The sequence below is a fragment of the Pseudomonas sp. LAP_36 genome, assembly GCF_019456785.1.
Taxonomy (GTDB): Bacteria; Pseudomonadota; Gammaproteobacteria; order Pseudomonadales; family Pseudomonadaceae; genus Aquipseudomonas; species Aquipseudomonas tritici.
Genome location: NZ_JAHZMS010000007.1, coordinates 169,575 through 282,421, shown reverse-complemented (window position 1 = coordinate 282,421; position 112,847 = coordinate 169,575). Strand labels below are relative to the sequence as shown.

The 112,847-nt window shown below is 60.6% G+C and carries 106 protein-coding genes and 2 pseudogenes (2 of these 108 cut by a window edge); 71 read left to right on the top strand and 37 right to left on the bottom strand.

The features are described 5' to 3' along the window. Positions 1-604, top strand: partial view of a PvdJ/PvdD/PvdP-like protein gene (locus JBO08_RS22170; RefSeq protein WP_065891208.1) — the 3' end only. It extends 1,025 nt beyond the left edge of the window; 604 of the gene's 1,629 nt are visible here — the last part of the coding sequence; its start codon lies off the left edge, out of view; its stop codon occupies positions 602-604. A gap of 47 nt (positions 605-651) precedes the next feature. Here JBO08_RS22170 and JBO08_RS22165 read toward each other — a convergent pair whose 3' ends face one another. Next, complete coding sequence (locus tag JBO08_RS22165) at positions 652-1,329, bottom strand: response regulator transcription factor (RefSeq protein WP_175403074.1); 678 nt, start codon at positions 1,327-1,329, stop codon at positions 652-654. 539 nt (positions 1,330-1,868) lie between these two features. Here JBO08_RS22165 and JBO08_RS22160 point away from each other — a divergent pair. From JBO08_RS22160 to JBO08_RS22145, 4 genes are all read left to right on the top strand, one after another. After that, positions 1,869-2,459, top strand: coding sequence for an antibiotic biosynthesis monooxygenase (locus JBO08_RS22160; protein ID WP_065876029.1), 591 nt, complete (start codon positions 1,869-1,871; stop codon positions 2,457-2,459). Beyond that, the gene (locus JBO08_RS22155) at positions 2,456-4,294 is read left to right on the top strand and encodes an amidohydrolase (protein ID WP_065891210.1); all 1,839 of its coding nucleotides are present in this window, start codon (positions 2,456-2,458) and stop codon (positions 4,292-4,294) included. The genes JBO08_RS22160 and JBO08_RS22155 overlap by 4 nt, the downstream gene beginning before the upstream one ends. A gap of 28 nt (positions 4,295-4,322) precedes the next feature. Continuing rightward, a complete protein-coding gene (gene ycaC / locus JBO08_RS22150; protein WP_065881774.1) occupies positions 4,323-4,940 on the top strand; it encodes an isochorismate family cysteine hydrolase YcaC in 618 nt (205 codons plus the stop codon). Between the two features lie 182 nt (positions 4,941-5,122). Continuing rightward, positions 5,123-6,004 carry a LysR family transcriptional regulator gene (locus JBO08_RS22145; RefSeq protein WP_065876031.1) on the top strand — a complete coding sequence of 294 codons (882 nt, stop codon included), beginning with the start codon at positions 5,123-5,125 and terminating at the stop codon, positions 6,002-6,004. 124 nt (positions 6,005-6,128) lie between these two features. Here JBO08_RS22145 and JBO08_RS22140 read toward each other — a convergent pair. The 6 genes and pseudogenes from JBO08_RS22140 to JBO08_RS22115 form a co-directional block, all read right to left on the bottom strand. Next, a pseudogene (locus tag JBO08_RS22140) lies at positions 6,129-6,531 on the bottom strand (NAD(P)-dependent oxidoreductase); the annotation flags it as partial. Then, entirely contained in the window at positions 6,528-7,697 is a 1,170-nt protein-coding gene (locus JBO08_RS22135) for an acyl-CoA dehydrogenase family protein (protein WP_065891211.1), read from the bottom strand. The pseudogene JBO08_RS22140 and the gene JBO08_RS22135, both read right to left, overlap by 4 nt. A gap of 216 nt (positions 7,698-7,913) precedes the next feature. Continuing rightward, positions 7,914-9,263 carry an LLM class flavin-dependent oxidoreductase gene (locus JBO08_RS22130; RefSeq protein ID WP_065876034.1) on the bottom strand — a complete coding sequence of 450 codons (1,350 nt, stop codon included), beginning with the start codon at positions 9,261-9,263 and terminating at the stop codon, positions 7,914-7,916. A 12-nt stretch (positions 9,264-9,275) separates the two neighbouring features. Next, the gene (locus JBO08_RS22125) at positions 9,276-10,250 is read right to left on the bottom strand and encodes an ABC transporter substrate-binding protein (RefSeq protein ID WP_220074948.1); all 975 of its coding nucleotides are present in this window, start codon (positions 10,248-10,250) and stop codon (positions 9,276-9,278) included. Positions 10,251-10,334: 84 nt separating this feature from the next. Beyond that, complete coding sequence (locus JBO08_RS22120; protein ID WP_220074947.1) at positions 10,335-11,918, bottom strand: rhodanese-related sulfurtransferase; 1,584 nt, start codon at positions 11,916-11,918, stop codon at positions 10,335-10,337. Continuing rightward, positions 11,915-12,526, bottom strand: coding sequence for a cysteine dioxygenase (locus JBO08_RS22115; protein WP_065891213.1), 612 nt, complete (start codon positions 12,524-12,526; stop codon positions 11,915-11,917). The genes JBO08_RS22120 and JBO08_RS22115 overlap by 4 nt, the downstream gene beginning before the upstream one ends. A 217-nt stretch (positions 12,527-12,743) precedes the next feature. Between JBO08_RS22115 and JBO08_RS22110 the strand changes: the two genes are divergently transcribed. Both JBO08_RS22110 and JBO08_RS22105 read left to right on the top strand, forming a co-directional pair. Further along, on the top strand, positions 12,744-13,649 hold the full coding sequence (locus tag JBO08_RS22110; protein WP_065876038.1) for a LysR family transcriptional regulator: 906 nt from the start codon (positions 12,744-12,746) through the stop codon (positions 13,647-13,649). 370 nt (positions 13,650-14,019) lie between these two features. Then, complete coding sequence (locus tag JBO08_RS22105; RefSeq protein WP_065881760.1) at positions 14,020-14,814, top strand: class II aldolase/adducin family protein; 795 nt, start codon at positions 14,020-14,022, stop codon at positions 14,812-14,814. A gap of 133 nt (positions 14,815-14,947) precedes the next feature. Here JBO08_RS22105 and JBO08_RS22100 read toward each other — a convergent pair whose 3' ends face one another. Beyond that, positions 14,948-16,030, bottom strand: a complete 1,083-nt coding sequence (locus JBO08_RS22100; protein WP_065881758.1) for an LLM class flavin-dependent oxidoreductase — start codon at positions 16,028-16,030, stop codon at positions 14,948-14,950. Positions 16,031-16,298: 268 nt separating this feature from the next. Between JBO08_RS22100 and JBO08_RS22095 the strand changes: the two genes are divergently transcribed. After that, positions 16,299-16,919: a hypothetical protein gene (locus tag JBO08_RS22095; protein WP_258407154.1), complete on the top strand. Its 621-nt coding sequence runs from the start codon at positions 16,299-16,301 to the stop codon at positions 16,917-16,919. On the opposite strand, the gene JBO08_RS22090 is transcribed toward JBO08_RS22095, so the two are convergent. Further along, positions 16,871-17,203, bottom strand: coding sequence for a hypothetical protein (locus JBO08_RS22090; protein WP_065876042.1), 333 nt, complete (start codon positions 17,201-17,203; stop codon positions 16,871-16,873). The genes JBO08_RS22095 and JBO08_RS22090 overlap by 49 nt on opposite strands. Further along, positions 17,200-17,439 (bottom strand): phosphomannomutase, encoded by a 240-nt coding sequence (locus JBO08_RS22085; protein WP_256533248.1) that lies wholly within the window; start codon positions 17,437-17,439, stop codon positions 17,200-17,202. Before JBO08_RS22085 ends, JBO08_RS22090 begins: the two co-directional genes overlap by 4 nt. A gap of 299 nt (positions 17,440-17,738) precedes the next feature. Between JBO08_RS22085 and JBO08_RS22080 the strand changes: the two genes are divergently transcribed. The 18 genes from JBO08_RS22080 (at position 17,739) to JBO08_RS21995 (ending at position 36,962) form a co-directional block, all read left to right on the top strand. Continuing rightward, positions 17,739-18,179, top strand: a complete 441-nt coding sequence (locus JBO08_RS22080; protein WP_065876044.1) for a low molecular weight protein-tyrosine-phosphatase — start codon at positions 17,739-17,741, stop codon at positions 18,177-18,179. A gap of 41 nt (positions 18,180-18,220) precedes the next feature. Then, positions 18,221-20,440, top strand: coding sequence for a polysaccharide biosynthesis tyrosine autokinase (locus tag JBO08_RS22075; protein WP_065876045.1), 2,220 nt, complete (start codon positions 18,221-18,223; stop codon positions 20,438-20,440). Between the two features lie 24 nt (positions 20,441-20,464). Then, positions 20,465-21,760: a lipopolysaccharide biosynthesis protein gene (locus JBO08_RS22070; RefSeq protein ID WP_220074946.1), complete on the top strand. Its 1,296-nt coding sequence runs from the start codon at positions 20,465-20,467 to the stop codon at positions 21,758-21,760. Continuing rightward, the gene (locus JBO08_RS22065; RefSeq protein ID WP_220074945.1) at positions 21,757-22,947 is read left to right on the top strand and encodes an O-antigen ligase family protein; all 1,191 of its coding nucleotides are present in this window, start codon (positions 21,757-21,759) and stop codon (positions 22,945-22,947) included. The genes JBO08_RS22070 and JBO08_RS22065 overlap by 4 nt, the downstream gene beginning before the upstream one ends. After that, positions 22,944-24,107: a polysaccharide pyruvyl transferase family protein gene (locus tag JBO08_RS22060; RefSeq protein WP_065876048.1), complete on the top strand. Its 1,164-nt coding sequence runs from the start codon at positions 22,944-22,946 to the stop codon at positions 24,105-24,107. The genes JBO08_RS22065 and JBO08_RS22060 overlap by 4 nt, the downstream gene beginning before the upstream one ends. Next, positions 24,104-24,655, top strand: a complete 552-nt coding sequence (locus JBO08_RS22055; RefSeq protein WP_065876049.1) for an acetyltransferase — start codon at positions 24,104-24,106, stop codon at positions 24,653-24,655. Before JBO08_RS22060 ends, JBO08_RS22055 begins: the two co-directional genes overlap by 4 nt. Beyond that, positions 24,652-25,629, top strand: a complete 978-nt coding sequence (locus JBO08_RS22050; RefSeq protein WP_065876050.1) for a nitroreductase family protein — start codon at positions 24,652-24,654, stop codon at positions 25,627-25,629. Before JBO08_RS22055 ends, JBO08_RS22050 begins: the two co-directional genes overlap by 4 nt. Position 25,630: 1 nt before the next feature. Continuing rightward, on the top strand, positions 25,631-26,566 hold the full coding sequence (locus JBO08_RS22045) for a glycosyltransferase family 2 protein (RefSeq protein ID WP_065881748.1): 936 nt from the start codon (positions 25,631-25,633) through the stop codon (positions 26,564-26,566). A gap of 69 nt (positions 26,567-26,635) precedes the next feature. Then, a complete protein-coding gene (gene gmd, locus JBO08_RS22040; protein WP_065876052.1) occupies positions 26,636-27,757 on the top strand; it encodes a GDP-mannose 4,6-dehydratase in 1,122 nt (373 codons plus the stop codon). A 2-nt stretch (positions 27,758-27,759) separates the two neighbouring features. Then, on the top strand, positions 27,760-28,737 hold the full coding sequence (locus JBO08_RS22035) for a GDP-L-fucose synthase (RefSeq protein WP_065891221.1): 978 nt from the start codon (positions 27,760-27,762) through the stop codon (positions 28,735-28,737). Further along, positions 28,737-29,945, top strand: a complete 1,209-nt coding sequence (locus JBO08_RS22030) for a glycosyltransferase WbuB (RefSeq protein ID WP_065881743.1) — start codon at positions 28,737-28,739, stop codon at positions 29,943-29,945. Before JBO08_RS22035 ends, JBO08_RS22030 begins: the two co-directional genes overlap by 1 nt. 4 nt (positions 29,946-29,949) lie before the next feature. Continuing rightward, positions 29,950-30,408: a GDP-mannose mannosyl hydrolase gene (locus JBO08_RS22025; RefSeq protein WP_065876055.1), complete on the top strand. Its 459-nt coding sequence runs from the start codon at positions 29,950-29,952 to the stop codon at positions 30,406-30,408. A gap of 23 nt (positions 30,409-30,431) precedes the next feature. Next, positions 30,432-31,841 carry a mannose-1-phosphate guanylyltransferase/mannose-6-phosphate isomerase gene (locus JBO08_RS22020; protein ID WP_220074944.1) on the top strand — a complete coding sequence of 470 codons (1,410 nt, stop codon included), beginning with the start codon at positions 30,432-30,434 and terminating at the stop codon, positions 31,839-31,841. 180 nt (positions 31,842-32,021) lie between these two features. Then, complete coding sequence (locus tag JBO08_RS22015) at positions 32,022-32,261, top strand: hypothetical protein (protein ID WP_065881740.1); 240 nt, start codon at positions 32,022-32,024, stop codon at positions 32,259-32,261. A gap of 86 nt (positions 32,262-32,347) precedes the next feature. Continuing rightward, positions 32,348-33,460 (top strand): polysaccharide biosynthesis/export family protein, encoded by a 1,113-nt coding sequence (locus JBO08_RS22010; protein ID WP_065876058.1) that lies wholly within the window; start codon positions 32,348-32,350, stop codon positions 33,458-33,460. Between the two features lie 12 nt (positions 33,461-33,472). Beyond that, complete coding sequence (locus JBO08_RS22005; RefSeq protein ID WP_371905541.1) at positions 33,473-34,126, top strand: YjbF family lipoprotein; 654 nt, start codon at positions 33,473-33,475, stop codon at positions 34,124-34,126. Next, complete coding sequence (locus tag JBO08_RS22000) at positions 34,123-34,890, top strand: capsule biosynthesis GfcC family protein (RefSeq protein WP_065881738.1); 768 nt, start codon at positions 34,123-34,125, stop codon at positions 34,888-34,890. Before JBO08_RS22005 ends, JBO08_RS22000 begins: the two co-directional genes overlap by 4 nt. Then, on the top strand, positions 34,887-36,962 hold the full coding sequence (locus tag JBO08_RS21995; protein ID WP_220074943.1) for a YjbH domain-containing protein: 2,076 nt from the start codon (positions 34,887-34,889) through the stop codon (positions 36,960-36,962). The genes JBO08_RS22000 and JBO08_RS21995 overlap by 4 nt, the downstream gene beginning before the upstream one ends. Before the next feature lie 136 nt (positions 36,963-37,098). Here JBO08_RS21995 and JBO08_RS21990 read toward each other — a convergent pair whose 3' ends face one another. The 5 genes from JBO08_RS21990 to JBO08_RS21970 all read right to left on the bottom strand — a co-directional run bounded on the left by JBO08_RS21990 (position 37,099) and on the right by JBO08_RS21970 (position 41,800). Continuing rightward, positions 37,099-38,490, bottom strand: a complete 1,392-nt coding sequence (locus tag JBO08_RS21990) for an undecaprenyl-phosphate glucose phosphotransferase (protein ID WP_065876062.1) — start codon at positions 38,488-38,490, stop codon at positions 37,099-37,101. Positions 38,491-38,720: 230 nt separating this feature from the next. After that, complete coding sequence (locus JBO08_RS21985) at positions 38,721-39,377, bottom strand: winged helix-turn-helix domain-containing protein (RefSeq protein ID WP_065876063.1); 657 nt, start codon at positions 39,375-39,377, stop codon at positions 38,721-38,723. Positions 39,378-39,408: 31 nt separating this feature from the next. After that, entirely contained in the window at positions 39,409-40,104 is a 696-nt protein-coding gene (locus JBO08_RS21980; protein WP_065876064.1) for a hypothetical protein, read from the bottom strand. Then, entirely contained in the window at positions 40,097-40,825 is a 729-nt protein-coding gene (locus JBO08_RS21975) for a winged helix-turn-helix domain-containing protein (protein ID WP_065876065.1), read from the bottom strand. The genes JBO08_RS21980 and JBO08_RS21975 overlap by 8 nt, the downstream gene beginning before the upstream one ends. A 432-nt stretch (positions 40,826-41,257) precedes the next feature. After that, entirely contained in the window at positions 41,258-41,800 is a 543-nt protein-coding gene (locus JBO08_RS21970) for an acyl-CoA thioesterase (protein WP_065946387.1), read from the bottom strand. 108 nt (positions 41,801-41,908) lie between these two features. On the opposite strand from JBO08_RS21970, the gene JBO08_RS21965 reads away from it, so the two are divergent. Next, positions 41,909-42,868, top strand: a complete 960-nt coding sequence (locus JBO08_RS21965; protein WP_065891223.1) for a GlxA family transcriptional regulator — start codon at positions 41,909-41,911, stop codon at positions 42,866-42,868. 65 nt (positions 42,869-42,933) lie between these two features. Next, a pseudogene (locus JBO08_RS21960) lies at positions 42,934-43,353 on the top strand (zinc-binding dehydrogenase); the annotation flags it as partial. A gap of 61 nt (positions 43,354-43,414) precedes the next feature. On the opposite strand, the gene JBO08_RS21955 reads toward JBO08_RS21960, so the two are convergent. Then, positions 43,415-43,879 carry a hypothetical protein gene (locus JBO08_RS21955; protein WP_220074942.1) on the bottom strand — a complete coding sequence of 155 codons (465 nt, stop codon included), beginning with the start codon at positions 43,877-43,879 and terminating at the stop codon, positions 43,415-43,417. 146 nt (positions 43,880-44,025) lie between these two features. Next, positions 44,026-44,748, bottom strand: coding sequence for a pirin family protein (locus JBO08_RS21950; RefSeq protein WP_065876070.1), 723 nt, complete (start codon positions 44,746-44,748; stop codon positions 44,026-44,028). A gap of 181 nt (positions 44,749-44,929) precedes the next feature. Between JBO08_RS21950 and JBO08_RS21945 the strand changes: the two genes are divergently transcribed. Further along, positions 44,930-45,880: a GlxA family transcriptional regulator gene (locus JBO08_RS21945; RefSeq protein WP_065876071.1), complete on the top strand. Its 951-nt coding sequence runs from the start codon at positions 44,930-44,932 to the stop codon at positions 45,878-45,880. A 95-nt stretch (positions 45,881-45,975) separates the two neighbouring features. Then, the gene (locus JBO08_RS21940; RefSeq protein WP_065881728.1) at positions 45,976-47,499 is read left to right on the top strand and encodes a winged helix-turn-helix domain-containing protein; all 1,524 of its coding nucleotides are present in this window, start codon (positions 45,976-45,978) and stop codon (positions 47,497-47,499) included. Here JBO08_RS21940 and JBO08_RS21935 read toward each other — a convergent pair. Further along, positions 47,446-50,208, bottom strand: a complete 2,763-nt coding sequence (locus JBO08_RS21935; protein ID WP_220074941.1) for a winged helix-turn-helix domain-containing protein — start codon at positions 50,206-50,208, stop codon at positions 47,446-47,448. The genes JBO08_RS21940 and JBO08_RS21935 overlap by 54 nt on opposite strands. 57 nt (positions 50,209-50,265) lie before the next feature. Then, entirely contained in the window at positions 50,266-50,664 is a 399-nt protein-coding gene (locus tag JBO08_RS21930; protein ID WP_065876074.1) for a helix-turn-helix domain-containing protein, read from the bottom strand. A gap of 204 nt (positions 50,665-50,868) precedes the next feature. Here JBO08_RS21930 and JBO08_RS21925 point away from each other — a divergent pair, with 204 nt between their 5' ends. Both JBO08_RS21925 and JBO08_RS21920 read left to right on the top strand, forming a co-directional pair. Beyond that, entirely contained in the window at positions 50,869-51,777 is a 909-nt protein-coding gene (locus JBO08_RS21925) for a LysR family transcriptional regulator (RefSeq protein ID WP_065876075.1), read from the top strand. A gap of 420 nt (positions 51,778-52,197) precedes the next feature. After that, positions 52,198-52,635 (top strand): carboxymuconolactone decarboxylase family protein, encoded by a 438-nt coding sequence (locus JBO08_RS21920; RefSeq protein WP_049708741.1) that lies wholly within the window; start codon positions 52,198-52,200, stop codon positions 52,633-52,635. Positions 52,636-52,639: 4 nt separating this feature from the next. On the opposite strand, the gene JBO08_RS21915 is transcribed toward JBO08_RS21920, so the two are convergent. Further along, positions 52,640-54,784: a TonB-dependent siderophore receptor gene (locus JBO08_RS21915; RefSeq protein ID WP_220074940.1), complete on the bottom strand. Its 2,145-nt coding sequence runs from the start codon at positions 54,782-54,784 to the stop codon at positions 52,640-52,642. A 193-nt stretch (positions 54,785-54,977) separates the two neighbouring features. Here JBO08_RS21915 and JBO08_RS21910 point away from each other — a divergent pair, with 193 nt between their 5' ends. Further along, on the top strand, positions 54,978-55,757 hold the full coding sequence (locus tag JBO08_RS21910; protein WP_065876077.1) for an acetoin reductase: 780 nt from the start codon (positions 54,978-54,980) through the stop codon (positions 55,755-55,757). A gap of 69 nt (positions 55,758-55,826) precedes the next feature. Here JBO08_RS21910 and JBO08_RS21905 read toward each other — a convergent pair whose 3' ends face one another. Then, positions 55,827-57,689, bottom strand: coding sequence for a sigma-54-dependent Fis family transcriptional regulator (locus tag JBO08_RS21905; protein ID WP_065876078.1), 1,863 nt, complete (start codon positions 57,687-57,689; stop codon positions 55,827-55,829). A 310-nt stretch (positions 57,690-57,999) separates the two neighbouring features. Between JBO08_RS21905 and JBO08_RS21900 the strand changes: the two genes are divergently transcribed. Genes JBO08_RS21900 through JBO08_RS21890 form a run of 3 tightly spaced genes read left to right on the top strand, consistent with a single transcriptional unit; the run spans position 58,000 to position 61,124 of the window. After that, positions 58,000-58,977: a thiamine pyrophosphate-dependent dehydrogenase E1 component subunit alpha gene (locus JBO08_RS21900; RefSeq protein ID WP_049708737.1), complete on the top strand. Its 978-nt coding sequence runs from the start codon at positions 58,000-58,002 to the stop codon at positions 58,975-58,977. Positions 58,978-59,004: 27 nt separating this feature from the next. Continuing rightward, positions 59,005-60,024, top strand: coding sequence for an alpha-ketoacid dehydrogenase subunit beta (locus JBO08_RS21895; RefSeq protein WP_049708736.1), 1,020 nt, complete (start codon positions 59,005-59,007; stop codon positions 60,022-60,024). Then, complete coding sequence (locus JBO08_RS21890; RefSeq protein ID WP_065881717.1) at positions 60,021-61,124, top strand: acetoin dehydrogenase dihydrolipoyllysine-residue acetyltransferase subunit; 1,104 nt, start codon at positions 60,021-60,023, stop codon at positions 61,122-61,124. Before JBO08_RS21895 ends, JBO08_RS21890 begins: the two co-directional genes overlap by 4 nt. A 58-nt stretch (positions 61,125-61,182) precedes the next feature. Here JBO08_RS21890 and JBO08_RS21885 read toward each other — a convergent pair whose 3' ends face one another. Further along, on the bottom strand, positions 61,183-62,079 hold the full coding sequence (locus JBO08_RS21885) for a helix-turn-helix domain-containing protein (RefSeq protein ID WP_220074939.1): 897 nt from the start codon (positions 62,077-62,079) through the stop codon (positions 61,183-61,185). Between the two features lie 138 nt (positions 62,080-62,217). Here JBO08_RS21885 and JBO08_RS21880 point away from each other — a divergent pair, with 138 nt between their 5' ends. Continuing rightward, positions 62,218-63,306, top strand: coding sequence for a polyamine ABC transporter substrate-binding protein (locus tag JBO08_RS21880; protein WP_065881784.1), 1,089 nt, complete (start codon positions 62,218-62,220; stop codon positions 63,304-63,306). Further along, on the top strand, positions 63,303-64,595 hold the full coding sequence (locus JBO08_RS21875; protein WP_065881714.1) for an FAD-binding oxidoreductase: 1,293 nt from the start codon (positions 63,303-63,305) through the stop codon (positions 64,593-64,595). Before JBO08_RS21880 ends, JBO08_RS21875 begins: the two co-directional genes overlap by 4 nt. A 28-nt stretch (positions 64,596-64,623) precedes the next feature. On the opposite strand, the gene JBO08_RS21870 is transcribed toward JBO08_RS21875, so the two are convergent. Further along, complete coding sequence (locus JBO08_RS21870; protein ID WP_065881713.1) at positions 64,624-65,517, bottom strand: LysR substrate-binding domain-containing protein; 894 nt, start codon at positions 65,515-65,517, stop codon at positions 64,624-64,626. A gap of 128 nt (positions 65,518-65,645) precedes the next feature. Here JBO08_RS21870 and JBO08_RS21865 point away from each other — a divergent pair, with 128 nt between their 5' ends. Genes JBO08_RS21865 through JBO08_RS21855 form a run of 3 tightly spaced genes read left to right on the top strand, consistent with a single transcriptional unit; the run spans position 65,646 to position 67,908 of the window. Then, positions 65,646-66,650: an aldo/keto reductase gene (locus tag JBO08_RS21865; RefSeq protein ID WP_065881710.1), complete on the top strand. Its 1,005-nt coding sequence runs from the start codon at positions 65,646-65,648 to the stop codon at positions 66,648-66,650. A 17-nt stretch (positions 66,651-66,667) separates the two neighbouring features. Beyond that, entirely contained in the window at positions 66,668-67,465 is a 798-nt protein-coding gene (locus tag JBO08_RS21860; protein ID WP_065876085.1) for an SDR family NAD(P)-dependent oxidoreductase, read from the top strand. A gap of 26 nt (positions 67,466-67,491) precedes the next feature. Continuing rightward, on the top strand, positions 67,492-67,908 hold the full coding sequence (locus JBO08_RS21855) for an SRPBCC family protein (RefSeq protein ID WP_065891230.1): 417 nt from the start codon (positions 67,492-67,494) through the stop codon (positions 67,906-67,908). Between the two features lie 70 nt (positions 67,909-67,978). Here JBO08_RS21855 and JBO08_RS21850 read toward each other — a convergent pair whose 3' ends face one another. Both JBO08_RS21850 and JBO08_RS21845 read right to left on the bottom strand, forming a co-directional pair. Next, positions 67,979-69,370 (bottom strand): HAMP domain-containing sensor histidine kinase, encoded by a 1,392-nt coding sequence (locus JBO08_RS21850; protein WP_065891231.1) that lies wholly within the window; start codon positions 69,368-69,370, stop codon positions 67,979-67,981. Beyond that, positions 69,348-70,031, bottom strand: coding sequence for a response regulator transcription factor (locus JBO08_RS21845; protein WP_065876088.1), 684 nt, complete (start codon positions 70,029-70,031; stop codon positions 69,348-69,350). Before JBO08_RS21845 ends, JBO08_RS21850 begins: the two co-directional genes overlap by 23 nt. Before the next feature lie 436 nt (positions 70,032-70,467). Between JBO08_RS21845 and JBO08_RS21840 the strand changes: the two genes are divergently transcribed. Further along, the gene (locus JBO08_RS21840) at positions 70,468-71,373 is read left to right on the top strand and encodes a hypothetical protein (RefSeq protein WP_065876089.1); all 906 of its coding nucleotides are present in this window, start codon (positions 70,468-70,470) and stop codon (positions 71,371-71,373) included. Positions 71,374-71,531: 158 nt separating this feature from the next. On the opposite strand, the gene JBO08_RS21835 is transcribed toward JBO08_RS21840, so the two are convergent. Then, positions 71,532-72,761, bottom strand: coding sequence for a multidrug effflux MFS transporter (locus tag JBO08_RS21835; RefSeq protein WP_220074938.1), 1,230 nt, complete (start codon positions 72,759-72,761; stop codon positions 71,532-71,534). A gap of 92 nt (positions 72,762-72,853) precedes the next feature. On the opposite strand from JBO08_RS21835, the gene JBO08_RS21830 reads away from it, so the two are divergent. After that, positions 72,854-74,266 (top strand): PLP-dependent aminotransferase family protein, encoded by a 1,413-nt coding sequence (locus JBO08_RS21830; protein WP_065891233.1) that lies wholly within the window; start codon positions 72,854-72,856, stop codon positions 74,264-74,266. Positions 74,267-74,272: 6 nt separating this feature from the next. Here the strand turns inward: JBO08_RS21830 and JBO08_RS21825 are convergent, their stop codons facing one another. Continuing rightward, complete coding sequence (locus JBO08_RS21825) at positions 74,273-75,181, bottom strand: MurR/RpiR family transcriptional regulator (RefSeq protein ID WP_065876092.1); 909 nt, start codon at positions 75,179-75,181, stop codon at positions 74,273-74,275. A 283-nt stretch (positions 75,182-75,464) separates the two neighbouring features. On the opposite strand from JBO08_RS21825, the gene iolC reads away from it, so the two are divergent. The 13 genes from iolC (at position 75,465) to JBO08_RS21765 (ending at position 90,863) form a co-directional block, all read left to right on the top strand. Next, the gene (gene iolC, locus JBO08_RS21820) at positions 75,465-77,402 is read left to right on the top strand and encodes a 5-dehydro-2-deoxygluconokinase (protein ID WP_065876093.1); all 1,938 of its coding nucleotides are present in this window, start codon (positions 75,465-75,467) and stop codon (positions 77,400-77,402) included. A 166-nt stretch (positions 77,403-77,568) separates the two neighbouring features. Continuing rightward, complete coding sequence (gene iolE, locus JBO08_RS21815) at positions 77,569-78,477, top strand: myo-inosose-2 dehydratase (RefSeq protein WP_065876094.1); 909 nt, start codon at positions 77,569-77,571, stop codon at positions 78,475-78,477. After that, positions 78,474-79,262 (top strand): 5-deoxy-glucuronate isomerase, encoded by a 789-nt coding sequence (gene iolB / locus JBO08_RS21810; protein WP_220074937.1) that lies wholly within the window; start codon positions 78,474-78,476, stop codon positions 79,260-79,262. Before iolE ends, iolB begins: the two co-directional genes overlap by 4 nt. Before the next feature lie 23 nt (positions 79,263-79,285). Continuing rightward, a complete protein-coding gene (locus tag JBO08_RS21805; RefSeq protein ID WP_065946373.1) occupies positions 79,286-80,107 on the top strand; it encodes a TIM barrel protein in 822 nt (273 codons plus the stop codon). Positions 80,108-80,256: 149 nt separating this feature from the next. Next, positions 80,257-82,188, top strand: a complete 1,932-nt coding sequence (gene iolD, locus JBO08_RS21800) for a 3D-(3,5/4)-trihydroxycyclohexane-1,2-dione acylhydrolase (decyclizing) (protein ID WP_220074936.1) — start codon at positions 80,257-80,259, stop codon at positions 82,186-82,188. A gap of 19 nt (positions 82,189-82,207) precedes the next feature. After that, positions 82,208-83,218 (top strand): Gfo/Idh/MocA family protein, encoded by a 1,011-nt coding sequence (locus tag JBO08_RS21795; RefSeq protein ID WP_065876098.1) that lies wholly within the window; start codon positions 82,208-82,210, stop codon positions 83,216-83,218. A 51-nt stretch (positions 83,219-83,269) separates the two neighbouring features. After that, entirely contained in the window at positions 83,270-84,298 is a 1,029-nt protein-coding gene (locus JBO08_RS21790; protein WP_065876099.1) for a Gfo/Idh/MocA family oxidoreductase, read from the top strand. Between the two features lie 127 nt (positions 84,299-84,425). Then, positions 84,426-84,611, top strand: coding sequence for a hypothetical protein (locus tag JBO08_RS28210; RefSeq protein ID WP_083207208.1), 186 nt, complete (start codon positions 84,426-84,428; stop codon positions 84,609-84,611). Between the two features lie 49 nt (positions 84,612-84,660). Next, positions 84,661-85,596, top strand: coding sequence for a sugar ABC transporter substrate-binding protein (locus JBO08_RS21785; RefSeq protein ID WP_220074935.1), 936 nt, complete (start codon positions 84,661-84,663; stop codon positions 85,594-85,596). 65 nt (positions 85,597-85,661) lie between these two features. Then, positions 85,662-87,215 carry a sugar ABC transporter ATP-binding protein gene (locus JBO08_RS21780; RefSeq protein ID WP_065876101.1) on the top strand — a complete coding sequence of 518 codons (1,554 nt, stop codon included), beginning with the start codon at positions 85,662-85,664 and terminating at the stop codon, positions 87,213-87,215. Positions 87,216-87,241: 26 nt separating this feature from the next. Further along, the gene (locus JBO08_RS21775; protein ID WP_049708715.1) at positions 87,242-88,264 is read left to right on the top strand and encodes an ABC transporter permease; all 1,023 of its coding nucleotides are present in this window, start codon (positions 87,242-87,244) and stop codon (positions 88,262-88,264) included. A gap of 421 nt (positions 88,265-88,685) precedes the next feature. Next, positions 88,686-89,090 carry a TraR/DksA C4-type zinc finger protein gene (locus JBO08_RS21770; RefSeq protein ID WP_003191666.1) on the top strand — a complete coding sequence of 135 codons (405 nt, stop codon included), beginning with the start codon at positions 88,686-88,688 and terminating at the stop codon, positions 89,088-89,090. A gap of 96 nt (positions 89,091-89,186) precedes the next feature. Then, positions 89,187-90,863 carry a methyl-accepting chemotaxis protein gene (locus tag JBO08_RS21765; protein WP_371905537.1) on the top strand — a complete coding sequence of 559 codons (1,677 nt, stop codon included), beginning with the start codon at positions 89,187-89,189 and terminating at the stop codon, positions 90,861-90,863. A gap of 221 nt (positions 90,864-91,084) precedes the next feature. Here the strand turns inward: JBO08_RS21765 and JBO08_RS21760 are convergent, their stop codons facing one another. From JBO08_RS21760 to JBO08_RS21750, 3 genes are all read right to left on the bottom strand, one after another. Further along, on the bottom strand, positions 91,085-91,321 hold the full coding sequence (locus JBO08_RS21760; RefSeq protein ID WP_049708713.1) for a DUF2789 domain-containing protein: 237 nt from the start codon (positions 91,319-91,321) through the stop codon (positions 91,085-91,087). A gap of 68 nt (positions 91,322-91,389) precedes the next feature. Continuing rightward, positions 91,390-91,620 carry a hypothetical protein gene (locus JBO08_RS21755; protein WP_065876103.1) on the bottom strand — a complete coding sequence of 77 codons (231 nt, stop codon included), beginning with the start codon at positions 91,618-91,620 and terminating at the stop codon, positions 91,390-91,392. 106 nt (positions 91,621-91,726) lie between these two features. After that, positions 91,727-92,008 carry a hypothetical protein gene (locus tag JBO08_RS21750; protein ID WP_065876104.1) on the bottom strand — a complete coding sequence of 94 codons (282 nt, stop codon included), beginning with the start codon at positions 92,006-92,008 and terminating at the stop codon, positions 91,727-91,729. A gap of 417 nt (positions 92,009-92,425) precedes the next feature. Between JBO08_RS21750 and JBO08_RS21745 the strand changes: the two genes are divergently transcribed. Together JBO08_RS21745 and JBO08_RS21740 are read left to right on the top strand one after the other, a co-directional pair. Further along, a complete protein-coding gene (locus JBO08_RS21745; RefSeq protein WP_065881688.1) occupies positions 92,426-92,875 on the top strand; it encodes a hypothetical protein in 450 nt (149 codons plus the stop codon). Between the two features lie 135 nt (positions 92,876-93,010). Then, positions 93,011-94,027 (top strand): ABC transporter substrate-binding protein, encoded by a 1,017-nt coding sequence (locus JBO08_RS21740; RefSeq protein ID WP_065876105.1) that lies wholly within the window; start codon positions 93,011-93,013, stop codon positions 94,025-94,027. Positions 94,028-94,165: 138 nt separating this feature from the next. On the opposite strand, the gene JBO08_RS21735 is transcribed toward JBO08_RS21740, so the two are convergent. Both JBO08_RS21735 and JBO08_RS21730 read right to left on the bottom strand, forming a co-directional pair. After that, positions 94,166-96,292, bottom strand: a complete 2,127-nt coding sequence (locus JBO08_RS21735) for a TonB-dependent siderophore receptor (RefSeq protein ID WP_220074934.1) — start codon at positions 96,290-96,292, stop codon at positions 94,166-94,168. A gap of 95 nt (positions 96,293-96,387) precedes the next feature. Next, entirely contained in the window at positions 96,388-96,777 is a 390-nt protein-coding gene (locus JBO08_RS21730) for a DUF2946 domain-containing protein (protein WP_065881686.1), read from the bottom strand. 93 nt (positions 96,778-96,870) lie between these two features. Between JBO08_RS21730 and JBO08_RS21725 the strand changes: the two genes are divergently transcribed. Further along, a complete protein-coding gene (locus JBO08_RS21725; protein ID WP_220078213.1) occupies positions 96,871-97,308 on the top strand; it encodes a DUF3995 domain-containing protein in 438 nt (145 codons plus the stop codon). Positions 97,309-97,314: 6 nt separating this feature from the next. Here the strand turns inward: JBO08_RS21725 and JBO08_RS21720 are convergent, their stop codons facing one another. Together JBO08_RS21720 and JBO08_RS21715 are read right to left on the bottom strand one after the other, a co-directional pair. Beyond that, the gene (locus tag JBO08_RS21720; protein ID WP_065881683.1) at positions 97,315-97,698 is read right to left on the bottom strand and encodes a hypothetical protein; all 384 of its coding nucleotides are present in this window, start codon (positions 97,696-97,698) and stop codon (positions 97,315-97,317) included. 1 nt (position 97,699) lies between these two features. Continuing rightward, positions 97,700-102,313 carry an RHS repeat-associated core domain-containing protein gene (locus JBO08_RS21715; RefSeq protein ID WP_220074933.1) on the bottom strand — a complete coding sequence of 1,538 codons (4,614 nt, stop codon included), beginning with the start codon at positions 102,311-102,313 and terminating at the stop codon, positions 97,700-97,702. Positions 102,314-102,566: 253 nt separating this feature from the next. Between JBO08_RS21715 and JBO08_RS21710 the strand changes: the two genes are divergently transcribed. Together JBO08_RS21710 and JBO08_RS21705 are read left to right on the top strand one after the other, a co-directional pair. Further along, the gene (locus JBO08_RS21710) at positions 102,567-105,059 is read left to right on the top strand and encodes a TonB-dependent siderophore receptor (protein ID WP_065881681.1); all 2,493 of its coding nucleotides are present in this window, start codon (positions 102,567-102,569) and stop codon (positions 105,057-105,059) included. A gap of 90 nt (positions 105,060-105,149) precedes the next feature. Continuing rightward, positions 105,150-105,479, top strand: coding sequence for a hypothetical protein (locus JBO08_RS21705; RefSeq protein ID WP_049713356.1), 330 nt, complete (start codon positions 105,150-105,152; stop codon positions 105,477-105,479). A gap of 4 nt (positions 105,480-105,483) precedes the next feature. On the opposite strand, the gene JBO08_RS21700 is transcribed toward JBO08_RS21705, so the two are convergent. Next, positions 105,484-106,383 (bottom strand): LysR family transcriptional regulator, encoded by a 900-nt coding sequence (locus JBO08_RS21700; RefSeq protein ID WP_220074932.1) that lies wholly within the window; start codon positions 106,381-106,383, stop codon positions 105,484-105,486. Between the two features lie 109 nt (positions 106,384-106,492). On the opposite strand from JBO08_RS21700, the gene JBO08_RS21695 reads away from it, so the two are divergent. The 3 genes from JBO08_RS21695 (at position 106,493) to JBO08_RS21685 (ending at position 108,361) form a co-directional block, all read left to right on the top strand. Further along, positions 106,493-107,545: an AbrB family transcriptional regulator gene (locus tag JBO08_RS21695; RefSeq protein ID WP_186754636.1), complete on the top strand. Its 1,053-nt coding sequence runs from the start codon at positions 106,493-106,495 to the stop codon at positions 107,543-107,545. Positions 107,546-107,649: 104 nt separating this feature from the next. Next, a complete protein-coding gene (locus JBO08_RS21690) occupies positions 107,650-108,096 on the top strand; it encodes a GNAT family N-acetyltransferase (protein ID WP_065946425.1) in 447 nt (148 codons plus the stop codon). Between the two features lie 4 nt (positions 108,097-108,100). Then, complete coding sequence (locus tag JBO08_RS21685; protein WP_083214001.1) at positions 108,101-108,361, top strand: hypothetical protein; 261 nt, start codon at positions 108,101-108,103, stop codon at positions 108,359-108,361. 266 nt (positions 108,362-108,627) lie between these two features. Here JBO08_RS21685 and JBO08_RS21680 read toward each other — a convergent pair whose 3' ends face one another. After that, the gene (locus JBO08_RS21680) at positions 108,628-109,572 is read right to left on the bottom strand and encodes a sensor domain-containing diguanylate cyclase (protein ID WP_220074931.1); all 945 of its coding nucleotides are present in this window, start codon (positions 109,570-109,572) and stop codon (positions 108,628-108,630) included. Between the two features lie 107 nt (positions 109,573-109,679). On the opposite strand from JBO08_RS21680, the gene JBO08_RS21675 reads away from it, so the two are divergent. Continuing rightward, entirely contained in the window at positions 109,680-109,847 is a 168-nt protein-coding gene (locus tag JBO08_RS21675) for a hypothetical protein (protein ID WP_274611416.1), read from the top strand. Here the strand turns inward: JBO08_RS21675 and JBO08_RS21670 are convergent. Continuing rightward, a complete protein-coding gene (locus JBO08_RS21670) occupies positions 109,844-109,984 on the bottom strand; it encodes a hypothetical protein (RefSeq protein ID WP_167345841.1) in 141 nt (46 codons plus the stop codon). The two genes, JBO08_RS21675 and JBO08_RS21670, sit on opposite strands and share 4 nt — an antisense overlap. 213 nt (positions 109,985-110,197) lie before the next feature. On the opposite strand from JBO08_RS21670, the gene JBO08_RS21665 reads away from it, so the two are divergent. The 6 genes in view from JBO08_RS21665 to JBO08_RS21640 are tightly spaced (at most 29 nt apart) and all read left to right on the top strand, a layout consistent with a single transcriptional unit that may run on beyond the window. Beyond that, the gene (locus tag JBO08_RS21665; RefSeq protein WP_065876116.1) at positions 110,198-110,509 is read left to right on the top strand and encodes a YXWGXW repeat-containing protein; all 312 of its coding nucleotides are present in this window, start codon (positions 110,198-110,200) and stop codon (positions 110,507-110,509) included. A 29-nt stretch (positions 110,510-110,538) separates the two neighbouring features. Continuing rightward, positions 110,539-111,117: an RNA polymerase sigma factor gene (locus JBO08_RS21660; protein ID WP_065876117.1), complete on the top strand. Its 579-nt coding sequence runs from the start codon at positions 110,539-110,541 to the stop codon at positions 111,115-111,117. Further along, a complete protein-coding gene (locus tag JBO08_RS21655; RefSeq protein WP_065876118.1) occupies positions 111,114-111,545 on the top strand; it encodes a hypothetical protein in 432 nt (143 codons plus the stop codon). The genes JBO08_RS21660 and JBO08_RS21655 overlap by 4 nt, the downstream gene beginning before the upstream one ends. Next, complete coding sequence (locus JBO08_RS21650; protein ID WP_065946424.1) at positions 111,542-112,009, top strand: periplasmic heavy metal sensor; 468 nt, start codon at positions 111,542-111,544, stop codon at positions 112,007-112,009. Before JBO08_RS21655 ends, JBO08_RS21650 begins: the two co-directional genes overlap by 4 nt. After that, positions 112,006-112,218, top strand: a complete 213-nt coding sequence (locus JBO08_RS21645; RefSeq protein WP_139113260.1) for a hypothetical protein — start codon at positions 112,006-112,008, stop codon at positions 112,216-112,218. The genes JBO08_RS21650 and JBO08_RS21645 overlap by 4 nt, the downstream gene beginning before the upstream one ends. Then, positions 112,211-112,847, top strand: partial view of a transporter substrate-binding domain-containing protein gene (locus tag JBO08_RS21640; RefSeq protein ID WP_220074930.1) — the 5' portion only. 77 nt of this gene lie beyond the right edge of the window; 637 of the gene's 714 nt are visible here — the first part of the coding sequence; the start codon lies at positions 112,211-112,213; its stop codon lies off the right edge, out of view. Before JBO08_RS21645 ends, JBO08_RS21640 begins: the two co-directional genes overlap by 8 nt.

Sequence of the window (112,847 nt, the reverse complement as noted above, 5' to 3'; positions counted from 1 at the left end):
CAACTTTCAGGTGTGGGAATCCCAATACCGCGACCCCCGTTATTTGTCCAAACTGACACTCGGGCAGTTGGGTTCAGAGATGGAGTTGGGCCTGCACGACTGGCTGCACATGCGCTGGGCCTCGGTGCCGCGTGACCCCTCCAACGGTGCGCCGGTGCCGTTCGCCCGTGACCCGTCCGACTTCGCCCCACGCTGGTACACGGCGGAGAACGACTTTCTCGGCGACCCGTTTTCCTCCCATGTGAACCCAGTGTTCTGGCACTTTCACGGCTGGATCGACGACCGTATCGAAGACTGGTTTCGCGCCCATGAGCGCTTCAATCCGGGTGAAGTCCGCCGCATGCAAGTCAACGGCGTGGCCTGGTTCGCGCCGGGCCGCTGGGTCGAGGTGGGAGACCCGTGGCTGGGCCCGGATACGCATGGCTGCAGTACGACGCCGGGGTTGCAGATGGGGCGGTCGATGGAAATGGACCCGGAGACCATGAAACTGGCGCTGCGGATCACCTTTGGCGAAGACGAAGGCATGTTGCAGGGGCTGTTCAAGCGAGTGCCGAAGCGGCCCTGGTATGCGCGGCACCTGAAGCTGAAGCCGCGCGAGGTTTGAGTGCCCGGCTGCGACCCGACAAGCCAGCGCCACAGGGCGGTGGTGCTTCATGGATGTGCAGCCGTGTCATCCTCCGTCGAATACAGCCACCGCAACAACGAATGCCGCCCACTGATCCCCAGCTTGATCGCTGCGCGTTTCAAGTAACTCTCGATGGTATTGACCTTCAATGCCAACTGCTCTGCCAGCTCCGGCGCCGTGCGCCCGGCCAGCAGCCCCAGGCACACCTCGAGCTCACGGTTGGACAACGTTAGCCCTGACTGTACCAACCGCTCTTCAATGCGCCGGCGCAGGGTTTCGATACCCTGGTTTTGCGGCATCACCGGGTCGCTGTCCTGGCGGCACGGGTGGATTGCCGCGATGTGCTTTTCCACCATGGGCAACAGCAGCGTGGAGAAGTCCTGCAGCATGCTGCGTTCCTGCGGCGAGAAGCTGTCTGAAGGGTGTGAGCGATACACCGACAGCACGTAGCGTACGTCGTCCTTGTGGCGGGTGAGGTGCAATTGCGCGGCGTGCTGTTCCCCGTCCAGGGTTGCCACCGAGTCGGTATAGACCGGGCTGATCTTGCGGCGGGTGTGCCCGTCGGTACTGACCTGCAATTGGGTGATATGGGTGGCGTCCACTGCCAGTTGGGTGAGGATAAGGTCATGCAGCATGCGTGGGAAATGGCGACTGCCGGTGCTGGCGATGACCTTGCCAATATGAGGAAACAAGTGTGCGTTCATCAATTCGTCCATGAGGCGTGCAGGTGCTCGGCTTTATAGCGGCGGGGATTGAGAGGCTAGCCAATGCGAACAACCTGCCGTGATAGTCCTTCCCGCCGGGACCTATGCTAGTACAGCCTGGCGGCGGGAAGGGGATCCAATCTGAAAAGATCGGCTCAAGCACTCACAAGCTGAGTACGACGCGGCGCGCGCGCACTTAGCCAGCTCCCACAGGAAAGCAGACCTGCGGAGTACCCCAAAACTGCTTTTGATCTGCTCTGCTTTTGATCTGGCTTGTGATCTTGATCTGAGGCGGCCCTGAGGGCACGCCGAGCCTAAGCGAGGTGCCGAGTGGTGGGGCAAGAGCCCTTTGCTTACTTTGGGCTGGGCCGGCATTCCGGCTTTTCCAAAGTGAGCCGCCGTAAGGGCGGAACGCTAAGTTGCCGTTACCCAAATAACGGATATGTACCCCCCCAAACAGCACGTACATCCAATTTTCCCCACCCCAACCCCCTGCAAACTACCCTCATCGCTGAAACATCAAGGCAGAGGGACACCCCATGGACCCAGCACCAAAACCAGGCTCCGACGAAGTCGTCACCCTGGTGGTCAAACACCTGATCAAACAAGGCAGTGAAGCCGATTACGAAGCCTGGCTACGCCGCATCGTGCGCATCGCCGGCGACCGTCCTGGCCATCTGGGCGTCGATGTGGTGCGCGGTAAGCAGGGCAAGCTGGCGTTGTTCACCTGCGTATTGCGCTACCGCTCCACCGATGACCTGAAAACCTGGCTCGACTCCCCAGAGCGCAAAACCCTGATCGCCGAAGCCACACCCATGCTGGCCGACGGCGACAAGACCGAAATCGGCGCCGCCAACGAATTCTGGTTCGCGCCCCTGGCCGACAGCGCCGCCAAGCCGCCGCGCTGGAAGCAGGCGGTGGTCAGCCTGTTCGTGATTCTGCCGCAGACCTTGCTGTTGCCGTTCATCTGGGGGCCGATCCTGCGTCTGCACCCGTTCTTGTCCAACTACGTGGTCTCCACCTTTCTGGTCACCCTGACCATCGTCCTGCTGGTGGTCTACCTGCTGATGCCGGCGGCTACCCGCCTGTTCGCTCCCTGGCTTGAAGCCTCTGTAAAGGAAACCCTATGAACGCCGATCTGATTCTGTTCAATGGCCAGTTCCACACCGTGGACCGTGAAAACCCACGTGCAACCGCCGTCGCCATCAGCCAGGGGCGATTTGTTGCCGTAGGCACCGACGGTGAAGCCATGGCGCGACGTGGCAGCGGCACGAAGGTAATCGACCTCAAGGGCCGCACCGTCATCCCCGGCCTCAACGACTCGCACCTGCACCTGATCCGTGGCGGCCTGAACTACAACCTTGAACTGCGCTGGGAAGGCGTGCCGTCCCTGGCCGATGCCTTGCGCATGCTCAAGGACCAGGCTGATCGAACCCCGACGCCGCAATGGGTGCGTGTGGTCGGTGGCTGGAACGAATTCCAGTTCGCGGAAAAGCGCATGCCAACCCTGGAAGAGTTGAACCAGGCCGCGCCGGATACCCCGGTCTTCGTGCTGCACCTTTACGACCGTGCCTTGCTCAACCGTGCCGCGCTGCGTGTGGCCGGCTACACCAAGGACACGCCAAACCCTCCGGGTGGCGAGATCGTGCGTGACAGCAATGGCAACCCCACTGGCATGCTGGTGGCGCGGCCTAACGCTATGATCCTGTATTCGACCCTGGCCAAGGGCCCGAAACTGCCGCTGGAATACCAGGTCAACTCGACCCGCCAGTTCATGCGCGAGCTCAATCGCCTGGGGCTCACCAGCGCCATTGATGCCGGCGGTGGTTTCCAGAACTACCCCGATGACTACGCGGTGATCGAGCAACTGGCCAAAGACGAACAGTTGACGGTGCGCATCGCCTACAACCTGTTCACCCAGAAGCCCAAGGAAGAACTCAGCGACTTCAAGAACTGGACCGGCAGCGTCACCCTGCACCAGGGCGATGACTACCTGCGCCACAACGGCGCGGGCGAGATGCTGGTGTTCTCGGCGGCGGACTTCGAAGACTTCCTTGAGCCGCGCCCCGACTTGCCGCTGACCATGGAGCAGGAGCTGGAGCCGGTGGTGCGCCATCTGGTGGAGCAGCGCTGGCCGTTCCGTCTGCACGCGACTTATGACGAATCCATCTCGCGCATGCTCGACGTGTTTGAGAAGGTCAACCGCGATATCCCGTTCAACGGTTTGCCGTGGTTCTTCGATCACGCCGAAACCATCACCCCGAAAAACATCGAGCGCGTACGTGCCCTCGGCGGCGGGATTGCGATTCAGGACCGCATGGCGTTCCAGGGCGAGTACTTCGTCGAGCGTTACGGCGCCAAAGCAGCCGAAGCCACGCCGCCGATCAAACGCATGTTGGCCGAAGGCGTACCGGTAGGGGCGGGCACTGACGCCACGCGGGTGTCGAGCTACAACCCATGGACCTCGTTGTACTGGATGGTCAGCGGGCGCACCGTCGGCGGCCTGGAGCTGCACGCCGAAGGCCTGCCGCGCCTCACCGCGCTGGAACTGTTCACCCATGGCAGCGCCTGGTTCTCGTCCGAACAGGGCAAGAAGGGCCAGATCAAGGTTGGGCAATTGGCGGATGTGGCCGCGCTGTCGGCGGACTTTTTCAGTGTCGATGAAGAAGCCATCAAGTGGATCGAATCGGTACTGACCGTGGTCGGCGGCAACGTGGTCTACGGTGCTGGCGATTTCGAAGATTACGCACCGCCACGGGTTCCGGTGCTGCCGGACTGGTCGCCGGTGGTCAAGGTGCCGGGTCACTGGCGTCCAAGTTCGCCTTTGCAAGCTCAGGTTCACCACTGCAGCGGCCCGTGCGGCGTGCATTCCCACAGCCATGAAAAGGCGCGTCTTTCCAGCGTGCCGGTCAGCGACTTCCAGGGTTTCTGGGGGGCGTTTGGCTGCTCGTGCTTTGCTTTCTGAATCCCCTACATCCCACAGGAGTTACCCCATGACTTACAAGCGCTTGAACAAAGATGACGCCGTTGTCCTGTTGGTCGATCACCAGACCGGCCTGATCTCGCTGGTACAGGACTTCTCTCCGAACGAATTCAAGAACAACGTACTGGCCCTGGCCGACGTCGCGAAGTTCTTCAACCTGCCGACCATCCTCACTACAAGCTTTGAAAGCGGCCCTAACGGTCCGCTGGTTCCAGAGCTCAAAGCCATGTTCCCGGACGCGCCGTACATCCCGCGCCCTGGCCAGATCAACGCCTGGGACAACGAAGATTTCGTCAAGGCCGTCAAGGCAACCGGCCGCAAGCAGATCATCATCGCCGGCGTGGTGACTGATGTCTGCGTGGCGTTCCCAACCCTGTGCGCCCTGGATGAAGGCTTCGAAGTGTTCGTGGTCACCGACGCTTCCGGCACCTTCAACGAAACCGTGCAACAGGCTGCCTGGGCGCGCATGACCGCCGCCGGTGCCCAACTGGTGAACTGGTTCTCGGTGGCCTGTGAGCTGCAAGTTGACTGGCGCAACGACATGGAAGGCCTGGCCAACCTGCTGTCGCCACGCATCCCTAACTACCGCAACCTGATGAACAGCTACTCGGCGTTTACGGCCAAGTAACTGTATAAACACCGCACTGCTGAACCCTGTGGGAGCCGGGCTTGCCCGCGAGGGCGGTGTGTCAGCTGACAGCAATGTTGGCTGACACACCGCCATCGCAGGCAAGCCAGCTCCCACATTTTGTTTTGTGGTGTGGCCACTCACAGGCTATAAGTCCGCTAAATGTCCACCGAGAAGCGACAATGAACCCCTTTGAAGACATGCGCCTGTTCTGCCAAGTCATGGAATCCGGCAGTTTTACCGCCGCCGCCGAACAGCTGGGCCTGTCCAAGCAGTTCGTCAGCCGCCGCCTGATCCAACTGGAAGATCGCCTGGGCGTGCGCCTGCTCAACCGCTCCACACGCCGCCTGGATGTCACGCCACTCGGCCAGAGTTATTACGAATCCGCCTTGCGCCTGCTCAGTGAAGTCGAGCAAGTGGAGCAGGGCATTGCCGGGCAGAACAGCGAGCCACGCGGCACCATTCGCCTCAGCGCGCCGTTGTCGTTTGCCATGGCCCATTTGGGCTGCCTGTTGCCGCAGTTTTTGCAGCGCCATCCGCAGGTGTCGGTGGAAGTCGACTTAAGCGATCGCCCCGTGGACCTGATCGGCGAGGGCTACGATCTGGTGCTGCGCATTGGCACCTTGGAAGATTCCACCCTGATCGCCCGCCGTATTGCCAGCATCCCACGGGTGTACTGCGCCAGCCCCGAGTACCTGGCCCTGCGCGGTACGCCGTTGCAGCCCGAGGACCTGGCCCAGCACGATTGCCTGCCTTATGGCCATGGCCGCCAGGTGCAATGGCGCTTCAAGGGCAAGGTGCAGGCGCTGAATGTCAGCGGGCGCATGCGCGTCAATAACGGCGACCTGCTGCGCGATACCGCCATTGCTGGGCTGGGCGTGACGTACCTGCCGACCTTTATCGTCGGCGATGCGTTGAAGGACGGCCGCCTGGTCAGCCTACTGGACGAGTTCGCCCCCGAAGCCCTGACCCTGTCGGCCGTGTACCCGCAACACCGGCAGAGCTCGCGACCGGTGCAGGCGCTGGTGGAGTTCCTGCGTGAGCGCCTGGCGAATGATGGTTAACCAAGTGCAGATGTCCAGGGCTTGTATGGGTTCCTGGATCTTGTTTGTGAAGGCCGCAAGCGAACCCTTTGACGTGGTGACAATGGGGGCTGATGTAACGATTTCCCGCCTGCACGGTTGGCTAAGGCTCGGCCACATCCAGCGACGCCAGCCCTATCTGCCCATTGTCCAGCGCTTCCAGCAGCGCCTCCTGATCCAGCAAACCACCTCGGGCAATGTTGATCAGATGCAGCCCCGGCTTGGCACTGCCCAGCACATCACGGTTCATGATATGCCGCGTGGCCTCGGTCAGCGGCGCTGCCCCGCGAGGTGGTCACCGGGGGCCGTTGAACAGCCATTGCGGATAAAAGTCGATGCCTGACGACACCAGGTGCACCCACTGTGCGCCGTAAGGCCAACCCGGAGGCAGGGTGTCCGGGGCGGTGTAGCCGCGCACGTTGATCGGGCGCAGCAGCAGGATATTCGCGCTCGCGGATCACGTCGTTGTAGTCTTCGTCCAACTGGCTGGCAATCATCACCTGACTCATGAGCGTTCCTTCTGGCGTTGGGCGAAAACGGCTTTGCCGACGCCTTGCAGGACGGCGTCGTTCTGTGGGGTATGCACGCGACTGCACAGCACGTCGCGGTAATGCCGCTGCAACGGGCTATGACGTGACAGGCCAGGGTTGCCCGACGCCTCGATGGCCAGCTCCACGGCGCGGATGGCGTTGTGGGTCACCAGGTACTTCAACTGCGCCGCATTGGCCGCTGGGGTGTGGCCCTCGGCGGCGGCGTCGAGCAGGCTGCGGTTGGCAAACAGCAGGGTGTCGATATGACCGACGGTTTCCTGGAAGCGCGGCAAGGTCGACAGCGCGGCGCCGAGGTTGGACGGTGCGCGCGCTTCCAGCCACGTCACCAACCAGTCCCGCGCGGCCTGGGCCACGGCGTCATACACCGAGGACAGCAACACCGACATCCACAGGAAACCTTCGCCATCCAGCTCCGGCGTCGGCGCGCTCCACGGGCTGACGCTGACGGCGTGGTCCAGTGGCACCAGCACATTGTCGAGCACCACTTCATGGCTGCAAGTAGCACGCATGCCAAGGTGATCCCACGTGTCGATGATGCTGACGCCGGGGCTGTCTTTTCGCACCAGCCAAGCGCCAACCAGCGGGTCGGCGTCATCGCTGCGCGCCCACACGCTGAACCAGCTCAAGCCATGGCTGCCGGTGGAGTAGATCTTTCGCCCGCTGATGCGCCAGCCTTCGGCGGTGCGCACGGCGGTGGTCGCCGGAAGGCCGCCACGGGCCGGGGTGCCGAGGTCGGGTTCGACGCGCAGGGCGTTGATCAAGGCGCCGTTGCGCACCGCGTCTTCGGCCACTTGCTTGCGCAGGTGGGGCGGCCAGGTCTTACTGCCTTGCAGGCGCGTGTGCTGCAGGTACTGCATCACCAGGATCAGCGCGGTGGAAGGCTCACCCTTGGCAATCGCACGGATTGCCTTGCGCGCCTGGGGCAGGCTGGCGCCGCCGCCGCCCAAGGATCTGGGCACGGTGAGGGCGACCAAGCCGTGCTCGTGCAGCAACGTGAAGTTGGCGTGGGGGAAGACGCCGCTCTCGTCATAGACGTGCGCGGTGCCTGCCAGCTCGGCGCTGAGGCGTTCGAGCAGGGCGTCGAAGTTGGCGACTTCCACGGAGCGGAGAGACGGTTGGGTCATAAGCATGTACTCGGTCAACAATGGGAGAGCGGCTTGTGTGCGCTGGTCGTGGGGCATAGGCGTGTAGTGAGCGGGCTTGCCCCGCGCTGGGTTGCGAAGCAGCCCCAAACCAGGCGAATCGGGTCTATCTGGAAATCGCAGTGTCTTTAGTGGGGCTGCTTCGCAGCCCAGCGCGGGGCAAGCCCGCTCACTACAGGTTCTGGCTGCGGGTGGCGGTCATGCCAGCGCCTCTTGTTTTTCTTCAAGCTCGGCGGCGACACTGTAGCGATTGGCCGGCACGTCCAGGCCGAGGTTGTCGCGCAGGGTATGCCCGCTGTAGTCGGTGCGGAACAGACCGCGCTGTTGCAGCACCGGCACCACTAGTTCTGTGAAGTATTGCAAGCCATCCGGCAGCACCGAGTTGATGATGAAACCATCGCTGGCGCCGCTTTCGAACCAGGTCTGGATGGCATCGGCGACGTGTTCCGGCGTGCCGACAAAATCACGTTTTGGCCGCGAGAAGCGCAGGGCCACTTCGCGCAGGGTCAGGCCTTCGTCCTTGGCCAGTTGCTTGATGCGGTCGGAGCCGCCTTTCTGGCTGTTGGAACCGAGGTCGCCGAGTTCCGGAAAGGGCGCGTCCAGCGGGTATTGACTGAAGTCATGGTCGTTGAAGGGGCGGCCGAGGGCGACGATGGCGTCTTCCACGGTGACCAGGTCCACGGCCTGCTGGTAGCGGCTTTCCACTTCTGCTTGATCACGGCCGACAATCGGGCGGATACCCGGCAGGATCGACAGGCTGCCCGCGTCACGGCCAAAGCTTTTAGCGCGGCGTTTGAGGTCTTGGGTATAGGCCCGGCCTTCCTCGATGCTCTCCACATGCACAAAGATCGCATCGGAGTGTTGCGCGGCAAAGTTGCGCCCGTCTTCCGACGTGCCTGCCTGGAAAATCACCGGCTGCCCCTGGCGCGAGCGCGCGATATTCAGCGGGCCTTTGACCGAGAAAAACTCGCCCTTGTGGTTCAGCGCATGCAGTTTGCCGGGGGTGAAAAATTCGCCGGTCTGCTTGTTGTAGGCAAACGCGTCGTCTTCCCAGGAGTCCCACAGGCCCTTGACCGTGTTCAGGTGTTCCTTGGCAATGCGGTAGCGCACGGCATGCGGCGGATGTTCCGCTTTGCCGAAGTTGTCCGCAGTGCCGCTGAGCCACGAGGTGACGACGTTCCACCCGGCGCGGCCGCCGCTGATATGGTCCAGGGACGAAAACTGCCGCGCCACCTGGTAGGGCTCGGTGTAGCTGACGGTCACGGTGGCAACCAGTCCGATATTCGTCGTGATCGCGGCCAGCGCCGAAAGGATGGTCAGCGGCTCAAACCGATTGAGGTAATGCGGGCTGGATTTGGCGTGGATATGCAGGCTGTCGGCGATAAACACGAAGTCGAACTTGGCGGCTTCGGCCAATTCAGTCTGCTGCTGGTAGAAACCAAAGTCGGTGCTGGCATTCGGTTGGGCCTGCGGGTGGCGCCATTCGCCCCAACCGTGACCGACTCCGTGGACCATGGCACCGAGTTTCAATTGACGTGGCTTGCTCATGTTCTGCTCCTTCTAGCGCGATGCTTGGGAAAGTGGGACACGCTTGGCGTTAAAGCTCTTGTCGAAGCCCTGCGACACATCGATGTGCTTGGTCAGCAGGCCTTCTTGTTGATAGGTGTCGGCGGTCGCTTGCAAGCCGCGGATGACCGAGTCGTCGATAGCGACCGGCGTCAGGTGGGTGTCCTTGGCCACTTCTACATGCACTTCCAGCGGCAGGCCGGTGATCTTGGCCTGGGCGGCAGCGTATTCGTCGGGGTGGGTATTGGCCCAGGCGTAGGCACGGTCGACGCGGGCGACAAAGTCGTCGAGTTGCGGGCGCTTGTCGGCGATGGCTTGGCTGGTAGCCGCGAGGTACAGGTGATTGCTCAACAGCTGGCGGCCGCTGACCAGTACGCGGGCCTGGCTTTGCGAGGTGACTACGGTGGTGTAAGGGTCCCAGGTGGACCACGCGTCGACGCTGCCGTTATCCAGCACCAGGCGTGATTCGCTGGGCAGCAGGAAAATGAACTGCACGTCCTTGGTGGTAAGGCCGGCGCTGGCGAGCGCCTTGATTGCCAGGTAATGCCCGATGGAACCGCGCCCGGTGACGATTTTTTTGCCCTTGAGATCGGCGACGCTCTTGATCGGCGAGTCCTTGGGCACCAGCAGGGCGGTGGTGTTGCGCCCTTTGGCGTGGATGATGCTGACCACCTTGAGCGACCCACCGGCGCCGAGGGCAAACACGTAAGGCGCATCGCCCAGGGCGCCGATGTCCACCGCATTGGCATTCAAGGCTTCGCCCAGCGGCGAGGCGGACGGGAATTCCGACCACTGGATTGCATAGGGCACGTTTTTGGTTTCGCCGGAGACTTCCAGCAGCGCCTTGATCGTCGATTTCTGATTGGCTACCCGCAGCGGTTGCAGGTCGGCGGCATGGGCGCTGGACATCAGGCCGAGCGCCAGGGCTGTGCCCAGGAACAGGCGCTTGAAGGGTTGGGTGTAAAGCATGGGCAAACTCCAGGCGTTTATTGGACTTGAAGGCATACCTCCGCCTGGAGAAGGGGTCGGTGCCGAGCGTGGTGCAGGGGGTGGTCAGATAACGTGGAAACCGTGGGTGCCGTCGCGAGCCAACTGATCGACCAGGCCGAACTCCCAATCCAGATAGGCCTGCATGGCTTCCTTGGGGTTATCGGTGCCTTCATATGGGCGGCGATAACGGTCGATACGCGGCGAGGCCAGGTGGGTTTCACCTTCTTCCAACGGCAGTTGCGCGTTGATCCAGCCGGTGGTGCCGTCTTGCAGCAGGAACACTTGCTTGCCGGTGATGGCTTCGACTTCGGCCACCGCCAGGCGCGCCAGCTGGCTGCTGCCACAGGTCAGCACATAACGCTGGGCGGCGGGCACCTTGGCCAGGGCTTGGGGCAGTTGTGCACGCAAGGCCCACCAGGCACCGGGGATATGGCGCTTCACGTAGTTGGCGCTGGCGGTGAAATCCAGCACCACGGTGTCGCCATGCTCCAGCCAGTCGGCGAGGGTGTGGGGGCTGATCAGTTCGGCTTGTGGCGGCGTCGGTACGGGGGCGATCCAAGCGCCTTTTTCGCTGAAGTCCGCCGGTTGCAGGTCATCCAGCACATGCACTTCCCAGCCCAGTTGGGCCAGCCAGGACGCCGACATATTCGCGCGCACGCCGTCGTCATCCCCCAGCACCAGGCGGGCGCCGCGCACGCTGGCGACGTGGTCGGTTTCCTGAACCAACTGGCCGCCTGGCGTGGAGCGCGCGCCCGGCAGGTGACCGACTTCGAATTCTTCCGGGGTGCGAACATCGAACAGGTAGGTCGTGCGGGCCGCGTCCTGCCGCCAGGCTTGCAGATCGGCGAGGGTAGCGCGACCCACACGGGCCTTGTCGGCGACGCGGCGCGCATCGACGGCGGCGATTTGCCGATGTTCTTCCGAGGTTGGTGCAAAACGGCGCGATTGGCCGTGGGCGAGTTTCTGCCCGGCGAGGGTCCAGCCGATGGTGCCGTTGCGCAGGGCCGACACCGGGTTGGCCACGCCGGCGTTGATCAGCGACTGCGTGCCGATAATGCTGCGGGTACGCCCGGCGCAATTGACGATGATGCGGGTGGTCGGGTCCGGCGCCAGTTCGCGGGCACGCAACACCAACTCGGCACCGGGCACGCTGATGCCGGTGGGGATGCTCATGGTCTGGTATTCGTCGAAGCGGCGGGCGTCGAGCACCACCACATCGGCCTGGCTGTCGAGCAGCGCTTGCACCTCTTCAGCCGCCAGGGACGGCGTGTGCCGCTCGCTTTCCACCAGCTCGCCAAAGGCTTTGCTTGGCACATTGACGTCGATAAACAGCTCGCCACCGGCCTTGCGCCACCCCTGCAGGCCACCTTCAAGCAGGCTGACCTGGCTGTAGCCCAATGCCATAAGACGCTCGGCGGCGCGGGCGGCGAGGCCTTCGCCATTGTCATACACGGTGACCTGGGTATCGCGCCGTGGAATGCGCGAGTACACCTCCAGCTCCAGCTTGGACAGCGGGATGTTCGCGGCAAACAGCGGGTGGGATTCGGCAAACGGCGCTTCTTCGCGCACGTCGACCAGGGCGACTTCCTGACGGTCCAACAGGGCCTGGCGAATCTGGGCAAAGCTGCGTGTAGATACGGTGGTCATAGGGCAGGGCTCTTTTCTTCGGACAAATCCCAGATATTCGGGAGAAAGGCGTTGGAATAGCCCGAGATGAACAGTTTCTCGCTGCCATCGGGCTGGTACACCGCACGGCGCACCGCACCGATATTGGCGCCGTACACATGAATGCTGATCGACACCTGGTCGCCGTGGGCATTGCTCACTTGATGGATGTCGCCGACTTTGGGCGACACGGCTTCAACCTGGCCCGGCACCAACTTGATCGGCTTGCCTTCGGCGGCCAGGCTGCCATCGGGTGCGCGTTCAAAACCCTGGGAAAACTCTGCCCCGCGCAGCATTCCGATTAACCCCCACACGCGATGATCATGGATCGGCGTGCTTTGCCCCGGCCCCCACACAAAACTGACGATGCTGAAGCGCTGGCGCGAGTCGGCATGCAGCAAGAACTGCTGGTAGCGCTCGGGGTCAGGTTGGGCAAATTCGTCGGGGAGCCAGTCATCATGGCTGACCAGTTGCGCCAGCAGCTTGCCGCCACGGTGCAGCAGGTCACCTTCGCGTGGATTGCCGTCAATCAACTCCGCCAGGGCGCCTATAAAGGCTCGAAGTCTCTCGGGGTGTCGGGCCTGGGTCATGGCAGCTCCATCGTGTGGTCGGTTGCGATGGGTTTATCTAAGCATAATGTTTATATTTAATATGCTATTTTTTAATGATTAGCTTATAGCTGAAGGTAATTTAGAACCGGCTTGAATAGCGTTAGACGTTATCGATCACAGGGCGGGCTATCCAGATAGCCCGCCTGCAACTATGCTTCGCACACATCTTAATGACTGTTCTCTATGTGCGGCCCAAATGAAAATTGACGATATCGATGCCTTTGTCGAAGTGATTCGTTGCCAGTCCATCAGCCATGCCGCCGAGTCATTGCAACTGACCCAGCCGGCTATCACCCGCCGCGTGCAGAACTTCGAGCAGGCGTTGGGTGTGGAGCTGTTCGACCGCAATACCAAGCCTCTCAAGCCGACACTGATCGGCACCCGCGTCTACGAGCAGTGCCGGCTGATCCTGCGCGAGATGGATGCCCTGCGCGAATTGGTCGCCACCGACGCACCGCCCACCGGCCTGCTGCGCCTGGGCGTGCCGCAGACCATCGGCGACGTGGTGCTGCTGGACGCGCTCAAGCACCTGCGTACCGAATACCCGGACCTGCGTGCACAGGTCGCCACAGGCTGGGGCAGCCAGTTGGTGGGCAAGATCGAACGCGGCGAGCTGGACGCAGCGGCGGCGTTGTTCCCGGCCGGCAAGATTTTCCCGGACAACATCGTCGGTGAGTCGATCGGCAAGATGGAATTGGTGGTGGTGTGTGCCAAATCCCAGCTGCCGAAGAAGCCCTGCAAATTGGCGGATGTGTATCAGAATGGCTGGATTCTCAACCCGGACGGCTGCGGTTTCCGCGCCGGTTTGCAGCGCACGTTGTCGGATCAGGGCCTGTCACTGCGGGTGAACCTGGAAACGTTCGGTACCGAGTTGCAGTTGGGATTGGTGGCGGACGGTTTGGGGCTTGGTCTGGTGCCGCGCCCGCTGTTGGAACGCAGCGCCCACTTTGAGCAGTTGGCGGTGATGCCGCTCAAGGACTTCAAGCCGGTGATGGATTTGTGGCTGATCTATCCGCACTTCCTCGGCAACCTGCAAGGGCCGGTGGATGCGTTTGGCAAGTTGGTCGCCGCTTCCCTGCACAAAATCCGCAACGCCGCCTGACATTGTGGGAGCTGGCTTGTCGAACCGCTGCGATGGCCATAAGTATCTACACATCTTCAACGTGAAATTGCGTAGCAGCTGTCGAGCCCCGGCGAGGCTGCGTCAGCGGTGTGTCAGACAGCCCGCAAACGCAGCCTCGCCGGGGCTCGACAGCTGCTACGCAGAAGGCTCCCTCAAGTTGTGTAGATACCTATGGCCATCGCAGCGGTTCGACGATTCGACAAGCCAGCTCCCACATTTGATCTGTGCCGTGACCAATGTAGTTATGAAAAAAAATAATAATTAGCTTAGATTAAAATGTGCTTTTTATTATTTTTTTGCATCCCATAGGCTGCCTGGAAGTCCTTAAGGCCATCCAGGAAGTTTTGCCATGAGCAGCGTCACCTCGATTTCCAGTGTTTCCAACACTGTTCGCAGCCGCGTCACCCCGGAAGAATGGGACGTGCGCGTCAAACTGGCCGCCGCCTATCGCCTGGCGGCCTTGTACAAGTGGACCGACCACATCTACACCCACTTCTCCGCCCGTGTTCCGGGCCCGGAGGAGCATTTCCTGATCAACGCCTTCGGGCTGTTGTTCGATGAGATCAGCGCCTCCAACCTGGTCAAGGTCGACCTCGACGGCACCCTCGTCGACGACCCGACCGGCCTGGGCATCAACTACGCCGGCTACGTGATTCACAGCGCCATTCATGGCGCACGCCACGACCTGCAAGCGGTGCTGCACACCCACACCCGTGACGGCATTGCGGTGTCGGCGCAAAAAAGCGGGTTGTTGCCGATCTCCCAGCATTCCATTGGTTTCTCCGGGCGCGTGGCGTACCACGGCTATGAGGGCATTGCCCTGGATTTGGACGAGCGCGAGCGGTTGGTGGCGGACTTGGGTGACAAGAGTGTGATGATCCTGCGTAACCATGGGTTGTTGACGGCGGGGGGCAGCGTGGAACACGCCTTCCAGCAGCTGCAGCAGTTGGAGCGTGCGTGCAACATCCAGGTCGCGGCGCAGGCGGCGGGGAATGCGGAATTGATCTTTCCGCCATCGGACGTGGTGGAGAAGGTCGAGCAACAGGCCAAGGTGTTTGCCAATGGCGAAGGACCGGGGGTGGCGCGGCATTGGAATGCGTTGATTCGGCAGTTGGAGCGCAGCGATACCGACTACAAAAACTGATCTTCAAGCCACTGAAGATCTAACAATGTGGGAGCTGGCTTGCCTGCGATAGCATCAACTCGGTACCGCTGAAACACCGAGGTGTATGCATCGCAGGCAAGCCAGTTCCCACACTGTTTTGTGGTGGTGTTGATTAAGCGACTTGCTGGGCCTGCTCGCGCTCTGCGATCAGTTGGCGGGTGAGGGGGATCAGGCGCTTGCCATAGTCAATCGCATCGTTGAGCGGATCAAACCCGCGAATCAGGAACGTGGTAATCCCCAGGTCGTAGTAATCCAGCAGCGCTTCTGCGACCTGTTCGGCCGTGCCCACCAACGAAGTCGAGTTGCCCTGCGCCCCCAGCAACCCGGCAATCCCGGTCCACAAGCGCTTGTCCAGGCGTGACCCCTGCGCGGCTGCCGCGAGCAACCGGCGTGAGCCTTCATTCGGCGGTTCACGCCGCACAAAGCCATTTTTTTCTGCCAGCTCGGTCGCCTGCTGCAAGATGCTGTTGGCGCGTGCCCACGCCAGCGCTTCGGTTTCGGCGAGAATCGGCCGCAACGACAAACTGAAACGAATCGTGCGCCCATGCTTGGCCGCTTCAGCGCGAACCTGGGTCACGGTCTCGCGCACCTGCTCGTAGGTTTCGCCCCACAGCGCATACACATCGGCATGCTTGCCCGCGACAGCAATCGCGGCTGCAGAAGAACCGCCGAAATACAGCGGAATATGCGGCTGTTGCGGCGACTTCACTGTGGAGTGCGCGCCTTCGACCTGATAGTAGGTGCCCTCAAAGTCAAAGGGCTGTTCGCTGGTCCATTCCTGGCGCACCACGCTCAGGTATTCGTCGGTACGTGCGTAGCGTTCGTCCTTGCCGATATGGCTGCCATCGGCACGCAGTTCGCGGTCGTCGCCACCCGTGATGATGTGCACCGCCGTGCGCCCGCCGTTGAACACATCCAGCGTGGTGAATTGACGTGCCGCCAGGGTCGGCTGGGCAAAGCCCGGGCGGTGAGCGATGAGAAACTGCAGTTTCTTCGTGACGCTGGCGGCATGGGCGGCGATCAGCGTGCTGTCCGGGCTGTTGGAATGGAAGGCTACCAGTGCGCGGTCAAAGCCAGCGTCTTCGTGGGCGCGGGCCACGGTCTCGACATAGTCGGGTTGCAGGGTAGGGCCGCTGCGCGGGTGAATCTCGGAAGCGTGATGGCCGCCAATGTAGCCGATGAATTCGATGCTCATGGTCTGTCCTTGTCGAGTAGGGATCAACACCTCCGCCGAGTAGGGGTCGGTCATGCTCGTCCAAGGTAGGGTCAGCAACAGCCTATGTAAAATGCCGTTTGGTTCTATTCTAATTATTAAAATACAGAATCATGTTTTTGTATTTTTATCAGTAAATCGCATTTTATGCAGGGTGCGCAGTGCAAGGCTGACCATTGATAACGTTGTATTTCGCCTTGGGCTGAGGTCTGATAGGCGCCGAATCAGGCACGTCAACGGTAGGAGATTTATGCGGGCAGAACTTGCGCAATATGGCGGCATCACCGTCATGGTTCCGGCCGCGATAATCATTGCTGTGTGGCTCTGGTATTCCAATCCTCGGGCACTTCGGACCTGGGTGCTGACCGTCGGCGCCACTTACTCACTGGTTGCACTCAGCAAGTTGCTGTTCAAGGGGTGGGGCTTATCGTTTCAACACTTGGACATCGCCGTATTAAGCGGCCATGCAATGAACACGTGCCTGATGGTCACGGTGGGCGCGAGTCTGGTGGAGCGCCAGTTCAACCCGGCTTTACGTTGGCCGGCGGCGCTGGCGGGGTTATTGGCCAGTCTGTGGTTCAGTGCCTATTGCGTCGCGCCTTATATCCATCCGTTGAATGAAGCCTTGGCTGGCGCGGTGCTGGGTGTGGGCGCGGCTCTCGTGTTTCTTTGGCGGATTGAAGCCACCCCTGTCGAGGTATCCCCCTCGTTTATCGGCGGTGGGTTGGTGGTCTTGTTGGCCTGTGCGCTGTTGCCCAAGTACAACGCCGAGTTGCTGCTCAATCGTGTCGCAATCACGCTGTCGGGGGCCGAGCACGCCCATCAAGAACCTTCCTGGCGGTCGGATGCGGCGCACAGGAAGGCCGAGTAAGTCACCAGGTCCAAGGCCCGGTTGCTTTCCACCATAAGCTCCAGCAACACCGTCTGCGCGTTGAAGCGCCGCACATCGCCGCGCCGCCGCGCCTCTTTCATCTGCTTGAACAGCGTATGGGTGACTTCCTGCGGGGAACTGCCGTGCAGTTGTTCAAGCCAGCGCCCGATGGCCTGGGTATTGCGCCGATACTGCGCGCCCATCGCCGGCTCGGCAAAGCCTTCGAACATCCCCGTGAGTTTCCTCAGCGCATAGCTGCGGATCACATCATCCAGCAGGCTCATGGCCGCTCCTCGGTGCCGGAGATGTTCGCCAGCAACTCGGCGGTCTTGACCTGCATGAACTGGCTGTCGCCGCGGCTTTCCACGCACAGGCACACCGACAATGCGTCACTGACCTGCAACTTGAAGCGCCAATCGGCAAAGACCATGGACAGTCCGGAACAGGACTCATCGCTGTCCAGCGAGTTGTCGCCATATAGCAGCTGCATGCGCTCGACGACGCGCGTTGAGTTATTCACGTCAACATGAATATTTCCCGAAGAAGGAAATAGGCCAATACGCTCTACCAATAACTTTGAAGTGTTCATGGCCGTCCCTTCGTTGTTGCAGTCAGGCGGCACTTTATTATGTAGAGGGGGAAAAGTACTGGAATGTTATTTTTCGTCGGTTAATACAACTGTTGTTATTTTTTGTCTTGCGCGATAGATGGTCGCCCTTTATCAGCTGTGGTCATAATTACTCGGAAGTTAGTTGTTGGTTAGTTAATAAGGTCGTCTCTTTTGCCGAAGAATAAGCATGCGGTGCGTGGGAGGTTGCCTTGTTCAAAAAGATATTAATCGTGTGCATCGGCAACATTTGCCGCAGCCCCACGGCGGAACACTTGCTGGGCGTCGCGCTTGCACCTTCCGGGATCCGGGTGAGCTCGGCCGGCCTGGCGGCACTGCGTGATCACCCACTGGAGCCGCTGGCGGGGCAAGTGTTGCAAGAGCATGGGCATGTGCCCCTGGTGCACAAGGCGCGGCAACTCAGCGTTGAAGCGGTGAGCGAAGCCGACCTGATCCTTGTGATGGAGCAACGGCACATTGACGGTGTGCTCAACCTGGCCCCTGAAGCACGGGGCAAGGTGTTCCTGCTGGGCAAATGGCAGCACGACCGCGAGATCACCGACCCCTATCGCCAGGGCAAGCCTGCCTTTGTGCAGGCCTATGCATTGATCGAACAGGCCGCGCAGGCCTGGGCCCAGCGCTTGGCGCGCTGATGCTCCCTCTTTAAATGATTGCAAGGACGAAGACGCGATTTATGTATTCACCCCAGAACGCCTCCCCGGACACCCCCCACCGTGACGAGATCGATGTGCTCGGCATGCTTGGCACCCTGATCGATCATAAGTGGCTGATCGCGGGGATTACTGGCACGTGCATGCTGATCGGCGCGGCCTACGCCATCCTGGCGGCGCCGGTGTACCAGGCGAATGCGTTGATCCAGGTGGAACCGAAAAAAAACGACATGCTCGGTTTCTCCGATGTCAGCAGCCTGCTGGGGAAAGAGTCGCCGGCGGTGACCGAGATCGAGCTGATCAAGTCGCGCACCATCATCGGTAAGACCGTGGACACCCTGGCGCTGGATATCACCATCACCGCGCAGCATTTTCCGTTGATTGGCGGCTTCCTGGCACGACGTTACGCACCGGAGCACAAAGGCGATATTGCTCCGCCGCTGTTTGGGTTCAGCCGCTACTCGGCCGGTGGCGAGCAACTGTTGCTGACCACGTTGAACCTGCCTGCCGGGCTGCTGGGCACCCAGTTGATACTGGTCGCCGGCGCTGACCAGGCCTACACGCTGTTTGATGAGGACGGCAACCAGATCGCCGCAGGCCGCGTCGGTGTGCCATTTGCCGCCGACGGTGTCGAGGTCCTGATCAAGGAGCTACGCGCCAACCCCGGCACGCACTTCAAAATTGTGCGCAAGCCACGGCTGGATACCGTGGCCGACTACCAGGACCTGCTCACAGTGATTGAGCGCGGCAAGGAATCTGGGATCATCAGCCTGTCCCTGGAGAGCACGCGTCCGGCGTTGGCGATTCGCACGTTGAATGAAATCTCTAATCTCTATGTGAAGCAAAACGTCGACCGCACCTCGGCCGAAGCGGCGCAAAGCCTGTCGTTCCTCAACGACCAACTGCCCCAGGTGCGTCGCGACTTGGAAAAGGCCGAAAACGCCTTGAACCGCTTTCAGACTCGCAGCAAATCCATCGATATCAGTCTCGAAGCCAAGGCCGTGCTGGACCAAGTGGTGGCCCTGGACACCGGCATCTCCGAGCTCAAGCTGCAACAGGCCGAGATGGACCGCAAGTTCACTCCGCAACACCCGGCCTATCGCGCGTTGATCGCCAAGCTCGCTGAACTCAACGCCAAGCAAGCGCAGATGACCAAGCGCGTCGAAGGCTTGCCCAGCACCCAGCAGGAACTGCTCAGCCTGACCCGGGATGTGCAGGTGGGTACAGAGATCTACACCCAGTTGCTCAACCGCTCCCAAGAGCTGGACGTGATGCGTGCCGGGACTGTGGGCAACGTGCGTTTGATCGACAGCGCCGACGCCAACCTTGCCAAGCCCGTAGAACCGCGAAAAGTCATCGTGGTGCTGCTCGCCATGGTGTTGGGCGGCATGTTGTCGGTCGGCCTCGTACTGGTGCGCAGCCTGCTCAACCGAGGCCTGGAAAACCCGGATGACATCGAGAAACTCGGGCTACCTGTGTACGCCTCGATTCCTTTCAGCCTGTTGCAGAAGGCCGAGGAAACCAACGCAGCCAAAGGCCGCTCGGCCGCACCGTCGTTGCTGGCGCTCAATCACCCTCACGACTTGGTGATGGAGGCCATGCGCAGCCTTCGCACCAGCCTGCACTTCGCCATGATCGAGGCCAAGAACAACCGATTGATGATCACCGGTCCCAGCCCCGAAGTGGGCAAGACATTTGTCTCGGCCAACCTGGCGGCGATTGTCGCGCAGTCGGGCCAGCGCGTGCTGCTGATCGACGCCGATATGCGCAAGGGCTACTTGCATAAGATGCTTGGCAAGGCAGTGGAAGAGGGTTTGTCCGACCTGCTGGCCAAACGGTGCGATTTGCAGCAGGCGATTCATCCGACGGCTGTGGAGCGTTTTGACTTTATCGGACGTGGGCAGATTCCGCCGAACCCGTCCGAGCTACTGATGCACCCCAATTTTGCCGCTCTGCTGGCTGAGGTCAGCGAACACTATGAGTTGGTGATCATCGATACGCCGCCGCTGCTGGCCGTAACCGACGCCGCGATTGTCGGACGCCAGGCGGGCACCAGCCTGTTGGTGACGCGATTTGGAGTGAACTCGGCGAAGGAAATCGAGCTGACCCTGCGGCGCTTCCACCAGAACGGCATTGAGCTCAAAGGGGCGATCTTCAATGGCGTGGAAAAACGTCGTTCCGCCAGCTACGGCTACGGCGACTACGGCTATTACAGCTATGCCTATCAGTCCGACAAGGCCTGATGAGCTATGAACAAAGTGCTTGAAATGCCCCGTTCGTTGTCGCGTCGTTTTCGCCTCAACGTGCTGAGTTATGGCTACACCCAATTGGTGACGTTGGCGGCGCAACTGGTGCTGGTACCGTTTTTCCTGCATGCCTGGGGCACGGGGCGCTATGCCGACTGGCTGGTGCTCACCGGTATCCCGTCGATGCTCAGCCTGCTCGACTTGGGGGTGGCCCAGGCCTCGGCCACCAGCGCCACCTTGCGCGCCAGCCAAGGCGATGTGCCCGGTGCGCGGCGCAGTGTGCAGACCGCATTGGCGTTTACCCTGGTGGTGGTCGCGTGGGTGCTGGTGTTCGCCCTGACCGTGGGGCAGTGGGTCGACTGGGTGGGGCTGCTCAAGCTTAAGACCCTGGTCCCCGAACAGGCCAGTCTGGTGGTGCTGTTCATGTCCGGCTACCTGTGCACGCGTCTGCTGGGTGGGCCGATTGACGCCTGGTTCCGGACTATCGACAAGACTGTCGGCGGGGTCTTTATCATGGCCAACCGCAGGACCTTGGATATTGTGCTGTCCATCGTTGTGCTGCTGCTCGGCGGCTCGGAGCTGCAACTGGCGCAGGGCATGTTTTTCAGCCAAGTGCTGTTCCTAGTGTTGGTGACCCTGTTTGTCCGGCATATTTCACCTTGGCCGCTATTGGGCCTGGCGTCGGCCTCCTGGGCCGAGTTTCGGGGAATCTGGAAACCGGCGCTGGGCAGCGCGGCGATCCCGCTGGCCCAGGCGATCACCCTGCAAGGCGGTCTGCAAGTGCTCAACCAGATCGCCGGCCCGGCCGTGGTGGTGGGTTACACCATGGCACGCACCCTGATGCGCCTGATCATTCAGCTGGGCATCACCTGCAGCAATGCCCTTACACCGGAAATCTCGCGGCTGGCCGGGCGCGGTCAGTTCGAGCAGGCGCGGCGTTTCACCCAGCGCGCCAGTTCATTGGTGCTGGGCCTGTGCGTGCTGGTGTATGCCGCTGTTATCTGGGCCGGGCCGCAGATCATCCTGCTGTGGAGCCATGGACTGGTGCAGGTCGACCGCGTGTCCCTGGCGCTGATCGGCTCCCACACGATCTTGAATGTGGCGTGGTTCATCCTCGCGGCCATGCTCATTTCGACCAATCGTCACACCCGCACTTCGCTGATCTATGCGGTGAGCAGCGCGGTGGCCTTGCTGCTGTGGCTGGCGTGCAAGGAGCGCATTGATCCGCTGCTGGGCGCCTCTTTGCTGCTCTCTCTGCCGGAACTGGTGGTGCTGGTTTACCTGCGGGTGCTGCGTGCAGGGAAGGTAGGGCCATGATGCTATCCCAGGCGCGCCTGACCCTTTACCTACCGCTGACGTTTTTCGCTTTGCCGTTGGCGCTTAGTAACAACCTGTCGCAGCCCTTGGCGCTGCTGCTGTTACTGCCGTTCGTGGTCTATGCGACGCGTGGTTTTACCCGTGCGTTGCCGTTATTGACACTGGTGATTGGTTCCAGCGTGTTGCAGGTATTGGTCAGCAGCGGCGCGAAAATTTCCCTGTATCAGTTCCTGCGTTCGGGCATTCCGTTTTTCTATTTTGTACTGCTGTTGGCCGGCTACAGCTATGTGTTGGCCAATGTAGAAAAAATTGCCCGGGCTCATCGTTCCAACTACCGCCAGATCATCGAGCGGGTCATCTATATCTTTGCCTTCGGCCAATTGCTGCAGGTCAGCCTGTACGGGGTTGGCATTGACCTGACCAACGCCGCCTCCAAGTCCAGCGACGAGGTGGGCCGCATCATGCTGTTCCCCACCAGCTCGGCGGTGTTGCTGTTTTTCTATGCCTGCTGCCAGCGGAAGATCGGCTTGATGCTGATCCTTGCCGTCACGCTGCTGGCCGCTGGATCCAAGACAATCCTCGCGGCGATGGCGGTGATGATACTGCTGTCGGCCATTACCCAACGCAAGCTCAAATCCCTCGCGGTGCTGGTGGTCGCCATCGGCGCCCTGGGCACCTTGACGTTCTATGCCAGCCCCCTGGCGGTGTCGCGCTTTGCCACTTACCTGTTTGAAGAGAAGGGTGAGGACGTGACCCGCGCGTTCGAGATCGCCCATGCCAAGGAGTCGTTCCTGGAAAACCCGGCCACGGTGTTTCTCGGCAATGGCCTGGCCAAGCAGTTGACGCCAGGGGTGCCCACCAACGATGAACGCTGGTTCGAGAACTCCAAGTTCGACATTGAGAACGGTTATTGGGGGGTAATCGCCAAGCTCGGGGTGATCGGTGTGGCGTTGTTCTGCCTGCTGTTCAGCACCCTGCCGCGCAACCCAGTGTCGCTGGCGGTGGTGGCGATCCTGCTGATTTTTTCGTTCAAGACCAGCTACCAGTTCTTCACCACCTTTGATGGCAGCTATTTGCTGGTGTGGTCGATGTTCATCGGCTTGCTCAACAAAGCCGCGCCTGCGCGCCAGGCCTTTGTCCTGCCGGCACACCCTACACATTCCTTATTAAGACAGGCTGGATCATGAGCGCATCTGCACGCCCCGTCAGGGCCGGGATACTGACCTACCATTTCAGCGAGAACTTCGGCGCCGTGCTGCAAGCCTATGCCTTGCAGCGCTGGCTACAGCAACAGGGCCTGCAGGTGAGCCTGATCAACTACCATCCGGCCTATGTCGAGGATGGCAGCGAGATCCGGCAGCTGTTCAACCCGCGCCAGCTCAAAGCCAATCTCAAGGCGGTTTACCTCAAGGCCCTGGCCTTGAAAACCCAGGTGCTGGGGCCGAATGCCCAATCCCGCCAATTCCAGGCGTTCAAAGCGCGTTTCCTGAATATCCAGGAGCCGCGCTACGCCCATGCCGACCAGCTCAACCAGGCCGTCGCCGGTCAGCAGTTGCTGGTGGCGGGCAGTGACCAGATCTGGAACCCCTCGGGCCAGACTGGTCTGGATCCGGCGTACTTCCTGGCGTTCGATTGCGACAAGACGATTCGGCGCATCTCCTACGCCGCCAGTTTCGGCAAGGAGTACTTGGAGCCCGAGTACCACGCCCGGGCCGAAGGCCTGCTCAAACAACTGTCAGCGATCAGCGTGCGCGAAGAGAGCGGGGTGGGCATTGTGCAACAGGTCAGCGGGCTCACCGCCCAATGCGTACCCGACCCGACATTGCTGCACCGTGATTATTCAGCGCTGCTCGCCACGGCCACTCAGACCCGCACTGGCCACGTGTTCTGCTACGCCCTGCGCACGGGCGTGGGCGTGCGCGAAGTGGCCCATGCGCTGTCCCAGCATGTAGCCGGGCCGATCGTTTCGCCGTACAACGCGCACCGCCGTTGGCGGCAGATCGGCGAGACCGTGCAGGTCGGCCCCCAGGATTGGCTCAAGTTGCTCAAGGAGTCGGCCTACGTGGTGACCAATTCCTTTCATGCGACGGTGTTCTCGATCATTTTTGAGAAGCCCTTTATTGCTGTGGGGTTGCCGGGTAACAAAGCCTCGCTGAATGCCCGGGTGCGTAACTTGCTGGAGAAGCTGGAACTGTCGCAACGCTTTCTACCGGCGGACAACGTCGACCAGGTTCAGGCCCTGATCACGGTGCCGATTGATTGGGTGGCGGTGCGTGCACGGCGCCAGGCCTTGCAGCAAGTCGGCGAGCGCTACCTGTTGGAACAACTGGCGGCGCTGCACTCATGAGCGATTTTGCCCAACTCAAGTATGTCGACACCTTGCCCCGTAGCAACAAGGCCCGGCGCCTGTTGTGGGGCGTCGTCTATCAACTGCTGTTTCGCCCCACACCGCGCTGGATGCTGCACGGCTGGCGCAGTTGGTTACTGCGTCGCTTTGGCGCCAAGGTCGGCGTGGGTTGCCGGATTGCGCCTACGTGCAGCATCTGGGCCCCGTGGAATCTGGAGATCGGCGATTACACCGCCATTGCTGACGGCGTGGATGTGTACGCCATGGCCAGGATCACCCTGGGTTCGAAGGTCGCCATCAGCCAGCGCAGCTTCCTGTGCACAGGCACCCACGATACCCGCAGCCTGCTGCGGCCCTTGGTGACGCGCGAAATCCTGATCAAGGACCACGTGTGGGTGGCTGCCGAATCCTTTATCCATCCCGGCTGCGTGCTGGAGGAGGGCTGCGTGGTGGGCGCGCGATCAGTAGTCATCGCCAACCTGCCGGCCTGGATGATTTGCGTTGGTGCGCCGTGCCGACCCCTCAAACCGAGAGACATCACACTATGAAACAGTTGAAACGCATGATGGATAAGGCGTGGAAGTTGATGTTTTTCGTCAGCGAATTCTTTCGCGACATGCTCATGTTTATTCGCCACAACGGTTACTCGCCGCTGGAGAGCCGCAACAAGAAGCTGTTCTACAAGATCCTGATCGAAACCCACACCGTGGAAAAAGGCTTGTCCCTCAAGGAGCCCAAACCGCTATTCGGTAAGGACAAGATCAACGGCATCATCCATATGCTCAACGAATACGATCGCACCTATTCGGCGTTGCCATTTGAGATGGCCCTTGGCGCTTTCCAGGGCTACCTCGACTTGCACCGCACTCTAGGCGTGAGCGACGAATTCGTGTTTTACCTGGATGCCTATGTAGAGCACCTCAAACGCGACGGTACCCCTGGCACGGGCGGCATCAAGCGTGCCGCGCCGTGGCCGGGCAGTGATGGGCTTGATGCCAAGGCATTCCTGCAATCACGCTCCAGTTGCCGCATGTTCCAGGCCGGCAAGATCGACAGCCACCTGCTGACTTCGCTGGTGGAGCTGGCGCAGTCATCACCCTCACAGTGCAATCGCCAATCATCGCGAGTTCATGTGTACCAGGACCGTGCAGTGATCGCGCAATTGCTTGAGCTGCAAGGTGGATCGCGCGGCTTTGCCCAGTCGGTGGACAACCTGTTTGTGGTCACTTCGGAAGTCACCGCCTGGGGCGGTGCGGGCCAACGCAACCAGCTTTACGTCGACGGCGCCCTGTTTTCTATGGGGCTTTTGTTGGCGTGCCACGCCAACGGTCTGGGTGCGTGTCCGCTGAACCTGGCGATCCTCAATTCGGTGGAAAAGAAAATCCGCAGCATCGGCGCCATTCCTGCCAGCGAGCGGCTGATCATGATGATCGCCGTGGGCCTACCCCTGGAGAGCCATTTCCGCGCCGCGCGTTCACCACGCAGGCTGACCACCGAAGTCCTGCAACTGCACGGAGGTTGATATGAAGCGCGAAACCATCAGCGTGATCATCCTCACCTACAACGAAAGCCTGCACATCGCCCGGGCCATCGATTCGGTGCGGGCCTTCAGTGATGAAGTGCTGGTGGTGGATTCGTTCTCCACCGACGACACCTGCGACATCGCGCGTCGCCACGGCGCGCTGGTGGTGCAGCACCCCTTCGTCAACCAGGCCAAGCAGTTCCAGTGGGCGCTGGACCATTTGCCCATAACCGGTAATTGGACCTTGCGCCTGGACGCCGATGAAATCATTGAGGCTGACCTTGCCGCCGAGATCAACACGCGGCTGCCGACGTTGGCCAGTGATATCACCGGCATCAACTTCAAGCGCAAGCATATTTTCATGGGCCGCTGGGTACGCCATGGCGGGCGCTACCCTCTGAAGATGCTGCGGTTGTGGCGCACCGGCCTCGGTCGCATGGAAGACCGCTGGATGGACGAGCACATTTCGGTGGCTGAGGGCCGCACGATCACCCTGGAGGGTGGGTTTGCCGACCATAACCTGCATGACTTGACGTTCTTCACCCACAAGCACAACGGCTACGCCACCCGTGAAGCGATTGAAGTGCTTAACGCACGGCTCGGGTTGTTCGCGATCCGCGATGAGCTGCATACGGGGCAGAGTTCGTTCCAGGCCAAGGCCAAGCGCCTGGTCAAGAACCGTGTGTATAACCGCGTGCCGTTCACCCTGAGTTCGACGGCGTATTTCTTGTGGCGCTACATCATCCAACTGGGGTTTCTCGATGGCCGCAGCGGCTTGGTCTATCACTTGCTGCAGGGCTATTGGTACCGCTTCCTGGTGGGCGCCAAGGTGCTCGAACTGGAAACCGCGATTGCTCATTTAAACGATAAGGACGCCATTGTCCGGGAACTTTCAAAGTTGACCGGACATAACTTGAACCTGCCCACACCGAAGTAACTGACCGTTTTTAACAAACACCCAAGTTTGGGTGTCGGCCTTCGCTCGCCTATCAATTGGGAGACAGACATGAATAAAGTCGCGCTTATCACCGGAATTACCGGTCAGGATGGCTCGTATCTGGCGGAACTGCTGCTGGAAAAAGGCTATACCGTGCACGGCCTCAAGCGACGTTCTTCGTCGTTCAATACGCAGCGTATCGATCACATTTACCAGGACCCGCAGGCCCTGCATAAAAACCTGATCCTGCACTATGGCGACCTGGCGGATTCGTCGAACCTGACGCGCATCATCCAGCAGATCCAGCCCGACGAAATCTACAACCTCGGCGCGCAATCCCACGTGGCGGTGAGCTTTGATTCGCCGGAATACACCGCCGATGTGGATGCCCTGGGCACCTTGCGCATTCTCGAAGCGATCCGTCTGCTGGGCCTGGAAAAGAAGACCCGTTTCTACCAGGCCTCGACCTCCGAATTATACGGGCTGGTGCAGGAGACCCCGCAGAAGGAAACCACGCCGTTCTACCCGCGTTCGCCCTATGCCGTGGCCAAGCTGTACGCCTACTGGATCACCGTGAATTTCCGCGAGGCCTATGGGCTGTATGCGTGCAACGGGATCCTGTTCAACCACGAGTCGCCGCGTCGCGGTGAGACCTTCGTGACACGCAAGATCACCCGCGCCCTGGCCAACATCGCCCTGGGCCTGGAGCCGTGCCTGTACATGGGCAACATGGATGCCCTGCGGGATTGGGGGCATGCCAAGGATTACGTGCGCATGCAGTGGATGATGCTGCAACAGGACAGCCCCGAGGACTTTGTGATCGCCACCGGCGTGCAGTATTCGGTGCGTGATTTTATTCGCTGGTCGGCGGCGGAACTGGGACTGGGCTTGCGCTTTGTCGGTGAGGGCGTGGACGAGGTGGCGGTGGTCGAGCACATTGCCGGCGACCTGGCGCCGGGCATCCTGGTGGGCGATGTGATTGTGCGCGTCGACCCGCGTTACTTCCGCCCGGCAGAAGTCGAGACGCTGCTCGGTGACCCGTCCAAGGCCAAACGCTCGCTCGGTTGGGTGCCTGAGATCACGGCGCAGGAAATGTGCGCGGAGATGGTCCGCGAAGACCTGAAGATCGCCCGGCGCCACGCCTTGTTGCGCCTGCACGGGCATGACGCACCGATTGCCGTGGAGAACTGAGCATGGCACGTGATCTTGATGCGCGGATCTTTGTCGCCGGCCATCGTGGCATGGTCGGCTCGGCCATCGTGCGCCGGCTGTGGGCGCTGGGGTATACGCAGATCCTCACCGCCGGCCGCAATGAGCTGGACCTGCTCGACCCGGCGGCGGTGCAGGCGTATTTCGCCAAGCAGCGTGTGGACCAGGTGTACCTGGCGGCTGCCAAGGTGGGCGGGATTCATGCCAACGCGACTTACCCGGCGGATTTCATCTACCAGAACCTGATGATCCAGGCCAACGTGATCCATGCCGCCCACAGCCATGGCGTGCAGCACCTGTTGTTCCTCGGTTCGTCGTGCATTTACCCGGTGCATGCGCCGCAACCGATGATCGAGGCGGTGTTGTTAGATGGCGCGCTGGAACCCACCAACGAGCCTTATGCGGTGGCCAAGATTGCCGGGATCAAGCTGTGCGAGAGCTACAACCGCCAGCATGGCCGCGATTACCGCAGTGTGATGCCGACCAACCTGTACGGGCCGGGCGATAACTATCACCCGGAAAACAGCCATGTCATCGCAGCCTTGTTGCGGCGTTTCCATGAGGCGACCCAGCGCGGTGATGAGGAGGTGGTGATCTGGGGCAGTGGCCGGCCGCGACGTGAGTTTTTACATGTGGATGACATGGCGGCGGCCAGCGTGCATGTCATGGAACTCGACGCCGCGCGTTACCGCGAGCAGACCCAGCCAATGTGCTCGCACCTGAACGTCGGCACCGGAATGGATTGCACCATCGCCGAACTGGCCCAGGCCCTGGTACGCGTGACCGGCTTCCAGGGGCGTTTGCGCTTCGACGCCAGCAAGCCCGATGGCGCGCCACGCAAGTTGCTGGATGTGAGCCGTATCAATGCCCTTGGCTGGAAGGCCTACGTGCCGCTGGAGGAGGGCTTGCGCGACGCCTACAACGCTTATCTCGCGGCCCTCGAACAGCCTCGGGGCCAGTGATGAAAATCCTTCTGTATGGCATCAATTACAGCCCGGAACTCACCGGTATCGGCAAGTACAGCGGTGAACAGGCACGCTGGTTGGCCGAGCAGGGGCATGAGGTGCGAGTGGTGACGGCGCCACCGTATTACCCACAGTGGCAGGTGGGCGAAGGGTATTCGCCGTGGCGCTTTCGCACCGAGCAGGACGCGGGCGTGACGGTGATTCGCTGCCCACTGTATGTGCCGCGCCAGCCCACCGCGTTGACCCGCCTGCTGCACCTGCTGAGCTTTTCCGCCAGCTCGTTTCTGGCGGTGCTGGGGCAACTGCGCTGGAAACCCGACCTGGTGATGCTGGTGGTGCCCACGCTGTTGTGCGCGCCCCAAGCGTTATTGCTGGCCAAGCTCAGCGGTGCACGGTCGGTGTTGCATATCCAGGATTATGAAGTGGATGCGATGTTCGGCCTGGGCATCGGCGGCGGTTCCTTGTTGCGGCGCCTGGCGTTTGGGATCGAGCGCTGGTTGCTGCGACGTTTTGATCGGGTCTCGACGATTTCCAGCGGCATGCTCGACAAGGCCCGTGGCAAAGGTGTGAACAGCAAGCGCCTGCTGTTTTTTCCCAATTGGTCGGAAACCTCGCGTTTTCGCCAAGTAGCGCACAGCCACGCTTTGGTTGAGCGCCTGGGTGTGCCGCCGGGAGCACGGGTGTTGTTGTACTCCGGCAACATCGGTGAGAAGCAGGGCTTGGAGCTGATCCTTGACGCCGCCCAGGCCCATGCCGATCGCCCGGAGCTGGTATTTCTGGTCGTCGGCCAGGGCACCGGCAAGGCGCGCTTGCTCGAACGGGTGCAGCGCGATGGCCTGCGCAATGTGCTGTTCGCGCCGTTGCAGGCCTACGAGGATTTACCGGCGCTGCTGGCCTCGGCCGATGCGCACCTGGTGATCCAGAAGCGCGGAGTGGCGGACGCGGTGTTGCCGTCCAAGCTCACCAACATCCTGGCGGTGGGTGGCAATGCAATTATCACCGCCGACCCAGACACCACACTCGGCCGCCTGTGCCAGGAACACACGGGCATTGCGGTGTTGATCGAGCCGGAATCCGTCGCGGCGCTGAACGCAGGAATCGAGCGGGTGCTGGCCTTGCCCGCGCGCAATGAGGTGGCGTTGAACTACGCCAAGGAGTTCCTCGACAAGGAACGCATTCTGCAACGCTTTCTGGCACAGGTTTGATGGTATGTGGCTTGATTTATCGACCTTCCAAACGGTCGTGGCATCGACGCCATTAGTGGCGATCGACCTGGTGGTGAGAAACCGCCGTGGCGATGTTTTTCTCGGCCTGCGCGTCAACCGGCCGGCCTATGGTTTCTGGTTCGTGCCCGGTGGGCGCATCCAGAAAAACGAAAGCCTGGACAGCGCTTTCCGGCGCATCACCCTGGATGAGTTGGGGCGCACATTCGAGCGCGCCAGTGCACGGCTGCTGGGGGTGTTCGAGCACTTTTACGATGACAGTGTCTTCGCCAACGCCGGGGCCGGGCCGGACACCCACTACGTGGTGCTCAGCTATTGCCTGGAGCTTGACGACGACCCAACGCTGCAGCCACCTGTCGAGCAACACCAGCATTACCGCTGGTGGCCGCAGGATGAGCTGCGCTTCAGTCCGCGAGTGCATAAACACACCCGTGCCTACTTCTGAATCTCTGTCCCAAGGATGCTCTCATGTTAATACCCGTGATCATGGCAGGCGGTTCGGGGTCGCGCCTGTGGCCGCTCTCGCGGCAACTGAACCCCAAGCAGTTCCTGCGCCTGACCGACGCGCACCTGTCGATGCTGCAGCAGACCATCACGCGACTTGCTGGTGCCAACGTGGCGTTGCCGCAGCTGATCTGCAACGAACAACACCGCTTTCTGGTGGCCGAGCAATTGCGCCAGCTGGGCATGGAACAGGCGAGCATCCTGCTCGAGCCCGTGGGGCGAAACACGGCGCCAGCCATCGCCCTGGCGGCGTGCAAGGCCGTCGCCGAGGCCGAGGACCCGATCCTGCTCGTGCTGGCGGCAGACCATTTGATCGAAGACATCCCGGCGTTTCATGCCAGCCTGGAAGTGGCACTGCCGCTGGCCAGGGACGGCAAGCTGGTGACCTTCGGCATCACGCCCACCAGCGCGCATACCGGCTACGGCTATATCGAGCAAGGTGCTGGGGTGGGCGAGGGCGGTTATCGGGTCAAGCGCTTCGTCGAGAAGCCGGACGCGGCCACGGCGGCGCAGTATGTGGCCGGCGGTGAGCATTACTGGAACAGCGGCATGTTCATGTTTCGCGCCAGCCGCTACCTAGAGGAGCTCGAACACTTCCAGCCGGCGATTCTCGAAGCCTGCCGCGTGGCACTGGAGGGCGGTAGCCAGGACCTGCCGTTTACCCGTGTGCATGCCGCGACCTTTGCCACGTGCCCGGACGACTCCATCGACTACGCCGTCATGGAAAAAACCAGTGACGCGGTGATGGTGCCGTTGCAGGCGGGCTGGAGCGATATTGGCTCATGGTCGGCGTTGTGGGAGGCCAGTGCAAAAGACGCCTGCGGCAATGTGTTGCGCGGCGATGGGTTGCTGCTGGATAGCCACAACACCTATGTCCACGCCGACAGTCGATTGGTCGCCACGGTTGGCGTGCAGGACCTGATCATCGTCGAGACCAAGGATGCCGTGCTGGTGGCCCACAAGGACCAGGTGCAGCAGGTCAAAGGCATCGTCGACCAGCTCAAGCTGGCCGGGCGGCATGAACACCTCAACCACCGTGAGGTGTATCGGCCGTGGGGCATGTATGACTCGGTGGATAACGGCCAGCGTTACCAGGTCAAGCGCATCACCGTGAAGCCGGGGGCCAAGCTGTCGGTGCAGATGCATCACCACCGTGCTGAGCACTGGATCGTGGTCAGCGGCACGGCTCGGGTTACCAATGGCGAGCAGACTTACCTGGTCTCGGAAAACCAGTCGACCTATATCCCCATTGGCCAGGTGCACGCGCTGGAAAATCCGGGGGTGATCCCGTTGGAGTTGATTGAAGTGCAGTCGGGCTCCTACCTGGGTGAAGACGACATTGTGCGTTTTGAAGATAAGTACGGACGGACCTGAAGTTTCCGACAATTAATAACGTTTTATACAACTTCAATAGCACTCAATGCAGGGGCGGCCGGGCACTTCGCCGGGAAAACGTTATTTTCAACTAATCACGTTAAATCTTACCTGTCTGGTGTGCTGTTTAGTTGGGTGGCACTATCGGCCTGACTACTCACTGACGATAAGGAGTCTGTTATGAGGAAATCACTGGCTATTATTATGCTCAGTGTCTTGAGTACGTCCGCGTTGGCTGCCGAGTTGCCGTTGGGGCTCGACACCGCCGTGGTGGGGTCTGTGACAGTAGGGGAAACCCTGCTGGTCGGCAGCGCCCTTGTTGCCGGCGTTGCCGCTGCATCCAGCAGCGGCGGCAGTTCCAACGGCGGCACCACCACGGGTACCACTGGCACGACCGGCACCACAGGTACCGGCAACTAGTTGTAAGCCTTCCGCTTTTGGACCGCTTGGATTCCCCGCCCAAGTGGTCTTTTTTTCTTGTCGTTTATCGCGAGTGTCCTAGCACTATGATGCGTATTTTTTCTGTTGCGGCCGTGGCCGCTGCATTGTTGCAAGGCTGCATGTTTGCCCCAGGCCAATATATGGATACCGCGGCGTTGACCGAGGAGGGCGGGGCTGAAAACAGTCGGGTGGATTTAATTCCTATCACGCCAAAGTTGCTCGCCATGGACGCGGCAACCCAAGTGCCTTATTCCATACCAGCGGAACTATTAAGTTATAAGCCTGGCCCCTATTTGATCGGCGCCAATGACGCGCTGTATATCACCGTGTGGGATCACCCTGAACTCACCGCACCTTCCGGTCCACAGCAGCAGATCGACGCCAACGGGCGGCTGGTCAACCCCGACGGCAAACTGTTTTACCCCTATGTGGGTCCGCTGGTCGCCAAGGGGCGTTCGATTGAAGCGCTGCGCAATGAGATCACTGACAAGTTGCGCCAATACATCGACAGCCCACAGGTAGACGTCAGCGTGCTGCGTTTTGCCAGCCAGCGCGTGGTGGTGACTGGCGCTGTCGCCAAGGCGGGGCCGCTGCCGATCACCACCATCCCGATGAGTGTGATGGAGGCTGTCTCCACGTCGGGGATCGACCCGCTGAATGCCGACCTGTCGAACCTGACGCTCACCCGTGGCGGCAAGCGCTACACCCTGGACCTCGACACGCTCAACCTGGAGCAGTCGCGCTTGAACGACATTTACCTCAAGGACGGCGACCAGCTGTACCTGGCCTACAACGACCGCAAACGCATCTATGTGATGGGCGAGGTCATGCAGCCGCGTGCGCTGAGCTTCAAGACCCGCAGCATGAACCTTTCCGACGTGCTCGGCTCGGTGGGTGGGGTCAACCAGAACACCTCCAACGCCGACGCCATCTATGTGATCCGCGGCGCGCAGAATATCGCGGCAGAGCCGGCCAAGGTGTTCCAGCTGGAAGCGGCTTCTCCTTCGGCCATGGCCCTGGCCACGCGCTTTGAGGTGCAGCCTCAGGATGTCGTGTTTGTCGGCCCCGCCAATATCACGCGCTGGAACCGCTTTATCAGCCAGTTGATCCCTTCCGCCACGATCGTCGGCATCGGCGCGTCCACTCAGAACAACCTGAGCGAAGTCAGCAACCGATAGGGTGGAACCTGCGTGAACACTCTTAAAATCGCTACTTACATGGGGTTGGCGTGGCTGCTGGGTGGCTGCAATCCGCTGATGACCGCCTCCCTCGACACGTTCAGGGCGGCCGTGGCCGGGCCCGCGCCGCTGGTGTTGACCCAGGCGCAGGTGGATGCCGTGCCGTTCCCGCAGATCAAGGTCACCACAGTGTCCAGCCAAGGGGTGATGGCGCTGATTCGCCAGCGCGGCGACCTGCAGTTCTGGGTGGCGTCGGGCAAGCAGGTGCTGCTGATGCGTGACGGCCTGGTGGTGCGCACGGTTGGCCTCGGTGCCGAGCTGGATGGCACGCACTGGCAGGGGCAATCACCGTTTCAGCTGGGGTTGCACCGTGTGCCGGATGGCTATCGCAGTACGCGGCAAATCGATTGGGTGGGTGGCTATCGCATGGGTATCCCACTGACCAGTCGCATGACGCGCAAGGGCATCGAAACCATCGAGATTCTCGACAAACCCTATGCCTTGTTACGGATCGACGAAGACGTTGAAGGCGCTGGTTTTAAGGCGCGCAACCGTTACTGGGTCGACCCCGCCGACGGTTTTATTGTGCAGAGCGAGCAGCACCTTTCGCCCAGCCTGACCCTGACCATCACCCAGTTGCAACCCACCCGTAAGGACGCCCGATGACCCGTCGAACCCTCACGGCGCTGGTCCTGTTGTGCAGCTGTGCCAGTGTGAGCCAGGCCGCCATGACGGTCAGCGGCCAGGTACGCAACCCAGGCCCCATTGCGCTGCAAACCGGGGCACGCTTGTTGGAGGTGATCACGGCGGCGCAACCGGATGCCGAAGGCTATTGGCTGGGCGCTGCCTGGCTGCATCAACCGTTGCTTGAAGGTCAGGCGCGGCTCAAGGCCGGCGTGTTGTTTGACCTGCAAACCCTGCACCAGGCCGCGTTGGCGGCGGGGCACGTAGGTCGTGCCGCTGTTGCCGCGCAGGTGTATCAACAGGTGCAGGCCTTACCGGTGACCGGCCGCCAGTTGGCGGTGCTGGACCCGGTGGCGGTGGAGGTCGGTTTTGCGCCGAACCTGCCGGTCAGCGAGGGCGACCGCCTGGTGTACCCGCCGAGGCCTGACAGCGTGCGTGTGCTGGGCGCGGTGGCCGCGGCGTGCACCTTGGTATTTCAGCCACAACAGCAGGCGCGCGACTACCTCGCCGCGTGCCCGCCATCCGTGGAAGCGGACGCCGATTACCTGTGGCTGATCCAGCCCGACGGGCAGGTCACGCGTTTGGGCATTGCCCCCTGGAACCGCAAAGACGGCGCCGCCCCTGCGCCCGGCAGCACATTGTTGGTGCCGATTCGCAGCGATGACCTGGACCCGCTCACCCCTGAACTGAATCAGCAATTGGCCGAGTTTCTCGCCACCCAACCCCTGGCCGAGGTCACGCCTTGAAATTATGTATTGCGGCCGTGCTGCTGGTGCCCTGTGGCGTCGCGCATGGCGATCCCCGTTACACTCAAAGCGATTTTGGCGGGGTGGGATTGCTGCAAACCCCCACCGCGCGCATGGCGCCCGCCGGCGAGCTGAGCATCAACGCCAACCGCACCGAGCCCTATAGCCGCTACAGTTTTTCGGCGCAGCCGCTGGACTGGCTGGAAGGCACCTTTCGCTACACCGCGATCACCAACCGCCTGTATGGCGCCGAGTCGTTCAGCGGCGGCCAGAGCTACAAGGACAAGGCCGTCGACGCCAAAGTGCGCCTGTACCAGGAAAGCCATTGGCTGCCGGAAGTGGCGCTGGGGTTCATGGACCTGGGCGGCACCGGCTTGTTTTCCAGCGAGTACCTGGTGGCCAACAAGCGTTATGGCGATGTGGATTTCAGCGCCGGCATCGCCTGGGGTTACATGGGCAGTCGCGGTGATTTCGGCAACCCGTTGGGCGTGTTGGATGATCGTTACAACAGGCGGCCCACCGCCGAAGGTTCCGGCAGTTTTTCCAACGGCTATTTTCGCGGCCGGCCCGCGTTGTTTGGCGGGATCGCTTACCAAACGCCCTGGGCGCCGTTGAGCCTCAAGCTCGAGGTTGAAGGTAACGACTACAAGGACGAACCCCGGGACAACTCGTTTCGCCAGGACTCGCCGTTCAACCTGGGCCTGGTCTACAAGCTCGCCGACTCCATCGACGTGAGTGCTGCCTGGGAACGCGGCAACACCGCGATGTTCGGCATCACCCTGCACACCAATTTTGCCAGCCGCAAGGCACCGGCAAAAACCTACGACCCACCGGCCCCCCCATTGCCGGCCAAGGCACCGAGCACACCGCCCGACCAGGTGGACTGGGCGGCAGTCTCCCAGCGTCTGCATGACAATGCCGGCTACAACGTGCAGCGCATCACTCAACGCGGGCCGGAGCTGGTGGTGTATGGCGAACAGCAGCGCTACTTCCACAGCGCCAAGGCGGTAGGGCGTGCCAGCCGTATCCTGGACAACAGCGTGAACGACCAGATTGATTGGTTCACGTTGGTCAGCGAACGTTATGCCATGCCGATCGAGGAAACCAGCGTACCCCGCGAGACCTTCCGCGAGGTGGTCAACAACCGCGAAGACTTGCAGGACCTGCACCGTCAGGTCGAAGTCAATCGCGCCAGTGAACGCACGCAGACGCTGCTCTATACCCAACCGCCCAAGCCGTTCAGCTATGGCATCGGCCTTGGCTATAAGCAGAACGTCGGCGGGCCGGATGGCTTGCTCTACCAGGTTTCCGCCGATCTCGACGCCGAATACCGCTTTACCCGCAACACGTGGTGGAGCGGCTTGTTGAGCGTCAACCTGCTGAACAACTACGACGGTTTTACCTATGACGCGCCCACGGGTTTGCCCCGGGTTCGTACCGACCTGCGCAAGTACATGACCAGCGCTGACGTCACCCTCCCGACCTTCCAGCTCAACCATGCGCAGCGCCTGGACCAGGACCTGTACGGCATGGTCTACGGCGGTTTGCTCGAGTCGATGTACGCCGGTGTCGGCAGCGAACTGCTGTACCGGCCGATGGGCCAGGGCTGGGCCGTGGGGGCCGACCTGAACTACGTGCGCCAGCGCGGCTTCGAGCAGGATTTCAGCCTGCGTGATTACCGCACGGTGACCGGGCATATCACCGGCTACACCGACCTGCCGTTCAACCTGCAGGGCGCCTTGAGCGTCGGTCGATACCTGGCCAGGGACTGGGGGGCGACGCTGGACCTGTCGCGGGAATTCAACAATGGCGTGCGTATCGGTGCGTGGATCACCCGTACCAACGTGTCCAAGGAAGAGTTTGGTGAAGGCAGCTTCGACAAAGGCCTCTACCTGTCCATTCCGTTCGATGAGTTGATGAGCCTGTCGACCATGCGCCGTGCCAACCTGGTGTGGGCACCGCTGACGCGTGACGGCGGCGCGCGGTTGAATCGCGCCTATTCATTGCATTCGATGACGGATGGACGGGACAGTGACTTGTTCTACAAGAACATCGACAAGATGACGGAGTGAGGCGGGAAGGGGGGCTTGAAGGTCTAATCCCAGTCCGCCAAAGGCTAACACCGTACCTGTGGCGAGGGAGCAAGTACCTTTCGCCTTAGCGGCGGTTTAACTGACGGGTATCAGACTTGAACGTCCAGCTTTTCTGTCAGTAGATATCCTTGGACAGCAGCGTAAATGGCGTCTTCACCAGGATCTTGATATCTAGCCACAGCGACCAGGTATTGATGTAGAGCAGGTCGATATCGACGCGTTTTTGCATCTTCTCCAGTGTCTCGGTCTCACCCCGGCAACCATTGATCTGCGCCAGCCCCGTGATACCGGGCTTGATGCGATGACGCGCCATGTACGCGTGAATCTTCCCCGAGTAATAGTCGTTATGCGCAACGGCATGGGGCCGCGGGCCGACCAGGGCCATGTGCCCTTGCAGCACGTTGAACAGCTGTGGCAATTCATCGATGGAGGTACGCCGGATAAACCGGCCGACCGGGGTGATGCGCGAGTCGTTGCGGCTGGCCTGGCGTACCTCTTGGTCGTCATGCATGCGCATCGAGCGGAACTTCCATACCTTGATCACCTCGCCATTCCAGCCATGGCGGTCCTGTTTGAAAATCACCGGGCCGGGAGAGGTGAGCTTGATCAGCAGGGCGAACACCAACAATAACGGGCTCAGCACCAGGATCGCCAGCAAGGCCAGGCTCTTGTCCAGCAATGACTTGCTCAGGGCAGCGGTGGGGCGGCTGGTCAGCGGGCTTTCGTTGAGGAAGATCGCCGGCAACCCATCCACTTCGGCCACGCAATGATTGAGTAGCAGCATGTTGTTGAGGTCGGGCACCCAGATCACATCGACGCTGATTTCCAGCAAGTTGAGGTACAGCGCCTCGATGTGGGTGGCATCCTGCAACGAGTGAGTGATGTAGAGCCGGCGAATGCCGTGCTGCCGGATCAGTTGCGGTAATTGCGGCAGTTCGCCGAGTATCTGCGATTGCGCCTCCGACGCCGCATCGGCGTGGCTACCGACCAGTCCAACCAAAGGTGAACGCTTCTGGCGCGACAGCGTTTTGGCCAAGTCGACCGCCAGTTTGCCGGTGCCCACGATCAATGACTTGTGCCGCTGGTGAAGTTGGCGATGGTAATACCTGGACAGGCTGTGCAACGGGATATAACACAGTGCCAACAGTGGGTAACTGACTGCCGCCCACAACAGTAAAATTTCCAGAGGAAACAATGAACTGGCATTACAGGCAATGCCCACGGCAAACAATATACCTATGGTCAGCAACCAACCCATGAATAGTCGACCTAGGCCCACGCCATAATCGTCTTTCTTACTATACACATCACACAGGCTATACGCAGGCAGCGACGCCAGTATGGTAAAGGCGGCCAAGACACGATAGTTATATTCAAGTTGACCGGTTTTCAAGAACACCAACATAAACAACAGTGTCACGACCAAACCCGATGCGAGCGTCCACTGGCCCCAGAACGTCAAACCCTTGGGCGTCAGGTTGCGATGCATTCTAGTGTTGTTCAGCATAGTTCTGCTCCCGGTGGTGACCACGTGCGTGGTGGCAGGGTTTAATCACGCGGTGCAATACCGCACTAAAACGACAGGCACGCGCAAGCGCGTACCCGTGGATAGTAATGAACGGCAGGGAGCATTGGCTGACGACTTATAACAAGGCCAGCGAGATCTTATTAGAGGGTGTTATAAAAAGGCAGGTATCAATAGGCAGGGTGAGTGATAAAGTGTCAGTTGTCTTATAGTTATCGGCGTGACTGAGTCAGCTCGAGCGGCTTTTTGATTTTTTGGGTGAGGCAATAACCACGGTTTCTGACTGCACGAAACAAACGTTCGCCGTCGTTGGCCCGCTTGAACTTTTCTTGCAGTCGACTCAGGCACATTTCCAATCCGCGATATAACTCGGGCTCGCGCCCGATATTACGGATCAACTCTTCCTTGCTCACGACGCGCTCTTCATGATGCAACATTTTTTTAATCAATGCGGATTCAATGGTGGTCAAGGAGATGCGCAAGCCGCCCTTGACCAGGGTTCGGTCATGCTGGGTCAGCAGCCAGAAATCCTGAGACAGTTGAGTTCGCTCAGGGGTTATTTCCGCAGGACGAGTATGGTTTTTTGGCGTGCTGTCATGATCCTTTGGCGTGGGCATTCTGGATTCTTGTCGCACGGCGGTAGAAGAATGTAAGGGTAGCGTTATGGTATGGGTAATGACATAGGTGTTCAGCCGTGGGTGTTCACTGGGGCTGGAATGTCGATGGCTAACTCCGCGTTTTTTGTCGGCGACCTGCGTGGTTGCTGGCTCACCAATATCATAATGAAACAGCTCTGCATTGGGCGTGAAGTCCCGCAGTGCGATAGCGGGAACTGTCGGTGTAAAGGCGTATTTCTTGAGAGAACTCATGGTGTTCACCGGTATCAGGAAGATGCAGTTGTTATAAGCGGTCAGCAGGAGAGTAATAACCGCCCTGAAAGTATTCGAAAGGCAGGTTTTTAGCCAGAACGGCGCTGTCGGCAAATTCAACCGTGTCAGCAATGAAACATACCCGGGTCGCACTGATCAGCTCTAGCATGCGGTCGTAGAGCCGATCGAACAGATCGGAGCGTGTGTTGAGACTCAGCCGGAGCGCGGAATCCGGGAAGGGCATTTTTATATAGTCGTAAAGCTTGAGGTCGATCAACAGATCTGCCGGCTTTGTATCGAGTCTGTAATTATTGTAGGCAAGTGTGAGGCTGCATTGGTCTTTTAGTTTATATAGCTGGCGCACCATCGCCCTGCGTTCAACCGGACCGGGCAGGGCATCCAACGGGTTATCGATACTGAGGGTGAAGGGAAGTTTGTGCTTTTCCAGTGACTGGGCAGTCTGAATAATGCACGTATGAAAGTCTTCGTTCATTAATACGGCTTGATTAATCCGCAGGAACGTGTGGCTTACCGTTGGGTTCAAGGCATTGCGCCGTGCGCTGATACGCTGAAGTGCCTCGCTGTAGGCACTTTGAGGTAATGCCTGAGTGTCCTTGGACGTCAGGCTGATTTCATTGCCCCAGAGTGTATGGTTGCGGTCAACAATGGCTTGCCTGACAAGGTTGAAGTCCACACTGTGCGCAGGGGATATTCTCTCGCTATTCACGATTCGACCTCTCTTGGGCGGTTTGCAAATGGCTGGCGCAAATAAGACCGCGGCTTAGTTTGTATCCATAACCGCGGATATTCTGAATGATATTGTCACCGTAGTGTGCCTTGATTTTACTGCGCAATCGGCTGATGGATTTTTCCAGCGCGCGGGAGTCATAGTATTTGGTATTAAGTCCCATGACGGCGGCGATCTCATTGTGACTGAGTAGTCGACGCTGGATAAGCGCTTCCAATACTTTCATTTCAACAAAAGAGATTTCCAGTTTTTTGCCGTCACCGTGAATGCACATGCGGTCCTGATCGAGCACTAGGGCGCAACGATTCAGTCGTGCCGTCTCGCTGAGTAAGTCTTCAAACAGGCTCGATTTTTTTTCAGGGGATGTTTCTATCACTTTGATGCAGTAGTCCGCACCGGCCAGATAGTATTTGGTTTTACTCAAGGTCGAGGCAAAAGTGATAACGACGAATATCGTGCAGCCAGGGTTTTTATCTCGGGTTTTTCTTATTATCTCCAGCGTTTGATTGCTGGCCGAGGGGGTGTCGATTTCTATAATGATGGCACGGTAGTTTCCGTGGCTTTCGTGGGGGTCAACTAGTTGTTCGTAGTAACGTGTATCGACTTTTAAATCATCCGTTACAGTGCGAACTATGAGCGCTCGAAAGTCCTCCGATTTAGATTGAGTCCGTGCAATAGCGAGGACATTGGAAAAATGCATCACCTACTCCCTTTTCCGGCATGCAAGGCCGTCAGTTCAATCGCTGCTAGCGTTTAGATACTAATCGAATTGAATACGGCAAAACGTGACAAATTTTAACATTCGCCACTTTGTTTTTCAGAGAGGGAAGGGGTAATGCGCGGCTATTGCGAGGGTGTTTGTACGAACGTACACATATGCTAGTGCAAATTCTTAATGCTCGATAAGTATTTTAGACCAAACGCTTTTTTGGTGGAATCGGGTAAACCCTTGCATCGCTAGTGGCAAGGGGGGACTGGATTAAGCCTGCGACGCTTCGGCGAACTCATCGATTGCGGGGCTGCGCGGTCATGCCCACACGTTAGCCAGCAACGTCGGCCAGGGCGATCTACGGCTGGCCCAGACCAGGTGCAACCGACGCCGGGGAGGGGCTGTTGTGCAGGTTGCCAACACTCAAACCTGCTCCTCCTCCCGCAACTGCACACTCATGTCATCACAACTTTGCGCCCAGTCGCTGAGCCATTGCGGCATTGGCGGTGACGCTTCATCCAGCCCCAGTTCACGTAAAAAATCCGCTGGGGGCAGGGTGCCCTTGGCCGAGCGGAACAACCCGCGCATCACCACCACGCCGACCACCCGGCCCTTACGGACAAAACGGTGTTCCATCAGGCTCCATTTGTGGTCCCAGCCGAGCATGCGGGTGTGCACCTCAAACACGTCGAACAGCTTCAACTCCCGGCGGAACTTGCCCCAGGTATCGCCCACGATCGGCAGCGCTTTGTTGCGCAGCGCCACGCGAAAGGCGCCGGTGCGCAACACAAAATCCATCCTTGCGACGTCCGCCAGGGAAAAGTAGCGGCCATTGGTGACGTGCCGGTTGATATCCAGGTCCAGCGGCCAGACGCGCATGCGCACCACGGTGGTGGCCAGGCCATGGACAGGTTTGCGCCAGGGGCGCCGGGACAGCATGAAGAGCAAGCGAAACCAGAGATTCATCAAGGCACCAGACAGTTGATCAGTGGCAGCACTGTAAAGATGTGGAATCGGCTAAGGTAGGTGCACAAATGACTTATTACCTGCGAAAAGCGCAACAGGGCTCCTTTCATGCACATTACCTTGCTCCTGGCCGATCGTTGTTCTGCCGCCAGTGCCACCTTGGCGCTGGAGATGCTCAGCGCCGCCAACCTGTTCGCCGACAGCCCACCCTTCGACGTGGTCGTTGCCTCCTTGGACGGCCAGGCCGTGGAGGCTTGGGGCGGGCAGTGCTTGCAGGTGGACCGCGCGGTGGCGCAGATCGCGCAGACCGACCTGGTGCTGATCCCAGGTTTTTTGTTCACATTGAAGGAGGCCCTGCCGAACTTTCCTGCCTACGCAGCCTGGTTGCGCGAACAGCATGCACGCGGCGCGGTGTTGGCTTCGATGTGCACCGCAGCGTTTTTGCTGGCTGAGTGCGGCGTTCTACAAAACCTGCGCGCCACGACTCACTGGGCGTTTGCCGACCTGTTTCGACGACGCTACGCGGACGTGAACCTGGATGACGCGCAGATCCTCTGCGAAGAAAACCGTGTGATCACCAGCGGTGGGGCAAGCGCGGCGATGGACTTGATGTTGCATCTGATCCGTCGTTTCGGCTCTCCGGAACTGGCCCACACCTGTGGTAAATACTTGCTGATCGATAATGTGCGTAGCGAACAGTCGGTATATGCCATGTGGTCGCTGCCCAAAAGCCATGGCGATGGCGAGATCCTGCGCGTGCAGCACTGGCTGGAGCAGCACTTTGCCGAGGCCTTGGTCATTGACGATGTGGCCCGGCGCTTTGGGTTTGGCGTGCGCAATTTCAAGCGGCGTTTTAAGGACGCTACCGAGTACACCCCGATTGCCTACCTGCAAACCCTGCGCCTGGAGCGGGCCAAGCAAATGCTGGAATCGACCCGCATGACCCTGGAAAGCATCACCTACGCGGTGGGTTACGAAGACAGCAATTCTTTCCGCCGCCTTTTCCAGCAACGGGTGGGCCTGTTGCCGGCGGCGTATCGCAAGAAGTTCCTCGCCCATCCAGGTTGATTCAGCGCCGTAACTGCGGTTCGCCCTCGATGCAGGCCACCAGGAACTCCATCACTACCTTTAATTACGACGATGGCCGATTCGCCGACCATGTGTTGCAGGCAACAGGCGGGAAGGGCGTGGATGTGGTCTTCGATTCCCTGGGCAAAAGTACCTTGCGCGACAGTTTTCGCGCCTGCCGCACACGCGGTTTGATCGTTAACTATGGCAATGTTTCGGGCTCGCTGACGGACCTCGACCCGATTGAACTGGGCGAAGCCGGGTCGTTATTTTTGACGCGGCCACGGCTGGCCGACCACATGGCCGATGGGGCCACCGTGCAGCGACGCGCCAATGCGGTCTTTGCGGCGATGCTCGAAGGGGCTTTGACGGTGGATATCGAGGGGCATTACACGCTGGAGACCGTGCAGCGGGTGCACGAACGCATCGAAGCGCGGCAACAGGTCGGCAAGGCGGTGCTGTGGGTGGACCGTGAGTTGCATTAATAGCGGGCGAAAAAAAACCGGCTGATCAGGCCGGTTTGGGGTTCCCGCAAGCAGCGGGAGGTTAAGCGTTGTTGCCTTGCAGACGATCAGCACCGCCTTCAGCCAGACCGCGTTCTTGCAGACGATCAGCACCGCCTTCAGCCAGACCGCGTTCTTGCAGACGATCAGCACCGCCTTCAGCCAGACCGCGTTCTTGCAGACGATCAGCACCACCTTCAGCCAGACCGCGTTCTTGCAGGCGATCAGCACCACCTTCAGCCAGACCGCGTTCTTGCAGGCGATCAGCACCGCCTTCAGCCAGACCGCGTTCTTGCAGGCGATCAGCACCGCCTTCAGCCAGACCGCGTTCTTGCAAGCGATCAGCACCGCCTTCGGCGACACGGCGGTCCAGCAGGCGGTCCGAACCACCCTCTGCAACACGACTTTCGATCAGGCGATCCGAACCGCCTTCAGCAACCACTGGGTGAGCAAATGCATTTGCAGCAAGTACCGAGAAAGCGAGGCTAAGCAAGATTTGGCGTTTCATGATGGTGTGCTCCGAGTGTTTTAGTTTGGGTGTTGCCTGGTATGGGTTTGATGGTACGCGTTGCATTTTTTAAGAGAACTTCATTGGGCTGATGGTGACTATCGACGCCAGCGATGGCTCGTGTTGGCGGGCCATCGCGGGGCCGGTCATGGCATCTGCGGCAATTCCTGTGGGCGCAGGTCGAACACCAGCACTTCGGCGTCTTCACCCTGGCTCAAGCGGATCTGCCGCTCATCCCGTACCCGAGCGCCATCGCCTTCCTGCAAGCGCTGGCCGTTCACTTCAACGCTGCCCCGGGCCACGTGGATGTACACGTGGCGGTCCGGCGGCAGGTCCAGGGTTGCGGCTTCGTCACCGTTGAACAGCCCGGCATACACCCGTGCGTCCTGACGCACGCTGAGGGCGCCGTCATTGCCCTCTGGCGAGATGATCAACTGCAGGCGCCCACGTTTCTGAGCCTCGCTGAAGTGCTCCTGCTGGTAGCGCGGCTCGGCGCCGGCCACCGCGGGCACGATCCAGATTTGCAGGAAGTGCACGCCACGGCTTTGGCTGTGGTTGAACTCGCTGTGGGCTACACCGCTGCCGGCGCTCATCAGTTGCACGTCGCCAGGGCGGATCACCGAGCCGGTGCCCAGGGTGTCCTTGTGTTCCAGGGCGCCTTCGAGCACATAGGAGAAAATCTCCATGTCGCGGTGTGGATGCTGGCCGAAGCCTTTGCCAGCGGCGACGCGGTCATCGTTGATCACCAGCAGGTCGGAAAACCCTTGTTCATTCGGGTTCCAGTAGTTGGCGAACGAGAAGGTGTGGAACGACTTCAACCAACCGTGATTGGCGGCGCCGCGTTCGGAAGCTTTGCGAAGGGTCAGCATGGTCTTGTCCTCAAGTGGGAGCGGGCTGCGACATGCAGGGCTCCGTCGTTGAGAAAGAGGTTAATGGTTACTGGAAGATTGATTAAGAAGGTGGATTCTGAATAACTGTCGCTTATGAGTTGACAGTTTCAGGCATGGCATACTGTCCGCCGTTTTCCTTTTTTGATGGACCTTTCCCTGTATGAAAACCGTGGCCATGGCGCTGTTTCCGGACTTCCTCCTGCTCGACATGGCCGGGCCGCTCGAAGTGTTCTCCATTGCCAACCGCTACCTGCCGGCGGCCGCGCACTACCAGATCCTCACTATCGGCACCGAGCCCGGCCCGTTGCGTGCTTCCAACGGCGTGATGGTGCAGACCGATCTGCTGCTGGACCAGGCCCTGGATGCCTACGACTTGCTGCTGGTGCCCGGCGGGCCCGGTGCCTATAACGAATGCCACCCCGCGCTGTTGCCCTGGCTCAAGGCTGCGGCCCCACGGGCGCGGCGCTTCGGCTCGATCTGCACCGGTGCGTTCGTGCTGGGGCATGCAGGCCTGCTCGACGAGCACCGTGTAACAACCCATTGGCACTACACCGAACGGCTGATCAAGGCGTTTCCCAAGGCGATTGTCGAGACGGATCAAATCTACTTGCAGGACGGGCGCTTGATCACTTCGGGTGGCGTCACGGCCGGTATCGACCTGGCGTTGTCGGTGGTGGCCCAGGACCATGGCAAGCAAGTCGCGGTGGACGTGGCCAAGGTGCTGCTGGTGGTGATGAAGCGCCAGGGCGGCCAAGCTCAGTTCAGCCCGATGACAGCAGCGGTTGCGCCCCAGGAAACCGCGATTACCCGCGTGCAGAACTATGTCCTGGCGCATTTGGAGCAGCCTTTCACCATCGAATCCATGGCCGAGCTGGCCGGCATGAGCGCACGCCATTTTGCGAGGCTGTTTGCCAAGGATGTGCAAATGACGCCTATGGCGTTCCTGCAAGGTGCGCGCATCGACCGCGCCCGGCAGTTGCTGGAATCCACCGACCTGCCGCTCAAGACCGTGGCTTTCCACGCAGGCTTCGGCAGCGTGCGGCATATGCGCTTTTTGTTCAGTGAGAAGCTGGGCCTCAACCCGACCCAATACCGACAGCAGTTCAGTTAACGACAGAATGTCCGTCTCGCGCACCCGATTGTCCGTGTCGCTCCCCGTTCCAGCATTGTCCTGTCATCGCCAACTGGCAAGATAGCGTCAAGCCCATGGAAAAGGATGCGCAAACGCCCAAGGCCGGGTGTTTCAGCGCGATGACCCACATGAATAACCCTCAGGCGATTGACGCTGATGGCACGGTCCGCTTCGGCGCCTATGTCTTTCACCGGCAACAGCGGTTGGTCAGCAAGGCCGGCTGGCCCGTACCCTTGGGCGGACGTGCGCTGGATATCCTCACGGCGCTGCTCGAAGCGCCTGGGCAGTACATCAGCAAGGCCACCTTGATCGAGCGGGTCTGGCCGAACAGCGTGGTGGAAGAAAACAACCTGCGCGTGCACATCGCTGCACTGCGCCGCGCCCTCGATGGGCAACGCTTCATTCTCAACGACCCGCAGCGCGGCTACTGTTTCACAGCACCTGTACAGGACGCGGTACACGTCATGCTGCCCCGGCACAATCTGGCAGCGCGGCTCAGCCCTGTGATTGGCTGCGATGAACTGTTGGGTGTGCTGGTGCGGCGCCTGTCGGGGCAGCGCCTGATGACGCTCACCGGGTGCGCCGGCGTAGGCAAGAGCACCTTGGCCCTGGCGCTGGCCGAGCGCGTGTTGCCGCGTTATCGGGACGGTGTGTGGTGGGTCGATCTGGCCACCGTGGAAGCGCCGATGAGTATGCTGTGCCACCTGGCCACCGCGCTGAACCTTGAACCGAGCGCCAGCGCTACCGAGTTAAGCCGTCAATTGACCTCCCGCCAGCTGTTGCTGGTGCTCGACGGCGCCGACCTTCTGCTCGGCGCCTGCCGTCACCTGGTGCGGGTGCTTGGCAAAACAGCGCCTCAAGTCAGTGTGCTGGTGAGTAGTCGTGAGGCCCTGAAAGTCCACGGCGAATGGGTGCAGCGCGTGCCCCGGCTGGCGGTGCCTGCACCGTCGGCACTGAGCAGTGTTGAACAGGCGATGGCCTATCCGGCCGTGCAATTGTTCGTTGCCCGCGGGCGTGCCAGTCAGCAGGGCTTCGTGTTGCGGCCCCAGGACTTGGCGCCGCTGCGGGATATCTGCCGACGCCTGGATGGCATTCCCCTTGCACTGGAACTGGCGGCCGCTCAAGTGGATGCCCTGGGTGTGCGCGGGCTGCAGCAGCAACTGTGCAAGGGCTTGCAGGTGCTGACCCGCGGCCGCCGTACGGCAGTGGAACGTCACCAATCCCTGACCGCCGCCCTGGACTGGACCTGCGAGCGCCTGAGCCTGCCGGAGCGCTGGCTGTTCCTGCAATTGGGGTTGTTCAAGATGGCGGTAACCTTGCCCACCTTGAGTGAACTGGTCGCCGGCACCGAGCTGGAACACGCCGATCTGTCCTACCTGCTGAGGCGTCTTGTCGGCGTGTCGTTGCTGACCCTCGAGCCCGGCCCCGGCAACCCGCGTTACCGTCTGCTCAATTGCGTGCGCAGCTATGCCCTGGCACAACTGCGCGATCCGGAGCAGGTGGCGCGTTTGCAGCAGGGTTATGGACATTACCTGGGACCGTTTTCAGGCCGGCCGTTTGTCCTCAAGCTCGTCGAGCAGGCTGCGTACGCGAACTAGGTCCTGGGTGGCGAAGCCTTCGGTGAATCGCGCGTAGATTGAACTCAACAGGTCGCGTGCAGCTTGCTCGCGACCTTGGGACAGCCACAGCCGCGCCAATGATGTCGCGCAACGCAGCTCCCAGGCGAGCGCGCCTTGCTGGTGCGCCAGCGCCAGGGCATCGTGCAGCAGTGCTTCGGCCGCGTGGATATCCGCCATGCTGTTGGCGCGTACCCGCAGAATTTCCGGCGCACACCAGCCCGCGTCGCCTGTGCGTGCGCGGTCGAAGGCAGGCTCATCGACCGTGTGTGCATCGAGCGTGATCAGGATGTCCTCGATCAGCCCCAAGCCTTGCCAGTCTTTATGCCCGAGGATGCCGGCGTAGTGCCCCGCCCACGTCTGGAACAGTTGCACCGAATGCTTGTGCGCGTGTTCCAGCAACAATGCCTGCAGCGTCTGAGCGCTGTCCTCTTCACCGTTGTAGCGGGCGATCACCACGCCTGCCAGGGCCAGGGTGTAGCAGATGGAAGTGCCATGATTGATTTGCAGCGCCAGTTCCAACGCCTGGCTGGCGGTACGCCAGGCTTGCTCGGGGAAACCTTGCAGCCAGAGGATTCGCGCCAATACGGTCAGGGAGGCAACGTTTTGGTCGTATTGCACGCCAATCCCGTGGGCGAACCGGTTGAGGTGGCCGCTGTGCGCCATGCGTTGGATCAATTGTTCGGCGTTATGCCGGGCGAGTGCCTGATTGCCGTTGTAGTGCTGCGCCAATACCCGCAGGCGTTGGGCGCTCAAGTCCAGTAGCGGGTCAGTGCGTGGGTCGAGGCGATCAAATTGCATGCTCTGCGCCAACGCCTGGCGATAGCGGCCTGCGCACAAGTTCACCGCCAGATGACCGGAGATGGCGCGCATTTGGCCAGCGACATCCTGGCGCTCCTCAGCCAGGCGTTGAGCCCCGACAAAGGCCGCGATGGTCTGGGGAGCAGCCCCCATGGCGTGGTAAGACAGGCTGCCCAGCGCCAATTGCAGTTGCATTGTCAGTTGAGTGCAGGGCGTACGGACCTGCTCAATCAACGCCAGCGCCTTGCCCACATACAAGCCGTGTTCCCGGAGCAACGACAACTCTTGCCAGAGCGGCATTGCGCTGACCGTCAAGCGGACAGCCAACAGGTGTTCACCGCCCTGTCCAAGTCCCCAGTCGAGCGCGGCGCGGACGTCTTCGCGCAGCGGTGCGTAGCGGTCGATCCAGGGCTGGGTCGCGATCAGCTCCCAATCGCCGCGCGCCTGCTCCATCAGTGCCAGGCAGCGTGCTGCATGGCGCTCGCGGGTGGCGTCGAGCTCATGGGCAACGCTGAGTTTTTCCAGGGCGTAGGTGCGCGTGATGTCCAGCAGCCGATAGCCCATCTCGTCATCACCGGCCTCCACATTGAGCAAGGATTTGGCCACCAATTGCGTGATCGAACCCAGCACCTCAGCCGGCGCCACCTGTTCCCCGGCAATCACCGCTGCGGCGCTCGCCAGGCTGAACCCACCTCGGAACACCGCCAGGCGCCGCAGGCAGACTTGCTCGCAGGCGGTCAGCAGCTCAAAGCTCCAGTCCAGCGTGGCGCGCAGGGTCTGATGCCGCGGCAGCGCACTGCGTCGGCCACGGGTGAGCAGGCGGAAGTTGTCTTCCATCTGCACCAGTAGCCCGGGCAGGCCGAAGCGTTCGATTTGCGCCGCCACCAACTCGATCGCCAGGGGGATGCCGTCCAGGCGCTGACAGATATCAATCGCCAGCGGCAGTTCGGTTTCACTCAGTTCAAAACTGTCCTGATGGGACATGGCCCGCTCGATCAACAATTGCAGGGCCGGGTAGCCCAATGCCTGGGCGCGGTTACCGGTGGCAGGCGGGCAGGCCAGGGGTTCCAGGCGCTGCACGTACTCGCCCTCGGCGCGCAATGCCTCGCGGCTGGTGGCCAGGATGTTCAGCCTGGGCGCGTGGCGCAGCAAGGTTTCGCTGATCAGGGCGATGTCATCGAGCAGGTGTTCGCAGTTGTCGATCACCAGCAGCAACTGGCGCTCCTGCAAACTGCGGGCGAATGTGGCCAATGGTTCGTGCTCGACGTGGGTCAGGTCGAGCAGGGCGGCGAGATTGGGCAGGATCATCGATGGCGCGCTCAGCGGCGCCAGGTCGAGCAAGCGAATACCGTCGCGGTAATGCCCGATCAGCAATTCCGCCACGCGCAACGCGACGGTGGTCTTGCCGATGCCGCCGGCGCCGGTCAGGGTGATGAAGCGTTGTTCGGGCAGTTGTTGCACCAGGCTGTCGATCAGGGCCTGGCGGCCGATCATCCGGGTGCGGCGCAAGGGCAGGTTGTGGCACGGGCTTTGGGGAGCGCCGTCGGTGGGTAGCGTCATCGGTTCGATGCTCAGTGGCGCAACAAAACTGTAGCCGCGCTGGGCCACGGTGACGATATAGCGCTGCCCGGCCTGGCCGTCGCCCAAGGCCTTGCGCAACGCCGCCATGTGCACGCGCAGGTTGCCGTCCTCGACCACGCTTTTCGGCCAGACCCGGGCGATCAGTTCCTGCTTGCTCACCACATTGCCGGCCTGCTCCAGCAGGATCAGCAGGATATCCACTGCCCGCCGTCCCAGGCGCAACGGGCGACCCGCCTCCAGCACCAGGCGTTGGCGCGGGTGGATGCGGTAAGGGCCGAAATGCACGGCCTGATCGCTGAGGTCACTCATGGGTGGCCATGCTCGGGAGGGGGGAGCGGCCAGCATATTCCAGGTCCGTACAGACCACTAGGCAGCAATCACTTGAGGCTTGTGGCGCGAGTGGTGATTTCGCCAGGTCATCGGGTTGACGCCCTCGCTGCGGGTGAACATATGGCAGAAGTGCGCCTGGTCGCAAAACCCGCACTCCAGGCTGATTTGCGTGAGGCTCAAGGAGGAACTGGTGATCAATTCCTTGGCTCTCTGGATGCGCTGTTGGCGGATCCACTCCTGCGGCGACAGCCCGGTGCTGCACTTGAAGGCGCGTGAGAAATGGCTGCGCGACAACGCACAGGCCTGGGCCAGGTCGGCAATGGCCAGGCTTTCGCCGAGATTGGCCAGGATCAATTGCTTGGCGATACGCTCGCGCCGGGGGCATAGGCCACCGGTGGCGGATAAACGAGGGGCATATTGCTCGAGTCGGGCCATGACAAATATCCGCAGTCGATGGGAGCGTTCCCGTTGAATGGATGCAGTGTAGACGCCGCTAATCTTGTTGCCGGACCGCCCGGCTGACGAGTTAATCGTTGTTAATTTCGTCAGGTGCCGGCCTGGAAAAGACAGCACAGCCATGCAATCCCAACTGCGCTTCGTGTGTTTATCTGTAGGCTCTCCAATCGTTTGGATACCACCATGAACCGCAACGACCTGCGCCGCGTCGACATGAACCTGCTGGTGATTTTCGAAGCGCTGATGTTCGAGAAGAACCTGACCCGGGTCGCCGAAAAACTCTTCATGGGCCAACCCGCGGTCAGCGCGGCGCTGGGGCGTCTGCGCGATTTGTTCGACGACCCTTTGCTGCTGCGCAACGGGCGGGGCATGGAGCCCACGCCACGCGCGCTGGCGATACTCAAGGAGTTGCAACCGGCGATGGACACCATTTCCGGCGCGGTCAGCCGAGCCAAGGATTTTGATCCTTCCACCAGCTGTGCGGTGTTCCGCATCGGCCTTTCCGACGACGCCGAGTTCGGCCTGTTCCCGCCACTGCTCAGCCAACTGCGCGAAGAGGCCCCAGGCATCATCGTGGTGGTGCGTCGGGCTAATTACTTGCTGATGTCATCGTTGCTGGCCAGTGGTGAGATATCCGTTGGCGTGAGCTACACCACCGAACTGCCGGCGAATGCCAAGCGCAAGAAGCTGCGGGACATCCCATGCAAGGTCCTGCGTGGGGACGACGGCGCCGAGCCGCTGACCCTGGATGACTACTGTGAGCGGCCCCATGCGATGGTGTCGTTTTCCGGGGACTTGAGCGGCAATATTGACCTGGACTTGGCGCGCATTGGCAGGGCGCGACGGGTGGTGCTGGCGGTGCCGCAGTTCAGCGGCTTGCGCGCGTTGCTGGCGGGCACGCAGATTATCGCGACGGTGCCGGATTACGCGGCGTGTGCGTTGACCGAGGGCACGGCGTTACGGGCGGAGGATCCGCCGTTTGCGATCGAGGCGGCGGAGTTGTCGATGGTGTGGAGCGGGGTGCATGACAATGACCCGGCGGAGCGGTGGTTGAGGGGGAGGATTGGGGAGCATATGGCGCGGGTGGTTTGACCTTCTGGGTACATATCCGTTATTTGCGTAACGGCGGCTTATGGTTCCGCCCTTACGGCGGGTCACTTTCGAAAAGCGCGAAAGTAACCAAAGCGCTCTTGCCCCAACACTCGGCACCTCGCCTAGGCTCGGTGTGCCCTCACTCCGGCTTTGGAGCGTGGGCCGGAGTGAGGGCATGTCGAGCCTAGGCGAGACACCGAGTGGTGGGGCAAGAGCCCTTTTGGTTACTTTTGGGGCTCTTTTCCAAAAGTGACCCGCCGTAAGGGCGGAACCATAAGCCGCCGTTACCCCAATAACGGATATGTACTCACCCCCACCCCGAAGAAAATTGGTCACCCATTCTTCCCCAAAATTGGATATTCCTCCCCAACGCCCCGGTGACTAACCTAGTCGCCAACCCCACCGTTCCGGAGCAATACCATGCAAACCCGTACCGATTTCTACACCGCCTCCCCAGACGCGATGAAAGCCATGCTCGCCTTGGAGGCCGCCGTCGGCAAACTGTCCATCGAGCTGCCATTGCTGGAGCTGATCCGCCTGCGTGTGTCGCAGATCAACGGTTGTGCCTTCTGCCTCGACATGCACACCGCTGATGCGCGCAAAGGGGGCGAGACCGAGCGGCGCCTGTACACCGTGTCGGCCTGGCGTGAAACGCCGTTCTTCACTCCGCGTGAGCGCGCCGCGCTGGCCTGGGCCGAGAGCTTGACCCTGCTGAGCCAGACCCACGCCCCGGATGAGGACTTCAACGCGCTGGCCGCCGAATTCAGCGCCCAGGAGCAAGTCGACTTGAGCGTGGCCATCGCCACCATCAACAGCTGGAACCGCCTGGCGGTAGGTTTTCGCAAGATGCCGAAGTAACCCGTCAGAAATTGACCGACGCACTCAGGCGCGCCGTCAATGGCGCGCCTTGGAACAGGTAGTCATCGCCCATGTACTCGCCCGCGTCGCGCCAGTAGCGCTTGTCGAACAGGTTGTCGACGCTCAGGCGGAACACCGTCTCATAGCCGTCCACCTTGGTGGTGTAGCGGCTACCCACATTCACCACCGCGTAATCGCCCACTTCCACCTTGCCGGTGCGGTTGGCGGACTTCTTGGCGCTGTATTGCACGCCACCCAGCACCGCGAGGCCATTCACCCACGGCAAGGCATAGTCGGCATACACGCTGGCACGCAGCTTGGGCACGTTGATCGCCTGGTGACCTTCGTACTCCGGCGTGCCGCTGCCGGTGACCCGCGCACGAATCGCCGCCACGCTGGTTGCAATTTGTAGGCGGTCGGTGGCCCAGCCGTTGGCCGACAACTCCAGCCCGGTGTTTTTCTGCTCGCCTTGTTGCACATAGGTGAAGTTGCCCGCGCCGTCGGGCTGGGCGTACTGGTAGGCCTGGCGGGTCTGGAACACGGCGGCGGCGAAGCTGATGCGGCGCCAGTCGTACTTCACCCCGGCTTCGATTTGCCGTGAGGTGGTCGGGGCCAGGGTTTCATTGGCGTTTCTGGCGTACCAGGGGGCGGTGCCGCCCAGGGACAGGCCCTTGCTGTAGCTGGTGTAAAGCGAGAGGTTGTCCACCGGCTTGTAGATAATCGATGCCTGGGGCAGGAACACATACCGTTGAGTGTGGCGGGCTTCATTGCCGTTATCGTCAAAGGCGCGCTCATCCAGGCGCACTTCACGGCCGCCAAGAAGGGTTTGCCAGTGCTCGTTGAAGCGAATGCGGTCGCTGGCAAACAGGCCGTATTGGCGGCTGTCGAGGTTGCGATGGCTGTCATTCAATGGGACGTCAGTCGGTGTAAAAGTCGGGGCGTCGGCGTTGATATTGCCGCTGCCGATCCACTCGTTGACTGGCGTGCGCTTGTCGATCACGCGGCGAAACGCGCTGGTACCGAAAGTCAGTTCATGGCCCAGGCCGGCGGTGTCGAACAGCCCGGTCATTGCCGCTTGTACTTCATCGTCGCGACGGGTGTCGTCCGGGCTGCGGTAGTCGTAGATGTCGTAGTTGCCTTCGGGCGTGAAGGTGTTGCCTACGCCGCTGGTGGCGCCACCCCAGGCAAACGAACTGTAATCATCGATCACCACCTTGCTGCGGGCGGCACTGACACTGCCTTTCCATTGGTCGCTGAAACGGTATTCAAACTTGCCGTTGAGGTTCAGTGATTCAATGCCCACCTGCCTGGAGCCGCTTTGGTGCCCCAGCAGTTTTTTCGGCGAGGCGTCGTGTGGAACCTCAGTGCCGCCCAACAACTGGTAACCCGGCACCGAGCGCTGTTGCTTGTCCTGGTATTCGGCATCCAGTTGCAGCACCGCATCAGGGCTGATGTTCCAGTCGAAGGCCAAGGAGACGAAATCGCGCTGGCCATTGGCGTGTTCGACATAGGCATTGAGGTCTTCATGGGCCACGTTGGCGCGCAGGCCGAATTGCTGCTCGCTGCCAAACCAACCGCCGACGTCGGTAGCGATGTAGCCGCTGCCGCGATCGTCGGTGGAGACGGTCACCGAGCGCACATCTTCCGGGCGCTTGGTCACGTAGTTGATCACACCGCTTGGCTCGGAGATCCCGCTCTGCAGGCCCGCCAGGCCCTTGAGCACTTCCACTTGCTGCTTGTTTTCCAGGGCGACGTTTTGCTCGCCGGTGATGGTGCGCCCGTTGATCTTGTAGCTGCTGGCCGCGTTCAGCGAGAAGCCGCGCACCACGAAGTTTTCGTAATAACCGATGGGCGCATAGCTGTCGCCCACCGAGGCGTCGTTGCGCAGCACTTCACTGAGCAGGCGCGCTTGCTGGTCTTTGATCAGCGCGGCATTGATCACGCTGATCGACGCCGGGGTGTCCAGCAGCGGCGCGTCATCGAAGCCGCCCACCGAGGCGGTTTCACTGCGGTAGCCGGACTCATCCTGGCCCTGGACCTTCACCGCCGGCAGTTCAATTTCAGCCGCCAGGCTGCTACCGATGCCGCCGCTGAGTAGCAAACCGAGGGCGAAACGTGAGGTGACGACGGGACGAAAACGCAAAACCATGGGGGCAAGGCCTTAAAGCGCAGGGCGGGGGGCGCATAAACTAGGCATAACCGCGCACTTTTACAAGTTTTCGAGAATGGTTCGCGGCTTGAGACAACCCGTCTCAACCTTCCCACCGATCCCACTGCGCCTCGACAGGCCAAGGTGCACCTGTGATAGACAAGGCTTCCTTCATCACTCGCAGGAGATAGCCATGAGTATCGCTGGAAAAGTTGCGCTGGTAACCGGCGCCGGGCAGGGCATTGGCCGGGCCATCGCCCTGCGCCTGGCACAGGACGGTGCCGACATCGCCCTGGTGGACATCAATGGCGCCAAGCTCGAAGCGGTGGCTGCCGAAGTCGTGGCGTTGGGACGCCAGGCCTCGGTGTTTGTCGCCGACGTGTCCAAGCGTGAGCAAGTCGTGGCGGCGGTGGAGCACGCGCACCAGACCTTGGGTGGCTTCGACATCATCGTCAACAACGCCGGGGTCGCGCAGATCGACTCACTGCTGGACGTCAGCCCGGAACAGGTCGAGCGCACCCTGGGCATCAACGTGCAAGGCGTGCTCTGGGGCATCCAGGCTGCCGGCAAGAAATTCAAGGCGCTGGGGCAGAAGGGCAAGATCATCAATGCCTGCTCCATCGCGGGCCACGAAGGCTTTGCGCTGCTCGGCGTGTACTCGGCGACCAAATTTGCCGTGCGCGCCTTGACCCAGGCGGCGGCCAAGGAACTGGCCAGCGCCGGGATTACGGTGAATGCCTACTGCCCGGGTGTGGTGGGCACCGATATGTGGGTCGAGATCGACAAGCGCATGGCCGAGATTACCGGGGCTGAAGTGGGGGCGACGTACAAAAAGTATGTGGATGGGATTGCCCTGGGTCGCGCAGAAACGCCGGAGGATGTGGCGGGGTTGGTGTCTTATCTGGCAGGGCCGGACTCCGACTATATGACCGGGCAAGCTCCGCTGATTGACGGCGGCCTGGTCTACCGCTGATCCCCCAAGGCCTACTCGGTTGAATGTGGGAGCAGGCAAGCCAGCTCCCACATTTTTGGTCTCACTGTGTCAGGTGGTTTTGCCGGGCATGTCGATACCTAGCTGGTTAACTCGGCGATATAGCGTTGCCCTTGAGATGCCCAACGCCTGCGCCGTTGGCAACGGCTTCCAACGATGCCGAATCAACGCATCCAGCACCACCTGCCGCTCCGGACTCACGTTATCTTCCACCCGCGCCTCAACCTGATCCCCTCGCACCTCCACCGGCAGATCCGCCACCTGCAGCGTCCCGCCTTCACATACCGCACACGCATACGCCAGCACATGCCGCAATTGCCGCACGTTGCCCGGCCAGGCGTAACCCAGCAGCAGTTCCAGCGCTGCCTGGCCGATGCCCACCGCGACGCCGCTGTTGCGCGCTTCCTGCTCCAGTAGTCGATTGATCAAGGCCAGTTTGTCGGTACGCTCGCGCAACGGCGGCAGGCAGAAACGCGCGCAGCCGAGGCGAAAGTACAGGTCTTCACGAAAACGGCCCTCAGCGACCAACACCGATAAATCTCGGTGGCTGGCGCAGATCACCTGGATATCCACCGCGCGGGTTTTCGCCGCGCCCAGCGGCGCAACTTCCCCTTCGGCCATCACCCGCAGCAGGCGCGTCTGCAAGGCCAGGGGCATGTCGCCGATTTCATCCAGGAACAACGTGCCGCCATCGGCCTGTATCAACAGCCCCGGCATGCCTTTGCTGGAGGCGCCGGTGAACGCGCCGGCGACGTAGCCGAACAGCTCGCTTTCAATCAGGTTCTCTGGAATCGCCGCACAGTTCACCGCCACAAACGGCCCATCGCGACGGGCACTGCGCGCATGCAGTTGGCGGGCGAAGACTTCCTTGCCGGCACCGGTTTCACCCTGCACCAGCACGGGCAGGTTGCGGTCCTTGACCCGCACGGCCAGGCGCAGGTGCTCTTCCACGCGCGCATCGACCAGCGGGATCAACGCCGCACGCGCCGGTTTGCGGCGCGGTGCATTGACGCGTACATGCAGGGCGCCAGGCTCGCCAATCCAGTGCAGTTGCTGGGCCGATTGGTCGGTCACTGCGCGCAATGCATCCAGGTCGAACACTTCACCGATATGCTCCGGCACCTGGCCAAAGCGCAGGCGCAGGGCCTGGCGCGCTTTGCTATTGAGGGCATGCAAGCGACCGTCTCGGTCCCAGGCCAGCAGCAGGTCGGGCTGGCTGTCCACATAGCCGGGCGTGCTGTGGGCTTGCAGCACCCAATGCTCGCGGGCGCTGTGCATGAAAAACGCGTTTTCGATGGCCTGGGCACTCTGCGCCACCATCTGCCGCACCAAATGCTGGCTGCGGCGGTCATCCGGGGATTTGAACGCGGAGGCGTCCATCACCCCGAGCAGGTTGCCCTGAGGGTCGAAGATCGGCGCGGCGGAGCAGGTGAGGCCGATAAATGCCGCACGAAAGTGGTCGCGCTTGTGCACCGTCACCGCCGACTTGCTGGTGAGCACCGTGGCCACGCCGCACGTGCCTTCTTCAGCTTCCGACCAGCAGGTGCCCAGGTACAGGCCGGCCTTGCGGCAGTCGGTGCGTATCGAGGTGTCCACGCGGTGGTCGATGGTCTGGCCCTGGGCGTCGGTGAGCATCACGCAGTAGTCGGCCTGGCGCACGCGGTGGTGCAGTTGCCCGACTTCTTCGCTGGCGATGCGCATGAACAGTTCGGCGCGCTCGCGGCATTCCTTGAGCAAGGGCTCGCTGAGGATGCGCGGGCCCTGCAGGGAGCCGGGGTCCAAATGGTGTTGTTCCATGGACCGCCGCCACGAATCGAAAATCAGCGACGGCACCGGCGCCTGGGGCAGGCGATCGGCATTGCGGACCACGCGACTGACGCAGTCGACGTGCTCCCTGGAGTTCGCGGCGAGCATAAGGCCTCCGGTTCTCGGTCTTTGTTGTTATGCCCGCCATTAAGCGCGCATGCGTCGGGTGGGACAAGCAGGGACTGACCAACTGCCAGGGCTGAGACGCAGCGTCTCAAACAGCTTGAGACACGGCGTGCACTGTGCAATGCGCCGTCTCATTCTGCGCTGGCAAGTCGTACCCGCACAACGCCAAGGCACTGCTCTGGATCAATGCTTTGCAAGGTTTTTCGGAGGCTTGGCACAGCCTGTGCTGAATGCCCTTGTAGCTGGCCGCAGCCAGCCTTTTGTGTGTCGAGACAACCTGGAGAACAACAAGATGTCCACTCACCTGTCCACCGATCAACTGCTGCATGCCTACACCGTGATGCGCACCATCCGTGATTTCGAAGAACGCCTGCACGTGGAATTCGCCACCGGCGAGATTCCCGGGTTCGTGCACCTCTACGCCGGCCAGGAAGCCAGCGCCGCCGGGGTCATGGCCCACCTCAACGATGAAGATTGCATCGCCTCCAACCACCGTGGCCACGGCCATTGCATCGCTAAGGGCGTGGATGTGTTCGGCATGATGGCCGAGATCTATGGCAAGAAAACTGGCGTGTGCGGTGGCAAAGGCGGCTCCATGCACATCGCCGACCAGGAGAAGGGCATGCTCGGCGCCAATGGCATTGTCGGCGCCGGCGCGCCGTTGGCCGCTGGGGCGGCGCTGGCCTCCAAACTCAAGGGCAGCCAGGGCGTGGCCGTGGCGTTTTTTGGCGACGGTGGTTCCAACGAGGGCGCGGTGTTCGAAGCGATGAACCTGGCCTCGATCATGAAACTGCCGTGCCTGTTCGTCGCCGAAAACAATGGCTATGCCGAGGCCACCGGCTCCGGCTGGTCGGTGGCGTGCAAGGACATTGCCGAACGCGCCGTGGGGTTTGGCATGCCGGGCGTGATCGTCGATGGCAATGATTTCTTCGCCGTACATGAGGCGCTTGGCGTCGCCGTGGCGCGAGCGCGCAAAGGCGATGGGCCGACGCTGGTTGAAGTGAAATTGAGCCGCTTCTACGGCCACTTTGAAGGTGATGCGCAAACCTATCGCGGCCCGGATGAAGTGAAAAAGCTGCGGGAAAGTGCGGATTGCCTGGCGCTGTTCCGCCAACGCTGCAGCGCCGAAGGCTGGCTGGATGCGGCGCAATTCGAACGCATCGACGGCGAGGTTGCACAGTTGATCGAAGACGCCGTCCGCCTGGCCAAATCCGATCCCAAGCCGCAGGCCGCCGACCTGCTCAGCGATGTCTACGTCGCCTACCGCTAATAACAACAACTACGTGGAGAGAACTTTATGGCTCGCAAAATCAGCTATCAGCAGGCGATCAACGAAGCCCTGGCCCAGGAAATGCGCCGTGACCAGAGTGTGTTCATCATCGGCCAGGATGTGTCCGGCGGCACCGGTTCCCCTGGCGAACAGGATGCCTGGGGCGGTGTACTCGGCGTGACCAAAGGCCTGTACCCGGAGTTTCCCGACCGTGTACTCGACGCGCCACTGTCCGAAGTCGGCTACGTCGGCATGGCCGTCGGCGCCGCCACCCGTGGCATGCGCCCAGTGTGCGAATTGATGTTCGTCGACTTTATCGGCTGCTGCCTTGACCAGTTGCTCAACCAAGCCGCCAAGTTCCGCTACATGTTCGGCGGCAAGACCACTACGCCGCTGGTGGTCCGCGCGATGTACGGCGCCGGCCTGCGTGCGGCGGCCCAGCATTCACAGATGCTCACTTCGATGTGGACCCACATTCCCGGCCTCAAGGTGGTGTGCCCGGCCACGCCCTATGACGCCAAGGGCATGTTGATCCAGGCGATCCGCGACAATGACCCGGTGATCTTCCTCGAGCACAAGATGCTTTACAGCCTGCAAGGTGAGGTGCCGGAGGAGCTGTATACGGTGCCTTTCGGCGAAGCCAACTTCGTGCGCGAAGGCAAAGACGTGACCCTGGTGACCTACGGGCGCATGGTGCATATCGCCCTGGAGGCCGCCGCCAACCTGGCCCGCCAGGGCATCGACTGCGAAGTGCTGGACCTGCGCACCACCAGCCCGCTCGATGAAGACAGCATCCTCGAAAGCGTGGAAAAAACCGGGCGGCTGGTGGTGATCGACGAGTCCAACCCACGCTGTTCCATTGCTACCGATATCAGTGCCTTGGTCGCCCAGCGGGCGTTTGCCTCCCTGCGCGCACCGATTGAGATGGTCACCGCGCCGCACACGCCGGTGCCGTTTTCCGATGCGCTGGAAGACTTGTACATCCCCAACGCCGCGAAGATCGAGGCCGCCGTGCTGAAGATCGCTGACAAGAGGAATGCCGCATGATCCATACCCTGACCATGCCCAAGTGGGGGCTGTCGATGACCGAGGGCCGCATCGACGTCTGGCTCAAGCAGCCCGGCGATCGGGTGGAGAAGGGCGAGGAGGTGCTGGACGTGGAGACCGACAAGCTCTCCAGCAGTGTCGAAGCGCCCTTCAGTGGTGTGTTGCGCCGGGTGCTGGCGCTGAGCGACGAGACCTTGCCGGTAGGTGCATTGCTGGGGATTGTGGTGGAAGGCGAGGCCACCGAGGCCCAGATCGATGCGGTGATCGAAAGCTTCAACGCTGGGTTTGTCTCAAGCAGCGCCGAGGCCGAAGCAACTGGGCCGAGTGCGCAGAAGGTCGAAATAGGCGGGCGCTTGCTGCGCTATCTCGACCTGGGCGAAGGCGGCACGCCGTTGGTACTGGTGCATGGGTTTGGCGGTGACTTGAACAACTGGCTGTTCAACCAACCGGCATTGGCCGCCGAGCGCCGCGTGATCGCCCTGGACCTGCCGGGGCACGGCGAGTCGGGCAAGCACCTGCAAAACGGCGATGCGCAGGAGTTGAGCCTGGCGGTGTTGGACTTGCTTGACCACCTCGATCTTGACCGCGTGCACCTGGCCGGGCACTCCATGGGTGGGCTGGTTTCGCTGACAGTCGCTGGCCAGGCACCCGAGCGTGTCGCTTCGCTGACCCTGATCGCCAGCGCCGGCCTGGGCCCGGATATTAACGGTGATTACCTGCAAGGGTTTGCCGAGGCCAATAACCGCAATGCGCTCAAGCCACAGTTGACCCAACTGTTCAGCGACCCGGCGTTGGTGACGCGGCAGATGCTGGAGGACATGCTCAAGTTCAAGCGGCTGGAAGGCGTGGACCAGGCATTGCGGCAGCTCAATCAAAAGCTGTTTGAGGGCGGGCGGCAGATGATTGATGTGCGCAATGTGGTGGGCCGACAGCCGAGCTTGGTGATCTGGGGGAGTGAGGATGCAATCATCCCGGCCAGGCATGCCGAGGGCTTGGACGCCCAGGTGGAAGTTTTGCCAGGGCAGGGGCATATGGTGCAGTTGGAGGCAGCAGAGTACGTCAACCAGCTAATGGCGACCTTCCTCAAATCCCAAGCCTGATAGAGATCCAAATGTGGGAGCTGGCTTGCCTGCCAGCTCCCACAGTTTTGGGCGCATTTCAACCATGGCGCTTCAGGGTTTCGCTGGGCAACTCCTTGAACAACGCCCGATAACTATTGGAAAACCGCCCCAAATGCCAGAACGACCAGTTCATCGCCACTTCGGCCACGGTTGAGTCAGGTGAACCCAGCAACTCCCGCCGCGCCCCGTTCAACCGGCGCAACCGCAACCACTGCGCCGGGCTCATCCCCGTATAGGTCTTGAACCCTTGCTGCAACTGACGCAACGGCACGCAGGCAATCTGTGCCAGTTCCAGCAGGTTGACGGCTTCATCCGGCGCATCCGCCGCCCATTCGCCAATGCGCGCCATCAGCAGGCGCGCTTCGCCGCGTCGTTGCAATGAACTGCGGTCCAGGCACACACAGGCGTTGTCGAGGATGAACAGGCAATCGTCGAGTAATTGCTGGCTGAGTGCGTCACGGCTGGCAGGGTCGATCACGGCGGACAAGCGGGTGAGGGTGCCACTCAGCCAGCGGGTGAACAGTGCGTTCTGCTGGCAGGTCAGCGGCGCCATGAACAAACCTTCCAGCTTTGCCACGTCCAAGCCATGGCGCTGCACGAACTGCGGCCCGAACACCACCGCCACTTCGCGGTAGTTTTCCGGGGTGATCCAGGTGTTGCGGCTTTCGCCATTGAGCAGGTACAGCGCGTTATCGCTGCCGTCGAAACAGAACGCGAGGGCGCCGGTTGGCGCGTTGAAATGTTGTTCCACCCGCGTGTTCATGCACTCTTCGTAGACCTCCACGCCTTGCAGGTCGAGGTAGCGGATCTGCCCCGCAAAATGCCCCGGGGACATCTGCTGGTACTGTTGCACCCAGCCGGGTGTCGCACTGCATTGGGCGGCCACATCACCGGTGGTGAAGGCCTGTACGCGCAAAGCGGTTGCCTGTGTCATGGGTGATCCGTGCGCACTCTATTGGTGCGTTGTGGTGCGTGCAAAGTGGATAGAGGTGGTTCGACATACGGCTCAAGATAGACCTCAATGCGCGGGCAGTTCAACCCGGCGCGGCATCCCCTCTGCGAGGTTTCCGATATGCGTCTTGTGAACAAGCTTATCCCCCTGGCCTTGGTCGCCGCCCTCAGTACCACCAGCGAAGCGGCACAAACCGTGAGCGTCTACAACTGGACCGACTATATCGGCGAGACCACCTTGGCTGACTTCCAGGCCAAGACCGGGATCAATGTGGTCTACGACGTGTTCGATTCCAACGAAACCCTGGAGGGCAAATTGCTCGCCGGGCGCACCGGTTATGACGTGGTGGTGCCGTCCAACCACTTCCTGGCGCGCCAGATAAAGGCCGGCGCATTCCTCAAGCTGGACCGCGCGCAATTGCCCAATTTCAAGAACCTCGACCCCAAATTGCTCGCGCTGCTGGCAAAAAACGACCCGGGCAACGCACACTCGGTGCCGTACCTGTGGGGCACCAATGGCATCGGCTACAACGTCGACAAGGTCAAGCAGGTGCTGGGCGTCGACCATATCGACTCGTGGGCGGTGCTGTTCGAGCCAGAGAACATCAAAAAGCTCAATCAGTGCGGCGTGGCCTTCCTCGATTCGGCAGATGAGCTGTTCCCGGCGATCCTCAACTACATGGGCAAGGACCCACGCAGCGAGAATCCCGAGGACTATAAGCAGGCCGAGGCCAAGCTGCTGACGCTGCGGCCGTACGTCACCTACTTCCATTCCTCCAAGTACATTTCGGACCTGGCCAACGGTGATATCTGTGTGGCCTTCGGTTATTCCGGGGACGTGTTCCAGGCGGCCAACCGTGCCAAGGAAGCCAAGAACGGGGTGAACATCGCCTATTCGATTCCCAAGGAAGGCTCCAACCTGTGGTTCGACCTGCTGGCGATTCCCGCCGACGCGAGCAATCCGAAACAAGCTCACGCGTTCATCAACTACCTGCTCGACCCTGAAGTGATCGCCAAGGTCAGCGCCTCGGTCGGTTACGCCAATGCCAACCCGGCGGCCAAGGCCTTCATGGCCCCGGAGCTGGTGAACAACCCTGAGGTGTACCCGCCGCAGGAAGTGCTCGACAAACTCTACATTTCCACCACGCCAACCCCGGCGACCATGCGCCTGATGACCCGCGCCTGGAGCAAAGTGAAGACCAACAAATGACCCCATCCAGTGACCACGCCCGATCCTATTACCGTGCTTCGGCCAATGCCCTGCCGGAGCGCCCGTCACTCGGCGCAGACTTGAATGCCGATGTGTGCGTGATCGGCGGCGGGTTCACCGGCGTGAATACCGCTATCGAACTGGCGCAGCGCGGGCTCTCGGTGATCCTGCTGGAGGCCCGGCGCATCGGCTGGGGCGCCAGTGGGCGCAATGGCGGGCAGTTGATTCGCGGTATCGGCCACGATGTGTCGGGGTTTGCCAAGTATGTGGGCGAGGAGGGCGTGCGTTACCTGGAGCGCGCCGGTATCGATTCGGTGGCGCTGGTGGGCGAACGGATTCGTGAGCACAACATCCAGTGCGACCTGCGCTGGGGCTTTTGCGAACTGGCCAATACGCCGGCGCAGTTTTCGGCGTTCAACGCTGAACAGGAGCACCTGGCGAAGCTGGGGTACACCCATGAAACCCGGCTGGTTGGCCCGCAGGACATACAGCAAGTGGTGGGCTCGACGGTGTATGCCGGTGGCCTGGTGGACATGGGCTCGGGGCACTTGCACCCGCTGAATCTGGTGTCGGGTGAAGCGCAGGTCGCCGAATCCCTCGGGGTGCGAATTTTCGAGCATACCGAGGTGTTGGAACTGACCCATGGCGACACGGTTCAGGTGCGCTGCGCAGGGGGCACGGTGCGCGCCGCCCATCTGGTGCTGGCGTGTAATGCGCATCTGGAAGAACTCGAACCGCGCTTGAGCGGCAAAGTGCTCCCGGCCGGCAGCTACATCATTGCCACCGAGCCGCTGTCGGGAGAAATGGCCAACCAACTGATCCCGCAAAACCTGGCGCTGTGCGACCAGAAAGTCGGTCTGGATTACTACCGGCTGTCCGCCGACCGTCGCCTGTTGTTCGGTGGTGCCTGCCATTACTCCGGACGCGATCCGGCGGACATCGCCGGCTATATGCAGCCGAAAATGCTCAAGGTGTTCCCGCAGTTGGCCAATACCGCGATTGAGTTCCAGTGGGGCGGCAAGATCGGCATCACCGCCAACCGCTTCCCCCAGGTCGGGCGCTTGAAGCAATACCCCAATGTGTTCTACGCCCAGGGGTATTCCGGGCATGGGCTGAACGTGACCCACTGGTGCGCGCGGTTGTTGGCTGAAGGGATTCATGCAGGCGCGGGCCAGGGCCTGGATATTTTCAGCCAAGTGCCACACATGACTTTCCCCGGCGGCAAAGCGTTGCGCTCGCCGCTGCTGGCGTTGGGGATGATGTGGTATCGCCTGCGGGAGCTCGTCTAGCAGGCGCCGCAATCCAAACGTGGGAGCATCAGCCCTTGGGTTCGGTGAGCACTTTGCGAAAGGTTTCCACCAATGGCCGCAGGTTGATCCGATGCCACGCCGCCCATAACGGGGTGGTGTAGGTCAACCATGGCAATTCCCGCAGCACCACGCCGGGCGGTGCATTGCGGCTCAGGCCTTTTTGCACCATCGCCACGCCCAGCCCTGAGGCCACCAAACCCAATGCGGTGAACGGCTCGCTGGCTTCCATGGGTATCTGCGGGGTAAAACCGGCGCGGATGCAGGCGGCGACAAAGTCATCGGCAGGGTTGGCGCTGGGTTTGCGCTGCACGCCGATCCACTGTTCGTCCGCCAAGTGTTCGGGCAGCAAGTGGTTTTCTCGGGCCAGCGGATGATGCTCCGGCAAGGCCAGCAGCATCGGGTCGTCCAGCACTTGCAGCGCGGTCAGATCGGGATCGTCGGCGGCTGGCGGCTCGCCGACCAGGGCGATGTCCAGGCTGCGTTGGCGCAGGCCTTCGAGTTGTTCCAGGGAGGGCAGGTTATACAGCTTGATATGCACGTTGGGCCGGTCGTCGCGTAGGACGCGCAGGGCGTTCGGCAGCACGCCGGCATGCATCGCGTTTTCGATATAGCCGATGCACAGGCCGCCTTCCTCGCCACGACCCAGGCGCTTGCCCAGGGATTCCAGGCGATTGGCATGGGTCAGCAGCGCCTTGGTTTCGGCGAGAAAGGTCTGGCCGTCGCGGGTCAGGCGGATGCGTTGCTGGCTGCGTTCGAACAGGGTCAGGCCCAGGCGTTCTTCGAGCTGGGCGATCTGCCGACTCAGCGGCGACTGGGAAATGTGCAGGCGCTCGGCCGCGCGGCCGACGTGTTCTTCTTCAGCGACCACTTCGAAGTAACGCAGTTGGCGTAGATCAATCATGTCAGACCTCTTCTTTTAAGACCTGAGAGGACTCAAGTTCGTCGCAGTATGTCTTGGACGGTCCGATCTAGGCAATCTAGGATTTGCTCAACGGTCACAGCGACCTCTTACCCAATTGAGGATCCACCATGAGCTTGAAAGACAAACTCCCAGGCCAACTCGGCTTTGGCACCGCACCCCTGGGCAACATGTTCCGCGCCATTCCTGAAGACGAAGCCCAGGCGACCGTCGAGGCCGCCTGGAACGCCGGAGTGCGCTACTTCGACACCGCGCCGTTCTACGGCTCGGGGCTGTCGGAAATTCGCCTGGGCCAAGCCCTGTCGAAGTACAACCGCGATGACTTCGTGCTCAGCACCAAAGTCGGCCGGGTGATTCTCGACGAAGTCGAAGAAAGTGCCCGTGACCTTGGCGAAAAGAGCGGCGTGTTCGAACACGGTCGCCCGAACAAAATGGTCAACGACTACAGCGCCGACGCGACGATGCGTTCGATTGAAGACAGCCTGACTCGCTTGAAAACCGATCGCCTGGACATCGTGTGGGTTCATGACATCGCCCAGGACTTCTACGGCGACCAATGGCTGGAGTACTTCAATCAGGCTCGCACGGGCGCCTTCAAGGTCCTGACCCGCCTGCGCGAAGAGGGCGTGATCAAGGCCTGGGGCCTGGGTGTGAACCGCGTCGAACCGTGCGAACTGACCCTGGACCTGACTGAAGCGCAACCCGACGGCTTTTTGCTGGCCGGCCGCTACACGCTGCTGGACCACGATCGTGCCCTGCAACGCTTGATGGACGCGGCCCTGGCGCAGAACGTCGAGATCGTCGTCGGTGGCCCCTACAGCTCCGGCATCCTCGCCGGTGGTGCGCACTTCGAATACCAGAAAGCCAGCCCGGCGATCATCAGCAAGGTCGAACAGATCAAGGCAATTGCCCAGGCATTCGGCATCAGCGTAAAAGCTGCGGCGCTGCAATTCTCGCTGGCGCATCCGGCAGTGGCCGCGGTGATTCCAGGTGCCAGTCGTCCGGGGCGGATTGCCGAAGACGTCGCAGCGTTGTCAGAGAAGATCCCGGCAGCCTTCTGGCAGGCCCTGCGCGATGCCCGATTGATCTCGGACCGCGCACCACTGCCGCTCTAACTTCAGGAGTAATAACCATGAAAATTGATGTAAGTGGCAAAGTCGCCATCGTCAGCGGCAGCACCGCCGGCATTGGCCTGGGCATCAGCCAGGCGCTGGCGCAGTCCGGCGCTACCGTGGTGGTGATCGGGCGTGAAGCCGGCAAGGTGGATGAGGCTTTGGCGAGCATTCGCCAGGCCGTCCCCGGCGCTGACTTGCGCGGATTGGTGGCGGACCTGGGCACGGCTGAAGGCGCAGAAAAACTGTTTGCCGCCGAACCGCGTGCCGACATCCTGGTCAACAACCTGGGCATCTTCAACGATGTGGATTTCTTCGAAACGCCAGACAGCGAGTGGACGCGTTTCTATGAGGTCAATGTGATTTCCGGCGTACGCCTGGCGCGGCATTATGTGCCGGGCATGGTCGGGCAGGGCTGGGGGCGGGTGATCTTCCTGTCGTCGGAGTCCGGCGTGGCGACGCCCGCGGATATGATCAATTACGGCGTGACCAAAAGCGCCAACCTGGCGGTGTCCCATGGCTTGGCCAAGCGCCTCGCGGGCACCGGTGTGACGGTCAACGCTGTGCTGCCGGGCCCGACCTTCACCGACGGGCTGGAGCAGATGCTCAAGGACGCGACGCAAAAGTCCGGGCGCAGTGCGCGGGACGAGGCGGACGTATTTGTGCGTAACGCGCGGCCGACCTCGATCATCCAGCGTGCGGCGAATGTGGATGAAGTCGCCAACCTGGTGGCGTACATTGCTTCACCCCTGTCGTCTGCCACCACCGGTGCCGCGTTGCGGGTCGACGGTGGTGTGGTCGACAGCATGGCGATCTGATTTTTTTCATTTCTGGAGTATTTATTGTGGCAACAGCCTCTTCTGTGATTGAAATCCCGGTATCGGCCGATCAGGTCTGGCAATTGATCGGTGGCTTCAACAGCCTGCCGGACTGGCTGCCGTTTATCGTCAAGAGCGAACCGAGCGAGGGCGGCCGCGTGCGTCACCTGCAAACCGCTGACGGTGGCGAAATCGTGGAGCGTTTGCAGACGTTTGATAACGTGGGGCGCACGTACAGCTACACCATTGAGCAATCGCCGTTTCCGGTGAGTGCGTACCTGGCGACGTTGCAGGTTGAGGCGTTGAGCGAGTCGTCGGCGAAAGTGACCTGGTCCGGTGTGTTTACGCCGGCGGCAGGCACCACGGATGCGGCGGTGGAAGAACTGTTCGCTGGTGTTTACAGCGGCGGGCTTGAGGCGTTGCGGGCCAACTTTCCGGCCTGACTTTCAGACGTAGAGCAGGCCCATGTGGGAGCTGGCAAGCCAGCTCTCACAGGGTTTTGTGGTGTTTGGGCTACTTGGGCATGAGCTGCTGGCGGCATTCCAGCACCAATCTGGCACCGCCTTGCTCGCTTGTACCCACTTCCAACTTGAACCCGTGCAAGTTGATGATCGCCGCCACAATCGACAAACCCAACCCGAACCCGCCTTGTTGGTCACTTTCATCCACGCGATAGAAGCGTTGGAATACCGCTGCACGTTCTGCCAGTGGTATGCCCGGCCCGGAGTCGTGGACTTCGATGCGTGTGCTGCCAGCGTCATTCACCGCGCGCAAGATCACTTCGCCGCCCGGCGGGGAGAACTTGATCGAATTGCTCAGCAAGTTGGACAAGGCTTCGAACAGCAGCGCGCGGTCGCCGGTGATCCAGGGCAGGGACTCTGGGGTGTCGAGCACCAACTGCAATTCGCCTTCCTCGGCCAGGGGCAGGTAGAAGTCGTGCAGTTCACGCAGCAGGGGCAGTGGGTCCATCACCAGAAAGCCGGAGCGGCGCTGGTGGTCTTCCAGCTCGGAGATGCGCAGCAACCCGCGAAAGCGCGCCATCAGCGTGTCGGTCTCGGCAATCGCGTCGTCGAGTTTCACCGCGTAGCCCGACTCGGCTTCAGCCTCCTGCTTGATGCGATACAGCTGTGCGCGCAGCCGCGTCAGTGGCGTGCGCAGGTCGTGGGCGATGTTGTCGCACACACCCTTGACCTCGTTCATCAGCTTCTCGATGCGGTCGAGCATGGCATTGACGATGGCGGCGAGCATGTCCAGTTCGTCGCGCCGGTTGGACAGCGGCAAACGGTGGGTGAGGTCGCCGGCGACGATGGCTTCGGCGCTGGCCTGGATCCCGCGAATCCGACGCAACGGGCGCCGACGCAGCAAGTGCCAGCCAGCCGCGCCTGGGATAATGGTCAACGACAGGGCCCAGAGCAGGGCATGCCAGATGATCCGGGTCACGCCAAACAGCGAACCGTTGGCGCGCACCAGCACCAGCCAACGGCCGTCTTCGGTGTGGGTGGCCACGGCGTCGCAGCTGTCCTTGGGCAGCTTGGGGTCGTCGGAGTCGACGCAATTGGCCAGGGCGTGGATCTTGCCATCCAGGGGCAGGTCCGGCGGCACTGCGCGGATCGGTCCACTGAGAGGGCGGAAGTGCTCATCGAACAGGCCGTAGGCGTCCACGCCCTTCATGTCGAAGGTCATGCTGGTGGTCAGGGCTTCCACCAGTTCTTCGCCGTCGAAGCGCTGGAATAAGTGTTGGCGCTGCATCAGGGAGTGGCGCGACAGGTCGCTCAGGTAACCCGACACCTCGTAATACAGCACCCCCATCAGGATGCAGCTCCAGGCCACGAACAACGAACTGTACAGCGCCAGCAGGCGGCTGCTGGAAGAGCGCCAGCCCTTAGATGGGTTCAGCAATGACATAACCGGAACCTCGTACCGTGCGGATCAGCGGCGTGAGGCCCGGTGGGTCGATCTTCTTGCGCAGGCGGCCGATGTGCACGTCGATCAGGTTGGTGCCCGGGTCGAAGTGATAGCCCCAGACTTCTTCAAAGATCATCATCCGCGACAGGATCTGCCCGGTGTTGCGCATCAGGAATTCGAGCAGTTTGTATTCGGTGGGCAGCAAGCTCAGCGGTTGGTCGGCGCGGCTGGCTTCGCGGCTGATCAGGTTCAGTTCCAGGTCGGCCACGCGCAGGGCGGTTTCGAATTCCTTGACCGTGCTTTTTCGCCGCAGCAACACTTCGACGCGCGCCGCCATTTCGTCGGACGCGAACGGCTTGGTGAGATAGTCATCACCCCCGGCGCGCAGGCCGCGCACACGCTCGTCGACGTCGGACAGAGCGCTGATCATCAGGATCGGCGTCGACACCCCGATAGTGCGCAACGTGGTGACGATGGCCAGGCCATCGAGTTCCGGCAGCATGCGGTCGAGGGTGATCAGGTCGTAATCCCCACTCACGGCACGGACCAGGCCTTCGCGGCCGTTGTCCACCCAATCTACATCCAGTCCATGGCTACTCAGCTCGGCGACGATCTCGCGGGCTGTTACGGCGTCATCCTCGATGGTCAAAATACGGGTCATAGGATTACCTGGTGAGCGATTCACACTAGAAGTGTGGGCATTTTGCCAAGAAATGGCTGAACGCTTCCTAAATAAAACGTCATCTTGGCGAAACTGACACAGATTTCATGGCTGCGAAGGATTGTAGTGAGCGGGCTTGCCCCGCGCTGGGTGGCGAAGCCGCCCTAAAACCTGACATCTCGCTCCAACTGGAGAAACTGGGTGTCTGGGTTGGGGCCGCTTCGCAGCCCAGCGCGGGGCAAGCCCGCTCACTACGTGGAATGCATAACGCCCGCCTCAAACGATCAATTCTTGCAACTTGCATGGTTTTTGTAAGTTCAAATTACTTAACTTATTGATCTGCAACGATATTAAATTTAATAGCGACTGGCACGCTGCCTGCACTGTCCTTTTTGAGACTTGTAACACCATTTTTCCTGCCGGGAGCAAAAAAACAATGATCACATCCTCATCCACGCTACAAGAGTCGAGCACGCTCTCCGGGGTTTCCTGGGGGGCGATTTTTGCTGGGGCGGCGGCGGCGGCTGCACTGTCGCTGATCCTGGTACTGCTGGGTTTCGGCCTGGGCTTTTCGGCGGTGTCGCCGTGGGCTGACAGTGGCATCAGCGCCAAGGGCCTTGGCATTTCCACGATTATCTGGCTGGCCTTTACCCAGATCGTCGCGTCCGGGCTGGGCGGCTATATCGCCGGCCGGTTGCGTGTGAAGTGGGCGAATATGCACGGCGATGAGGTGTACTTTCGCGACACCGCCCATGGCTTCCTGGCCTGGGCTGTTGCCACGCTGATTACCGCAGTACTGGTGGTCGGCTCGGTCAGCAGTGTGGTGAGCGGTGGCGTGAAAGCCGGTGCCAGCGTTGCAGCCGGCGCGGCCAGTGGCATGACGCAGGCCGCCGGCAGTGCAGCCAAAGGCGTCAGCGGCGGTGATTTCGACTACTACGTCGACAGCCTGTTTCGCGATGATCGCCCGGTGGCCGTCGGTGACGACGCTGCACATGGCGTGGTCGCGCGCATCTTCACCCGCACCCTGAGCAATGACGGTCAACTCGCCGCTGAAGACCGTGCTTACCTGGCCCAGTTGATCAGCCAGCGTACCAACCTCAGTCAGGCTGATGCTGAAGCCCGTATCGACAAGGTCTATGGCGATGCCCGTAAAGCCGTTGAAGACGCCAAGCTCAAGGCCAAGCAAGCCGCTGATGCCGCTGCGAAAGTCGCTGCCTATACGTCGCTGTGGACCTTCATTGCCCTGCTGATCGGCGCCTTCTTTGCCAGTTTCGCTGCAACCTATGGCGGTCGTCGTCGCGATGCCGTGGTGTATGTCGAAACCGAACACTTCGTCCGTTAATTAATTCAAGGAGAACATCATGCGCTCATTACTTCTGTGGTTCCTCGGCATTCCAATCCCGATCATTATCCTGATTGCGATCTTCGTGCACTGATACTGAGCCTGGCTCGGTCCCCCTGTGGGAGCGGGCTTGCTCGCGAAGACGGTGTGTCAGCTACTCATGGGGTGACTGATACACCGCCTTCGCGAGCAAGCCCGCTCCCACATTTGGTTGTGCGCAGTGTCAGCCAGCTTGCCACCAGCAACACGCTCGCCACCGCTGTCATGATCACCAAAGGTCCTGACGTACCATCTGACAACAAGCCAGTTGCCCAACTGCTTACCGCTGTCAGGAACATCTGGGTAAAAAAGAACAGCCCCGATGCTGTCCCGGCAATCGCGCCATACGGCTGCAAAACCGAGAGCTGACAGGCCGGAATCACCATCCCCACCGACACCATGATCACCACCATCGGCAGCACAATCGCCAGCCATTCCCCTGGCAGTGTGGTTGTAGCGACCGCGAGCACGACACTGCCAAGCACGTTCAGGCCTATCGCTGCGGCAATCAAACGGTCTGGTTCAAAGCGCAGCACGAGGCGCCGAAACAGATTCGCGCCCAGCATGTAGCCGCTGATCGTGGCAGCGAATACCAGTGCATAAGCTGTGGCAGACAACTGGAAGCCCCGTTGCAACAGCGCCGAAGACTCACTGATAAACGGAAAGTACGTGCTGTAGACGCAGCCAATCGCCAGGGAATAACGCAGGAAATGACGGTCGCGCAAAAGCTGCCCGTAGAGGCGCAGCAAACCACTCGGTGGTGCCGCGGCGACTTGCGGCGGACGGGTTTCAGGCAGGCGGCGATACACCACTACGTACAGCAGTGCGCCAATCATCGCCAGCAACACAAATAGCCCGCGCCAGTTGACGACGGGCAACAGCACGCTGCCCAGCACCGGCGCGGCCATCGGCGAAACGGCCATGGCCATGGAGATCAAACCGAGCAAGCGCGCCTGTTCGTCGCGGTCGAAGTAATCGCGCACGATCACCCGGCCGATCACCGTGGTGCAGCAGCCACCCAATGCCTGGAACAGGCGGGCGATGATCAGCAGGGTGATGCTGTCAGCCAGGGCGCAAGCCACTGTGGCCACGACGTACAAAAACAGCCCGGCCAATAGCACCGGACGCCTGCCGAAGCGGTCGGTGAGCGGGCCGCTGACCAGCAGGGAAATCGCCGAGCCCAGCGTGTAGAGCGTCAGGGTCAGTTGTAACTGGCTGTCGCTGGTCTGGAAGTAGTCGGCCATGGCGGGCAAGGCTGGCAGGTGCATGTCCAGCGTGATACGGGGCAGGGCGATGAGGACGGTCAGCAGCACCAGCCAGAACCCGGTAGAGAGGGCGCGTTGAGTCATGGGACGTCTCGATGCAAGAGGTAGAGCCCGGACTCTAGCGGCTTTGTGGTTTAATCCTCAGGGCCACTAATGCCTTGATGGATAGGACCACTATGAGCCGAGGAAAAACCGCATCCGCCCTCGACCTGCCGCGCCCGGATACGCTGGATGCGGGCAAGCAGCAAGGCGCCTACGAGGCCCTGCGCGGGGCGATCCTGAACCGGCAGTTGCCCGCCGGGAGCCGCTTGCCCTCCACGCGCAGCCTGGCCGAGCGCTGGTTGGTATCCCGTGGCACGCTGGAGGCGGCGTTTGACCGCCTGCACAGCGAAGGCTACGTGATGCGGGTGGCCGGGTCCGGTACGCGAGTGTGCGCGGTGATCCCGGAACAATTCATCGCGGCACCTTCAGCCAGGGAAATCCCACGGCGCCCCGTGGAGCCTGACCAGCCGGATGCCGGCGTGCAGAGCCATGTGCCCTTCGTTGCGCGGCGTCCGGATGCCAGCCTGTTTGATCTGAAAACCTGGGCCCGCTGCATCTCCCGTGGGTTGCTGACGGTAGGCCCGGGTGTGCTGGAAGCGGCGCACCCGGCCGGTCTGCCCGAGTTGCGCGCGCAGATTGCCGATTACCTGCGCAGCTATCGCGGCCTGCAATGCGAGGCCGATGAAGTGATCGTCACCACCGGCATCCGCCATGCCCTCGACCTGATTGCGCGCAGCGTGCTCAAGCCGGGTGACACGGCCTGTGTCGAAGACCCCGGTTATCTGCCGGCACGCCGTTTGTTCGCCCTGGCGGGGGCGCACATCCACGCAATTCCCGTCACTGCCGACGGCCTCGACACTGCCCAACTGCCCGAGACGGCGCGTCTGGCCTATGTCACGCCCGCCCACCAGGCGCCATTGGGCATGACGTTGTCGGTGTCCCGTCGCCTGGCGCTGTTGGACTGGGCCGCCCGCGCCGACGCCTGGGTGGTCGAAGACGATTACGACAGTGAATACAACTACAACACCGCGCCGCTGGCCGCGCTTAAATCCCTGGATTCGGGCGACCGTGTGATCTATTGCGGCAGCTTCAACAAGAACCTGTTCCCCGGTTTGCGCGTGGGCTTCATGGTGGTGCCCAACGTGCTGCGCCGCTCGTTGTTGCGTACCTTGCAACTCACCGGGCACTCGGTGGGGGCCAGTGATCAACTGGGGTTGGTGGAGTTTCTGCGCAGTGGCGCGTTTGTGCGTCACCTGCGTGCCTCGCGGCAGGCTTATCAGGCACGGCGCGATGCGCTGCTGGAATGCCTGGGTGGGCGCTGCACCGTCAGCGGGCAGCAGGCAGGATTGCACTTTGTGTTGTGGCTGCCGGACGGTGTCGAAGAGGGGGATTTCTGTCGCCGTGCCGCTGCAGTCGGGTTGACGCTACAGCCGCTGGGCAAGTTCTGTCATGCGCTGACATTGCCGCCGGCGGTGATCATCGGCTACACCGCGTTGACCCTGGCGCAGATCCGCTTTCACGGCCGCGCGTTGGCGCAGTTGTTGTAGGCGCGGTCAGTCGTCGAAGCCGACCTGCTCATGTATCTCGTCCACCTTCAATTCCAAGCGATACGCCACCGCAATAAACAATGCCTGGCACAGGCACAACGTGGCGCTCAACGAACGAAACGCAAACGACGAGCCCTCATTCACCAACAGCACCGCGTTCGCCCGCTTGGCCAGGGGCGACAGGTTGCTGTCGGTGATAATCAACGTCTTGGCCTGATGATGCTGGGCAATCCGCAGGCAATGCTGGGTCTCTTTGCCGTAGGGCGAGAAGCTGATTGCAATCACCAGGTCATTGGCGCGTACGCTGCGCATCTGCTCGCGGTAGCTGCCGCCCAGGCCCGAGATCAGGTGGATGCGCTTGTTGGTGTGCTGCAGGTTGTAGACCAGGTAATCGGCCACCGCAAACGAGCGGCGCACGCCGACCACGTAGATGTTGTCGGCGTTGACCACCAGGTCCACGGCCTTGTCGAATGCCACGTCATCGAGTTCCAGCCCCAGGCGCTCGATGCCGGACAGGGTAGCGTTGACGCACTCACGCGCCAGGTCGCCGCCGCTGGCCTTCTGCGACTTGTTGGCGATCATGCTGCGGATGCGCTGCTGGTAGTTCTGCACCGGGGTGGTCTTGTGGGTGTAGGCCTCGCGAAACAGCGCCTGCATCTCACTGAAACCGCTGAAACCGAAACGCTGGGAAAACCGCACGATCGCCGACGGGTGCACTTCGCACTCGCGGGCGATGTCGCTGATGCGGTCGACCATGATCCGGTCGCTTTGCTGGCTCATGTAGCTGGCGATGCGTTTGAGTTGGCGTGGCAGGCTTTCGTATTCGTCGGTGATCAGCTGCAACAGGCGTTCGGCATTGATCGGAGGGCTGGCGGGCGTTTCTTCCAGGGGGGTCTCATGATCGGTGCGGGACATGGGCAATCCTTCTGACGGTTCTTCTGATGCGCTGATAAGTGGCGCAAGTCTACAGGGTAGGCGCAAAAAAATACCTGCGCATCACGGCCACCGTGGCCTGCTTAAACGAGGCAGTCTCGCTGGGCTGCCCCTGTGCAAGCTTAATGGAAAAAATATTCCAATGAAAAAATATCTAGAATAAATATTGATTGGCGTCGCCGGACGTTCTAGTCTGCTCCCACCAAGAGCGTTTGCCGCCACCACGACGGCACAACGCAGGCTGATAAAAATAACAGGAGCCAGCATGGGCCAGACTCGTTTTGCCAGTGGGCGTCAATTGGATTTGATTTGCCTCGGGCGCCTGGGCGTCGACCTCTATGCACAACAAGTCGGTGCACGGCTTGAGGACGTGTCCAGCTTTGCCAAATACCTCGGCGGTTCTTCTGCCAATATCGCCTTTGGCACCGCACGGTTGGGCCTCAAATCGGCGATGTTGAGCCGGGTGGGCGATGACCACATGGGCCGTTTCCTGCTGGAATCCCTGGCCCGCGAAGGTTGCGATGTCAGCGCCATCAAGGTCGACCCTGAGCGCCTGACCGCCCTGGTGCTACTCGGCCTCAAGGACCGCGAAACTTTCCCCCTGGTGTTCTACCGCGAAAACTGCGCCGACATGGCCCTGCGCGCCGAGGACATCAGTGAAGCCTTTATTGCCTCCAGCAAGGCGCTGTTGATCACCGGCACGCATTTCTCCACCGACGGCGTGTACAAGGCCAGCATCCAGGCGCTGGACTACGCGGCCAAGCACAACGTCAAGCGCGTGCTGGATATCGACTACCGCCCAGTGCTGTGGGGCCTGGCGGGCAAGGCGGATGGAGAGACGCGGTTTGTCGCCGACCAGAACGTCAGCCAGCATGTGCAGAAAATCCTGCCGCGCTTTGACTTGATCGTCGGTACCGAAGAAGAATTCCTCATCGCGGGTGGCAGTGAAGATTTGCTCACCGCACTGCGTAAAGTCCGCGAGCTGACACCGGCGACCCTGGTGGTCAAGCTCGGCCCGCAGGGTTGCACGGTGATTCACGGCGCCATCCCCGCGCGACTGGAAGACGGCGCCATCTACCCCGGTGTGCGCGTTGAAGTGCTCAACGTGCTTGGTGCTGGCGATGCATTTATGTCGGGCTTCCTCAGCGGCTGGATCAATGACGCCAGCGATGAGCGCTGCAGTCAGTTGGCCAATGCCTGCGGCGGGCTTGTGGTATCGCGCCACGCCTGCGCACCGGCCATGCCGACGCCTGCCGAGCTTGAGTACCTGTTCAACAGCCCGGTGCCGATCACCCGGCCGGATCAAGACGTCACCTTGCAACGCCTGCACCGCGTCTCGGTGCCGCGCAAGCCCTGGAAGCAACTGTTCGTGTTTGCTTTCGACCACCGCTGGCAGTTGGTGGACCTGGCGCAAAAAGGTGGCCAGGACCCAACGCGCATCAGCGATATCAAGCAGCTGTTTATCCAGGCCATCGAACGCGTCGAGAAAAAGCTCGCCGAGCAAGGCATAGATGCCGATGTGGGCCTGCTGGCCGACCAACGCTTCGGCCAGGACGCCCTTAATGCGGCCAGCGGCCGTGGCTGGTGGATCGCACGCCCGGTGGAGGTGCAGAACTCGCGCCCACTGGCGTTCGAGCACGGCCGCTCGATTGGCAGCAACCTGATCGCCTGGCCCCAGGAGCAGATCATCAAGTGCCTCGTGCAATTCCACCCCGACGACGAGCCGTTGCTGCGCCTGGAACAGGAAGCGCAACTCAAGGCGGTGTACGAGGCATCTATTGTCAGTGGCCATGAATTGTTGCTGGAAGTCATCCCGCCCAAGGACCACCCGTCCACTTACCCGGACGTGCTCTATCGCAGCCTCAAGCGCTTGTACAACCTGGGTATCTACCCGGCGTGGTGGAAGATCGAGGCGCAGTCGGCCGAGGACTGGAAGAAGCTTGACGAACTGATCCAGGACCGCGACCCGTACTGCCGTGGCGTGGTGCTGCTGGGCCTGAATGCCTCGGCCGAGTTTCTCGCCGATGGCTTCCAGCAAGCCCGCCTGAGCACTACCTGCCGAGGTTTTGCCGTGGGCCGCACGATCTTCCAGGAGCCGAGCCGGGCGTGGATGGCGGGGGAGATTGATGATGAGGTTTTGATTCAGCAAGTACAGGCCACGTTTGAACAGCTGATCAATGCCTGGCGAAGTGCCCGAACCTAAACACGCTTCTCGAATGTGGAATGCAGTCAAATGTGGGAGCGGGCTTGCTCGCGAATGCGGTGGTTCAGTTACAGAAGTGTTGCCTGACAGACCGCATTCGCGAGCAAGCCCGCTCCCACATAAAGCAGATCCCGGTGATCTCTAGATAAAAACAAAAGGTGCAGCCATGCCCGCAATCCGAATTGGCATCAACCCGATTTCCTGGAGCAACGACGACCTCCCAGCCCTGGGCGGCGAAACGCCCCTGAGCACCGCCTTGAGCGAAGGCAAGGAAATCGGTTACGAAGGCTTCGAACTCAACGGCAAATTCCCCAAGGACGCCAAAGGCGTCGGCGATGTGCTGCGTCCTTATGACCTGGCACTGGTCTCCGGCTGGTACTCGAGCCGGCTGGCCCGGCGTTCAGTGGCCGAAGAAATCGAGGCCATCGCCGGCCATGTCGAGTTGCTCAAGCAAAACGGTGCCAGTGTATTGGTCTACGGCGAAGTCGCCGATTCGATCCAGGGTTCGCGCATCCGCCTGATCGAGCGCCCGCGCTTTCACAGCGAACAGGCCTGGCAGGATTATGCCGACAAGCTCACCGAACTGGCGCGCTTCACCCTGTCCCAAGGCGTGCGCCTGGCGTACCACCACCATATGGGCGCCTACGTCGAATCCGCGGAAGACATCGACCAGTTGATGAAGCGAACGGGCCCGGAAGTCGGCCTGCTGTTCGATTCGGGCCACTGCTACATGGGCGGCGGCGAACCAGTGGAGGTGCTGCGTAAACACATCGACCGCATCTGCCACGTGCATTTCAAGGACGTGCGCAAGCCTGTGGTGCAACTGGCGCGTAACCAGATGTGGAGTTTTCCCGACTGCATCGTCAACGGCACCTTCACCGTGCCCGGCGACGGTGACATCGACTTCGCCGAATTGCTTGATGAGTTGCTGGCCGCGAACTATGAAGGCTGGCTGGTTGTGGAAGCCGAGCAGGACCCGGCTGTGGCGCCCAGCTATATCTATGCGAAAAAAGGTTACGACACCCTACGTGCTCTGCTGAATGATGCCCTGCTGAATGAGAGGACTGCAAAATGAGCTTGTTGGTCAAGAGCAGCAAACGCGGACAAACCATGGTCGCGCTGGAAGCGGGGCGCCTGGAGTACGTGGGCTTTTCCGCTTACCGCCTGAGCCTGGGCGAAACCCTGCCGGTCAGCGCCGGTGATCAAGAGCTGTGCTTGGTACTGCTCAGCGGTCGCGTGAACATTGAAGGCGAAGGCTTCAACTGGCAGAACCTGGGGGATCGCCAGTCGGTGTTTGAAGACAAATCCCCCTTCGCCGCCTACCTGCCACCGGGTACCGATGCCCAGGTCACCGCGTTGAGCGATGTACAGATTGCCGTCTGCGCCGCGCCGGGGGCGGACGGCTACGAGCCGCGCCTGATCCGCCCGGAAGACTGCAAACGCAGCGTGCGCGGCAAAGGGGCCAACACCCGCTATGTGTGCGACATCCTGCCCGACAGCGAGCCGGCCCATTCACTGCTGGTGGTAGAGGTACGCACGCCGTCCGGGCATTCGTCGAGCTACCCGCCGCACAAGCACGACACCGACGACCTGCCGCACCAGAGCTTTCTCGAAGAGACCTACTACCACCAGATCAACCCGCCCCAGGGCTTTGTGTTCCAGCGCGTCTACACCGACGATCGCAGCATTGACCAGGCCATGGCCGTGGAAAACAGCGACCTGGTGGTGGTGCCCAAGGGCTACCACCCAGTCAGCGTGCCGTATGGCTACGAATCGTATTACCTGAATGTGATGGCTGGCCCCCAGCGCGCCTGGCATTTCCATAACGACCCGCAGCACAGCTGGCTGCTGGACCTCTAAGCGGTTTTGGACGGAGAACAACAATGAAGTCGCCTTTACGTTTTGCCCTTAACCGCATGGTCGCCCCCAACCTGTCCCTGCCGGACTTCATCCAGTTGGCCGCAGCGCTCAAGTGCGATGCCATCGAGATCCGCAATGACCTTGCGGACAAGCAAATCGAATTCGGCACCCCGGCCGGCCGCGTGCGCGAGTTGTGCGCAGCGCAGGGCATCCAGGTGCTGTCGATCAACGCGCTGTACCCCTTTGACGTGTGGAACGAGGAGCGTCGCGCTCAAGCGATCCAGCTCGCCACCTATGCCCGTGAGTGCGGCGCCCAGGGCCTGGTGATGTGCCCGTTCAACGAGCGAGGCGATACGCGCAACGAAGCGCAGCGTGCCGCCGGGTTGCGCACGGCCTTGAGCGAGCTGGCGCCGATCCTGCGTGAATACGGGATTCTCGGTTTTATCGAACCCCTAGGCTTTGAGGAATGTGCGCTACGCCGCAAGCGCGTGGCGGTGGATGCGATCCAGTCCATTGGCGGCCTGGATGTGTTCCGCCTGGTGCACGACACCTTCCATCATCACTTGGCCAGCGAACATGAGTTCTTCCCCGAATTGACCGGGCTGGTGCATATCTCCGGCGTGGAAGATGCCGAGGCGCCGCTCAATTCGATTCGTGACGGCCACCGCGTGTTGGTGGGCGAGGGTGACATCCTTGGTAACGCGGCGCAGATCGACACGCTGCTCAGCACGGGATACAGCGGCTATTTGTCGTTTGAGCCGTTTGCCGAGAGCGTGCATGAACTGGCGGATATACAACAGGCGTTGGGCGCGAGCATTGCCCATCTGAACAAATCCCGGAACTGACAGCGGATAACGTGTGGGAGCGGGCTTGCTCGCGAAGGCGGTGGACCAGTAAGTAAATCCGGTGACTGACACACCGCATTCGCGAGCAAGCCCGCTCCCACATGGGATCACTGTTGATCGAAAGATTTGCATTCATTCAAGGTGCGAACATGACCACAACAAGACTGACCATGGCCCAAGCCCTGGTGAAGTTCCTGGATAACCAATACATCGAAGTCGATGGCGTGCAGAGCAAGTTTGTCGCCGGGGTGTTCACGATTTTCGGCCACGGCAACGTGCTGGGCCTGGGCCAGGCCCTGGAGCAAGACAGCGGTGACCTGGTGGTGCACCAGGGCCGCAACGAACAGGGCATGGCCCACGCCGCCATCGGTTTTGCCAAGCAGCACCTGCGCCGCAAGATCTACGCGTGCACAGCTTCTGTGGGCCCCGGCGCTGCCAACATGCTCACCGCCGCCGCGACCGCGACCGCCAACCGTATCCCGCTGCTGCTGTTGCCCGGCGATGTGTATGCCAGTCGCCAGCCCGACCCGGTGTTGCAACAGATCGAACAGTTCCACGACCTGAGCATCAGCACCAACGATGCCTTCCGCTCCGTGAGCAAATACTGGGACCGCATCAACCGCCCCGAGCAGTTGATGACCGCCGCAATCCACGCCATGCGCGTGCTTACCGATCCGGCTGAAACCGGTGCCGTGACCCTGGCGTTGCCCCAGGACGTGCAGGCCGAGGCCTGGGACTATCCCGACTACTTCCTGCAAAAACGCGTGCACCGTATCGAACGTCGCCCGGCCACCGCCGCGATGATCAGTGATGCGCTGGCGGCCTTTCGCGGCAAGCGCAAGCCGCTGATCATCTGCGGCGGCGGTGTGAAGTATTCCGGTGCCAACGCTGCACTGCAGGCGTTTGCCGAACGGTTTGATATCCCCTTCGCCGAAACCCAGGCGGGCAAGAGCGCCGTGGTCTCCAGCCATCCGCTGAACGTCGGTGGGATCGGAGAAACTGGCTGCCTGGCGGCGAATCTGCTGGCGCCCGAAGCCGACCTGATCATCGGTATCGGCACGCGTTATACCGACTTCACCACCTCGTCCAAATCACTGTTCAAGCACGCCGAGGTGAAGTTTCTCAACCTCAACATCAGCCCCTGCGACGCCTTGAAACTGGACGGCGTGCAGGTGTTGGCTGACGCACAAGTCGCCCTTGAAGCACTGGCCGATGCCCTAGGCGATTATCGTTCGGGCTGGGGCGAGCAGATCCGTGAAGCCAAGGCGCAGTTGGACACCGAAGTGGACCGTGTGCATCAGGTGGAATATGACGGTGACGGCTTCGTGCCGGAGGTCGACGACCACCTGGACCGCTCGGTGCTGCGTGAATTCATCGAGCTGACCGGTTCGTGCCTCACCCAAAGCCGTGTGCTTGGCGTGCTCAACCAAACCCTGGCCGATGACGCAATCATCGTCGCAGCCGCCGGCAGCCTGCCCGGTGACCTGCAGCGCGCCTGGCGCAGCAAGGGCGTCAACACCTACCACGTCGAGTACGGCTATTCGTGCATGGGCTATGAGATCAACGCCGCCCTCGGCGTGAAACTCGCCGAGCCGACCAAAGAGGTCTACGCCCTGGTCGGCGATGGTTCCTACATGATGCTGCATTCGGAGCTGGCCACCTCGATCCAGGAGCGCCGCAAGATCAACGTGGTGCTGCTCGACAACATGGCTTTCGGCTGCATCAACAACCTGCAGATCGGCAATGGCATGGACAGCTTCGGCACCGAGTTCCGCTACCGCAACCCCGAGAGCGGCAAGCTCGACGGCGGCCTGGTGCCGGTGGATTTCGCCATGAGCGCGGCGGCCTATGGTTGCAAGACCTACAAGGTCAGCACTGTGGAGCAACTCGAAGCGGCGCTGGCCGATGCACGAACTCAAACGGTTTCGACGCTGATCGATATCAAGGTGCTGCCCAAGACCATGATCCACGGCTACCTGTCGTGGTGGCGGGTGGGTGTGGCGCAGGTGTCCACCAGCGAACGTACGAATGCCGCCGCGAAAAAACTCAACGAACACCTGGCGAAGGCCCGGCAGTACTAATAACAAAAGGAGTGAATGTATGTCTTTGAAGTTGGGTGTTATCGGTACCGGCGCCATCGGCCGTGACCATATTCGTCGTTGCAGCCAGACCTTGCTCAACAGCCAGGTGGTGGCGGTAACCGACATCAATCTTGAGCAAGCCGCCAAGGTTGTCGCAGAGTTGAAGCTGGACGCCGAGGTGTACGCCGACGGCCATGCGCTGATCAATTCGCCACAGGTCGAGGCCATTCTGGTCACTTCATGGGGCCCGAGCCACGAAGAGTTCGTGCTCGCCGCCATCGCCGCCGGCAAACCGGTGTTCTGCGAAAAACCCTTGGCCGTGACGGCTGACGGCTGCCGCAAGATCGTCGACGCCGAAGTGGCCTACGGCAAGCGCCTGGTGCAAGTCGGCTTCATGCGCCCGTACGACGAGGGTTATCGCGCATTGAAAGCGGTGATCGACAGCGGCCAGATCGGCGAACCCCTGATGCTGCACTGCGCGCACCGCAACCCGACGGTGGGCGAGAACTACAAGACCGACATGGCGATCACCGACACCCTGATCCACGAGCTGGATGTGTTGCGTTGGCTGCTCAACGACGACTACGTCTCGGTGCAAGTGGTGTTCCCACGCAAATCCAGCAAGGCCCTGGCCCACTTGCGTGACCCGCAGATCGTGCTGCTGGAAACCGCCAAGGGCACGCGTATCGATGTCGAAGTGTTCGTGAACTGCCAGTACGGCTATGACATCCAGTGCGAAGTGGTGGGGGAGACCGGTATTGCCAAACTGCCGGAGCCGTCCCAGGTGCAAATGCGCAGTGGCGCGAAGTTGTCGAATGCGATTCTGATGGACTGGAAGGATCGGTTTATTGGTGCGTATGACGTGGAGTTGCAGGCGTTTATCGACAGCGTACGCGCCGGGCAGGTCGGCGGGCCGTCGGCGTGGGATGGCTTTGCGGCGGCGGTGGCGGCGGATGCGTGTATTGAAGCGCAGAATAGCGAGCAGATTGTGAAGGTGAGCTTGCCGCAGCGTCCGCACTTCTACGGCTGACCGCGATCCCACATTTGAATTGGGTTTCCACTTCAAGTAAGGAGTGTATGCATGCGAATCGGTCTAGTCGGCTACGGCCACGGAGGGCGCTTCTTTCATGCGCCGCTGATTGCAACCCTGCCAGGTGCGACATTGGTCGGCGTAGTAACTCGGTCCCCCGAGCGCCGCCAGCAACTGGCAATCGACCACCCCGGCGTCAGGGCTTTTGACAACATCGGCCAAATCGTCGAAGCCGGCGTCGATGCCCTGGTTATCTCCACCACCCTCAAGGGCCGCCCGGCCCTGGTGCTGGAAGCCATCGAACATGGCGTTGCCGTGGTCAGCGACAAGCCCTTCGCCGCCAACGCCGAACAGGCCCAGGCGCTGATCACCGCGGCCGAACGCCAAGGCTCGCTGCTCAGCGTCTACCAGAACCGACGCTGGGACTCGGATTACCTGACCCTGCGCAAACTCATCGACGCCGGCGCCTTGGGCACGATCACGCGTTTCGAATCCCGCGTGGAACGCTACAGCCCGCAAGCCGTAGGTAACGCCAGCGGCGGTGGTTGGCTGCGCGACCTGGGCAGCCACTTGGTCGACCAGGCCCTGCAACTGTTCGGCCCGGTAGATCGGGTGTTCGCGCAACTGCAATACACCGCCGAACATCCCACGGTGGACCATGGTTTTTTTGTGTCCCTGACCCACGCCAACGGTGTGATTTCCCATCTGTGGGGCAATGCCCTGCAAAACAGCCAGGCGCCGCGCTTTCGCGTCAGTGGCACCTCTGGCTGCTACACCGTCGAAGGCTTGGACGGCCAGGAAGAAGCGCTGATGGCCGGCAAGTCGCCGAAGACTGAAGGTGAGCATTGGGGCTCTGAAGAACACCGCCGCTGGGGCTGGTTCGAACAAGGCCCGGACCGCGAGCGGGTGCCGTCGGAAAAGGGCTGTTGGACGCAGTTCTATCGACAGTTGCAATTGGCCGTGCAAGGGCAGGGGCCGCTGCCGGTGGATGCCTATGATGCGCTGGAAACCACCCGTATATTGGACGCCGCACGCCTGAGCGCGGAGCGCCAGCAGGTGGTTTCAACAAAAATAGAATAAAATTCTAAAACAGGTTGATATGGAAATTATTTTCCAATAAAGTCTTTTCCAGGTTGCATAAAGTACGTTCGGACTCGATCTGCACGACTCAACAAAAACAAGATCAAAAACAACCAGGTACCGTCAGATGAAAATCTTCAACGCTGTACTGCGAGTTTTACGCCCTGTCCTAGCGCCACGCGGTCTGCCCCGCGCCCGGCCGTTCTACTTCTCCTTCCTTAATGTGCTGTGCGTCGAAAACAAAGGCGCGCTGGTCTGCTGCATTCCAGGCGCGCCGGTGGTTCGACTGTCCAATTCGCAAGTCCCGCTCTGATCAACGTAACGTCCAACAAAACCAACAAGAATGTGGAGACAGACCGTTCATGAAGACCCCGATCCGTTTTACCGCGCTGGCCTTGTCCATGCTGCTGGCCAGTGGTTTTGCCAGTGCCGCCGATATCAAGGTGGGCGTGAGCATGTCCGCCTTCGACGATACCTTCCTGACTTACCTGCGCGAGGACATGGACAAGCAAGCCAAGTCCTACCCCAAGGGTGACGGTGTGCAATTGCAGTTCGAAGACGCGCGTGCCGACGTGGTCAAGCAGTTGAGCCAGGTCGAGAACTTTATCAGCCAGAAAGTCGACGCCATCATCGTCAACCCGGTGGATACCGCGTCGACCAAGAACATCATCAGCGCCGCCACCAAGGCGGGCATCCCGCTGGTCTTCGTCAACCGCCGTCCCGACCAGAAAGACTTGCCCAAGGATGTGGTCGCTGTGACCTCCGATGACATCGAGGCTGGTCGCCTGCAAATGCAATACATCGCTGAAAAGCTCGGCGGCAAAGGCAAGATTGTGATCCTGCTGGGTGACCTGGCGAACAACTCCACCACCAATCGCACCAAGGGCGTGAAGGAGGTGCTGGCCAAATACCCGGATATCAAGATCGAACAGGAACAGACCGGCATCTGGCTGCGTGACAAGGGTATGACCCTGGTCAACGACTGGCTGACCCAAGGTCGCGAATTCAACGCGGTGCTGGCCAACAACGATGAGATGGCCATCGGCGCGTCGATGGCCCTGAAGTCGGCGGGTACCAAGCCGGGCAGCGTGCTGATCGCGGGTGTCGACGGCACCCCGGACGGTCTGAACGCGATCACCAAGGGTGACATGGCCGCGTCGGCGTTCCAGGACGCCAAGGGTCAGGCGGTGGGCTCGGTGGAAGCGGCGCGCAAAATGGCCAAGAAGGAGCCGGTCGAGCAGAACGTGATTATTCCGTTCCAACTGATCACTCCGGAAAACGTCGCCAAGTTCAAGTAGCCCTGACATAACAACAATAAACCGGCAGGGCGGTCGTGCCCGCCTTGCCGATGGAGTACCTCCTTATGCTCGCTCAAGCCACTGTCTCGCAGCCTCCCGGTATCCAACCCCAGCTGTTGGAAGAACCCTACCTGCTGGAAATCGTCAATATCAGCAAAGGCTTTCCCGGTGTCGTGGCCCTGGCCGATGTACAGCTGCGCGTGCGCCCCGGTACCGTGCTGGCGCTGATGGGCGAGAACGGTGCAGGCAAGTCGACATTGATGAAAATCATCGCCGGCATCTACCAGCCCGACGCCGGTGAAATTCGCCTGCGCGGCAAGCCGATCGTGTTTGAAACACCCCTGGCGGCCCAAAAGGCCGGGATCGCGATGATCCACCAGGAACTCAACCTGATGCCGCACATGAGCATCGCCGAGAATATCTGGATCGGCCGCGAGCAGCTCAACAGCCTGCACATGGTCAACCACCGTGAAATGCACCGCTGCACCGCCGAGTTGCTGGCGCGCTTGCGCATCAACCTCGACCCCGAGGAACACGTGGGCAACCTGAGCATCGCCGAGCGGCAGATGGTCGAGATTGCCAAGGCCGTGTCCTACGACTCCGACATCCTGATTATGGATGAACCGACATCGGCCATTACCGACAAGGAAGTGGCCCACCTGTTTTCGATCATTGCCGACCTCAAGTCCCAGGGCAAAGGCATCGTCTACATCACCCATAAAATGAATGAAGTATTCGCCATCGCCGATGAAGTGGCGGTGTTCCGCGACGGCCAGTACATCGGCTTGCAACGCGCGGACAGCATGAACAGCGACAGCCTGATTTCGATGATGGTCGGCCGTGAGCTGAGCCAGCTGTTCCCGGTGCGCGAGACGCCCATCGGTGACCTGTTGCTGTCGGTACGCAACCTGACGCTGGACGGCGTATTCAAGGACGTATCGTTTGACCTGCATGCCGGCGAGATCCTCGGTATTGCCGGGTTGATGGGCTCGGGCCGCACCAACGTGGCCGAAACCATTTTTGGCATCACCCCTAGCAGCAGCGGCCAGATCAGTCTGGACGGCAAGGCGGTGCGCATTACCGATCCACACATGGCCATTGAGAAGGGCTTTGCTCTGTTGACCGAAGACCGCAAGCTCAGTGGCCTGTTCCCCTGCCTTTCCGTGTTGGAAAACATGGAAATGGCCGTGCTGCCGCACTACTCGGGCAACGGTTTTATCCAGCAGAAAGCCCTGCGTGCGCTGTGCGAAGACATGTGCAAGAAGCTGCGGGTGAAAACCCCGTCCCTTGAGCAATGCATCGACACCTTGTCCGGCGGCAACCAGCAGAAGGCCTTGCTGGCGCGCTGGCTGATGACCAACCCGCGCCTGCTGATCCTTGATGAACCCACGCGGGGCATTGATGTGGGCGCCAAGGCCGAGATCTACCGGTTGATCGCCTTCCTCGCCAGCGAAGGCATGGCGGTGATCATGATTTCTTCCGAGCTGCCCGAAGTACTGGGCATGAGCGACCGAGTCATGGTGATGCACGAAGGTGAATTGATGGGCACCTTGGACCGCAGCGACGCGACCCAGGAAAAAGTCATGCAGTTGGCCTCCGGGATGACGGCAGTCCACTGACGTACAGAATAAAAAGGTGATGGGCTATGAATGCAATAACGGATAACAAACCCGCGACGGTGCCAACCAAAAGTCGCCGACGCATGCCCACCGAGCTGAGCATCTTCCTGGTGCTGATCGGCATCGGCCTGGTGTTTGAAGTGTTCGGCTGGATCGTGCGTGACCAGAGCTTCCTGATGAACTCCCAGCGATTGGTGCTGATGATCCTGCAAGTGTCGATCATCGGCCTGCTCGCCATCGGTGTGACCCAGGTGATCATTACCACCGGTATCGACCTGTCCTCGGGCTCTGTATTGGCGTTGTCGGCGATGATCGCTGCCAGTTTGGCGCAAACCTCTGATTTTTCCCGAGCCGTGTTTCCCAGCCTGACCGATTTGCCAGTGTGGATTCCGGTGGCGATGGGGCTTGGCGTCGGGCTGCTGGCAGGGGCGATCAACGGCAGCATCATCGCCGTCACCGGTATCCCACCCTTTATTGCCACCCTCGGTATGATGGTCTCGGCCCGTGGCCTGGCGCGTTACTACACCGAAGGCCAACCGGTGAGCATGCTCTCGGATTCGTACACGGCCATCGGCCATGGCGCGATGCCGGTGATCATCTTCCTGGTGGTGGCCGTGATCTTCCATATCGCCCTGCGCTACACCAAGTACGGCAAATACACCTACGCCATCGGCGGCAACATGCAGGCGGCGCGTACGTCGGGGATCAACGTCAAGCGCCACTTGATCATCGTCTACAGCATCGCCGGCTTGCTGGCTGGTCTGGCCGGTGTGGTCGCTTCGGCACGTGCTGCAACCGGGCAGGCCGGCATGGGCATGTCTTATGAGCTGGATGCGATTGCGGCTGCGGTGATCGGCGGCACCAGCCTGGCGGGCGGGGTAGGGCGCATCACGGGGACTGTGATCGGCGCACTGATTCTGGGGGTGATGGCCAGCGGGTTTACGTTTGTCGGGGTGGATGCGTACATTCAGGACATCATCAAGGGCCTGATCATTGTGGTGGCAGTGGTGATCGACCAGTACCGCAACAAGCGCAAACTCAAACGCTGAGATCGTCTTACGACCAACACAAATCAAGTGCGGGAGCTGGCTTGCCTGCGATTGCATCAACTCGGTAGCCCTGACGGACCGAGTCGCCTGGATCGCGGGCAAGCCCGACGCCCACACTTGCATCTTTATCAGGCAGTTCTAACCGTTTGTCTTCTATATAGCTCCACAACACTGAATTTCTTGCTATAAACGCACTCCGATAACCATTCGCCGAGCCCGTCCTGGTGCTTTTGGGGGTTATCTCGGAAAAATTGCCTGTCTTTTCAGTTGCTGTGCCCTCAAGTCGGCCTTAGACTGCCGCCCCTCGTAAATTGAGTGCCGGGTGGCGCTTGAAATGGACGGCGCCCTTCCGAGACCTGCAGAGGTCGGCCGGAACGCTCCCTTATTCGCCTTAATGCACGTATTTTTTATAGAGAAATCAATGACAAAGGAAAAGTTGCTGGCCATGCCGGCGGATGACTACATGAATGCCGAACAGCACGCTTTTTTCGAGAAGTTGCTGCAAGACATGAAAGTGGAGCACCACGAGCGCATCGAACAGAACCGTATCGCCATTGAAAGCCTGGACACTCCGGCCGACCCTGCCGACGCCGCTTCCGTTGAAGAAGAGCGCACCTGGCTGGTGAACGCCATCGACCGCGACCAGCGCATGTTGCCGCAGCTTGAGCGTGCACTGGAACGCATCAAGGAAGATTCCTTTGGCTGGTGCGATGACAGCGGCGAGCCTATCGGCCTCAAGCGCTTGCTGATCAGCCCTACCACCAAGTACTGCATCGAAGCGCAAGAGCGCCACGAGCAGATCGACAAGCACCAGCGCCAAGCCTGATGTGGTGAAGCTGGGGGATCGCTGAGCGGTCCCCCAGGGAAAGACTCGTTACACCCCCGTCTATTGATCTGTTGCAAACCACCCCACTAAAGGCCCATGGATAATGGCCCGATAGTGGCGTTTAATGCAGCGACAATAACGATAAGCAGTGGGGTGACGAAGATGGCTGGAGACGGATCTCTGACGGGCGCAGCAGTGGCACCGCAATCGGTGGTGCGCGGGTTGCCCGCCTGGTTGACGCAGCTTACGCAGAGCATCGCCCTGGTGCTGATACTGTTGGGCCTGGCATTTGCCATCCTGCCGTTGTACCTCTGCCTGCCACTGGCCGTGCTGGTGATCTGGCTGCCTCGCCTGACAAGTCGCACGCCCGTTGTTGCGTCTTGCGACGCCGTCGATGCGATTGGCGAGTTGACTCGCGACCTGTCCTATACCACCAGCCATAACGCACTGTCCGCTGCCGGCGTGGCCTATTCGGTCAAGCAACTGGCGGCTCGCTTGCAGTCTCAGTTGAGTGCAGCCAAGCAGATTGTCAGCAGTGCCGAGGTGATGATTGGCACCGAAAAGGTCACCTCCCAACTCAGCCGCGAGGCCCTGGGGGCAGCCAGCCAGGCCCATCAACGCAGCACCGAAGGCCGCGAAGTACTGGCCCAATCGATCAGCCGCATGCACCAGCTCAGCCAGCGCGCCGATGCCAGTCGTGAACTGATCGAAGCCTTGAGCCAGCGCAGTGAGGAAATCCAGCGGGTGACCCTGGTGATCCAGTCCATCGCCAGCCAGACCAACCTGTTGGCACTCAATGCAGCGATTGAGGCGGCGCGAGCCGGTGAGCATGGTCGGGGGTTTGCAGTCGTGGCGGATGAGGTGCGCGGGCTGGCGGGCCGTACGGCCACAGCCACTGATGAGGTTGGGGTGATGGTGGCCGATATCCAGCAACGCACCGCTCAGGTGGTGGAGCAGATTCGCCAGCTCTCGGCAGACTTGCACACGGGCGTGGAGCAAGTGGAGCGCGCCGGTGAGCAACTGCATAGCATCGCCAGCCTGGCGGCGGATGTCGAAGGCCAGGTGAATGAAATTGCCCAGGGCACCGACACCAACCGCACCCAGCTCGACAGCCTGTTCCATGCTGTGGAACAAATGCGCAGCGACCTGGCCGTCAGCGATCAGCAAACCCGCCAACTGGCCGACGCCGCCGTGCAGATGGAAGGCCAGGCCGAAACCATCAGTGAGCGCTTGGCGGAAGTTGGCCTGGATGACTATCATCAGCGTATCTACGACTTGGCCCGTGAAGGCGCTAGCCGAATTGCCGCGCAATTCGAGGCCGACGTGCTACAGAACCGCATCAGCCTGGATGACCTGTTCGACCGCAGCTATACGCCGATTGCCAATACCAGCCCAAGCAAGTACCACACCCGGTTTGACGGCTATACCGATCAGGTGTTGCCGGCGATCCAGGAAGATCTGCTGCCGAGGCATGAAGGGTTGGTGTTCGCCATTGCCTGCACGCCCCAGGGTTACGTGCCGACGCACAACAAGGCGTTTTCCCAGGCGTTGACCGGCGATGTGCAAGTGGATGCTGTACAGAACCGCACCAAGCGCAAGTTTGAAGACCGCACCGGGATCCGCTGTGGCAGCCATCAACAGGCGGTTTTGTTGCAGACCTACACCCGCGATACCGGTGAGCTGATGCACGACCTGTCGGTGCCGATCATCGTCAAGGGCCGGCATTGGGGTGGTTTGCGCCTGGGCTATAAACCCGAGGCTGTAAGGCGTTGACGTGAATTGGGCTTTTCCGGAATGGGCATAGCTATCGACACATATTGTAGTGAGCGGGCTTGCCCCGCGCTGGGTGGCGAAGCCGCCCCAATAAAGACATCGCCGAGTTCCAGATAGAACTAGGTCGCTTGGTTTGGGGCGGCTTCGCCACCCAGCGCGGGGCAAGCCCGCTCACTACAGGGAGATTTTTCAGCCTTTGAACGTTGTGTAGATATCTACCGTCAGTGCGGTTGATGCAGGCGTTGGTTCAGTTCGTCCACCGCGATCGCCCATTCGGCGTCTTCGCGCAGCTCTTCCTTGAGAAAACTTGCCTGTTGTGCGGACCAGAAAGGCGCATCGATCAACTTCACGTCGTCAGGCAAAGGGTGCGCGGCGATAAAGGCGTCGATAGCGTCCGGGGTTGAATCCAGGCCCAATTGGTCAAACAGGGTTTCAAGGGTAGGGATTGGCGCGTCCATATCGTTCTCCATGCAGGGTGGTCGTTATGCATGGGAGGGTTGTGACGCAGTAGAGTTCTATCGGATTGTCAGGAATTCAGGGCGCCGGAATCTACGGCGGTTTTTAACGCTTTGGCGGCGTCCTTTGCTGCGATGGCGGCGGCGTCGACGGTTTTGAACCAGCGGTCTTTTTCAACCTGGTGGGTGGTGACAGTGGTCAGCGGTGGCTTGGCCCGCATGATGATCACGGCTTGGAACTCACCGTCTACTTCCCTTGCGTCGCCATGGATAAAAAATTCGCCGATATCAAATTCCGTCACGTAGAGCCTTCCCTTGGAGATAACTGCACTGGAGAAACCTGGCCCGGGTGGACACAAACTTCAGTGGACGGGCCAGTATGGCAGTTGTTGCGGGTCGGCGGCGCAGTTAAGTTAGCGGGCTGACGAAACGATTGCTCCGTGGGGCCGCTTGTAACATGGCTTCAAGTTTCTTGGCCAGTTCGCAGGCCTTGACATGGTCGCTGCGAAAGCCTTTGATTCGACCGCTGAGCACTTCGCGGATATGGAAAAAGTTTCGGCCGGCAGGTACGACTTGGTAAAGAATCGAATCCGAGTACCCTTCAAAGCCGTTCAAGCGGTAGTATTGAGCTTCGTCCTGACAGGATGGACGGGTGTGCGAAGACATCGCGTTGTAGGCTGATCGTTGCATGGCCTGCTCCTTTCGATCGATCCGGATGACTTGATTGCAGTGTTGTAGGTGGTTTTGATCGGTGTTGCTGTTTTAGTATTGTCGTCGGCGGCCAGCGCCCGGTTCCATGGCAGTGTGTTTATTTGTGTTTGTGTGTCGGAAAACTGCATTTTTAATTGGGTTATTCTCTGAAGTTGGTCGGGCCGTATTCTCGGGCCGTTGAACCTGTGATCTCCTGTGGTGCCTGATGACCTTGCACAAGGTCCATCACGTACGTCTGTACTAGTCTTGTGACGCGACAGTGGGATCTTCTTCAGTTTTTTTCAAAGAATGAGTGATGTGATCGTGCCGTGATGGCCGTTTTTTTGTGCTGCCCGCTCTGGCGGACAGCGCTCTTTTCGATGTGGGGGCGTTTCCTTGGCAGTCAGTAATCTGGATATGCACGCGTTGTTCGTGCTGGGTGATTTGCGCGCAAAGTTGGTCAAGCAGTTTCAATCCCGTTTCGTTTACATCACCGAGCAGACGCCGGAAGGTATCTACATCGCCGAAATCGACACCGAGGCGGCGATGGTGGTGGACGACAAACCTCGCCTGGAACTCAAAGTCGGCGATCACTTCCGCGCGGCGGTATTGCCCAGTCGTGAGGGTGGCAAGTTCGAATTGAAGTTCCGCGACATCAAGTTGACCGTCTATGGCTTGGGCGACTACGCCTTCGTGTCCTCGGCCGAAGGCCAGGGCATCGTGTTCAAGGAAGGCCACAGCGTGATGCTGGTGTTTGCCGCCAATGAGCAACTGCAGGATGGCCTGACCAAAACCCTCAAGGCCGTGACCGGCAAGGCTGCCAAGTGGCGCAAGGGCGAGCTGGTCACGTTCAAGGCCAGCGAATAATCAGCAAAAAAACGCGAACACCCGTTATCTCCCGGAACCTCTACTACAGTTGAGTTGACTTAATTGTTCAGAGGCTTCGCGCATACGCAGCAAAGCCTTCCGCTATTGGTTGCGATATCGCGAGGTGCCTGAGGCATGAAAGGATTGAGAACGCTGTTGGCTGCGTCCCTGGCGACCCTAGGGCTGTCAATGGCCGCATTGCCGGTGCGCGCCGCTGAGGCGCCGATACATTTTGCCGACCTGAACTGGGAAAGCGGCAGCCTGATCACCGAAGTGCTGCGGGTTATTGTCGAGAAGGGCTACGACTTGCCCACCGACACCTTGCCCGGCACTACCATCACCTTGGAAACCGCGCTGGCCAAGAACGACATCCAAGTGATCGGCGAAGAATGGGCCGGCCGCAGCCCGGTGTGGGTCAAGGCGGAGGCCGAAGGCAAGGTGGTGGGTCTTGGGGACACGGTCAAAGGCGCAACCGAAGGCTGGTGGGTGCCGGAATACGTGATCAAGGGTGATCCCGCCAAAGGCATCAAGCCACTGGCGCCGGACCTCAAGAGCGTAAAGGACCTGGCGCGCTACAAGGATGTGTTCAAGGACCCGGAATCCCCAGGCAAGGGCCGCTTTCTCAACAGCCCTATCGGCTGGACCTCGGAAGTGGTCAACAAACAGAAGCTCAAGGCCTACGGTCTGGATGACAGCTACGTGAACTTCCGCAGCGGCTCAGGCGCGGCACTGGATGCCGAGATTGCCTCGTCGATCCGCCGGGGCAAGCCGGTGCTGTTCTACTACTGGTCGCCGACGCCGTTGATGGGGCGCTACAAGTTGATCCAACTGGAGGAACCGCCGTTCGATGCCGAGGCCTGGAAGACCCTGACGGATGCGGATAATCCTGATCCGAAGCCCACGCGCTCGTTGGCGTCCAAGTTGAGTATCGGGGTGTCTACGCCGTTCCAGAAGGCCCATCCGCAGATTGCGCAGTTCTTTGAGAAAGTTGAGTTTCCGATCGAGCCGCTGAATAAGGCCTTGGCGACCATGAGTGAAAATCACACAGCGCCACGGGATGTGGCCCAGGCGTTTCTCAAGGAACATCCGCAAGTGTGGAAGGCGTGGTTGACCGAGGATGTGGCGGAGAAGGTTGAGGCGAGCCTGAAATAAACACCGGTCTCACTGCCAAGTGAGCTCAAAATGTGGGAGCTGGCTTGCCTGCGATAGCGCTGTATCAGTCAAGGATTCATCAACTGACACACCGCTATCGCAGGCAAGCCAGCTCCCACATTGGTGTGTATTCCAAAGTCAGAACCGGGTCTGTACTGCCAGCTCGAAGGTCCTCGGCGCCCCCAGATAGTACGCCGGCGACACATGGGCAAATTCGGCATACACCTCATTCGTCAAGTTACGCACGCGCCCCGTCACCGAGGTATGCGAGTCCACCTTATAGCGCAGGAACGTCCCGAACAGCGTATAGGCCGGCACCGTTTGCGTATTGGCATTATCCGCATACACCTCAGCCACATACCGCGCATCCACACCACCTTGCCAATCCTCGGCAAAATCATAAGTCAGCCACAGGTTACCCACGCGCGTGGGTACGTTGGTCGGCGTGTTGCCCTTGCGCGAGACCACCGCGCCACTGGCAATTTTCTCATTGAAATCCTCGTACTCGGCGTCGACCCAGGCGAAGTTGCCCTCCGCCAGCAGACTTGGCGTGATGCGCAATGAGCTGGCCAACTCGATGCCCCTGGATGACTGCGCGCCGACCGGGATGCTGCTGGTGGGATCCTGCGGATCGGTCACGGCAAAATCCTTGCGCTCGATCTTGTAGGCGGCCACGGTGGCCGAGCCACGGCCGTCCAGATAGTCGAACTTGCTGCCCACTTCCCACTGTTTACCCGTCGAGACATCAAACACTTGTGTGGTGGTGCTTGGCTGCTCGGCGGCGGTGCTGTATTGCACGTACACATTGGCCGATGGGATGAATTGATAGGTCAGGCCTACGCGGCCGGTCACCGGTTCCCAACTGCGTTTGAAGTGCCGAGGGTTGGTGGCCGTGACCACGCGGTGGTTGGTGACATCCAGGTCGATGGCGTCGTAACGCAGGCCGGTCAACAGCGACAATTTGTCGGTGAGGCCCAGGCGATTCTCCACGAACAGCGCCTTGGTGGTGACTTCGTTGGTCTTGTCGTTGCCGAAGTTCTCCCGGGTTCGCGGAATATCGTAGAAGTGCCCAGGGTTGAAGGTATTCGGATCCACCGCACTGTTACCCGGCACATTCCACGGCGTGCTAGTGGTGCTGTTGACCTTGTACTCGAAGCCGCCGGACCAGGTGGTCGACAGGCCGTAGAGGCTGTCATCGTGGCGCAGCTCGAACTGGTTGCCGTTCTGTTCGCCCTGATGGCGTACCTGGTAAGCCGTCGAGCGGTTCACCGCGCTGTTGTCGGCGCTGTACTGGTAGGTTTCCAGGTTGCGGTAATCACGTTGGCTGTCCAAGTGGTACAGGGTGTTTTTCAGGGTGGTGCTGTCGTTGATGCGGTAGTCGATGATCGAGCGCGCCCAGATCGTGCGCTGCTCGTAGCGGCCGTCGGCGACGTTGTAGTTGTTGAACCGGTTGTGCTTGTCGATCTTCAGCTCGCCGGCCTTGGGATTGAGCACCGGCGTGCCCCAGTAGGGGCTGTCTTCATGCTCATCCTGGTATTCCAGTGCCAGGGTATGAGACAGGTTGGGCGTGAGGTCGCTGAGCAGGGAAAACGCCAGGCTCCAGGCCTCGCGCTGGTCGCGGTCGATGTAGCTGTGATTGGTGTTGCGGCTCACATCCAGGCGCGCGTAGTGCTGCACGTCGGCACCGGGCTCGGTCAGGGCGTGATTGACGCCGAACGCCATACCGGCGGTGTCATAGCTGCCATAGGTGAGCTGGCCCTCGGCCGCCTGTTCCTCACGGGTGGCCAGCTTGGTCACGTAATTGAGCGAACCGCCCACGGAGCCTGCGCCGTTGATCAGGGAGGAGGGGCCGCCGACCAGTTCCACCCGATCATAGATCCAGGCATCCACAGGCCGGGCCAGGCCTGTGGCGACGTTGATCCCGTTGAACATCTGGGTGATCTGGCTGCTGGTAAAACCCCGATAGGAGACAAACCCGCCAAAGCCCGGCGGGGCGCTGGCGTTGACGCCGGGCAGGGTGTTGGCCGCATCGCGGAAAGTCTTGGCGCCGTGGCGCTCGATGTCACTGCGCTTAGCGATGGCCACCGACGCCGGGGTTTCCCGTACGCTCAATCCCAACCGCGACGCCACGCCGCTGGGTTGGTCCAGGGCCAGGCCGGGCTCGGCGGTTTGTTCGCCATCAATGGTCGTCGGGGCCAACTCAAGGGCCCAGGCGCAGACAGGCAGGCAGCCGAACAGGCCCGCCAACAGGGGTAGATGTTTCATGGTTGAATCCTGAAAAACTTGGCTTGAAAACAACGCGCAGCCGCCTGTATTTCCTTGCGGAAACGGCGGTCAGTGCAGATCAGAAAGCGAAGGGATCAGGCGAAAGCAGGCGGCGCGCGCGGATGAGCCGTGGGCCAGGTGAAGTGGGCAGGGATGTCAGCAGCCAGGACAATAGCTGGCGGTGGCGCATGGGGCTGGGGCAACACCGCTACATTCAGGCTGGAACTCAGCGCCGGGCCCATACCGCCAGTGGAGCACAGCGGGCAGCCAAACGCCTTTGACAGTGTGGGCAGGTTTTCTTCGGTGGAGTTGGACGGCTTGGGCGCCTGGGTGCGCGGGTCCACTGTACAGAACTGGCCGCCGATGCCATTGAGCTGCATCCCGACCATCTGCCCATGACCGATACTGCAGGCGAACACATTGAACAGGACGCAGCAATAGAGCATCCAGGCAATGAGCGAGCGGTCGGCACGGGCAAGTTTCATGGGGCGGCACTTTACCATCAGCCGCCGACGAAATGCCTGCAGAAAATCTCAGGGGGGCTATCCTGATTCGGACCTTTTCAGGGAGAGCCAGTCATGAGCTTTGTAGTCGCACGATGGATTGTCGGCGTTTTTACATTCATCAGCATGGTGCATCTGTACTGGGCTGCCGGCGGCAAACTCGGCTTCTTAGCCGCCATCCCCCAACTGCCCGGAGAATTCGCCAGCGGACCCAAGCCAGCGTTCAAGCCCTCGGCGCTCGCCACGTTTCTGGTCGCATTGGGATTGGTGGGGATTGCGCTGATGGTGTGCCTGCGGGCGGGGTTGTACTTTTCGGCGGTGTCCCATGGGGCGTTGCAGTGGGGGATCAGTGCGATTGCGTTGGTGATGTTTGCCAGGGCGATTGGGGATTCGGAATTGGTGGGGTTTTTCAAGAAAGTCGGCGGGTCAAGGTTTGCGAGGTTGGATACGTATTTTTATTCGCCGTTGTGTTTGGTGTTGGGGGTGGAGTTGTTGGTGGTGGCGTGGGGGTGAGGGGGGTTAAATATTTGTTGGGTATAGGACGATTCTGGTTGCCCGCACGTCAACGTAACCAGATTTTTGAGTGATTGGTCGGTCGAGTTCAACAAGAACTATAGAGTCGCCAAGTTGTAATGCAGCACATTCTTCGTCCGCGACTTGAGTCAATTCGGCTGTTATTTGAGTGATACCCTTTATCTCGATGATCTGCGGGGTCGTATCGGAGGACGGAGTAATGCTTCGCCCCCAAGAAAAGATTTCATCCAGATCGAACTCTACGTCGTGTTCATCGCCGATTTTGGGAGTGATCCCGGCCCATAGAGCGGCGCCACTACCGATAGATGATTGGAACCTGACGAGTAAAGTGTCCGTAGTAGAAAGTATTTCGGTAATTCGTATCTTCATTTCACTTCTTCGGTAGTGGGACTCTAACAACAGTGTTGTCCACATTCATGGTGTTGGTTTTAAGCTCAAGAGTCCATGTCTCCTCATGGTAGTGATGTTTGCTTGGTTTGCTGTTCATTTCGTGCGCGCCATAGCGAATACTTCTTTTTGCGTCACTAGAAACTATCCTGTCGCGATCAGGTTTTCCAGTTCGCGGGTTGGTGTTCGTGTGGGGACGTGGCCCTAGAAATTCATCCCACTTTCGGGTGGTTTCTTCCGGTTTAACTGGTTTGTTGGCATAGGTTTCTTTGTGATATCCCATTTCAGGCGGGATATTTGAGGTGGTGGGGGGGAGTGGCTCCCCATAATTAGCTTTTGCCTCCGTTTCTGGTTCTTCAGCTTCGGTCGTCGGTTTGCACTTTTTGCCACCTGGACAAGAGTTCAAGCCTAGCGGATCTACCCAACCTGTCGGGTTGGGTACGTACTGGTATGCATTGATCCCACCCGCCAGCTTCACCGGGTCAGGTGTCAGGTAGCGACCAAGATCCGGATTGTAGTAGCGATGGCGGTTGTAGTGCAGCCCGCTTTCCGAGTCGAAGTATTGGCCTTGGAAGCGCAGCGGGTTGTCGACTTTTCCTATGTCGAGGCGGGTGATTTCGCCGTAGGCGCGGTAGTGCGCGGACCAGACGATTTTGCCTCCCGGGGCGGTGAGTTCCTGTGGGGTGCCGAGGTGGTCTAGTTGGTAGTGGTAGGGCTTGGTTTCTTTTGGACCGAAGCCTTCTAGTAGGGTCAGCGGACGAAAGCTGTCCGGTTCATAGAGGTAGCTGCGGTGCCGATCCGCGTGGTGTTCGGCGATGAGTTTGTCGCCTTGCCAGAAGAATTCGGTAGTTTTGCCGTCAACGGTTTTGCTGATGCGGCGGCCAAACGGGTCGTAGCGGTAGCTGGCAGTTTGGCCGTTGGGTTGGGTGAGGCCGATGAGGCGGTGCTGGCAGTCGTAGCGGTATTCGGTGACGAGTTGATGGCCCTTTCCGCGACGTTCACGGATCAAATTGCCGAAGGCGTCGTAGTCGTAGTGGCGGTCGCCTTGGATCATCAGGCGGTTGCCGGCGACGATGTCCGGGCCGGGGCGGTCTTGCATGAGCAGGTTGCCGGCCGGGTCGTGGCCGAAGCGTTCCTGCTCGCCTTGGGAGTGATCGGCTCGGGTCAGGCGGGCGAGGGGATCGTAGTGGTAGTGGTGTTCGCCTTTGCGGGTGTCGAGGAGGCGGGTGAGGTTGCCGGATTTGTCGTAGTCGTATTGGCGTTGGTAAAGGTAGTGTTCCTGTTGGGTGACGGCGTGGGCGTGCAGGCGTTGCTGATCGTCATAGTGGTAGTGGCTGATCAGTTGGCCTTGTTGGCGTTGCTGTTCCTGGTCGGCTTTGAACAGGTGCGAGGTGAGGGTTTCACCGTTCAAGTCGACAGTGGCTAGATGGCCGCCTTTATCGTGGTTGAAGGTGAGACGGTTGTTATCCGGCAGGCGCAGGTTTTTCAGCTGACCGCAGGCGTCATAGCCATAGCGCAACGTGCCCCAGCCTTGGTGTTCAGCGGTAAGGCGGTTTTGCGGATCGTATTCGTAGGCCAGCGCCCAGTGGCCGTCGTCGACGCTTAGGAGATTGCCCTGGCGGTCGTAGGCGTAATCGACGATGTTGCCGTCGGGCAGGGTTTTTCTTACGAGTCGTCCGGCGTGATCGCGCTCGTAGCGGGTGACTAGCTGACTGCCATCGTCGCCGTGTTCGGTCTTTTCCTGAAGGTTGCCGTTCAGGTCATAAACGTAAGCGGTGCGCTGGCCGTCAAAACCAGTTTCTTGTTGGATCAGGCCGTTGCTGTGATACTGGAACCGGTAGGTTTCGCCGACTTCGTTTTCGATCTCGGTCAGCAACAAACGAACGTTGTCGTAACGGTATTTGACCTGGGTGCCATCGGCGTTGATGCGGCGGCTGATCAGGTGCAAGCCGTCGGCATATTCGTAACGGGTGACGTGCCCCAGTTCATCGCGTTCGGAGGTGATTTTTCCGTAAGCGTTGTAGGTATATTTACGCGTGTCACCACTCGGCAAGACGATTTGGACTAGGCGCCCAGCGTTGTTCCATTCGAACTGTGTGAGCGCACCATATTCATCCTCACGCGCAACCTGCCGCCCCAGATCGTCATAGCGATAGCGCTTGATACCGCCATTCGGCAATTGCTCTTCAAGCAGTTGTCCGCGTTCATTCCAGACCAGCCGCTGACAGCTGTTATCGGGATACCAAACCCCAATCAGCTGCCCGTATTTGTTGTAGCTGTAGTCCGTGGAATTGCCGTCTGGATCGGTCTTACGCGTAACGTCGCCCTGGTCATTCCGCTCATACTTCCAAACCGCTTCACCACGCCGCACAACCCGTACGAACCCATTCTCATGCTCGTAGGAAGTGGGCTCATCATCCCCCGGAAACAACGACACCAAGCGTCCGGCTTCGTCGTACTGGTAGGCTGTGATCGCGCCGAGAGGATCCTGCTCAACCGTCAGCCGGCCTTTGTCATCGTAGGACTTGAAGTGCTCAGCACCATCCGGATCCACCCGCCGCACCAGCCGCGCTCGCTGGTCATGCACGTAGACTTCCTGGCTGCCATCGGCGTTATGAACCGTGACCTGCCCGTTGTCCTCCCACACATACCGCGTGTCCATCTGCGAAAAGCTCGCCCAGTGCCGGACACACCGCGCCGCCTTGCCAGACCTTTCCCACGCCCAAAAGAAACTCGCCCCACCGGCCAGTCCGCGCTCAAGAATGACGTGCTGTTCGTCGTACCGATAAACCTCACTTTCACCTACAGCATTGGTCGCTGAAACCAACCGCCCGACATCGTCATAGGCGTAGGAAACAACGTTCTGCTCTGTCACCCAGACAAACGGACCGTCATCCACAGCCCGCTCAACCTGGTAATCCACCGCAACAATGCGGCCCGACGCATAGCGCAAAAACAACGAGCGCCCCACACCGTTGTCCAACCGCTCAATCTGCCCCAGGTAGTTACGGGAAATACGCAGCCGGTTGTCATACGCATCGCTGATCGCTGTCAGCACACCGTCGCGGAAATGGTAGAAACGCGACGCCTGAGCCAGCACCAACTCATCAGGCAAAGACCCCAGGTAGATCGCGGCTTCGGCCAGGCTGTTGGTGATCGCGGGCCGAGAAACAGATGGCAAGGGCAGGGTAGTCGACCGATTTTCATGATCTGTCCACACCACCGAATCACCGGAAACCGTGAGCCGATGCGCCAGCGAGTGACTCCAGCCAAACCCCAACCCGCAATCCACTTCCACCGCACTGGTGCGATACAACCGAGTCCACTCAAACGGCAGAATCCCGTCCAGCGCACCATCGGTCAGGGTAAGCAGTTCCTCCCCGGTAACCATCGACACCGGGCAGCCATTGGTCGCGGTCTTATCCGAAGCAGCCGCCGCATCTCCCGCGGGATTTTTCGAACCAACAGGCACATCATCGACATGCTCTGTCTGCTTCAGCACCGCGTTCTGCCGCGCCTTCCAGCGCATCTGCATCGTGCCTTGCTTCAGCCCGCCAACCACCCCGCGAACGGCCACCGCCTTATAGCGATCCACGGCCTGCATAAACTTCGTCAGAATCACCAGAAGCCCCCTGACAAAGCCCACCGCCGCCTCGAGGATCTGCGCGCCATACTTGACCAAGCGCAAACTCAAATACGCCACGCCCGCCGCAGGCAACGCGATGGTCAACACCACGCCAATCACCAGGTCAATCAGCAACGCCACCACTAACCCAGCCGCCACCTCGGCCATTTCACCGGGCGGCAACGCGTCCAGCCAGATCATCGCCGTGCGCACCAACAGGAACAGCGCCGCCTCATCACTGGCCAGCAACATTGCCTGCTCCATGACCTTGGGTGCGTCTGTGGCGATTTGCGCCAACTGGGCGGCCTGATCTCCCAGTTGCTCGACGAACTTCAGTGGGTCTTCAAGAATTGCCTGCACCCGCTTGATGCTGTCCCACACATCACGGATCGCCGCCCAACTGCCCGCCAATAGGCCGCTGCCAATTGCGCTGGCAGTAGATCGCTCCCAATGCGGCTTAAACCCGGCCCACTGCGACCGAAGCCACTGCTCCAGATCCGCCATCAACCCGGCGTAAGAGGCAAACAACGCGTCCACCTGTTCCTCGGAAACGCCGCCCTGCACCCGCACCTGATACCGCCCGCCAGCCGCGCAGTGGTGTGAGCCTTTACCTTGTTCATCCAGCAAGATCACGGTGGAACTGCCGTCATCCAGCCCCATCACCTCCACCGGGATATCGCCGATCGGCACGTCATACACCGACTCGAACAGGCTCTGAATCTTCAGCTCACCGCCCAGCGGGCACTGGGCCACGGTCGCAAAGTCCGTATCAGCCATGCTCACCGACCGCTGCGAATCCCCGACCCGCAACACCCGATCCATCCCCAGCAACGACGGCATGTCCAACCCATGGCTCACCGAATCCAGCGCACGCGAATACCAGGCACCCATCTGCTGGCGATAAATCTCCAAGCTCTGATGAAAGCCATCCAGCTCAAATTCGATAAGGGCGATGTGGGAAGCGTGGGTCATCCGTGACGGCTCGGCAAAGGGCAAGGCGTCGGAGCATGCCGCAGGAAAAAGCGCCTGGATGAACGGTTGAGAAATTCAGAAAAGGCCCACTACAACGGGGAAAAAACCGCGCAATACCAACCCCAAGAGCTACACAAAATGGCGATAAAACTGATTGCAGCAACCACTCTCAAATAAAAATCGCTCTCATCCTTGCCCGATTCCCCGACATGGCCGTCATGGTTAATAGAACCTCCATTACGCAGGATTTCCCATGTCGCGCCTTGCTCGTCCCTTGCATCCACTGACCCTGTCAGTGGCGATGGCTTTTGCCGCCGTGCCGTTGCTGACTGCCCAAACCGTCTTCGCCGAAGAAAGCAGCAGCGCCGTGCGCAGTTTCTCGATTCCTGCCGGTGACCTGAGCCAGGCGCTCAATAGCCTGGCCGAGCAGGCGGGCCTGGTGTTGGCCTTCGATGCAAGCTTGACCCGGGGCAAGCGCAGCAACGGGGTGAGCGGGCAATACGACACCGACGTGGCGCTGAACCAACTGCTCGCCGGCAGCGGCCTGCAGGCGATGAAACTCTCCGCCGATCGCTACCGCCTGGAAGCTATCCCGGATAACGGCGGGGCCATGGAGCTGCGGGCCACCACCATCAGCGGTGCGTACCAGGCCGAAAGCCCGACCGGGCCGGTGTCGGGTTATGTGGCCACGCGCAGTTTGTCGGGCACCAAGACGGATACCGCGTTGATCGAAACCCCGCAGTCGATCTCCATCGTCACCAAAGACCAGATGCGTGCGCAAAACGCCGAGAGCCTTAACCAGATCCTGCGCTACAGCGCCGCTGTCATCCCGGAAACCCGTGGCGCCACTGCGTCGCGTCTCGATCAGTTGACCATTCGCGGTTTCGCCCCGGCCACTTATCTCGATGGCTTGCGCATGCCTTCGAGCCGTGACGCCTTGCCGCAAAAGGATGCGTTTGACTTGGAACGCGTCGAAGTGCTGCGCGGCCCAGCGTCGGTGTTGTATGGGCAGGGCACGCCGAGCGGGGTGATCAACATGGTCAGCAAGCGCCCGTTGGACGCGCCGTTTCATGAAGTGGGTGTGGAATACGGCACCTTCAACAAGAAGCGCACCACCTTTGACCTCAGCGGCCCAATCGATGACCAAGGCGTTTATTCCTACCGCGTGGCAGGCCTTTTCGATGATGCCGATGGCCAGGTCGAACACACCGAGACGCGTCGCCAATCGCTCTCCAGCGCTTTCACCTGGCGCCCGGATGATGCCACCTCGCTGACCCTGCTCGGGCATTTCCAGAAGGACCCCAAAGGTGCGTCTTACGGCTCGGTGCCGGCCTGGGGCTCGGTGCTGCACAGCCCGACCGGGCGCAGCATCGATGTGGATTTCTATGATGGCGAGAAGAACTTCGAAAAAAGTGATCGCGAGTATTACTCGATTGGCTATGCCTTCGAACATCACTTCAACGATGTCTGGACCCTACGCCAGAACGCACGTTACCTGCGCGCCGAGGGCATTTACCGCAGCATCTATAACAGCAATTTGCAGGCTGATTACCGCACGTCGAACCGTTCGACCATCGCCACCGATGTCGACATGGACGCCTACACCCTGGACAACCAGGTTCAGGCCCGATTCGATACCGGGCCGTTACAGCACACGTTGTTGATGGGCCTTGATTACCAGAACACCAGCACCGACACCAAGGCGGGTTACGGCAAGGGACCGAGCCTGGATATCTTTGATCCGGTCTACGGCGCGCCCGTGGTGACGCCGGCGTTCAGCACCGATGCTACCTCGCGTAGCGAGCAGACCGGGGTCTACCTGCAGGAGCAAATGAAGTGGGATAAGTGGGTGTTGTTGCTCGGCGGTCGTTATGACTGGGCCAGTACCGATAGCACCACCAAAACCCTTGCTACGGGCGCCAAGAGTAAGTCTTCGCTGGACAGCGAGGCGTTTACCGGACGTGTAGGGCTGGTTTACCTGTTCGATAATGGCTTGGCGCCTTATGCCAGCTATGCGGAGTCGTTCAACCCGCAGTCAGGTACCGGTTATGGCGGTTCGGTGTTCAAACCGACCGAAGGCAAGCAGTATGAGATCGGCATCAAGTACCAGCCGCCGGGCAGCAACAGCTTCATTACGGCTGCCATTTTCGATCTGCGCCAAACCAATGTACCGACGCTGGACCCGAACCCGGACCATCTATGTGGTAGTGGCCGTTGCAACATTCAGGACGGCGAACAACAGTCCCGTGGCTTTGAGCTGGAAGGCAAGGCCAGCCTCAACGACAACCTGGACATTACGGCGGCGTACGCTTACCTGGATAACCGCGCGAGCAAGTCCAACAGCACGGTGCAATACGCACCGATCACTGACGGGGGCGTAGGCCCGGCGATCCCGGTCGAAGGCACCACCACCTACGGTTTACCCCGTCACACGGCCTCGGCCTGGGCGGACTACACCCTTCATGACGGCCAGCTCAAAGGATTCGGCGTGGGGGCCGGTGCACGGTATGTCGGTTCGTCCTGGGGCGATCCAGCCAACACCCTGAAAGTGCCGGGCTACACCTTGTTCGATGCGGCTGTGCACTACGACATCCCGAACATCGCCAACCCCAAGGACAATCTGCGCCTGGCCTTAAATGCCACCAACCTGGCGAATAAAGAGTATGTGGCGTCTTGCCTCTCCTACTCGTGGTGCTGGTATGGCTCGCAGCGCACCGTGCAGGCGAGCGCCACTTACCAATGGTGATGGCACTCAGTAAGGCAATTTAATGGCCCCTTTGTAACAAAATCCTCGCCAGAATCGCTTTTATTTTCAGGTGGTTAGGTGGGGATGCAAATGCGCACTGTTGGAATCATGCTGATCGCCTGCTCCCTGGCCGGCGGCGCAGCTGCCGTGCAGGCACGGGAGCTGCGCGAGGGTGACAAGTACATGTGCAGTTGGGGCGCAGGCACCGCCGCCAGGGCCCAGGAACTCAAATTGTCGGGGGTGTCGCTGTACGCCGCTCGGCAGAAAATCCAGACCATCAAGTTCAACAAATCCTGGATGCGCATGATGGCCATGGGCATCACGGAACAGACCTACGACAGCGGCTCACGGCTGAAACCCGAGGCGATTCGCCAGAGTTTCTATCAGGACTGCGTGCGCTACAAAGTTGCGCGCAAATGACCGCTTAGTGCGACAGCGGTGAGCTGGCATCTTCCTGGAAATACACCTTTGCCGTTTCAATAAACCGTCTATTGGCCTGTGACAGGTATTCACTGGCGCGCCAGCACAGGTTGAAGTGCATGAATTGCGCGGGTTCGAAAGACACACCCGCGAGCCCCGGCTCCTGCTCTTGCACTGAACGCAGCAGGGTCGATACGCCCATGCCGCTGCGGGTAGCGGTAATCACCAGCGGGACAAAGTTGCTTTCCAGGGCGATGTTGAAACGCACGCGGGCGTTGCTGCAAAACGCATCCAGCAAATGGCGTTGCAGGAAGGTGTTGTCGAAGACCAGCATGGGTTCGTCTTGCAACCGCGCAGCCGGGATAGATGAAGCGGCCGCCAGCGGATGCTGCTCATGCATGCACAACACCATCTCGTCGCTGCCGAGCAGCACTGACTCCCAGTCCGGGTCGACCCGCCGCGACTCCAGCAGCGCCACGTCAATATCCCGCGTGGCCAGGCGCTCGCTGATGTCATCGGCACTGCCTTCCACCACATGCATCGCAATGCCGGGGTAGCGCGCGCGAAATTGCATCAGCAGTTCGGGGATGTGGCGGATGCCATACATCGGCGGCACACCGACGCGGATTTCACCGCTGTGCAGTTGCGTCAGGTCCTGCAGCTCACGGCGTGCACCGGCCAGCCCCTCCAGGCAGGCTTCGGCGCGCGTCAGGAACAACTGGCCTTCAGCGGTCACGCTGATTTGTCGCGTGGCGCGGTTAAACAGCGCCACGCCCAATTCTTCCTCGAGTCGGCCAACGGCCATGCTCAGTGCCGGTTGCGCCACATGCAACGCCTGCGCCGCCTTTGTGAAGCTGCCTTGGCGGGCGATCTCTACGCAGTACTCCAGCGCTTTCAGGTTCATACGGGCTCGCATAACAAAGAGTGATGACTGGTTTCACAAATGGATATTTTCTGTGATGCGAACGAGTCTATAACCTGTCGGCATTCTTCTCCATGCCGAGTGCTTCCTGATGCCCAATCTTCGCCAATACTGGCTTGTAACCCTGATCGTCGGCGCTTTGGGCGGCAGCATTGCCAATTGGGCGGGGTGGCCGTTGCCTTGGGTGATTGGCGCGTTGGTCGCGGTGATGTTGACTCGCTGCGCCGGCAGCCTCGTACCGGAAATCCCCCATGGTCGCCAAGTCGGGCAGCTTATCGTGGCAGTTGCCATTGGCTGTCATTTCACATTGCCAGTGATGCAACAGGTGGCGGCCCATCTCGGGCTGATTCTCTTTGCAGTGTTACTGACGCTGGTGTTGGCGTTGTGTTCGGTGCTGGTCCTGCATCGCTGGGGCGTGCCCTTCGGCACCGCGTTCTTTGCCTTGATGCCAGCCAACTCCAGCGAGATGGTGCACCTGGGCCGACAACGCCAGGCGGACACCAGTTTTATCGCCGCCGCCCACAGCATTCGCCTGCTGCTGATCCTGTTGACGGTGCCTGCGGTCGCAACCTTTGGCATGCCGCAGGTCGTGGCCCATGCCCCGTTGCCGGTGATCTGGCCGTGGCTGATTTTCATCCTGGCGATGGGCTGGCTCGCGGCGCTGGGTTTCAAACACTGCAAGCTGCCCAATCCCTGGACGTTCGGGCCGTTCCTGATCTGCGCGGTGGGGGTGGGCTGCAATAACTTGTCAATGAGCATGCCGGGCTGGCTGAGTGGCTGCGGCCAGTTGTTGATCGGCTGTGCATTGGGCGTTGCGTTTGACCACAGCTTCTTGCGCCGCGCCCCAGGACTACTAAGCAAGGTGCTGCTGCTGTTGACGGGCTCGGTGATCACCACGGCGATAGCCGCATGGGCGCTCGGCGCCGGCTTGGGCATGCCATGGCTGTCGCTTGCCCTGGGCATGATGCCTGGCAGTGCGCCGGAAATGAGCCTCACCGCCGAGGCCTTGGGCCTGGCGGTGACACTGGTGACAGCGATGCAGGTGATCCGCATGTTGGTGATCCAGGCGGCGTGCCTGCCGCTGTTTCGCCTGCTGGACCAGACCGCGCCGGTCCAAGCACCGGCCAGTGCAAACGCCGCGTAAGCCTGGCCAACTTCGTCCTCGCACCTGTAGGGCGCTTTACAAATCCACGACATTCACTGTGTTTCTATTTGCATACAATTGCGTCCTCTATCAGGGAGGCCAGTATGCAAACGCTAATCCGCACGGCGACGCAGGACGATATCGACACGCTGTTCAGCATCCGCACGTCGGTGGTGCAGAACCATTTGAGTGTCGAACAGATGGCTGAGTTGGGCATCACGCCGCAGGTGCTGGCTTCGAGCATCGAAGCAGCGCCCTGCGTGTGGGTCGCTGAAGTGGATGGCCGCGCCGTTGCCTTTGCCATGGTCGACCTGGCCGAAGGCGAGGTATTTGCGCTGTTCGTACGGCCCACTCACGAAAACCTGGGCCTGGGCCGTCAACTGATGGCGGTCGCCGAAGCCGCGCTGTTTGAACACCATGACCGACTGTATCTGATCACCGATGGCCGCGACGAAATACGCGCCAACGGTTTTTATCAGCGGCTGGGTTGGGTCGTGGTCGGCCAGGTCGACGGCGATGATGTGCGATACGAGAAGATCAGGGCGCAGTAGTCTCATGAACGCGCCCGAGCCTTCGTCTTCTAACAGCGTGCGCTACTTCGTGCTCGGAGTGCTCTGCGTTGCAGTAGTGCTGGGGATTTATTTTGTCCAGCTCAACGCCCAGGTTGACCGCGAGCGGGAAGCCGCCAACGAGCGCTTGGCACTCTGTCGGCAGGTGGAAAGTATCGCGCGTTCATTACTGCCTAATAGCCTTGATACACGCGAGACATGTGAGCCGTTGAACGGGCGTATGTCGAAAAGTGCGACGCTGCCTTAATTCAATAACCCTTTTTTATAAGTGGAAATTTGGGTGGTACTTGCACCAAAAAGTGGCACTCATAGCGTCCGCCACCTTAAAAAATGTGTGGTTATTGAATGACTTACAGCGCTTTTAATCCGACGAAAGGATTAAAATAATCTTGTTACAGCTTTTTACAGTCGTTACTATAGCCGGGCGTTCACCTCCCACGGTTTATGCATTTTTAAATCCCAAGTTTCCATCAGCTACTTGGGATTTTTTTTGCCTGCAATTTGACCTCAACGTCAAACTTCACCGGTGGCGAACTCTGCACGCATCCGCCCGTTGCGTTTGGCCTGGTACAGCAACTTATCGACCTTTTCGACAAACTCCAGCATCGGGCTATCGGGTTTTACGATGTGCGTGCCGACGCCCAGGCTCAAGGTCAACAGATTCGATACCGCCGAAAAACCATGTTCGATCTGCTGCTGGCTAATCAGGTGCAGGCAGCGTTGCGCCACTTGCCTGGCCGACGCTGCATCGGTTTCCGGCAGCAACCATACAAACTCTTCGCCGCCGATACGCGCAATGAAATCCCGTGGCCGGTTGGCCGCCTGTGACAGGGTGCGCGCGACTTGGCGCAGGCATTCGTCGCCCTTGATATGGCCATAGTGGTCGTTGTACTGCTTGAAAAAATCGATATCCAGGATGATCAGCGACAGTGGCAACTGGCTGCGCTGGGCGCTGGCCCATTCCCGTTCCAGCACCGTGTCGAACATGCGACGGTTAGCGATGCCGGTCAGTCCATCCTGATAGGAATATTCCTCAAGTTGTTTTTGCAGGCGCACCAAGTGTTCTTCGGTCTTCTTGCGCTCGCTGATATCGAACATAAAGCCGATCAGCGCGTCGACTTCGCCGTCCTTGCGCACCACGTGCACCACGTCGCGAATCCACACGTAGTCGCCATTCGCGGTCAGCGCCCGGTAATCCGCCTCGTGGTCGACGCCTGCGCGGGATTGCGACACGCAGAAATTCACCACGTATTCACGGTCGTCCGGGTGCATGCGTTCGACCCAATCGTCCACGCTGACCCAGCTTTGCGGGGTCCAGCCGAGCAGGGTCTCGATCTGCGGGCCGATATAACTGAAGGTCATGCTCTGCCAATCAATGCGCCAGGGGATGGCCTTGGTCGACTCCAATAACGTCTTGTACACATCGCTGTCGGGCTGGCTGGGAGGGTCGATACTCATGGGGGCTTGGCTCAGAGTGATGGCGAAAGGCCAAGAGCCTCTTGTGATCGACGCGTGGAGTCAAGTGCCCTCCGAAACAGCAGACGAGAGGTTGCAGGCAGGGGTTTTTGACGTCAGCGAATCGACATCTTCGAACGGTGTCCGGCCGGGTCGACCTGCTGCTGACCGGCGTGTCCCCCGAGGGTTTGGACAGCATCCGTTCCATCTCAAACCTGATTGTCGAGTTGCGCACCGAGATCAAGGCCGGGCGCCGTGGGTTTGCGGGAGTAGGCTAGCCGTTGACGGTGTGGGTCGGTGTATCGAGCGCGCCGTAATAGCGCCAGCAACAATGGCGGTGTTCCGGCAGGATCACGCAGCCGCTGAGGCTGACGATCAGCAACGCGGCAACCAGCATGGAAAGTCGACGGTACATGGTGTGTCCTCTTGGGTTGATAGGCGTTAATCCTTCAACGCTGCCAGCGGCGTAAATCCGTCGCGAAGCTTTCAAACATTTCATCAAGCGCCGCCATCCCCCGGGCAATACTGCCTGCGCAAATAACCTGCACATTCTGCGACGGATTTTTTTGCACCCACCGTTCAACCCATCAGCAACCCGCACTTTCGCGCGTTGAATGAAGGAGTTGCCATGAGACCCCTGGCCAAATTGCGTTTTGCCTTGCTTGCTCCGCTGGCGCTCGCCGCGTTTGTCAGCACCCCCACGTTTGCCCAGACCGAAATCATCATCCGCCAGGCGCCGCCGCCGGAGCGCGTGGAAATGATCCCCGTGGAGCGCCCGGGTTACGTCTGGGACCGTGGACACTGGCGCTGGGAGGGACGCGGCTACGCTTGGAAGCCCGGCCACTGGCAGCCTGTGATGCGCAATGCGCGCTGGGAACCTGGTCATTGGGAAGCCCACGGCCCCAATTGGTACTGGCGTGAGGGGCATTGGATCCGCTGAATCAGCCACCCGGACTGAGAGTTGCCCGATTGAAAGACACTGATCCGGATGTTGAACTGCTGGCACGCATCGGCAACAACGAACCCGCGGCCGTCAACGAAATGGTGACGCGCAAACTGCCGCGTCTGCTGGCGCTTGCCAGCCGGATCCTGGGGGATGCCGACGAAGCCAGGGACGTGGCCCAGGAAAGTTTCCTGCGCATCTGGCGCCAGGCGGCGAGTTGGCGCAGTGGCGAAGCGCGCTTCGACACCTGGTTGCATCGGGTCGCGCTGAACCTTTGCCATGACCGCCTGCGCCGGCGCAAGGAGCGCCCTCTGAGCGACGCGCAAGCGCTGGAGCTGGCCGACAGCGCACCGTCCTTGGATGAACAGTTGGAGACCGCCGACCGCAGCGAATGCATGGCCGCCGCCTTGGCGGCATTGCCCGAGCGCCAGCGCGAAGCCATTGTGTTGCAGTACTACCAGGAGCTGTCGAACATCGACGCCGCGGCCCTGATGAATATCAGCGTCGAGGCACTGGAGAGCCTGCTGTCGCGGGCCCGACGTCAGTTGCGCAGCAGCCTTGCCGACACACCCGGGCTTGCCCGCCCAGGAAGGGGAAAGACATGACACCCGAACGATTTGCGTATCTGGCCGACGCCTATGGGGCCGATTTAAAGCGCTGGCCTCTGGCGGAGCAAGGCGCAGCGCAGGCACTGCTTGAAAGTGCTCATCCCAGTGCCCGCGAGGCCTTGGAGGAGGCTGGTTGGCTCGACGTCCAGCTGAACAGCTATCTACTGGCGCTCACCGACCCGGCGCTGGCGAGGCAGATCCGCCAGTCTGCGCCGCGCCGCAGGTCGTTCTGGTCGCGCTACGCCAACTGGTTATCGCCGGCGGGCTTGGTGGGCGTGGGCATTGCCGGCATCGTTACCGGGATGCTGGTAGCGTCGATGAGCGTGCCGCTGCCCATGTTGTCATCCGAAGTGTTGCCCAGTGTCTTCGATCAGGGCGATGCGCAAGTGATCTTTACCGTCAACGCCGAGGACACCGAGCAATGACCGCTAAATCCCTGAAACCGTGGTTGCTTGTCTCGGTATTGCTCAATGTATTTTTGATCGGCGGCGTAGGCGGAGGCCTCTACCATTGGAGGGTCAACGCCAAGCCCGCCGTAGCGATGGTCAACCAGCACGGCCTGCGCCAGGCCATGGTCAACTTGCCGCCGGAGCGGCGCAGGGAGTTGCGTCAGCTGTTGCGCCGTAACAGCGCTGACAGCCAGCCGCTGGTCATGGCTGGCCGTGAGGCGCGGCTTGGGGTGATCAAACAGTTGGAAGCGCCGGCGTTGGACCGGGATGTGCTGGTGACTGAATTGGCCAAGGCGCGTGAGGCGGATATGGCGCTGCGGGCGTTGGTGGATACGACATTGGCGCAGTTTGCCAGTACGTTGCCTCGGGAAGAGCGGCAGACGTTGGTGGAGGCGTTGTATGTGCGCGGGCAGATGGCCGGGAAAAAGCCTCGGTCTTGAGCATTGGTCTTGGCGACACCAAGGATCAAAATGTGGGAGTTGTCGAGCGCCAGCGAGGCTACGATGGCATCGCCGCGCAGCAACTGCCAGACCACAACACCCGCATCGCAGAGCACGTTCAACTTGCTTCCTTTAGCGGTTCGCGGTTATTACCTGAGCCGCATGGCAACCCTCTAAAACCTGATTCGCAAGGACCGCTCAATGATTGACCCCCAGGTACTGCAACAACTGGCCCCCAACGGCGTACTGCGCGCCGCCATCAACTTCGGCAACCCGGTGCTGGCGCAACGCGGTGCGGGCGGTGAACCCGAGGGTGTGTCCGTCGCACTGGCCAAGGCGCTGGCCGATGAACTGGGTGTCGAGTTGGAGCTGATCACCTTCGAGGCGGCCGGCAAGGTGTTTGCCGCATTGGCCGAGGATGTGTGGCGCGTGGCGTTCCTGGCCATCGAGCCGGTGCGTGAGCAAGAGATTGCCTTCAGCGCGCCGTATGTGGCAATCAAGGGCACCTACCTGGTGGCGAAGGACTCACCCTTCACGCAGGTTGCGCAATTGGATGCGCCGGGTCGACGTATCGCCGTCGGCCAGGGTGCGGCCTATGACCTGTATTTGAGCCGCACGGTCCAGCATGCCGAACTGGTCCGGGCACCCACCTCATCTGCGGCGGTAGACGTGTGTATCGAGCAAGGCCTGGACGCAGCGGCGGGCGTACGGGATTTCCTGCAAACCAGGGTTAACGAGCAGTGGCGGCTGGTAGAGGATGACTTCATGACCATCCGCCAGGCCATGGCCGTACCGATTGCGCACGCAGCCGCTGCCGCGTTCGTCAGATCCTTTGTCG

What these genes read in the sequence shown, in the direction of transcription:
- JBO08_RS22020 (WP_220074944.1), top strand. Translation starts at nt 30,432, where the DNA reads ATGTTAATACCCGTGATCATGGCAGGCGGTTCGGGGTCGCGCCTGTGG.
- JBO08_RS21990 (WP_065876062.1), bottom strand. Translation starts at nt 38,490, where the DNA reads ATGCTGAACAACACTAGAATGCATCGCAACCTGACGCCCAAGGGTTTG.
- JBO08_RS22060 (WP_065876048.1), top strand. Translation starts at nt 22,944, where the DNA reads ATGAGCGCATCTGCACGCCCCGTCAGGGCCGGGATACTGACCTACCAT.
- JBO08_RS21790 (WP_065876099.1), top strand. Translation starts at nt 83,270, where the DNA reads ATGCGAATCGGTCTAGTCGGCTACGGCCACGGAGGGCGCTTCTTTCAT.
- JBO08_RS21910 (WP_065876077.1), top strand. Translation starts at nt 54,978, where the DNA reads ATGAGTATCGCTGGAAAAGTTGCGCTGGTAACCGGCGCCGGGCAGGGC.
- JBO08_RS21955 (WP_220074942.1), bottom strand. Translation starts at nt 43,879, where the DNA reads ATGAAACGCCAAATCTTGCTTAGCCTCGCTTTCTCGGTACTTGCTGCA.
- JBO08_RS21930 (WP_065876074.1), bottom strand. Translation starts at nt 50,664, where the DNA reads ATGGCCCGACTCGAGCAATATGCCCCTCGTTTATCCGCCACCGGTGGC.
- JBO08_RS22050 (WP_065876050.1), top strand. Translation starts at nt 24,652, where the DNA reads ATGAAACAGTTGAAACGCATGATGGATAAGGCGTGGAAGTTGATGTTT.
- JBO08_RS21900 (WP_049708737.1), top strand. Translation starts at nt 58,000, where the DNA reads ATGTCCACTCACCTGTCCACCGATCAACTGCTGCATGCCTACACCGTG.
- JBO08_RS22000 (WP_065881738.1), top strand. Translation starts at nt 34,123, where the DNA reads ATGACCCGTCGAACCCTCACGGCGCTGGTCCTGTTGTGCAGCTGTGCC.
- JBO08_RS21890 (WP_065881717.1), top strand. Translation starts at nt 60,021, where the DNA reads ATGATCCATACCCTGACCATGCCCAAGTGGGGGCTGTCGATGACCGAG.
- JBO08_RS21700 (WP_220074932.1), bottom strand. Translation starts at nt 106,383, where the DNA reads ATGAACCTGAAAGCGCTGGAGTACTGCGTAGAGATCGCCCGCCAAGGC.
- JBO08_RS21780 (WP_065876101.1), top strand. Translation starts at nt 85,662, where the DNA reads ATGCTCGCTCAAGCCACTGTCTCGCAGCCTCCCGGTATCCAACCCCAG.
- JBO08_RS21665 (WP_065876116.1), top strand. Translation starts at nt 110,198, where the DNA reads ATGAGACCCCTGGCCAAATTGCGTTTTGCCTTGCTTGCTCCGCTGGCG.
- JBO08_RS21830 (WP_065891233.1), top strand. Translation starts at nt 72,854, where the DNA reads ATGAGCCGAGGAAAAACCGCATCCGCCCTCGACCTGCCGCGCCCGGAT.
- JBO08_RS21945 (WP_065876071.1), top strand. Translation starts at nt 44,930, where the DNA reads ATGAAAACCGTGGCCATGGCGCTGTTTCCGGACTTCCTCCTGCTCGAC.
- JBO08_RS22130 (WP_065876034.1), bottom strand. Translation starts at nt 9,263, where the DNA reads ATGAGCAAGCCACGTCAATTGAAACTCGGTGCCATGGTCCACGGAGTC.
- JBO08_RS21750 (WP_065876104.1), bottom strand. Translation starts at nt 92,008, where the DNA reads ATGCAACGATCAGCCTACAACGCGATGTCTTCGCACACCCGTCCATCC.
- JBO08_RS22035 (WP_065891221.1), top strand. Translation starts at nt 27,760, where the DNA reads ATGGCACGTGATCTTGATGCGCGGATCTTTGTCGCCGGCCATCGTGGC.
- JBO08_RS21965 (WP_065891223.1), top strand. Translation starts at nt 41,909, where the DNA reads ATGCACATTACCTTGCTCCTGGCCGATCGTTGTTCTGCCGCCAGTGCC.
- ycaC (WP_065881774.1), top strand. Translation starts at nt 4,323, where the DNA reads ATGACTTACAAGCGCTTGAACAAAGATGACGCCGTTGTCCTGTTGGTC.
- JBO08_RS22075 (WP_065876045.1), top strand. Translation starts at nt 18,221, where the DNA reads ATGTATTCACCCCAGAACGCCTCCCCGGACACCCCCCACCGTGACGAG.
- JBO08_RS22100 (WP_065881758.1), bottom strand. Translation starts at nt 16,030, where the DNA reads ATGAGCATCGAATTCATCGGCTACATTGGCGGCCATCACGCTTCCGAG.
- JBO08_RS21865 (WP_065881710.1), top strand. Translation starts at nt 65,646, where the DNA reads ATGAGCTTGAAAGACAAACTCCCAGGCCAACTCGGCTTTGGCACCGCA.
- JBO08_RS21920 (WP_049708741.1), top strand. Translation starts at nt 52,198, where the DNA reads ATGCAAACCCGTACCGATTTCTACACCGCCTCCCCAGACGCGATGAAA.
- JBO08_RS21895 (WP_049708736.1), top strand. Translation starts at nt 59,005, where the DNA reads ATGGCTCGCAAAATCAGCTATCAGCAGGCGATCAACGAAGCCCTGGCC.
- JBO08_RS21975 (WP_065876065.1), bottom strand. Translation starts at nt 40,825, where the DNA reads ATGCATTTTTCCAATGTCCTCGCTATTGCACGGACTCAATCTAAATCG.
- JBO08_RS21880 (WP_065881784.1), top strand. Translation starts at nt 62,218, where the DNA reads ATGCGTCTTGTGAACAAGCTTATCCCCCTGGCCTTGGTCGCCGCCCTC.
- JBO08_RS21670 (WP_167345841.1), bottom strand. Translation starts at nt 109,984, where the DNA reads ATGTACCGTCGACTTTCCATGCTGGTTGCCGCGTTGCTGATCGTCAGC.
- JBO08_RS22125 (WP_220074948.1), bottom strand. Translation starts at nt 10,250, where the DNA reads ATGCTTTACACCCAACCCTTCAAGCGCCTGTTCCTGGGCACAGCCCTG.
- JBO08_RS22105 (WP_065881760.1), top strand. Translation starts at nt 14,020, where the DNA reads ATGAGCAGCGTCACCTCGATTTCCAGTGTTTCCAACACTGTTCGCAGC.
- JBO08_RS21760 (WP_049708713.1), bottom strand. Translation starts at nt 91,321, where the DNA reads ATGGACGCGCCAATCCCTACCCTTGAAACCCTGTTTGACCAATTGGGC.
- JBO08_RS22065 (WP_220074945.1), top strand. Translation starts at nt 21,757, where the DNA reads ATGATGCTATCCCAGGCGCGCCTGACCCTTTACCTACCGCTGACGTTT.
- JBO08_RS22155 (WP_065891210.1), top strand. Translation starts at nt 2,456, where the DNA reads ATGAACGCCGATCTGATTCTGTTCAATGGCCAGTTCCACACCGTGGAC.
- JBO08_RS22135 (WP_065891211.1), bottom strand. Translation starts at nt 7,697, where the DNA reads ATGACCCAACCGTCTCTCCGCTCCGTGGAAGTCGCCAACTTCGACGCC.
- JBO08_RS21985 (WP_065876063.1), bottom strand. Translation starts at nt 39,377, where the DNA reads ATGAGTTCTCTCAAGAAATACGCCTTTACACCGACAGTTCCCGCTATC.
- JBO08_RS21765 (WP_371905537.1), top strand. Translation starts at nt 89,187, where the DNA reads ATGGATAATGGCCCGATAGTGGCGTTTAATGCAGCGACAATAACGATA.
- JBO08_RS21970 (WP_065946387.1), bottom strand. Translation starts at nt 41,800, where the DNA reads ATGAATCTCTGGTTTCGCTTGCTCTTCATGCTGTCCCGGCGCCCCTGG.
- iolB (WP_220074937.1), top strand. Translation starts at nt 78,474, where the DNA reads ATGAGCTTGTTGGTCAAGAGCAGCAAACGCGGACAAACCATGGTCGCG.
- JBO08_RS21870 (WP_065881713.1), bottom strand. Translation starts at nt 65,517, where the DNA reads ATGATTGATCTACGCCAACTGCGTTACTTCGAAGTGGTCGCTGAAGAA.
- JBO08_RS21735 (WP_220074934.1), bottom strand. Translation starts at nt 96,292, where the DNA reads ATGAAACATCTACCCCTGTTGGCGGGCCTGTTCGGCTGCCTGCCTGTC.
- JBO08_RS21845 (WP_065876088.1), bottom strand. Translation starts at nt 70,031, where the DNA reads ATGACCCGTATTTTGACCATCGAGGATGACGCCGTAACAGCCCGCGAG.
- gmd (WP_065876052.1), top strand. Translation starts at nt 26,636, where the DNA reads ATGAATAAAGTCGCGCTTATCACCGGAATTACCGGTCAGGATGGCTCG.
- JBO08_RS21950 (WP_065876070.1), bottom strand. Translation starts at nt 44,748, where the DNA reads ATGCTGACCCTTCGCAAAGCTTCCGAACGCGGCGCCGCCAATCACGGT.
- JBO08_RS22025 (WP_065876055.1), top strand. Translation starts at nt 29,950, where the DNA reads ATGTGGCTTGATTTATCGACCTTCCAAACGGTCGTGGCATCGACGCCA.
- JBO08_RS22115 (WP_065891213.1), bottom strand. Translation starts at nt 12,526, where the DNA reads ATGACCCAGGCCCGACACCCCGAGAGACTTCGAGCCTTTATAGGCGCC.
- JBO08_RS22160 (WP_065876029.1), top strand. Translation starts at nt 1,869, where the DNA reads ATGGACCCAGCACCAAAACCAGGCTCCGACGAAGTCGTCACCCTGGTG.
- JBO08_RS21840 (WP_065876089.1), top strand. Translation starts at nt 70,468, where the DNA reads ATGATCACATCCTCATCCACGCTACAAGAGTCGAGCACGCTCTCCGGG.
- JBO08_RS21940 (WP_065881728.1), top strand. Translation starts at nt 45,976, where the DNA reads ATGGAAAAGGATGCGCAAACGCCCAAGGCCGGGTGTTTCAGCGCGATG.
- JBO08_RS21655 (WP_065876118.1), top strand. Translation starts at nt 111,114, where the DNA reads ATGACACCCGAACGATTTGCGTATCTGGCCGACGCCTATGGGGCCGAT.
- JBO08_RS21860 (WP_065876085.1), top strand. Translation starts at nt 66,668, where the DNA reads ATGAAAATTGATGTAAGTGGCAAAGTCGCCATCGTCAGCGGCAGCACC.
- iolE (WP_065876094.1), top strand. Translation starts at nt 77,569, where the DNA reads ATGCCCGCAATCCGAATTGGCATCAACCCGATTTCCTGGAGCAACGAC.
- JBO08_RS22055 (WP_065876049.1), top strand. Translation starts at nt 24,104, where the DNA reads ATGAGCGATTTTGCCCAACTCAAGTATGTCGACACCTTGCCCCGTAGC.
- JBO08_RS21770 (WP_003191666.1), top strand. Translation starts at nt 88,686, where the DNA reads ATGACAAAGGAAAAGTTGCTGGCCATGCCGGCGGATGACTACATGAAT.
- JBO08_RS21885 (WP_220074939.1), bottom strand. Translation starts at nt 62,079, where the DNA reads ATGACACAGGCAACCGCTTTGCGCGTACAGGCCTTCACCACCGGTGAT.
- iolC (WP_065876093.1), top strand. Translation starts at nt 75,465, where the DNA reads ATGGGCCAGACTCGTTTTGCCAGTGGGCGTCAATTGGATTTGATTTGC.
- JBO08_RS21785 (WP_220074935.1), top strand. Translation starts at nt 84,661, where the DNA reads ATGAAGACCCCGATCCGTTTTACCGCGCTGGCCTTGTCCATGCTGCTG.
- JBO08_RS21795 (WP_065876098.1), top strand. Translation starts at nt 82,208, where the DNA reads ATGTCTTTGAAGTTGGGTGTTATCGGTACCGGCGCCATCGGCCGTGAC.
- JBO08_RS21650 (WP_065946424.1), top strand. Translation starts at nt 111,542, where the DNA reads ATGACCGCTAAATCCCTGAAACCGTGGTTGCTTGTCTCGGTATTGCTC.
- JBO08_RS21935 (WP_220074941.1), bottom strand. Translation starts at nt 50,208, where the DNA reads ATGAGTGACCTCAGCGATCAGGCCGTGCATTTCGGCCCTTACCGCATC.
- JBO08_RS22095 (WP_258407154.1), top strand. Translation starts at nt 16,299, where the DNA reads ATGCGGGCAGAACTTGCGCAATATGGCGGCATCACCGTCATGGTTCCG.
- JBO08_RS21720 (WP_065881683.1), bottom strand. Translation starts at nt 97,698, where the DNA reads ATGAAGATACGAATTACCGAAATACTTTCTACTACGGACACTTTACTC.
- JBO08_RS21905 (WP_065876078.1), bottom strand. Translation starts at nt 57,689, where the DNA reads ATGCTCGCCGCGAACTCCAGGGAGCACGTCGACTGCGTCAGTCGCGTG.
- JBO08_RS21835 (WP_220074938.1), bottom strand. Translation starts at nt 72,761, where the DNA reads ATGACTCAACGCGCCCTCTCTACCGGGTTCTGGCTGGTGCTGCTGACC.
- JBO08_RS22090 (WP_065876042.1), bottom strand. Translation starts at nt 17,203, where the DNA reads ATGAGCCTGCTGGATGATGTGATCCGCAGCTATGCGCTGAGGAAACTC.
- JBO08_RS21695 (WP_186754636.1), top strand. Translation starts at nt 106,493, where the DNA reads ATGCCCAATCTTCGCCAATACTGGCTTGTAACCCTGATCGTCGGCGCT.
- JBO08_RS22010 (WP_065876058.1), top strand. Translation starts at nt 32,348, where the DNA reads ATGATGCGTATTTTTTCTGTTGCGGCCGTGGCCGCTGCATTGTTGCAA.
- JBO08_RS22120 (WP_220074947.1), bottom strand. Translation starts at nt 11,918, where the DNA reads ATGACCACCGTATCTACACGCAGCTTTGCCCAGATTCGCCAGGCCCTG.
- JBO08_RS28210 (WP_083207208.1), top strand. Translation starts at nt 84,426, where the DNA reads ATGAAAATCTTCAACGCTGTACTGCGAGTTTTACGCCCTGTCCTAGCG.
- JBO08_RS21740 (WP_065876105.1), top strand. Translation starts at nt 93,011, where the DNA reads ATGAAAGGATTGAGAACGCTGTTGGCTGCGTCCCTGGCGACCCTAGGG.
- JBO08_RS21925 (WP_065876075.1), top strand. Translation starts at nt 50,869, where the DNA reads ATGAACCGCAACGACCTGCGCCGCGTCGACATGAACCTGCTGGTGATT.
- JBO08_RS22165 (WP_175403074.1), bottom strand. Translation starts at nt 1,329, where the DNA reads ATGAACGCACACTTGTTTCCTCATATTGGCAAGGTCATCGCCAGCACC.
- JBO08_RS22070 (WP_220074946.1), top strand. Translation starts at nt 20,465, where the DNA reads ATGCCCCGTTCGTTGTCGCGTCGTTTTCGCCTCAACGTGCTGAGTTAT.
- JBO08_RS21775 (WP_049708715.1), top strand. Translation starts at nt 87,242, where the DNA reads ATGAATGCAATAACGGATAACAAACCCGCGACGGTGCCAACCAAAAGT.
- JBO08_RS22110 (WP_065876038.1), top strand. Translation starts at nt 12,744, where the DNA reads ATGAAAATTGACGATATCGATGCCTTTGTCGAAGTGATTCGTTGCCAG.
- JBO08_RS21690 (WP_065946425.1), top strand. Translation starts at nt 107,650, where the DNA reads ATGCAAACGCTAATCCGCACGGCGACGCAGGACGATATCGACACGCTG.
- JBO08_RS21685 (WP_083214001.1), top strand. Translation starts at nt 108,101, where the DNA reads ATGAACGCGCCCGAGCCTTCGTCTTCTAACAGCGTGCGCTACTTCGTG.
- JBO08_RS21725 (WP_220078213.1), top strand. Translation starts at nt 96,871, where the DNA reads ATGAGCTTTGTAGTCGCACGATGGATTGTCGGCGTTTTTACATTCATC.
- JBO08_RS21805 (WP_065946373.1), top strand. Translation starts at nt 79,286, where the DNA reads ATGAAGTCGCCTTTACGTTTTGCCCTTAACCGCATGGTCGCCCCCAAC.
- JBO08_RS21825 (WP_065876092.1), bottom strand. Translation starts at nt 75,181, where the DNA reads ATGTCCCGCACCGATCATGAGACCCCCCTGGAAGAAACGCCCGCCAGC.
- JBO08_RS21680 (WP_220074931.1), bottom strand. Translation starts at nt 109,572, where the DNA reads ATGAGTATCGACCCTCCCAGCCAGCCCGACAGCGATGTGTACAAGACG.
- JBO08_RS21705 (WP_049713356.1), top strand. Translation starts at nt 105,150, where the DNA reads ATGCGCACTGTTGGAATCATGCTGATCGCCTGCTCCCTGGCCGGCGGC.
- JBO08_RS22015 (WP_065881740.1), top strand. Translation starts at nt 32,022, where the DNA reads ATGAGGAAATCACTGGCTATTATTATGCTCAGTGTCTTGAGTACGTCC.
- JBO08_RS22030 (WP_065881743.1), top strand. Translation starts at nt 28,737, where the DNA reads ATGAAAATCCTTCTGTATGGCATCAATTACAGCCCGGAACTCACCGGT.
- iolD (WP_220074936.1), top strand. Translation starts at nt 80,257, where the DNA reads ATGACCACAACAAGACTGACCATGGCCCAAGCCCTGGTGAAGTTCCTG.
- JBO08_RS22145 (WP_065876031.1), top strand. Translation starts at nt 5,123, where the DNA reads ATGAACCCCTTTGAAGACATGCGCCTGTTCTGCCAAGTCATGGAATCC.
- JBO08_RS21715 (WP_220074933.1), bottom strand. Translation starts at nt 102,313, where the DNA reads ATGACCCACGCTTCCCACATCGCCCTTATCGAATTTGAGCTGGATGGC.
- JBO08_RS21730 (WP_065881686.1), bottom strand. Translation starts at nt 96,777, where the DNA reads ATGAAACTTGCCCGTGCCGACCGCTCGCTCATTGCCTGGATGCTCTAT.
- JBO08_RS21915 (WP_220074940.1), bottom strand. Translation starts at nt 54,784, where the DNA reads ATGGTTTTGCGTTTTCGTCCCGTCGTCACCTCACGTTTCGCCCTCGGT.
- JBO08_RS21710 (WP_065881681.1), top strand. Translation starts at nt 102,567, where the DNA reads ATGTCGCGCCTTGCTCGTCCCTTGCATCCACTGACCCTGTCAGTGGCG.
- JBO08_RS21875 (WP_065881714.1), top strand. Translation starts at nt 63,303, where the DNA reads ATGACCCCATCCAGTGACCACGCCCGATCCTATTACCGTGCTTCGGCC.
- JBO08_RS21850 (WP_065891231.1), bottom strand. Translation starts at nt 69,370, where the DNA reads ATGTCATTGCTGAACCCATCTAAGGGCTGGCGCTCTTCCAGCAGCCGC.
- JBO08_RS22045 (WP_065881748.1), top strand. Translation starts at nt 25,631, where the DNA reads ATGAAGCGCGAAACCATCAGCGTGATCATCCTCACCTACAACGAAAGC.
- JBO08_RS21745 (WP_065881688.1), top strand. Translation starts at nt 92,426, where the DNA reads ATGCACGCGTTGTTCGTGCTGGGTGATTTGCGCGCAAAGTTGGTCAAG.